The sequence below is a fragment of the Achromobacter aegrifaciens genome, from assembly GCF_902859965.1.
GTDB lineage: Bacteria > Pseudomonadota > Gammaproteobacteria > Burkholderiales > Burkholderiaceae_B > Achromobacter > Achromobacter aegrifaciens.
On sequence record NZ_CADIKO010000001.1, the window covers coordinates 1,133,786 to 1,245,443 of the forward strand.

General features: G+C 66.8%; 109 protein-coding genes and 1 tRNA gene (2 of these 110 cut by a window edge). 33 read left to right on the forward strand and 77 right to left on the reverse strand.

Features of this window, described 5'->3' with window-relative positions; all coding sequences use genetic code 11:
• The 3 genes in view from HV793_RS05265 to dapD are tightly spaced (at most 59 nt apart) and all read left to right on the forward strand, a layout consistent with a single transcriptional unit that may run on beyond the window.
• Positions 1 to 874, forward strand: partial view of a M20 family metallopeptidase gene (locus HV793_RS05265; protein WP_054455173.1) — the 3' portion only. It extends 257 nt beyond the left edge of the window; 874 of the gene's 1,131 nt are visible here — the last part of the coding sequence; the start codon falls outside the window, past its left edge; it ends in the stop codon at positions 872 to 874.
• A gap of 7 nt (positions 875 to 881) precedes the next feature.
• Positions 882 to 1,880 (forward strand): autotransporter outer membrane beta-barrel domain-containing protein, encoded by a 999-nt coding sequence (locus tag HV793_RS05270; RefSeq protein WP_244958589.1) that lies wholly within the window; start codon positions 882 to 884, stop codon positions 1,878 to 1,880.
• A gap of 59 nt (positions 1,881 to 1,939) precedes the next feature.
• The gene (dapD, locus tag HV793_RS05275) at positions 1,940 to 2,923 is read left to right on the forward strand and encodes a 2,3,4,5-tetrahydropyridine-2,6-dicarboxylate N-succinyltransferase (RefSeq protein WP_054455175.1); all 984 of its coding nucleotides are present in this window, start codon (positions 1,940 to 1,942) and stop codon (positions 2,921 to 2,923) included.
• Between the two features lie 13 nt (positions 2,924 to 2,936).
• On the opposite strand, the gene HV793_RS05280 is transcribed toward dapD, so the two are convergent.
• The 15 genes from HV793_RS05280 to HV793_RS05350 all read right to left on the reverse strand — a co-directional run bounded on the left by HV793_RS05280 (position 2,937) and on the right by HV793_RS05350 (position 20,220).
• The gene (locus HV793_RS05280; RefSeq protein ID WP_054455178.1) at positions 2,937 to 3,791 is read right to left on the reverse strand and encodes a class II glutamine amidotransferase; all 855 of its coding nucleotides are present in this window, start codon (positions 3,789 to 3,791) and stop codon (positions 2,937 to 2,939) included.
• Between the two features lie 106 nt (positions 3,792 to 3,897).
• Positions 3,898 to 5,961 carry a UvrD-helicase domain-containing protein gene (locus HV793_RS05285; RefSeq protein WP_175212785.1) on the reverse strand — a complete coding sequence of 688 codons (2,064 nt, stop codon included), beginning with the start codon at positions 5,959 to 5,961 and terminating at the stop codon, positions 3,898 to 3,900.
• A gap of 208 nt (positions 5,962 to 6,169) precedes the next feature.
• Positions 6,170 to 8,257: a primosomal protein N' gene (locus HV793_RS05290; RefSeq protein WP_054455181.1), complete on the reverse strand. Its 2,088-nt coding sequence runs from the start codon at positions 8,255 to 8,257 to the stop codon at positions 6,170 to 6,172.
• Positions 8,258 to 8,561: 304 nt separating this feature from the next.
• Positions 8,562 to 9,635, reverse strand: a complete 1,074-nt coding sequence (hemE, locus tag HV793_RS05295; protein ID WP_175212786.1) for a uroporphyrinogen decarboxylase — start codon at positions 9,633 to 9,635, stop codon at positions 8,562 to 8,564.
• Positions 9,636 to 9,809: 174 nt separating this feature from the next.
• The gene (locus HV793_RS05300) at positions 9,810 to 10,622 is read right to left on the reverse strand and encodes a helix-turn-helix domain-containing protein (protein ID WP_054455884.1); all 813 of its coding nucleotides are present in this window, start codon (positions 10,620 to 10,622) and stop codon (positions 9,810 to 9,812) included.
• Positions 10,623 to 10,873: 251 nt separating this feature from the next.
• Positions 10,874 to 11,299 carry a F0F1 ATP synthase subunit epsilon gene (locus tag HV793_RS05305; protein WP_013391134.1) on the reverse strand — a complete coding sequence of 142 codons (426 nt, stop codon included), beginning with the start codon at positions 11,297 to 11,299 and terminating at the stop codon, positions 10,874 to 10,876.
• A gap of 9 nt (positions 11,300 to 11,308) precedes the next feature.
• The gene (gene atpD, locus HV793_RS05310) at positions 11,309 to 12,709 is read right to left on the reverse strand and encodes a F0F1 ATP synthase subunit beta (RefSeq protein WP_054455184.1); all 1,401 of its coding nucleotides are present in this window, start codon (positions 12,707 to 12,709) and stop codon (positions 11,309 to 11,311) included.
• 43 nt (positions 12,710 to 12,752) lie between these two features.
• Positions 12,753 to 13,658, reverse strand: coding sequence for a F0F1 ATP synthase subunit gamma (gene atpG / locus HV793_RS05315; protein ID WP_054455186.1), 906 nt, complete (start codon positions 13,656 to 13,658; stop codon positions 12,753 to 12,755).
• A 98-nt stretch (positions 13,659 to 13,756) separates the two neighbouring features.
• Positions 13,757 to 15,298 (reverse strand): F0F1 ATP synthase subunit alpha, encoded by a 1,542-nt coding sequence (gene atpA / locus HV793_RS05320; RefSeq protein WP_054455187.1) that lies wholly within the window; start codon positions 15,296 to 15,298, stop codon positions 13,757 to 13,759.
• Between the two features lie 28 nt (positions 15,299 to 15,326).
• A complete protein-coding gene (locus tag HV793_RS05325) occupies positions 15,327 to 15,866 on the reverse strand; it encodes a F0F1 ATP synthase subunit delta (RefSeq protein ID WP_054455189.1) in 540 nt (179 codons plus the stop codon).
• Between the two features lie 12 nt (positions 15,867 to 15,878).
• On the reverse strand, positions 15,879 to 16,349 hold the full coding sequence (locus HV793_RS05330; RefSeq protein WP_013391129.1) for a F0F1 ATP synthase subunit B: 471 nt from the start codon (positions 16,347 to 16,349) through the stop codon (positions 15,879 to 15,881).
• A gap of 144 nt (positions 16,350 to 16,493) precedes the next feature.
• Positions 16,494 to 16,736 carry a F0F1 ATP synthase subunit C gene (gene atpE, locus HV793_RS05335; RefSeq protein ID WP_003815363.1) on the reverse strand — a complete coding sequence of 81 codons (243 nt, stop codon included), beginning with the start codon at positions 16,734 to 16,736 and terminating at the stop codon, positions 16,494 to 16,496.
• Positions 16,737 to 16,854: 118 nt separating this feature from the next.
• Positions 16,855 to 17,736 carry a F0F1 ATP synthase subunit A gene (atpB, locus tag HV793_RS05340; protein WP_054455191.1) on the reverse strand — a complete coding sequence of 294 codons (882 nt, stop codon included), beginning with the start codon at positions 17,734 to 17,736 and terminating at the stop codon, positions 16,855 to 16,857.
• 82 nt (positions 17,737 to 17,818) lie between these two features.
• Positions 17,819 to 18,235 (reverse strand): ATP synthase subunit I, encoded by a 417-nt coding sequence (locus HV793_RS05345; RefSeq protein WP_367648175.1) that lies wholly within the window; start codon positions 18,233 to 18,235, stop codon positions 17,819 to 17,821.
• A 434-nt stretch (positions 18,236 to 18,669) separates the two neighbouring features.
• On the reverse strand, positions 18,670 to 20,220 hold the full coding sequence (locus HV793_RS05350) for a DUF1254 domain-containing protein (RefSeq protein ID WP_175212787.1): 1,551 nt from the start codon (positions 20,218 to 20,220) through the stop codon (positions 18,670 to 18,672).
• Here HV793_RS05350 and HV793_RS05355 point away from each other — a divergent pair.
• Positions 20,219 to 20,479 (forward strand): hypothetical protein, encoded by a 261-nt coding sequence (locus HV793_RS05355; protein ID WP_175212788.1) that lies wholly within the window; start codon positions 20,219 to 20,221, stop codon positions 20,477 to 20,479. The genes HV793_RS05350 and HV793_RS05355 overlap by 2 nt on opposite strands.
• On the opposite strand, the gene HV793_RS05360 is transcribed toward HV793_RS05355, so the two are convergent.
• Positions 20,476 to 21,252, reverse strand: coding sequence for an enoyl-CoA hydratase (locus tag HV793_RS05360; RefSeq protein WP_054455195.1), 777 nt, complete (start codon positions 21,250 to 21,252; stop codon positions 20,476 to 20,478). The two genes, HV793_RS05355 and HV793_RS05360, sit on opposite strands and share 4 nt — an antisense overlap.
• Positions 21,253 to 21,283: 31 nt before the next feature.
• On the opposite strand from HV793_RS05360, the gene HV793_RS05365 reads away from it, so the two are divergent.
• Positions 21,284 to 23,062: a M61 family metallopeptidase gene (locus tag HV793_RS05365; RefSeq protein WP_054455198.1), complete on the forward strand. Its 1,779-nt coding sequence runs from the start codon at positions 21,284 to 21,286 to the stop codon at positions 23,060 to 23,062.
• 301 nt (positions 23,063 to 23,363) lie between these two features.
• Here HV793_RS05365 and HV793_RS05370 read toward each other — a convergent pair whose 3' ends face one another.
• Entirely contained in the window at positions 23,364 to 24,245 is an 882-nt protein-coding gene (locus HV793_RS05370) for a LysR substrate-binding domain-containing protein (protein WP_175212789.1), read from the reverse strand.
• 238 nt (positions 24,246 to 24,483) lie between these two features.
• Here HV793_RS05370 and HV793_RS05375 point away from each other — a divergent pair, with 238 nt between their 5' ends.
• Positions 24,484 to 25,245, forward strand: a complete 762-nt coding sequence (locus HV793_RS05375) for a maleate cis-trans isomerase family protein (RefSeq protein WP_054455202.1) — start codon at positions 24,484 to 24,486, stop codon at positions 25,243 to 25,245.
• 16 nt (positions 25,246 to 25,261) lie between these two features.
• Here the strand turns inward: HV793_RS05375 and HV793_RS05380 are convergent, their stop codons facing one another.
• The 11 genes from HV793_RS05380 to HV793_RS05430 form a co-directional block, all read right to left on the reverse strand.
• A complete protein-coding gene (locus HV793_RS05380; RefSeq protein ID WP_054455204.1) occupies positions 25,262 to 25,891 on the reverse strand; it encodes an ANTAR domain-containing response regulator in 630 nt (209 codons plus the stop codon).
• Positions 25,891 to 27,045, reverse strand: a complete 1,155-nt coding sequence (locus HV793_RS05385; RefSeq protein WP_054455892.1) for a transporter substrate-binding domain-containing protein — start codon at positions 27,043 to 27,045, stop codon at positions 25,891 to 25,893. The genes HV793_RS05380 and HV793_RS05385 overlap by 1 nt, the downstream gene beginning before the upstream one ends.
• 97 nt (positions 27,046 to 27,142) lie before the next feature.
• Positions 27,143 to 29,122: a nitric oxide reductase activation protein NorD gene (locus HV793_RS05390; protein WP_244958591.1), complete on the reverse strand. Its 1,980-nt coding sequence runs from the start codon at positions 29,120 to 29,122 to the stop codon at positions 27,143 to 27,145.
• 2 nt (positions 29,123 to 29,124) lie between these two features.
• Positions 29,125 to 29,931 carry a CbbQ/NirQ/NorQ/GpvN family protein gene (locus tag HV793_RS05395; protein WP_175212791.1) on the reverse strand — a complete coding sequence of 269 codons (807 nt, stop codon included), beginning with the start codon at positions 29,929 to 29,931 and terminating at the stop codon, positions 29,125 to 29,127.
• Between the two features lie 69 nt (positions 29,932 to 30,000).
• A complete protein-coding gene (locus HV793_RS05400; protein WP_054455211.1) occupies positions 30,001 to 31,038 on the reverse strand; it encodes an aliphatic amidase in 1,038 nt (345 codons plus the stop codon).
• A 25-nt stretch (positions 31,039 to 31,063) separates the two neighbouring features.
• Complete coding sequence (urtE, locus tag HV793_RS05405; RefSeq protein ID WP_125473289.1) at positions 31,064 to 31,753, reverse strand: urea ABC transporter ATP-binding subunit UrtE; 690 nt, start codon at positions 31,751 to 31,753, stop codon at positions 31,064 to 31,066.
• Positions 31,754 to 31,767: 14 nt separating this feature from the next.
• Positions 31,768 to 32,529, reverse strand: a complete 762-nt coding sequence (urtD, locus tag HV793_RS05410; RefSeq protein WP_082401110.1) for an urea ABC transporter ATP-binding protein UrtD — start codon at positions 32,527 to 32,529, stop codon at positions 31,768 to 31,770.
• Positions 32,530 to 32,561: 32 nt separating this feature from the next.
• The gene (gene urtC, locus HV793_RS05415; protein WP_175212792.1) at positions 32,562 to 33,608 is read right to left on the reverse strand and encodes an urea ABC transporter permease subunit UrtC; all 1,047 of its coding nucleotides are present in this window, start codon (positions 33,606 to 33,608) and stop codon (positions 32,562 to 32,564) included.
• A 4-nt stretch (positions 33,609 to 33,612) separates the two neighbouring features.
• Positions 33,613 to 34,515: an urea ABC transporter permease subunit UrtB gene (gene urtB, locus HV793_RS05420; protein ID WP_217481756.1), complete on the reverse strand. Its 903-nt coding sequence runs from the start codon at positions 34,513 to 34,515 to the stop codon at positions 33,613 to 33,615.
• Between the two features lie 69 nt (positions 34,516 to 34,584).
• Positions 34,585 to 35,778: an urea ABC transporter substrate-binding protein gene (gene urtA / locus HV793_RS05425; RefSeq protein ID WP_175161221.1), complete on the reverse strand. Its 1,194-nt coding sequence runs from the start codon at positions 35,776 to 35,778 to the stop codon at positions 34,585 to 34,587.
• 355 nt (positions 35,779 to 36,133) lie between these two features.
• A complete protein-coding gene (locus HV793_RS05430; RefSeq protein WP_125473357.1) occupies positions 36,134 to 37,057 on the reverse strand; it encodes a LysR family transcriptional regulator in 924 nt (307 codons plus the stop codon).
• Between the two features lie 100 nt (positions 37,058 to 37,157).
• Here HV793_RS05430 and pcaD point away from each other — a divergent pair, with 100 nt between their 5' ends.
• Positions 37,158 to 37,955, forward strand: coding sequence for a 3-oxoadipate enol-lactonase (pcaD, locus tag HV793_RS05435; protein WP_175212793.1), 798 nt, complete (start codon positions 37,158 to 37,160; stop codon positions 37,953 to 37,955).
• Positions 37,956 to 37,959: 4 nt separating this feature from the next.
• On the opposite strand, the gene HV793_RS05440 is transcribed toward pcaD, so the two are convergent.
• Positions 37,960 to 38,862: an NAD(P)/FAD-dependent oxidoreductase gene (locus tag HV793_RS05440; RefSeq protein WP_054455224.1), complete on the reverse strand. Its 903-nt coding sequence runs from the start codon at positions 38,860 to 38,862 to the stop codon at positions 37,960 to 37,962.
• 124 nt (positions 38,863 to 38,986) lie between these two features.
• On the opposite strand from HV793_RS05440, the gene folB reads away from it, so the two are divergent.
• Together folB and ttcA are read left to right on the forward strand one after the other, a co-directional pair.
• Positions 38,987 to 39,346, forward strand: a complete 360-nt coding sequence (gene folB, locus HV793_RS05445) for a dihydroneopterin aldolase (RefSeq protein ID WP_008164827.1) — start codon at positions 38,987 to 38,989, stop codon at positions 39,344 to 39,346.
• A gap of 2 nt (positions 39,347 to 39,348) precedes the next feature.
• Positions 39,349 to 40,317: a tRNA 2-thiocytidine(32) synthetase TtcA gene (gene ttcA, locus HV793_RS05450; protein ID WP_054455226.1), complete on the forward strand. Its 969-nt coding sequence runs from the start codon at positions 39,349 to 39,351 to the stop codon at positions 40,315 to 40,317.
• A gap of 63 nt (positions 40,318 to 40,380) precedes the next feature.
• On the opposite strand, the gene HV793_RS05455 is transcribed toward ttcA, so the two are convergent.
• The 5 genes from HV793_RS05455 to apaG form a co-directional block, all read right to left on the reverse strand.
• A complete protein-coding gene (locus HV793_RS05455) occupies positions 40,381 to 41,337 on the reverse strand; it encodes a D-2-hydroxyacid dehydrogenase family protein (protein WP_125473354.1) in 957 nt (318 codons plus the stop codon).
• Between the two features lie 61 nt (positions 41,338 to 41,398).
• Entirely contained in the window at positions 41,399 to 42,196 is a 798-nt protein-coding gene (locus HV793_RS05460; RefSeq protein WP_054455230.1) for a DsbC family protein, read from the reverse strand.
• Positions 42,197 to 42,338: 142 nt separating this feature from the next.
• Positions 42,339 to 43,508 carry a UbiH/UbiF family hydroxylase gene (locus tag HV793_RS05465; protein ID WP_054455232.1) on the reverse strand — a complete coding sequence of 390 codons (1,170 nt, stop codon included), beginning with the start codon at positions 43,506 to 43,508 and terminating at the stop codon, positions 42,339 to 42,341.
• Positions 43,505 to 44,806, reverse strand: coding sequence for a murein transglycosylase A (gene mltA, locus HV793_RS05470; protein ID WP_054455234.1), 1,302 nt, complete (start codon positions 44,804 to 44,806; stop codon positions 43,505 to 43,507). Before mltA ends, HV793_RS05465 begins: the two co-directional genes overlap by 4 nt.
• A gap of 38 nt (positions 44,807 to 44,844) precedes the next feature.
• Positions 44,845 to 45,219, reverse strand: a complete 375-nt coding sequence (gene apaG, locus HV793_RS05475; protein WP_039882644.1) for a Co2+/Mg2+ efflux facilitator ApaG/CorD — start codon at positions 45,217 to 45,219, stop codon at positions 44,845 to 44,847.
• 129 nt (positions 45,220 to 45,348) lie between these two features.
• Here apaG and rpe point away from each other — a divergent pair, with 129 nt between their 5' ends.
• From rpe to HV793_RS05510, 7 genes are all read left to right on the forward strand, one after another.
• Positions 45,349 to 46,077, forward strand: coding sequence for a ribulose-phosphate 3-epimerase (gene rpe / locus HV793_RS05480; protein WP_054455236.1), 729 nt, complete (start codon positions 45,349 to 45,351; stop codon positions 46,075 to 46,077).
• Between the two features lie 15 nt (positions 46,078 to 46,092).
• Positions 46,093 to 46,800, forward strand: a complete 708-nt coding sequence (locus HV793_RS05485) for a phosphoglycolate phosphatase (RefSeq protein ID WP_054455239.1) — start codon at positions 46,093 to 46,095, stop codon at positions 46,798 to 46,800.
• Positions 46,801 to 47,058: 258 nt separating this feature from the next.
• Positions 47,059 to 48,579 (forward strand): anthranilate synthase component I, encoded by a 1,521-nt coding sequence (gene trpE, locus HV793_RS05490; protein WP_054455241.1) that lies wholly within the window; start codon positions 47,059 to 47,061, stop codon positions 48,577 to 48,579.
• Between the two features lie 56 nt (positions 48,580 to 48,635).
• On the forward strand, positions 48,636 to 49,202 hold the full coding sequence (locus tag HV793_RS05495) for an aminodeoxychorismate/anthranilate synthase component II (protein ID WP_054455244.1): 567 nt from the start codon (positions 48,636 to 48,638) through the stop codon (positions 49,200 to 49,202).
• A 12-nt stretch (positions 49,203 to 49,214) separates the two neighbouring features.
• Positions 49,215 to 50,246 carry an anthranilate phosphoribosyltransferase gene (trpD, locus tag HV793_RS05500; RefSeq protein WP_054455246.1) on the forward strand — a complete coding sequence of 344 codons (1,032 nt, stop codon included), beginning with the start codon at positions 49,215 to 49,217 and terminating at the stop codon, positions 50,244 to 50,246.
• On the forward strand, positions 50,243 to 51,031 hold the full coding sequence (gene trpC / locus HV793_RS05505) for an indole-3-glycerol phosphate synthase TrpC (protein ID WP_054455247.1): 789 nt from the start codon (positions 50,243 to 50,245) through the stop codon (positions 51,029 to 51,031). The genes trpD and trpC overlap by 4 nt, the downstream gene beginning before the upstream one ends.
• A gap of 19 nt (positions 51,032 to 51,050) precedes the next feature.
• Positions 51,051 to 51,914, forward strand: a complete 864-nt coding sequence (locus HV793_RS05510; protein WP_054455250.1) for a LysR family transcriptional regulator — start codon at positions 51,051 to 51,053, stop codon at positions 51,912 to 51,914.
• A 9-nt stretch (positions 51,915 to 51,923) separates the two neighbouring features.
• On the opposite strand, the gene HV793_RS05515 is transcribed toward HV793_RS05510, so the two are convergent.
• The 8 genes from HV793_RS05515 to HV793_RS05550 form a co-directional block, all read right to left on the reverse strand.
• Complete coding sequence (locus tag HV793_RS05515; RefSeq protein WP_054455252.1) at positions 51,924 to 53,096, reverse strand: thiolase family protein; 1,173 nt, start codon at positions 53,094 to 53,096, stop codon at positions 51,924 to 51,926.
• Positions 53,093 to 53,479: a Zn-ribbon domain-containing OB-fold protein gene (locus HV793_RS05520; protein WP_054455254.1), complete on the reverse strand. Its 387-nt coding sequence runs from the start codon at positions 53,477 to 53,479 to the stop codon at positions 53,093 to 53,095. Before HV793_RS05520 ends, HV793_RS05515 begins: the two co-directional genes overlap by 4 nt.
• Positions 53,476 to 54,720, reverse strand: a complete 1,245-nt coding sequence (locus tag HV793_RS05525; RefSeq protein WP_125473349.1) for a CaiB/BaiF CoA transferase family protein — start codon at positions 54,718 to 54,720, stop codon at positions 53,476 to 53,478. The genes HV793_RS05520 and HV793_RS05525 overlap by 4 nt, the downstream gene beginning before the upstream one ends.
• 35 nt (positions 54,721 to 54,755) lie before the next feature.
• Positions 54,756 to 56,834 carry a 3-hydroxyacyl-CoA dehydrogenase NAD-binding domain-containing protein gene (locus HV793_RS05530; protein ID WP_175212795.1) on the reverse strand — a complete coding sequence of 693 codons (2,079 nt, stop codon included), beginning with the start codon at positions 56,832 to 56,834 and terminating at the stop codon, positions 54,756 to 54,758.
• A 37-nt stretch (positions 56,835 to 56,871) separates the two neighbouring features.
• Positions 56,872 to 57,849: a Bug family tripartite tricarboxylate transporter substrate binding protein gene (locus tag HV793_RS05535; RefSeq protein ID WP_175212796.1), complete on the reverse strand. Its 978-nt coding sequence runs from the start codon at positions 57,847 to 57,849 to the stop codon at positions 56,872 to 56,874.
• A gap of 38 nt (positions 57,850 to 57,887) precedes the next feature.
• On the reverse strand, positions 57,888 to 58,280 hold the full coding sequence (locus HV793_RS05540) for a MaoC family dehydratase (RefSeq protein ID WP_119451209.1): 393 nt from the start codon (positions 58,278 to 58,280) through the stop codon (positions 57,888 to 57,890).
• Positions 58,281 to 58,290: 10 nt separating this feature from the next.
• On the reverse strand, positions 58,291 to 58,725 hold the full coding sequence (locus tag HV793_RS05545) for a MaoC family dehydratase (RefSeq protein WP_054455264.1): 435 nt from the start codon (positions 58,723 to 58,725) through the stop codon (positions 58,291 to 58,293).
• A 156-nt stretch (positions 58,726 to 58,881) separates the two neighbouring features.
• Complete coding sequence (locus HV793_RS05550) at positions 58,882 to 60,744, reverse strand: sigma-54-dependent Fis family transcriptional regulator (RefSeq protein ID WP_175212797.1); 1,863 nt, start codon at positions 60,742 to 60,744, stop codon at positions 58,882 to 58,884.
• Positions 60,745 to 61,048: 304 nt separating this feature from the next.
• Between HV793_RS05550 and adh the strand changes: the two genes are divergently transcribed.
• Entirely contained in the window at positions 61,049 to 62,578 is a 1,530-nt protein-coding gene (gene adh, locus HV793_RS05555) for an aldehyde dehydrogenase (protein WP_054455268.1), read from the forward strand.
• A gap of 57 nt (positions 62,579 to 62,635) precedes the next feature.
• Positions 62,636 to 63,013 carry a DUF779 domain-containing protein gene (locus tag HV793_RS05560; protein ID WP_054455269.1) on the forward strand — a complete coding sequence of 126 codons (378 nt, stop codon included), beginning with the start codon at positions 62,636 to 62,638 and terminating at the stop codon, positions 63,011 to 63,013.
• Positions 63,014 to 63,043: 30 nt separating this feature from the next.
• Here HV793_RS05560 and HV793_RS05565 read toward each other — a convergent pair whose 3' ends face one another.
• From HV793_RS05565 to HV793_RS05575, 3 genes are read right to left on the reverse strand one after another with little or no spacing between them, the layout of a single operon-like run.
• The gene (locus HV793_RS05565) at positions 63,044 to 63,211 is read right to left on the reverse strand and encodes a hypothetical protein (protein WP_166738452.1); all 168 of its coding nucleotides are present in this window, start codon (positions 63,209 to 63,211) and stop codon (positions 63,044 to 63,046) included.
• 41 nt (positions 63,212 to 63,252) lie between these two features.
• Entirely contained in the window at positions 63,253 to 63,906 is a 654-nt protein-coding gene (locus tag HV793_RS05570) for a 2-hydroxychromene-2-carboxylate isomerase (protein ID WP_054455273.1), read from the reverse strand.
• A 23-nt stretch (positions 63,907 to 63,929) separates the two neighbouring features.
• On the reverse strand, positions 63,930 to 64,139 hold the full coding sequence (locus HV793_RS05575) for a DUF2917 domain-containing protein (protein ID WP_082401069.1): 210 nt from the start codon (positions 64,137 to 64,139) through the stop codon (positions 63,930 to 63,932).
• 172 nt (positions 64,140 to 64,311) lie between these two features.
• On the opposite strand from HV793_RS05575, the gene HV793_RS05580 reads away from it, so the two are divergent.
• Positions 64,312 to 65,229, forward strand: a complete 918-nt coding sequence (locus HV793_RS05580; protein WP_054455278.1) for a LysR substrate-binding domain-containing protein — start codon at positions 64,312 to 64,314, stop codon at positions 65,227 to 65,229.
• Between the two features lie 93 nt (positions 65,230 to 65,322).
• Positions 65,323 to 67,389 (forward strand): LTA synthase family protein, encoded by a 2,067-nt coding sequence (locus HV793_RS05585; protein WP_175212798.1) that lies wholly within the window; start codon positions 65,323 to 65,325, stop codon positions 67,387 to 67,389.
• A 22-nt stretch (positions 67,390 to 67,411) separates the two neighbouring features.
• Here HV793_RS05585 and selD read toward each other — a convergent pair whose 3' ends face one another.
• Positions 67,412 to 68,476, reverse strand: coding sequence for a selenide, water dikinase SelD (gene selD, locus HV793_RS05590; RefSeq protein ID WP_175180392.1), 1,065 nt, complete (start codon positions 68,474 to 68,476; stop codon positions 67,412 to 67,414).
• 139 nt (positions 68,477 to 68,615) lie between these two features.
• Here selD and HV793_RS05595 point away from each other — a divergent pair, with 139 nt between their 5' ends.
• The gene (locus HV793_RS05595) at positions 68,616 to 69,716 is read left to right on the forward strand and encodes a transglutaminase-like domain-containing protein (protein WP_175212799.1); all 1,101 of its coding nucleotides are present in this window, start codon (positions 68,616 to 68,618) and stop codon (positions 69,714 to 69,716) included.
• A gap of 31 nt (positions 69,717 to 69,747) precedes the next feature.
• Positions 69,748 to 70,287, forward strand: coding sequence for a TlpA disulfide reductase family protein (locus HV793_RS05600; protein WP_054455285.1), 540 nt, complete (start codon positions 69,748 to 69,750; stop codon positions 70,285 to 70,287).
• A gap of 16 nt (positions 70,288 to 70,303) precedes the next feature.
• Here HV793_RS05600 and HV793_RS05605 read toward each other — a convergent pair.
• The 7 genes from HV793_RS05605 to fdnG form a co-directional block, all read right to left on the reverse strand.
• Positions 70,304 to 70,399 (reverse strand) — tRNA-Sec (locus tag HV793_RS05605).
• Positions 70,400 to 70,423: 24 nt separating this feature from the next.
• Positions 70,424 to 72,358 (reverse strand): selenocysteine-specific translation elongation factor, encoded by a 1,935-nt coding sequence (selB, locus tag HV793_RS05610; RefSeq protein WP_175212800.1) that lies wholly within the window; start codon positions 72,356 to 72,358, stop codon positions 70,424 to 70,426.
• Positions 72,355 to 73,785, reverse strand: a complete 1,431-nt coding sequence (gene selA / locus HV793_RS05615; RefSeq protein ID WP_175212801.1) for an L-seryl-tRNA(Sec) selenium transferase — start codon at positions 73,783 to 73,785, stop codon at positions 72,355 to 72,357. Before selA ends, selB begins: the two co-directional genes overlap by 4 nt.
• A complete protein-coding gene (gene fdhE / locus HV793_RS05620; RefSeq protein ID WP_054455896.1) occupies positions 73,785 to 74,729 on the reverse strand; it encodes a formate dehydrogenase accessory protein FdhE in 945 nt (314 codons plus the stop codon). The genes selA and fdhE overlap by 1 nt, the downstream gene beginning before the upstream one ends.
• A 139-nt stretch (positions 74,730 to 74,868) precedes the next feature.
• Entirely contained in the window at positions 74,869 to 75,501 is a 633-nt protein-coding gene (locus tag HV793_RS05625) for a formate dehydrogenase subunit gamma (RefSeq protein ID WP_119451218.1), read from the reverse strand.
• Entirely contained in the window at positions 75,494 to 76,393 is a 900-nt protein-coding gene (gene fdxH / locus HV793_RS05630) for a formate dehydrogenase subunit beta (RefSeq protein WP_054455293.1), read from the reverse strand. The genes HV793_RS05625 and fdxH overlap by 8 nt, the downstream gene beginning before the upstream one ends.
• Before the next feature lie 10 nt (positions 76,394 to 76,403).
• Entirely contained in the window at positions 76,404 to 79,472 is a 3,069-nt protein-coding gene (gene fdnG, locus HV793_RS05635; RefSeq protein WP_175212802.1) for a formate dehydrogenase-N subunit alpha, read from the reverse strand.
• 304 nt (positions 79,473 to 79,776) lie between these two features.
• On the opposite strand from fdnG, the gene HV793_RS05640 reads away from it, so the two are divergent.
• Both HV793_RS05640 and HV793_RS05645 read left to right on the forward strand, forming a co-directional pair.
• Positions 79,777 to 81,243 (forward strand): DUF1254 domain-containing protein, encoded by a 1,467-nt coding sequence (locus HV793_RS05640; protein ID WP_175212803.1) that lies wholly within the window; start codon positions 79,777 to 79,779, stop codon positions 81,241 to 81,243.
• Positions 81,244 to 81,293: 50 nt separating this feature from the next.
• Positions 81,294 to 81,797: an acyl-CoA thioesterase gene (locus HV793_RS05645; RefSeq protein WP_119451221.1), complete on the forward strand. Its 504-nt coding sequence runs from the start codon at positions 81,294 to 81,296 to the stop codon at positions 81,795 to 81,797.
• A gap of 82 nt (positions 81,798 to 81,879) precedes the next feature.
• Here the strand turns inward: HV793_RS05645 and HV793_RS05650 are convergent, their stop codons facing one another.
• The 9 genes from HV793_RS05650 to ssuE form a co-directional block, all read right to left on the reverse strand.
• A complete protein-coding gene (locus HV793_RS05650) occupies positions 81,880 to 82,887 on the reverse strand; it encodes a sterol desaturase family protein (RefSeq protein ID WP_054455301.1) in 1,008 nt (335 codons plus the stop codon).
• 2 nt (positions 82,888 to 82,889) lie between these two features.
• Complete coding sequence (locus HV793_RS05655) at positions 82,890 to 83,684, reverse strand: polysaccharide deacetylase family protein (RefSeq protein WP_166738279.1); 795 nt, start codon at positions 83,682 to 83,684, stop codon at positions 82,890 to 82,892.
• Positions 83,668 to 84,648: a YVTN family beta-propeller repeat protein gene (locus HV793_RS05660; RefSeq protein ID WP_175212804.1), complete on the reverse strand. Its 981-nt coding sequence runs from the start codon at positions 84,646 to 84,648 to the stop codon at positions 83,668 to 83,670. The genes HV793_RS05655 and HV793_RS05660 overlap by 17 nt, the downstream gene beginning before the upstream one ends.
• 173 nt (positions 84,649 to 84,821) lie before the next feature.
• Positions 84,822 to 85,670, reverse strand: coding sequence for a DUF2950 family protein (locus tag HV793_RS05665; RefSeq protein WP_233564522.1), 849 nt, complete (start codon positions 85,668 to 85,670; stop codon positions 84,822 to 84,824).
• Positions 85,671 to 85,693: 23 nt separating this feature from the next.
• On the reverse strand, positions 85,694 to 87,106 hold the full coding sequence (locus HV793_RS05670) for a DUF3300 domain-containing protein (protein WP_054455307.1): 1,413 nt from the start codon (positions 87,104 to 87,106) through the stop codon (positions 85,694 to 85,696).
• A gap of 122 nt (positions 87,107 to 87,228) precedes the next feature.
• On the reverse strand, positions 87,229 to 87,444 hold the full coding sequence (locus HV793_RS05675; protein ID WP_054455309.1) for a TOBE domain-containing protein: 216 nt from the start codon (positions 87,442 to 87,444) through the stop codon (positions 87,229 to 87,231).
• A gap of 63 nt (positions 87,445 to 87,507) precedes the next feature.
• On the reverse strand, positions 87,508 to 88,404 hold the full coding sequence (locus HV793_RS05680; protein ID WP_175212805.1) for an ATP-binding cassette domain-containing protein: 897 nt from the start codon (positions 88,402 to 88,404) through the stop codon (positions 87,508 to 87,510).
• Positions 88,401 to 88,892 carry an ABC transporter permease subunit gene (locus HV793_RS05685; protein WP_119449914.1) on the reverse strand — a complete coding sequence of 164 codons (492 nt, stop codon included), beginning with the start codon at positions 88,890 to 88,892 and terminating at the stop codon, positions 88,401 to 88,403. Before HV793_RS05685 ends, HV793_RS05680 begins: the two co-directional genes overlap by 4 nt.
• A 3-nt stretch (positions 88,893 to 88,895) precedes the next feature.
• Complete coding sequence (ssuE, locus tag HV793_RS05690; protein ID WP_054455313.1) at positions 88,896 to 89,516, reverse strand: NADPH-dependent FMN reductase; 621 nt, start codon at positions 89,514 to 89,516, stop codon at positions 88,896 to 88,898.
• A gap of 241 nt (positions 89,517 to 89,757) precedes the next feature.
• Between ssuE and HV793_RS05695 the strand changes: the two genes are divergently transcribed.
• Positions 89,758 to 90,195, forward strand: coding sequence for a universal stress protein (locus tag HV793_RS05695; RefSeq protein ID WP_054455315.1), 438 nt, complete (start codon positions 89,758 to 89,760; stop codon positions 90,193 to 90,195).
• Between the two features lie 10 nt (positions 90,196 to 90,205).
• On the opposite strand, the gene HV793_RS05700 is transcribed toward HV793_RS05695, so the two are convergent.
• From HV793_RS05700 to HV793_RS05715, 4 genes are all read right to left on the reverse strand, one after another.
• On the reverse strand, positions 90,206 to 91,213 hold the full coding sequence (locus tag HV793_RS05700; protein WP_175212806.1) for a 2Fe-2S iron-sulfur cluster-binding protein: 1,008 nt from the start codon (positions 91,211 to 91,213) through the stop codon (positions 90,206 to 90,208).
• 12 nt (positions 91,214 to 91,225) lie between these two features.
• A complete protein-coding gene (locus HV793_RS05705) occupies positions 91,226 to 91,705 on the reverse strand; it encodes a GlcG/HbpS family heme-binding protein (protein WP_013391063.1) in 480 nt (159 codons plus the stop codon).
• 39 nt (positions 91,706 to 91,744) lie between these two features.
• On the reverse strand, positions 91,745 to 93,205 hold the full coding sequence (locus tag HV793_RS05710) for an aldehyde dehydrogenase family protein (protein ID WP_175212807.1): 1,461 nt from the start codon (positions 93,203 to 93,205) through the stop codon (positions 91,745 to 91,747).
• Between the two features lie 176 nt (positions 93,206 to 93,381).
• Positions 93,382 to 94,914: a hypothetical protein gene (locus tag HV793_RS05715; protein WP_175162036.1), complete on the reverse strand. Its 1,533-nt coding sequence runs from the start codon at positions 94,912 to 94,914 to the stop codon at positions 93,382 to 93,384.
• Between the two features lie 229 nt (positions 94,915 to 95,143).
• Between HV793_RS05715 and HV793_RS05720 the strand changes: the two genes are divergently transcribed.
• Entirely contained in the window at positions 95,144 to 95,887 is a 744-nt protein-coding gene (locus HV793_RS05720) for a sulfite exporter TauE/SafE family protein (RefSeq protein WP_175212808.1), read from the forward strand.
• 79 nt (positions 95,888 to 95,966) lie between these two features.
• Positions 95,967 to 96,686 (forward strand): GntR family transcriptional regulator, encoded by a 720-nt coding sequence (locus HV793_RS05725; RefSeq protein WP_054455322.1) that lies wholly within the window; start codon positions 95,967 to 95,969, stop codon positions 96,684 to 96,686.
• 87 nt (positions 96,687 to 96,773) lie between these two features.
• Here HV793_RS05725 and HV793_RS05730 read toward each other — a convergent pair whose 3' ends face one another.
• The 4 genes from HV793_RS05730 to HV793_RS05745 form a co-directional block, all read right to left on the reverse strand.
• On the reverse strand, positions 96,774 to 97,124 hold the full coding sequence (locus HV793_RS05730; RefSeq protein WP_054455325.1) for a 2Fe-2S iron-sulfur cluster-binding protein: 351 nt from the start codon (positions 97,122 to 97,124) through the stop codon (positions 96,774 to 96,776).
• Complete coding sequence (locus tag HV793_RS05735; RefSeq protein WP_054455326.1) at positions 97,121 to 97,450, reverse strand: hypothetical protein; 330 nt, start codon at positions 97,448 to 97,450, stop codon at positions 97,121 to 97,123. The genes HV793_RS05730 and HV793_RS05735 overlap by 4 nt, the downstream gene beginning before the upstream one ends.
• A 5-nt stretch (positions 97,451 to 97,455) precedes the next feature.
• Positions 97,456 to 97,755, reverse strand: a complete 300-nt coding sequence (locus HV793_RS05740; RefSeq protein ID WP_054455328.1) for a 2Fe-2S iron-sulfur cluster-binding protein — start codon at positions 97,753 to 97,755, stop codon at positions 97,456 to 97,458.
• 72 nt (positions 97,756 to 97,827) lie between these two features.
• The gene (locus tag HV793_RS05745; RefSeq protein ID WP_054455904.1) at positions 97,828 to 98,559 is read right to left on the reverse strand and encodes an iron-containing redox enzyme family protein; all 732 of its coding nucleotides are present in this window, start codon (positions 98,557 to 98,559) and stop codon (positions 97,828 to 97,830) included.
• 237 nt (positions 98,560 to 98,796) lie between these two features.
• Between HV793_RS05745 and HV793_RS05750 the strand changes: the two genes are divergently transcribed.
• Positions 98,797 to 99,012, forward strand: coding sequence for a hypothetical protein (locus tag HV793_RS05750; RefSeq protein ID WP_054455330.1), 216 nt, complete (start codon positions 98,797 to 98,799; stop codon positions 99,010 to 99,012).
• Positions 99,013 to 99,063: 51 nt separating this feature from the next.
• Here HV793_RS05750 and HV793_RS05755 read toward each other — a convergent pair whose 3' ends face one another.
• Entirely contained in the window at positions 99,064 to 99,459 is a 396-nt protein-coding gene (locus HV793_RS05755) for a DUF2809 domain-containing protein (protein ID WP_175212809.1), read from the reverse strand.
• Between the two features lie 124 nt (positions 99,460 to 99,583).
• Here HV793_RS05755 and sorA point away from each other — a divergent pair, with 124 nt between their 5' ends.
• The 3 genes from sorA (at position 99,584) to HV793_RS05770 (ending at position 103,006) form a co-directional block, all read left to right on the forward strand.
• Positions 99,584 to 100,819 carry a SorA family sulfite dehydrogenase catalytic subunit gene (gene sorA, locus HV793_RS05760; RefSeq protein ID WP_175212810.1) on the forward strand — a complete coding sequence of 412 codons (1,236 nt, stop codon included), beginning with the start codon at positions 99,584 to 99,586 and terminating at the stop codon, positions 100,817 to 100,819.
• A 10-nt stretch (positions 100,820 to 100,829) separates the two neighbouring features.
• Positions 100,830 to 101,174 carry a SorB family sulfite dehydrogenase c-type cytochrome subunit gene (sorB, locus tag HV793_RS05765; RefSeq protein WP_054455334.1) on the forward strand — a complete coding sequence of 115 codons (345 nt, stop codon included), beginning with the start codon at positions 100,830 to 100,832 and terminating at the stop codon, positions 101,172 to 101,174.
• Between the two features lie 146 nt (positions 101,175 to 101,320).
• Positions 101,321 to 103,006, forward strand: coding sequence for an MFS transporter (locus HV793_RS05770; protein ID WP_175212811.1), 1,686 nt, complete (start codon positions 101,321 to 101,323; stop codon positions 103,004 to 103,006).
• Between the two features lie 27 nt (positions 103,007 to 103,033).
• On the opposite strand, the gene HV793_RS05775 is transcribed toward HV793_RS05770, so the two are convergent.
• Genes HV793_RS05775 through HV793_RS05785 form a run of 3 tightly spaced genes read right to left on the reverse strand, consistent with a single transcriptional unit; the run spans position 103,034 to position 105,996 of the window.
• Entirely contained in the window at positions 103,034 to 103,771 is a 738-nt protein-coding gene (locus tag HV793_RS05775; RefSeq protein ID WP_119449906.1) for a phosphoribosyltransferase, read from the reverse strand.
• Positions 103,772 to 103,797: 26 nt separating this feature from the next.
• Entirely contained in the window at positions 103,798 to 104,982 is a 1,185-nt protein-coding gene (locus tag HV793_RS05780) for a M20 aminoacylase family protein (RefSeq protein ID WP_125470590.1), read from the reverse strand.
• A 27-nt stretch (positions 104,983 to 105,009) separates the two neighbouring features.
• Complete coding sequence (locus HV793_RS05785) at positions 105,010 to 105,996, reverse strand: Bug family tripartite tricarboxylate transporter substrate binding protein (RefSeq protein ID WP_175212812.1); 987 nt, start codon at positions 105,994 to 105,996, stop codon at positions 105,010 to 105,012.
• 129 nt (positions 105,997 to 106,125) lie between these two features.
• Here HV793_RS05785 and HV793_RS05790 point away from each other — a divergent pair, with 129 nt between their 5' ends.
• Positions 106,126 to 107,076: a LysR family transcriptional regulator gene (locus HV793_RS05790; protein WP_175180383.1), complete on the forward strand. Its 951-nt coding sequence runs from the start codon at positions 106,126 to 106,128 to the stop codon at positions 107,074 to 107,076.
• A gap of 18 nt (positions 107,077 to 107,094) precedes the next feature.
• Here the strand turns inward: HV793_RS05790 and HV793_RS05795 are convergent, their stop codons facing one another.
• Positions 107,095 to 108,072, reverse strand: coding sequence for a tripartite tricarboxylate transporter substrate-binding protein (locus HV793_RS05795; protein ID WP_175212813.1), 978 nt, complete (start codon positions 108,070 to 108,072; stop codon positions 107,095 to 107,097).
• Positions 108,073 to 108,254: 182 nt separating this feature from the next.
• Here HV793_RS05795 and HV793_RS05800 point away from each other — a divergent pair, with 182 nt between their 5' ends.
• Complete coding sequence (locus HV793_RS05800; protein ID WP_054455906.1) at positions 108,255 to 109,664, forward strand: MFS transporter; 1,410 nt, start codon at positions 108,255 to 108,257, stop codon at positions 109,662 to 109,664.
• 7 nt (positions 109,665 to 109,671) lie between these two features.
• On the opposite strand, the gene HV793_RS05805 is transcribed toward HV793_RS05800, so the two are convergent.
• A complete protein-coding gene (locus HV793_RS05805) occupies positions 109,672 to 110,424 on the reverse strand; it encodes a carbon-nitrogen hydrolase family protein (RefSeq protein WP_225588862.1) in 753 nt (250 codons plus the stop codon).
• A gap of 146 nt (positions 110,425 to 110,570) precedes the next feature.
• Positions 110,571 to 111,658, reverse strand: partial view of an imidazolonepropionase gene (hutI, locus tag HV793_RS05810; RefSeq protein WP_175212814.1) — the 3' portion only. The gene runs 130 nt beyond the window's last position; 1,088 of the gene's 1,218 nt are visible here — the last part of the coding sequence; its start codon lies beyond the right edge, outside the window; the stop codon is at positions 110,571 to 110,573.

Consider the following 111,658-nt stretch of genomic DNA (forward strand, 5'->3'; position numbering starts at 1 on the left):
GGTGGGCACGCTGCTGGAGAACCCGGTGCGCATCGAAGGCGACCGCCTCTATGGGCCGGGCGGCTACGACATGAAGGCCGGCATCTACCTGGCGCTGACGGCGCTGTCCGGCCTGGCGCGCCCCGGCGCGACCCAGCTGCCGGTGGACTTTCTGGTGGTGCCCGACGAAGAAACCGGCAGCCACGCGTCGCGCGCGCACATCGAGCGCTTTGCCGCCAACGCCAAGTACGCGCTGGTCTGCGAACCCGCCCGCCCCAACGGCGGCAAGTGCGTCACGGCGCGCAAGGGCACCGGCATGCTGAACCTGAACGTCAAGGGCCGTCCGGCCCACGCCGGCATGCAGCACGAGAAAGGCCGCAGCGCCATCCGCGAAATGGCCCACCAGGTGCTGGCGCTGGAAGCCATGACCGACTATGACCGCGGCATTACCGTCAGCGTCGGCACCATCGCCGGCGGCACCGTGACCAACACCGTGCCAGCGCTGTGCCGCTGCGTGGTCGACTTCCGCGTGCCCGACATGGGCGCCGCCGAAGACGTGCTGCGCCGCATGCGCGAGCTGTGCGCCGTGGGTCCGGACGTGGAACTGGACATCGACGTGGAACTGAACCGCCCGCCCATGGTGAAGACCGAAGCCGCCGCCGATCTGCTGGCGCTGGTGCAGGGCTATGCCGAACGCGCCGGCTTCCTGCTGGAAGACGCGCCCATGACGGGCGGCGGCAGCGACGCCAACTTCACGTCCGCCATGGGCATCCCGACGCTGGACGGCCTGGGCGCCGACGGCGACGGCGCGCACACCTTGAACGAGTACATCCTGGTTTCGACGCTGGAACAGCGCATGAAATTCTGGGAACTGCTGCTGAAAGAACTGGCGTAAACAGTCCTTGCCGCCACCGATAGCCGTGCGCCGGCGGCTGCTGGCGCGGGCGTTCGCCATGCAGGTCCTGTTCGCGGCTGGCGCAGTGCACGCGCACGCCGGACAGGCCGAACCGGACCGCAGCCTGCTGGCCGACCGTCCGGCCCGTCCCGCGCCGGCCCAGCCGGGCTGGCTCGTCGTCGTCGACAATTGGCAGACGCTGGAAGGCGGCGCCAACACGGCCCGCATCAAGCAACGCACCACCGGCCTGTATGGCGGCGGCGAATTCGACGCGGGCGCCGGCTGGCGGCTGGGCGGCGCGCTGGGCGCTACCCGCAGCCGCGTCCGCATCGACGCGGCCGATGCGCGGGTGGACGTATACAGCTATACCGCGGGGCTCTACGGCAAGAAGTCGTTCGACGCCGGCCCCGGCAAGCTGAACCTGCTGACGGCCGCCTCCTACACCTGGCACGACATCGACACCCGGCGGCATTTCGAGATGCCCGGCATCGCCCGGCAGACCTTGACCGCCGACTTCAGCGCCTACACCGCGCAGGCCTTTTCGGAACTGGGCTACGAGCTGGCGCTATCGGAAAGCGCGACCATCGAACCATTCGCGGGCCTGGCGGTGCGCAACGTGCGCACGCGCAGCTTCAGCGAATCGGGCGGATTCACCGCGCTCTCGGCCGACGCGGGACGGATCCGGCAGACCACCACCACGCTGGGCCTGCGCGGCCAGACCGGCTTCGCGCTCGGCCCCACCTTCGGCAGACTGCACGCGACACTGGGCTGGCGCCGCGCCTTTGGCGACGTACAACCTGAAACCACCCTGGTGCTGGACGGCGGCAGCGTGCTGACGGTCGCCGGCGCGCCCATCGCCCGGTCCGCCGCGCTGGCGGGCGCCGGCCTGGAAATCGCCGTGTCGCGCTCGGCCGTCATCGGCCTGGCCTACGGCGGCCAGTATGGCGGCGGCAACCGCGAACACACCGGGTCGCTGAGCCTGCGCTGGGCCTTCGGCAGCCTCTGAAAACCGCGGCCCTTTCGCCTTAGAATTACGCACCCAGACTGCGCACTTCCTCTTTCATCATGGCCGATTCCCCCAAGCCCCTCAGCGCCATCGCCTATGGCGTCGCCACGCTGGCCGCCGACGGCGCCATCCTGGATACCTGGTATCCGCGTCCCTCGCTGGCCGACAACTCGCCGGCCACCGGCACCCGCCACCTGTCGCCCGAGGAAGCCCGCGCCGCGCTGGGCGAACATGTGCCCACCGCCCTGGTCCGCGACACCCGCCGCAAGGTCGACATCGTCGCCGTGCGTACCGCGATCTCGTCGCTGGACGAACCGCCGGTCGATGCGCACGACGCCTATCTGCGCCTGCACCTGCTCAGCCACCGGCTGATCCGTCCGCACGACGCCAACCTGGACGGCCTGTTCAACGTGCTGGCCAACGTCGCCTGGACGTCGGCCGGGCCCTGCGCGGTGGATCAGGTGGATGCGCTGCGCTGGCATCTGCGCGCCTCCGGACAGATCCTGGAAATCCGCGGCGTGGACAAGATTCCCCGCATGACCGACTACGTCATGCCCAGCGGCGTGCGCATCGCCGACACCGCGCGCGTGCGCCTGGGCGCGCATCTGTCGCCCGGCACCACGGTGCTGCATGAAGGTTTCTGCAATTTCAACGCCGGCACGCTGGGCGCGTCCATGGTCGAAGGCCGCATCAGCGCCGGCGTCATCGTCGACGACGGCAGCGACATCGGCGGCGGCGCATCCATCATGGGCACCATGTCCGGCGGCGGCAAGCAGGTGGTATCCATCGGCAAGCGCTGCCTGCTGGGCGCCAACTCGGGCATAGGAATTTCGCTGGGCGACGACTGCGTGGTGGAAGCCGGCTGCTACGTCACCGCCGGCACGCGCGTGCTGACGCCGGAAGGCGCGGTGGTGAAGGCCACCTCGCTGGCGGGTCAGCAAGGCCTGCTGTTCCGCCGCAATTCGCAGACCGGCGCCGTGGAGTGCCTGGTGCGCACCGCTGCCTGGGGCACGCTGAATCCGGCCCTGCATACGGGCCACTGAAGCCCGGCCCGGCTCAGGCCCCCGGCGGCACCGGCACGAACGGATAGTGCGCCACCGTGCCGCCGCCCGCGATGATGGCGGTGGCTTCGGGCACTTCCTCCCAGGCGCCGGGCATCTCGGTCAAGGGCTCCGACAGCAGCAGGAATGCGTCGTCATCCAGCGCCGCGATCTGCGGATTGTCGGGATATAGCTGGCGCAGATGGCGCACGCAGGTGTTGTGGAACAGCGTGCGTGAATCGGCCTCGCTGGAATAGCGCACGGCGATCAGCCGCTGGCCGTCCAGCGCGCACACCGTCATGTTGATGGGCTGCGCCACGCCATGCCGCCTGCCCGTCTCTTCCACCGCACCCACCATGCGGGCCAGCGCCGCCAGCGGGTCTTCCTCCAGGCCGAAGCTCAAAGCCAGCAGGAACATCACCTCGGAATCCGTCGACCCTTCCAGCGAGCCGAAATAGGCCGGCGCGATCATCAGCATCAGGTCGCGCCTGAGCAACGGATAGTCGCGGATGACGCCGTTGTGCACGAACAGCCACTGGCCGTGGCGAAACGGATGGCAGTTGGTTTCCTGCGCGGGCGTGTCGGTGGCGGCGCGGATGTGCGCCACGAACAGCGGCGCGTGGATCGCGCGCGCCGCTTCCCGCAGATTGCGGTCGTTCCAGGCCGGATGCACGCTGCGGTAGCGGAACGGCGGCTCCGGCGGCCGGCCTTCGTGTTGACGGCCATACCAGCCCAGCCCGAAGCCGTCGCCATTGGTGGTGGTGGCGCCCAGCCGCGAGTGCAGGCTCTGGTCGATCAGGGAGTGCTTGGCCTTGAACAGCACGCTCTCCATCTGTATGGGACTACCGGTATAAGCCAGCCAGCGACACATGGCGCGCTCCTTCGATCCACGGGATTGCCGCGCCCCCCGGACGGCGGGGCGGGCGCAGTCCAGTGTAGGAGCAGGCCGCGGCTTTCCACAAGCCGCCGCCCCGCCCCTATTTCTTCAGCAACGCCTTGAGCATGGCCATGCGCTCCTTGGGATTCATTGCAGCGGTGGCCGCGTCCTCCTGCATGCGCACATCGCCCAGGCCCATTTCCTCGATGAAGCGCGAAGGCTCGCGCACCAGGTCTTCGCGCGCGCGGCGGCGGCGCTTGCACCAGCTCAGGTTCAGGCTGCGCTGCGCGCGCGTGATGCCCACGTACATGAGCCGGCGCTCTTCCTGGATGCGCGAAGCCAGGTTCTCGGCCGCGCGCGCCGGATCGCCGACCTCGTCATCCTTGCCCAGGTGCGGCAGCAAGCCTTCCTCGACGCCCGCGAGGTACACGTGCGGATACTCCAGCCCCTTGGAAGCATGCAGGGTGGACATCTTCACCGCATCGGGCTCTTCTTCCTCGCCGCGCTCCAGCATGGTGACCAGCGCCACATGCTGCACCAGGTCGAAGAGCGTCATGTTGTCTTCTTCGGCCTTGCGCTTGAGCCATCCGGTCAGCTCCAGCACGTTCTGCCAGCGCGTCTGCGCGGGCCGCTCTTCGAACAGCTCGTACAGATGGCGTTCGTACTGGATGGCTTCCAGCAGATCGTCCAGCAGCACGCCCGCGGGCTCGGACGCCGCGGCGTCCTTCGCATCGGCCGCGCCACGGCCCGCGCGCCATTGCATGCGGCGGATGAACTCGGTGAAGGTGCGCAGCGGCTCCAGCTGCCGTGGCGCCAGCAGGCTTTCCAGGCCAGTCTCGGCCACGGCCGCCAGCAGCGACAGCTCGCGGCTTGCGGCGTACTGCCCCAGCGTCTGCAAGGTGGCCTGGCCGATGCCGCGCTTGGGCGTGGTGGCCGCGCGGATGAAGGCCGGATCGTCGTCGTCGTTGGCCAGGATGCGCAGATAGGCCAGCACGTCGCGCACTTCGGTCTTGTCGAAGAAACTCTGCCCGCCCGAGATCGTGTACGGGATCTTCAGGTTGCGCAGCGCCTGTTCCAGGATGCGCGATTGATGATTGCTGCGGTACAGGATGGCAAAATCCTTCCACTGCGCCTGGCGCTCGAAGCGCGAAGCCGACACCTTCATGGCGATGGATTCGGCCTCCTGCTCCTCGCCGTCCATGGCCGATACCAGGATGGGTTCGCCCACGCCCAGATCGGACCACAGCTTCTTGTCGAACAGCTTGGGGTTCTTTTCAATCACCTGGTTTGCGGCCGCCAGGATGCGCTGCACCGACCGGTAGTTCTGCTCCAGCTTGATGAGCTTGATGTTGGGGTAGTCGGTGGTCAGCTTGGCCAGGTTCTCGATGGTTGCGCCACGCCAGGCGTAGATCGCCTGGTCGTCATCGCCCACCGCCGTGAACATGGCGCGCGAACCCGTCAGGAGCTGCACCAGGCGGTACTGGCACACGTTGGTGTCCTGGTATTCGTCCACCAGCAGATAACGCACGCGGTTCTGCCAGCGGGTGCGCACTTCTTCGTTGTTGGCCAGCAGCAGCGCGGGGATGCGGATCAGGTCGTCGAAGTCCACCGCCTGGTAGGCGGCCAGCGTGGCGGCGTAGCTGCGGTAGACGTTGGCCGCCTCCACGTCGGCCGGCGTGATGGCTTCGCGCGCGGCATCGTCCGGTTCCATCAAGCCGTTCTTCCACAGCGAGATGATGCCCTGCACGTGGCGCAGGCGGGCCTTGTCGGTCGTGTTCAAGAGTTCCTGGATGATGGCCATGGCATCGTCGGCGTCCAGGATCGAAAACGTCGGCTTCAGGCCCGCGTTGCGCGCCTCCTCGCGCAGCATCTTCACGCCCAGCGAATGGAAGGTGCTGATGATCAGGCCCTTGGACAGCTTGCGATCCACCAGGGTCTTCACGCGTTCGTCCATCTCGCGCGCGGCCTTGTTGGTGAAGGTCAGCGCCACCACGTTGCGCCCCATATAGCCGCACTCGCGCAGCAGGTAGGCGATCTTCTGCGTGATCACGCGCGTCTTGCCGCTGCCGGCGCCGGCCAGCACCAGGCAGGGGCCGTCCAGGTACAGCACCGCTTCGCGTTGAGCGGGGTTCATGCCTTGGGCTATAGGTTCGCTGGCGGACATTCGAGTCAGGTGATCATGCATCGCGGCGGCCGCATTGAAGCTGCGGCCAGCAAGCACGGAGCTTGCGGCCGCCCGTCAGCGGGCCGGTAACACGCGAGAAAAAGGGGACGGGCGCAGCCGCCACGGCGGGCCTGCCGCGCCGGCGCGATAGAGGAGAAAGATCATAGAACAATCGGATCGACGGCGCATTGGCCCCGGCCGCAGCCGATCAGATTTCCAACGGATCGACTTCCAGTTGCCAGCGCACGCGGGCCTCGTTGGCCAGGTACGGCAGGTGGTGCGACCAGGACGCCAGGAAGGCCTGCAAAGCCGGACGGCTGCTGCTTTCCGCCAGCAACTGGGCGCGCTCGATATTGGCCACGCGCACCACGCGCAGCGGCACCGGGTCGTACAGCATGATGGCGTCCAGGCCTGGAAAATCGGCCGCCCATTCACCCTCGGGCAAGGCCCGCGCCCGCTCCAGGAATTCCAGCGCCACCTTCAGCTCGCGCGCCTCCGCGGTCAGCAGGGCCTGGTAAACGAAAGGCGGCAGGCCGGTGCTTTCCCGCTCGTGCAGGGCATGGCGGGCAAAGCCCGCGTAGTCATGCCGCAGCAGCGCCTGATAGACCGGCTGCTCGGGGTAGTTGGTCTGTATCAGCACCTCGCCGTTGCCTTGATGGCGGCCGGCGCGGCCCGCCACCTGCATCAGCTGCGCGAACAGGCGCTCGGGCGCGCGGAAGTCATGCGCGAACAACATGGAATCCGCATTCAGCACACCCACCAATCCCAGGCGCGCGAAGTCGTGGCCCTTGGCCACCATCTGCGTGCCCACCAGGATGTCCACCTCGCCGGCATGCACCGAGGCGAACAGCGCTTCGGCGCTGCCCTTCTTGCGCGTGCTGTCGGCGTCGATGCGCAGGATGCGCGCCTCGGGAAACAATTCCGCCAGATGTTCTTCCACCCGCTGCGTGCCGCGCCCCATGGGCGCCAGGTCCTGGTCGCCGCATTCGGGACAAGCGCGCGGCACCGGGGCCTGGTAGCCGCAGTGATGGCACTGCAGGCGATGGCCGCGGCCGTCGGTACGGTGCAGGACGGTAAATGCAGTGCAGCGCGGGCAATTGCTGACCCACGCGCAGGACTGGCAATGCAGCACCGGCGAATAGCCGCGGCGGTTCAGGAAGATGAGGGACTGTTCCTTGCGTTCCAGGCGCTGTCCGATGGCATCCAGCAGTTGCGGCGACATGCCCTGCTTCAGTTGCAGGCGCCGCGTGTCGATCAGGCGCATGGACGGCAGGCTGCTGGCGCGCGCCCGGCCCGGCAGGGTCAGGCGCAGGTAGCGCCCGCGCTCGGCATGCTGCCAGGTCTCCAGGGACGGCGTGGCCGACCCCAGCACTACTGGAATATTCAGGTCATGGGCGCGCCACACCGCCAGGTCGCGCGCCGAATAGCGCAAGCCGTCCTGCTGCTTGTAGGACGCGTCGTGCTCCTCGTCCACCACGATCAGGCCCAGCTGGCTCAAGGGCGCGAACACCGACATGCGCGTGCCCAGCAGCATGCGGGCCTCGCCGCGCTGGGCGCGGGTCCAGGCCTGCAAGCGTTCGCCATCGGACAGGCCGCTATGCATGACGGCCAGACCGTCCGGTCCAACGAGTGCCTCCAGGCGCGCGCGCAGCGCGCCTTCGAGCTGCGGCGTCAGGTTGATTTCGGGCACCATCAGCAGCACCTGGCGTCCCGCCGCCAGCACCCTTTCGGCCGCGCGCAGGTACACCTCGGTCTTGCCGCTGCCCGTCACCCCGTGCAGCAACACGGGCTTGAACCCGTCCAGCGCGCCTATGGCGTCCACCGCCTCGCGCTGGGCGTCGTTGAGCTCCGGCGGCTGGTCGGCCTGGGCCGGCGCACGCGCCGTCTTGCGCTTGCGCCCGTCCAGGCGCGCCACGGGGCCGCCCGCCGAGCGCTTGCCCTGGTAGGCCGTGGGCTTGCGCAGCGGCGGCGGCAGCGTGGGCAGCATCACCTCGCCCAGCGGCCGCTGGTAGTAGTCAGCGGCAAAGCGGGCCAGGCGCAGCCAGTCCTCGTCGAAGGGCGGCAGGTCATCCAGCACCTCTTCGATCGGCCGGATCTGCTTGGGGTCGAAGGACGGCTCCGCCGGGTTGTCCACCACCACGCCGATCAGCTTGCGACGGCCGAACGGCACGATGACCCGCAGGCCCACCGTCACCGGCGCGTCGCTGCGGTAGTCGAACGGACCCGGCAGGGGCACGTCCAGCGCCACCCGCACCCAGCAGACCGCGGGGGTCGTGTTCGACAGCGTTTCAGACATGGGTGCTAGGACGGAGCATGTAGAAGGATGATCCCGGATGATGCCGGCGCGCTCCATTTTCCGCCTGTGGATAACTTTGGGGAAAAGGCAGGAGCAACATCGGAAATTGGAATTTGACAAGATTGCGCAAACTTGCGAAATCTTGTTGAAAACTCTCATTTCACCATTTAAAACAATGACTTATGAGAGCTTCCGAGATTGTAAACTAGCATCTAAAGGGTTTTCCCCGAGGGCAATCTTGCTGTGCACAAGTGTCATCAGGGACCCTCCTGCTCCGGCCCTGTAGACCGAAGCGTCCACTCACTTACCCTCGCAGCGAACGGCTGTGCTGGTGGACTTCATCAACCAATTCGGCTACGGCTTCTGGCGGAGTAAAGCGGGATATGCCGTGGCCCAGGTTGAACACGTGGCCGCCCTTGCCGACCGGTCCGAACGCGTCCAGCACGCGCCGCGCCTCGGCACGGATGGCGGGTCCGCCACCGAACAAGGCCATGGGGTCGAGGTTGCCCTGGAACGCGACCGAGTCCCCGGTGCGGCGCCGCGCGGCGGCCAGATCCACCGTCCAGTCCAGGCCCACGGCATCGGCGCCGCAAGCGGCGATCTGTTCCAGCCACTGGCCGCCGCCCTTGGTGAAGACGATGGCCGGCACGCGGCGGCCTTCGTGTTCGCGGATCAGCCCGGCCACGACCTTGCGGGTGTAGGCCAGCGAGAACTGCTGGAACAGCCCGTCGGCCAGCACGCCGCCCCAGCTGTCGAACAGCATCACGGCTTGGGCGCCGGCGGCGATCTGCGCGTTCAAGTACTGCAGCGTGGCTTCGGCGTTGATTTCGAGGATGCGGTGCAGCAGGTCGGGACGCGCATACAGCATCGTCTTGATCAGGCGATAGTCGTCGCTGCCCTGGCCTTCCACCATGTAGCAAGCGATGGTCCAGGGGCTGCCGGCAAAGCCGATCAGCGGCACCTTGCCGTCCAGGTCGCGCCGGATCGTACGCACGGCATCGAATACATAGCGCAGCTTGTCCATGTCCGGCACTTCCAGGCGCGCCACGTCTTCTTCGGTACGCACCGGACGGGCGAAGCGCGGACCCTCGCCTTCGGCGAAGTCCAGGCCCAGGCCCATGGCGTGCGGCACCGTCAGGATGTCCGAGAACAGAATGGCCGCATCCAGGTCGAAACGCTCCAGCGGCTGCAGCGTGACTTCCGAGGCGTAGTCCGGGTTCTGAGCGAGGCCCATGAAGGAACCTGCGCGGGCCCGCGTCTGGCGGTATTCAGGCAGGTAGCGGCCGGCCTGGCGCATCAGCCAGATCGGGGTATAGGGCACGGGCTCGCGCAGCAGCGAGCGCAAGAACACATCGTTCTTCAGTACGGAAGCAGACACGACTATCCTCGATGATCGGAAGCCGTGATTTTACTTCCCCTGGCTGACAAGTCGCAGCCAGGCTCTGCGCCGGACTTGCCGGCGCGCAAGCGGGGCGCTTTCAGGGGCAAGGCGGCGCGCGCGGCGCCCCGCCCGCTGGCCGTGCGTCGACCGACCGCCGGCAGGTCCGTCGCTTCAGGCCCCCCGCTCCTGCGCGGCCTGCCGGTACGGCGCCGCCTCGATGCCGTGCTTGCGCATCAGCGCCCAGAACGCCCGCCGGTGCTTGCAGCAAGCCCGCGCCGCCTGCGCCACGTTGCCGCCATGGCGCGACAGCGCAAGGCGGATATAGTCGCGCTCGAAGCCGTCCACCACCCGCGCCTTCGCGATCCGGAAGGATTCATGCGCAGGCCGCGGATGCGGTTTGCGCATGCCCGACAAGGTTTGCTCTACCAGATCCTGTGGCACCCGGGCGTGCAACGCAGCGAGCCTCGGCGCCCCGTCCGCGCCCAGTTCCATCCGCGCCTCGCGATAAGCCGTCGTGGGCTCGCGGATATCCGCCCGCGCCGCGCCACGCCCGTGCGCCGCGCCGGCCAGGCGGCCAAGCCGCACCCGCATGCTTTCCAGGCAGGCCGGCTGCATGATGAAATCCGACGCGCCCAGGCTCAGCAGGTCTTCGATCGCGGGCGCCTTCACATCGGAGATCAGCAACAGCACCGGCGTGCTCAATGCGCTGCCCGCCTGTTGCAGCGCCATGCGCGTCCAGGCGAGCGATGATGGCGCCACCGGCAGGATGCAGCAGTCGTAGCGCCTGAGCGCCACCGCCAGCCGGGCCAGCGCCTGCACGTCCGCTTCCTGGCTGTCGGCCTGCGCGTCGGCGTCGGTCTGCGCGCCTGACACGGCATCGCGCGCCGCCATGCCCGCGGTCGCATAGCGCACCGGACTCAGCGACACCAGATGGAGCCGCACGCGCGTCTGCCTGGCCGGGTGCAGCGCGACCAGATCGCGCATCGGCCCATCATGGCCGGGCGCCAGCAATACCCCGCAATCCAGGACTTCTCGCACGCTTCCCCCTACGCTTGACTAGGAAGATTGAAGGCTACTGTTGCAACCGGCGTGCAGCTATTCGTAGTGATCGCATTGCGGCCCGCCCAAAGGACGGCGGACCTTCACTCGGCAATGACAAAAACAGGCATGAAAAAAGCGGCCCCGAGGCCGCTTCTTTCGATTCCGGGGCGAACCCCGGGGCACAGCTTCGCCGCTTAGTGCGAACGGCCGCCTTGGCGCAGCTTGCGCGCCGCGATGGCTTGCGCAGCCAGCATGGCGAGTTCCGCTTCGACCACGGCGATGTCCGCCTTGTCCTTGGCGTTGGCCAGGGCCTGTTCGGCCTTCTGGCGCGCTTCCAGGGCGCGGGCTTCGTCCAGGTCGGCGGCACGGATAGCCGTGTCGGCCAGAACCGTCACGCTGCCCGGCTGCACTTCCAGAATGCCCCCGGCGACGAAGATGTTTTCCTCGCCTTGGTCGGCACGAACGATCTTGACCGTCCCGGGGCGTATGCGCGAAATCAGCGGGGTGTGGCCGGGCAGAATGCCCAGTTCACCCGCTTCGCCAGGCAGCACCACGAACTTCGCCTCACCGGAGAAGATCGCTTCCTCTGCGCTGACGACATCCACATGCAGGGTAGCCATATCGGTTCCTTATTGCAGTTTCTTGGCCTTCTCGAAGGCCTCGTCGATCGAGCCGACCATGTAGAAGGCCTGTTCCGGCAGCGCATCGCACTCGCCGTTCACGATCATCTTGAAACCACGGATGGTTTCGGCCAGCGGAACGTACTTGCCGGGCGAACCGGTGAACACTTCTGCAACGTGGAACGGCTGCGACAGGAAGCGCTGGATCTTACGGGCGCGGGCCACGGCCTGCTTGTCTTCCGGCGACAGTTCGTCCATGCCCAGAATCGCGATGATGTCGCGCAGTTCCTTGTAGCGCTGCAGCGTTTGCTGCACGCCACGGGCCACGGCGTAGTGCTCTTCGCCCACGACTTGCGGGTCGAGCTGGCGGCTGGACGAATCCAGCGGGTCCACGGCCGGGTAGATACCCAGGGCGGCGATGTCACGCGACAGCACGACGGTGGAGTCCAAGTGCTGGAAGGTCGTGGCAGGCGACGGGTCGGTCAAGTCGTCCGCAGGGACGTACACGGCCTGGATCGAGGTGATCGAGCCGGTCTTGGTCGACGTGATGCGCTCTTGCAGCTTGCCCATTTCTTCGGCCAGCGTGGGCTGGTAGCCCACTGCCGACGGCATACGGCCCAGCAGTGCCGACACTTCGGTACCGGCCAGGGTGTAGCGGTAGATGTTGTCCACGAAGAACAGGATGTCGCGGCCTTCGTCGCGGAACTTCTCGGCCATGGTCAGGCCGGTCAGCGCCACGCGCAGACGGTTGCCCGGGGGTTCGTTCATCTGACCGAACACCATCGCAACCTTGTCCAGAACGTTCGACTCTTCCATTTCGTGGTAGAAGTCGTTGCCTTCGCGGGTACGCTCGCCCACGCCGGCGAACACCGACAAGCCGCTGTGCTGCTTGGCGATGTTGTTGATCAGTTCCATCATGTTGACGGTCTTGCCCACGCCGGCGCCGCCGAACAGGCCGACCTTGCCGCCCTTGGCGAACGGGCAAACCAGGTCAATAACCTTGATGCCGGTTTCCAGCAGTTCCACCGACGGCGACAGCTCGTCGAAACGGGGAGCCGCTTGGTGAATGCCACGCTTTTCGTCGTGCTGGATCGGGCCGGCTTCGTCGATGGGACGACCCAGCACGTCCATGATGCGGCCCAGCGTGCCGGTGCCGACGGGCACCGAGATCGGGGCGCCCGTGCCGGTGACCTTCATGCCGCGGCGCAGGCCGTCGCTGGAGCCCAGCGCAATGGTACGCACCACGCCGTCGCCCAGCTGTTGCTGCACTTCCAGCGTCAGACCCTTTTCGGCGAACGAGGAACCCTCGTCGGCCAGGGTAAGCGCTTCGTAGATCTTGGGCATTTGATCGCGGGGGAACTGAATATCCACCACGGCGCCGATGCACTGAACGATGGTTCCGTTGCTCATGTCGATTCCTTGCTTGATAGCTTTTGACGGGATGCTGCCTGCCTCAAACGGCGGCAGCGCCCCCTACGATTTCCGAAATTTCTTTGGTGATCGCGGCCTGACGGGTCTTGTTGTAGACCAGTTGCAGATCGCCGATGACCTTCTTGGCGTTGTCCGACGCCGCCTTCATGGCGACCATCCGGGCCGACTGCTCCGAAGCCATGTTCTCGGCCACGGCTTGGTACAGCAGGCCTTCAACGTAACGCTGCAGCAGGTCGTCGATCACGCTACGGGCGTCGGGTTCGTAGATGTAATCCCAGCTGTAGTCCGACTTCACTTCCGAGGTCTTGGCCAGGCTATCAGCGCCCGTCTGGTACGGATCATCCAAACCGCTGGCCAGAGGCAGCAGGCGCAAGAACAACGGCTCCTGCTTCATCGTGTTGACGAAGCGGGTCGAGGCCACGTACAGCGCGTCGATGCGGCCTTCCAGGTAGGCGTCCAGCTGCACCTTGATCGCGCCCAGCAGGCGGTCGAGTTGCGGCTTGTCGCCCAGTTGCACTTCCTGGGAAACCAGTTTGGCGCCGATGCGGGTCAGCACGCCCACGCCCTTGTTGCCGAAAGCGGTCGCTTGCACGGCGATGCCGTTCTTCTCGAACTCTTTCAGCTTGCCCAACGTCACGCGGGTGATGTTGGTGTTCAAGCCGCCGCACAGGCCCTTGTCGGTCGTGACCATGATCACGCCGACCGCCTTGACTTCGCGTTCGACCAGGTACGGGTGGCTGTACTCGGGGTTGGCCTGCATCAGGTGCGCAGCAATCTCGCGCACCTTGGTGGCATACGGACGGCCAGCACGCATCCGCTCCTGCGCCTTGCGCATCTTGGATGCGGCGACCATTTCCATCGCCTTGGTGATCTTGCGCGTGTTTTGCACGCTCTTGATCTTGGTTCGGATTTCCTTAATTCCGGGCATTGCGCTTTCCTGTGAAGACTGGCCGATGGGTTCCGCTGGCGCCTCATCCATCCGGGAAGGATGGGTGAGGCGTCGCGGACGCCTAACCCATCACTTTCTTAAAAAGCACCGTGCTTCTTGAATTCCTGGATGGCGGCGGCCAATTCGGCTTCGTCATCCTTGGACAGTTCCTTGGTGTCTTCGATGCGCTGGATCAGGGCCGCATGCTTGGCCTTCAGTTGATCCTTCAGCGACTTCTCGAACGACAGCACTTGGGCCACGTCCACTTCATCCAGGTAGCCGTTGTTGACCGTGTACAGCGTGACGGCCAGTTCCCACACTTGCAGCGGCTGGTATTGCGGCTGCTTGAGCAGTTCCACCACGCGCTTGCCGCGTTCCAGCTGGCGACGGGTCGCGTCGTCCAGGTCGGAAGCGAACTGCGCGAAGGCGGCCAGTTCACGGTACTGCGCCAAGTCGGTACGGATACCGCCGGACAGCTTCTTGACGACCTTGGTCTGAGCAGCGCCACCCACACGCGACACCGAGATACCGGCGTTGATTGCGGGGCGGACACCGGCGTTGAACAGGTCGGTTTCCAGGAAGATCTGGCCGTCGGTGATCGAGATCACGTTGGTCGGAACGAAGGCCGACACGTCGCCTGCCTGGGTTTCGATGATCGGCAGCGCGGTCAGCGAGCCGGTCTTGCCCTTGACGGCGCCGTTGGTGAACTTCTCGACGTACTCTTCGTTCACGCGGGCAGCGCGTTCCAGCAGGCGCGAGTGCAGGTAGAACACGTCGCCCGGGTAGGCTTCACGGCCCGGCGGACGGCGCAGCAGCAGCGACACTTGGCGATAGGCCCAGGCTTGCTTGGTCAGGTCGTCATAAACGATCAGGGCGTCTTCGCCGCGGTCGCGGAAGTATTCGCCCATCGTGCAGCCGGCGTAGGCGGCCAGGTACTGCATGGCGGCCGAGTCGGAGGCCGAAGCGGCCACGACGATGGTGTATTCCATCGCGCCGTGCTCTTCCAGCTTGCGCACCACGTTGTTGATCGTCGAAGCCTTCTGGCCGATAGCGACGTACACGCAGGTGACGCCCTTGCCCTTCTGGCTGATGATCGTGTCGACAGCGACGGCGGTCTTGCCGGTCTGGCGGTCGCCAATGATCAGTTCGCGCTGGCCGCGGCCGATCGGCACCATCGAGTCGATAGCCTTGATGCCGGTTTGCAGCGGCTGCGACACCGAGCGGCGGGCGATAACGCCAGGCGCCACTTTTTCGATGATGTCGGTGGCCTTGGCGTTGACCGGGCCCTTGCCGTCGATCGGCTCGCCCAGCGTGTTGACCACGCGGCCTTTCAGTTCGGGACCGACCGGAACTTCCAGAATGCGGCCGGTCGTCTTGACCTGGTCGCCTTCGGAAACGCCGGTGTAGTCGCCGAGAATAACGGCGCCGACGGAATCACGCTCGAGGTTGAGCGCCAGACCGAAAACGTTGTTGGGGAATTCGAGCATTTCGCCCTGCATCACGTCGGACAAGCCGTGGATGCGGGTAATACCGTCGGTCACGGACACGACGGTGCCCTGAGTACGGACATCAGCCGAAGCGCCCAGGCCCTCGATGCGGCTCTTGAGCAGTTCGCTGATCTCGGAGGGATTGAGTTGCATATTGACTCCTGGAATCCTGTTAGTTGCCTTAAGCGGCGAGCTGATCGCGCATGCGGGCCAATTGGGCTTGTACGGAAGTATCGAGCACCTGGTCACCGACGGCCACGCGCACGCCGCCGATCAGCGACGGATCAACGGTGACGCTGGGCTTGAGCTTGAGGCCGAATTTTTGTTCGAGCGCGCTGACCAGTTCTTTGACCTGGGCATCGCTCATTTCGAACGCGCTGGTAATTTCCGCCTGCGCCGTGCCGTCGTGACGATTCCGCAGCACCGCGAATTGCGCGGCGATGTCGGGCAGCAGCAGCAGCCGGTCGTTTTCGACCAGCAGCTCGATGAAATTGCGGGCGGCTTGAGGCAGTTCGGCCTTTACCAGGCCGGAGAACAGCTCGACGCGCTGCTTGTCGCCCAGACGCGGGTCGGCCATGGCCTCGCGCACGTCGGGGTTGGAGGCGACCTGAGCCAGTTCGCTGACCAGATCGGACCAGGCCGGCAAGCCGGCGCGGTCGTCGCGCGCCGCGCTGAAGAGCGCTTCAGCGTAGGGCCGGGCAACAGTGGAAAGTTCAGCCATGACGGTCCCGGATTAAAGCTGCGCGCGGAGCTGGTTGAGCAGCTCGGCGTGTGCGCGGGCGTCAACCTCGCGCTTGAGGATCTGTTCAGCACCCTTGACGGCCAGCGCAGCGACGTCGTCGCGCAGCAGGTCGCGGGCGCGCTGGACTTCCTGCGCGGCATCCTGGGCAGCCTGCGCCACGATACGGGCGCGTTCGGCTTCCGCTTCACGGCGGGCCTGCTCGATCAGGGAGGCGGCTTGCTTCTCGGCCTCGATGATGCGGGCGTGGTTTTCGGACTTGGCAGAAGCCTCGATCAGACTGACGCGCGCCTGGGCTTGAGCCAAATCGGCTTTGCCCTTCTCGGCGGCGGCCAGGCCGTCGGCGATTTTCTGGCGGCGCTCGTCCATCGCCTTCGTCAGGGGAGGCCACACGAATTTCATCGTGAACCAGCCAAGAACGAAGAACACGAGCATCTGGAAAATGATCGTCGCGTTCAGATTCACGGTCGTTCCTTTAACACCTTGCGGCTCCGACCGCACCCGGAAAGGGGCGTCACGGAGCACTCGATACTTTGCTAGTCGGCGACGGAGCTTGCACCCACATCGCCGCCAGCGTCATGACCCGCCTTTTCGCCGGCGGGCGGTGCCTTAGCCGACGAACGGGTTGGCGAAGGCGAACAGCATGGCGATACCCACGCCGATCAGGAATGCCGCGTCGATCAGGCCAGCCAGCAGGAACATCTTCGTTTGCAGAGCGTTCATCAGTTCAGGCTGACGAGCCGAGGCTTCCAGATACTTGCCGCCCATCAGTGCGATGCCGATGCAAGCGCCGATAGCGCCCAGACCGATGATAAGACCGCAAGCGAGGGCAACGAAAGCGACGTTGGTCATGACAACTCCTTGGTTAGAAATCTGAAGTCAAAAATTGAAAAATAAGGGGTACTGCTCAATGCAAGATAATCTTGCTATCCCATGCTGGCCGGGTGGCCAGCATGGGAAATTCGGGGGATCAGTGGCCTTCGTGAGCCTGGCCGAGGTACACCAGCGTCAGCATCATGAAGATGAAGGCCTGCAGCAGAACGATCAGGATGTGGAAGATCGCCCAGATGGAGCCGGCCAGGATGTGGCCGATGCCCAGGCCGATGCTGGCGCCGTTGAAGCCGGTCCAGGCGCCGCCCAGCAGGGCGATCAGCATGAAAATCAGTTCGCCGGCGAACATGTTGCCGAACAACCGCATGCCCAGCGACACGGACTTGGCGGCGTATTCGATCAGGTTCAGCAGCAGGTTGAACGGGGCCAGCACGATGGCGCCGATGCCGTGCGCGTGGAACGGCGCGGTGAACAGTTCCTTGACGAAGCCGCCCGGGTGCTTGATCTTGATGCCGTAGTAGAACATCAGCAGCAGCACGCCCAGCGACATGCCCATCGGCACGTTCAGGTCGGCGGTCGGCAGAATGCGGTGGTAGTAGAGCGGATCGCCGTGTTCAGCGCCCAGGCCGGTCAGGCGCCAGATGGAGGGCAGCAGGTCGACGGGCAGCAGGTCCAGCGCGTTCATCAGGATGATCCAGAGGAACACGGTGAGCGCCAGCGGGGCAATGAAAAGACGGCTCTTGGCGTTGTGGACGATGCCCTTGGCCTGGTCGTCGACCATGTCGACGATCATTTCCACGAAGGCCTGGAAACGGCCCGGCACGCCACTGGTGGCGCGGCGCGCAGCGCGCCACAGGAAGAAAATGACGATCAGACCCATCAGGCCCGACCAGAACAACGAGTCGTAGTTGATGATGTCGAACTGAGCGATAGCGCTCTGTTTCTCACCCGTATTGTTCAGATGCACCAGGTGGTGCTGAATATACGCGGACTGAGGCGACACGTCGCTGGCAGCAGCCATTTGAATCCTACCCTATTTGCTGTGCCCGGCCCTTGCGAACCGGACGATTCCACGATTTCGTTTGCCGTAAACCTGCTCGGCGCTATGACAACTTGCGGAACATCAAGAGCAGGAGATAGCCCTTCAATGTGAGTATCAGACCGAGCAACGCGGCAGGCCATACGAGGCTATCCTGCGTCACACGCGAAAGCAGCCACAACAGCAGCGCCGTTGCGAACAACTTGATCAACTCACCAGAGAGAAAGGTAAAGGGACTGGCCTTACCGGCCCGTACGCTGACAGCCAGGCGCAATGCGAACAACGCATTGGGAATGAAATACGCTCCCGCCCCCGCCAGCGCCGACCAACCTGCCGCCGCCCCTCCGACAACCCCCGCAATTACTGCTGCTGCGAGCCCCATGGCACCTTGCGCTGCCAATGCCAACAGGAGCCCGCGGCTAGCTTGAGCATTCAGCGCCGCGCGATCCGCGTCACTGAGAACCAGAACTTTATCCGTCATGTCGTGGTCAAACATTGCTTGCTGCTGACCCTGACCGTCAACCGGACCCTGCCGCACTTCATGCTGCATGGAGTTCTGTTGCATCAAACTTCCTCGCTTTGCTTCTTTGCCCCTATCAGAACCGGCGCGTCTCGCTGCCCGTAGCTGCCCCCATAGCCGGCGCCAAGTCGTTGATTTCAAAAGGCTCATCAACACCGTGCCCGCTACTTGTCAGCCGCTACGTGTTCTTATCCCGCAAGCGTCAAACCCGCAGAGTATAGCGTGATTCTTTTTACCCTAGCAAATGAACTTTCGGCCGTTTGTAAGGCGCAAACAACGCTTGGATCGGCCGAAATTAGGGACGCGAATCACCCCTCGCAGCATGCTGCGCAAACCCTGCTCAATGAACCGCGGCCTCCGTCATGGAGGCCGCGCTTTATACCATCAAACCAGGATCAATCCTCCTTGACCGGCGGCGGCGCCCACAGTCCGTCCAACGCCGTATCCTGCGGCGAGTACAGGCGCATGCTGAGCAGGAACGGCGCATCGGCGGCCGGGGTGGCTATCCAGTTCGAGCGCTTGCGCTCGCCGGGATCGCGGCGCTGGATGTAGATGTCCAGCGAACCGTCGGCGTTGTACTTCAGGCCATCGGTGCTGCGCAGTACGTAGCGGTTGGCCGGATTGTCGGCGAAGCCGTGCTTGTCGTCATAGACGTGCAGCGACCAGAAAGCGTTGACCGGCGGCAACTGCCCCTTGTCGAAGTGCAATACATAGTCTTCATCGGAATTCAGCGCGCGGCCCTTGGAGTCGGACACCGTGACCGGGTACAGCACGTCTTCCGGCGTCGGCGCGCCCAGGCCGGCATAGGCGATGGCGGCGCGGCGCGTGTAGTCGGTGCCATAGGTACCGATGCCGGACAGCACGGTGCTCCAGCCGTTCATGAGAGTACCCAGGCGCGACACGCCATCAGCGATGCGCCGGCCGGCCAACGGCTGGGCCTGCGCCAGCGCCTGCTGCACGGCCGGACTCAGGCGGCCATACGAGAACGGCTGGCGGCTGTCCAGGCCGATGCGGCGCATGCGGTCCAGAATGGGCGTGTCGTTGGCGTGCGGCGGGTTGTTGCGCATCACGTCGAAGAACAGCGTGAAGAACGAGGCGGCGTCCATGCCGGCCGCCTGTTCGGCCGGCGTGCCGTCGGGCACCGTCACGGGCATAGGCGGCGGCAGGTCGCTGCCGATCGGCGCCGAACCCACGCCGGGCCCCGTTTGCGGATAGGCGCTGCGGGAACCGCGGTTGGCAGCGGGCCTGGCGAGCACGGGCGCGGCCATCGGGCTGGCGGTCATGCCGGCCTGGATCTGATTGACGGCCGCGTAGTCCTGCGGACCGCCCGCCTGGGTCCAGCCGATCAACCAGCCGGTGGCCGTAGGGCTGTGGATCACGTCCATGCCGGGGGGCACGCTGCCCTGCCAGCCTGGGCCGACGATGGCGAACGACTGAGCGCCGTTGCCGTTGGTGCGCGTGCCGCGCGAGGCGAATACGTCGCTCCACATGTCCAACGCCGACAACACCATATAGCGGTCGCCGGTCGCGGGCAGGTTCACGATCAGCGGGGCGCGCGACACGTCGAACCAGAGGCTGGAATAGAGCGCGTCGGCGCTGGGCCAGGGCACGTCGCCCGCGCGCGGATCGGGGAAGGCGGCCTTGTGGCCGAACTGGTTCACCGGCGCCTTGCCGTCCAGCGGCGTCTGCACGGCGGTGGCCTTGCGGCGGGCCAACTCCATCAGCACCATCGGATAAGCATAGACATAGGCGTCGATGGCGATGTCGCGCAGCTCTTGCTCGCTCATCTGCGCCGCGGGCGCGGAGGCGGCCGGGTACGGCGTCTCGGACACCAGGCGCAAAGTAGGCCGCGGCGATTGCGCCTGGGCGGCGGTGACGAAGCAGGCGCTCAGTGCGCCAGCAAGGACCGCGGCGGACCAGCGGCGGGTAGCGATGGATGTACGCATGCAAGGCTCCTTATTGATTTTGTCTGCAAGCGAGCCGCCGCGCCGGGCTTGCCAGTTCGGGCAAGCCTCTCTGGCGCGGCACCTCGCGGTGACGCTTTTTCAGGATAGGGCCGAACTCTGCAACAAGGTGCTGCCGAACCGTTTCAAGGCGCAACTCCGCTCATGGACCTGGAAGCGCGCAAAAAAACGCGCCCTGGGAGGGCGCGCGGGGCGGATCCTGGTGCACCCGGACAGGCCGCCCGGGCGTAACAAGGATTAACGGTGTTTGAAGTCCGGTTTGCGCTTCTCGGTGAAGGCGGCCATGCCTTCCTTCTGGTCTTCGGTCGCAAACAGCGAATGGAACACGCGGCGCTCGAACAGCAGGCCTTCGTTGAGCGAGCCTTCGAAGGCGCGGTTGACGCATTCCTTGGCCATCATGACCGACGGCAGGGACATGGAGGCGATGACGGTGGCCGCGTCCATGGCTTCTTCCATGAGCTTGTCGGCCGGAACCACGCGCGACACCAGGCCAGCGCGTTCCGCTTCCTCGGCGCCCATCATGCGGGCGGTCAGCGCCAGGTCCATGGCCTTGGCCTTGCCCACCGCGCGCGGCAGGCGCTGGGTGCCGCCCGCGCCCGGAATCACGCCCAGCTTGATTTCGGGCTGGCCGAACTTGGCGGTGTCGGCGGCGATGATGATGTCGCACATCATGGCCAGTTCGCAGCCGCCGCCCAGGGCGTAGCCGGCCACGGCCGCGATCACGGGTTTACGGATGCGCTTGAGGGTTTCCCAGTTGCGCGTGATGTATTCGCTGCCATACACGTCCATGTAGGACCAGTCTTTCATGGCGCCGATGTCGGCGCCCGCGGCGAAGGCTTTTTCGCTGCCGGTGATGACCACGGCGCCGATATCGGCGTCCGCTTCGAACGCCAGCAGGGCCGCGCCGAGCTCATCCATCAGTTGATCGTTCAAGGCGTTCAGGGCCTTGGGACGGTTCAGCGTCAGCAGGCCGACGCGGCCCCGGGTTTCGACCAGCACAAACGACTCGCTCATTGATGTCTCCGAATAAGTATGAAAGTAAGATATGGCCATGGAAAAAGACTACGCTTTGCCGCTACTTTACCGCCTCGCGCCCCATGATCCGGCCGGACACCGCTACCGGATAACCCTAAGCATCGCCGCGCCCTCCCCCGACGGCCAGCGCCTGTCGCTGCCGGCCTGGATTCCGGGCAGCTACCTGATCCGCGATTTCTCGCGCCAGATCGAATCGCTGGCGGCCTATTCGGGCACGCGGCGCGTGCCTGTCGAGAAGATCGACAACCATACCTGGCAGGCCGCGCCCTGCGAGGGTCCGCTGCGGGTGGAGTACGAGGTCTACGCCTGGGACCTGTCGGTGCGCGGCGCGCATCTGGACGAAACCCACGGCTTTTTCAACGGCACCAGCGTGTTCCTGCGCGTGCATGGCCAGGACCATCTGCCCTGCCTGGTGGACCTGGCGCCGCCGCGCTCGATCCAGGGCTGGAAGGTCTACACCAGCCTGCCTGAAGCGCGCGGCCACAAGGGCGCCGCGCGCCGCCACGGTTTCGGGCTGTACCTGGCGCCGGACTATGACGCGCTGATCGACCATCCGGTGGAGATGGGCACGCCACAGGTTTCGAGCTTCGTGGCGCATGGCGCCGAACACGAACTGGTGTTCACGGGCGTTGCACCCAATCTGGACCTGGCACGGATCACGGAAGACGTGCGCAAGATCTGCGAAACGCAGATTGCGTTCTTCGAGCCCCGCAGCAAGCGCGCGCCGTTCCTGGACAGCTCGGACCGCTATGTGTTCATGACCATGGTGACGGGCGACGGCTATGGCGGCCTGGAGCATCGCGCCAGCACGGCGCTGATGACGGCCCGCAAGGATCTGCCGGTGATGGGCCAGCAAGGCCAGGGCGAAGGCTATCGCGGCTTTCTGGGCCTGGTAAGCCATGAGTACTTCCATACCTGGAACGTGAAGCGGATCAAGCCGGAAGCCTTCGTGCCCTACGATCTTTCGCAGCCCGATCTGACGCGTCTGCTGTGGGTATTCGAAGGCTTCACGTCCTATTACGACGATCTGCTGCTGTTGCGCTCGGGCGCGATCACGCAGCCTGACTATCTGCGGCTGCTGGCCAAGACCATCACCAGCGTGGCGCGTACGCCGGGCCGGTTGAAGCAGTCGGTGGCGGAGAGTTCGTTCGATGCCTGGACGCGCTATTACAAGCAGGATGAAAATTCGCCGAACGCGCTGGTCAGCTATTACACCAAGGGCGCGTTGGTGGCACTGGGACTGGATCTGCTGATCCGCCGGGAAACGGGTGGCGCGCACTCGCTGGATGATGTGATGCGCTTGCTTTGGAGCCGCTACGGACGCGATTTCTATCAGGGCAAGCCGCAAGGGTTGCCGGAAGATGGACTGCCGGCGCTGATTCGTGAAGCCACTGGCGTGGATACGCGGCGCTTCATCGCGCGCCATGCCTATGGGACGGCGGATGTGCCGCTGGCGGAACTACTGGAGCCGCAGGGCATCAAGCTGCAATGGAAGACGGCGGCCAATATTCCTTCGCTGGATGTGCGTACGCGCAAGCAGGGGGAATCGCTGGCGCTGGCGACAGTGCTGGAGGGCGGCGCGGGGCATAAGGGCGGGTTGTCCGCCGGGGATGTGCTGGTGGCGGTGGACGGCTTGCGGGTGGATGCGCCGGCGGGGTTGGAACTGTTGCTGGCGCAGTACCGGGTGGGGGATCGGGTGACTGTGCATGTGTTCCGGCGGGATGAGTTGAGGGAGTTCCGGGTGCGGTTGGGTGCGCCGGAGGCTTTGGATTGTGTGTTGACGGGCTGAGTGCTTTCTTTGTTCGTCTTTGGGGGCCGTCTATTTGGGACGGCCCTTTTTGTTTCTTAAGGCCGCCGCGCCAGGCTGTGCTGTCTGAATCTCGGCGGGCGCTGGGAAGAGTTGCTTGCTTGGGGTTCTCGCCTCGGTCTGGGTGGGTGGCGAGATCTTGCGGGGTTCGCCCCAGGGCGGCCGCGCGGACGGCCTTCTGGGGCTTATGCGGTGTCTTGCGATTGGTGATGGCGCTGCGCGCAGCAGGGGGCTGGCTTGCTTTGACTGTCTCGCAGCGCATGCGATGGCCGCATGGTCGTCATCATTCGTCTTTCATCTGCGCCGCCGTCTGCAGAAACGTATCCAGCGCGCGTCTCCTGCCTTGCCGGCGTGTGACGGCGTAGACCATGGCGCGCGCGATGTCGGCGGGCAGCGTGCAAACGGCAATGCGGTCGGTTGCATGGCGGCATGTGGAACGCGGCACCAAGGCCACGCCCAGACCCGCGGCGACCAGAGCCAGCTGGGCCGGGACTTCGGCGACTGTTTGAGCGGCGGACAGGGGCAGGCCGGCGCGGGCGCAGGTTTCGGCCAGCGTGCGGGCGAAGGCGGAGGTGTCCTGGCGCAGCATGACGAAGGCCTCGCCGGCGAGGTCGCCGAGCGCCAGCCGCTTGCGGGCGGACAGAGGGTGGCCCTTGGGGAGCACGGCCACGACGGGATCGGGCCATAGGGGCATGGACTGTAGTTCCTCGTCGTCGACGGCGGTGCGGGAGATGCTGACGTCGATGCGGTGGCCGCGCAGCGCGTCCAGTTGCGCGGCGGGGTTCATTTCGTTGAGCAGGACTGAGACCTGGGGGTGGGAGGCCTTGTAGCGGGCGATCAGCGCGGGAACCGGGCCCATGAAGTGCGAGCCGGACAGGCCGACCTCGATGCGGCCGGCCAGGCCCTGGTCCACGGCGCGGGCTCGGACGGTGGCGTCCTTCAGGCTGGCGAGAAGCGCACGCACGTCGTTGAGAAAGGCTTCGCCGGCTTCGGTCAGGGTGACGCGGCGGTTGTTGCGGTCGAACAGCTTGACCTCGAGTTCGCGCTCCAGCTGCGCGATCTGCAGGCTGAGCGGCGGTTGCGAGATGTGCAGGCGCGCGGCGGCCCGGGTGAAGTTCAGCTCTTCGGCCAGCACGGCGAAATAACGGAGTTGGCGGATTTCCATGGCGGCCAGTTATTTGGGAAAGATATCAAACCAGATAAAAACTATATTGGAAAATATCGTTCCCGGCGACCAGAATAAGCCTTGCCGATAGAGCACACGACAAACATCCGGGGACCTGCCATGAGACCAGCGCTCACCGCCGCAGGCACTGCCACCGGCTGACATCCGTATTCCGCATTGCCGGGTTCCCGCGCGCCGCCGCGGGCCGGCCCTCTTACGCCTTTCGAGGAGCATCGCCATGACCGCATCCCCCCGCGCCCTGCGCATCGGCCAGATCGTCCCCAGTTCCAACACCACCATGGAAACGGAAATCCCGGCCATGCTGCGCCTGCGCGAGACCATCGCGCCGGAGCGCTTCACTTTCCATTCCAGCCGCATGCGCATGAAGCAGGTAACGGCGGCGGAACTGGCGTCGATGGACCGGGAGTCGGACCGTTGCGCGCAGGAACTGTCCGATGCACGCGTGGACGTGCTGGGCTATGCCTGCCTGGTGGCGATCATGAGCCAAGGGCTCGGCTATCACCGCGTCTCGCAGGAACGCCTGCACCAGGCCACGGTGGACAACGGCGCGCCGGCGCCGGTGATCTCCAGCGCGGGCGCGCTGGTGGAGGGCCTGCACGCCATCGGCGCGCGCAAGGTCGCTATCCTGACGCCCTACATGAAGCCGCTGACCAAGCTGGTGGTGGACTACATCGAGAACGAAGGCATCGAGGTGCAGGACAGCCTGTCGCTGGAGATTCCCGACAACCTGAAGGTTGGCGCGCAGGATCCGATGGCGCCGGCCAGCCACGTGGAACGCCTGAACACGCGCGGCGTGGACGCGGTGGTGCTGTCCGCCTGCGTGCAGATGCCGTCCCTGGCGTCGATTCAACCGGTGCAGGACCGCCTGGGTCTGCCGGTGGTGACGGCCGCGGCGGCGACGGTCTACCGGATGCTGAAGGTGCTGGACCTGGAAGCGCGCGTGCCCAACGCGGGCGAGCTGCTGACGGGCAAGTACTAAGCCTGCGCGGCGCGTCCTACTTGCCCAGCGACAGGATTTCGTTGGCGTTGACGATGGCGCCCGCGATCTCTTCGGTGGTGACGCGCTTGTTCATGGCCTGCTCGCGGATCAGGTCGTAGGCCTGGTCCTCGGTGACGTTGCGCGTGCGCATGAGGATGCTCTTGGCTTCCGCGATGCGGCGCACGCCCAGGAGTTTTCCCTCCAGCTTGCGCAGGCGCCGGGCATGCGACTTGATGTCGTCGTAGACCTGGCGCGCCACCACCAATGAAGACAACAGGCCGAACGAGCGCACGGGCGAAGGCAGCACTGCTTTCGCGCCGATGCGCAGCACGGCCTCGACGATGGTCGGATTCTCGTAGGTGACGATGGCGATGACCATGGGCGCGTCTTCGCTCTTGGCCCATTCGAAGCCCAGGTCGATCACATCTGGCCGCACGGCCAGGAACACCGCGTCCAGCCCTTCGGGCAACGTGGGCGCCGGAGGCCAGAAGGTCTGCACCTGACAGCCGATCCGTTGCAGTTGCTGCGTCAGTTGGCGGCCGTCGGCGTCGTCGGGATGATAGACGGCGATCCGCAGCGTACGCAGGTCCTTGAGCAGGGATGGCGTCGCGCGCTCCGCGCGCTGGCGGCTGGCGGTATCGCCCATCAGATATCCAGCGAACTCAGGGTGGCCGTCCAGTCGCCCAACGAATGGGTGACCAGGTACGGATCGGGATGCACGGGCCGCGTGGCCTCGCGCACGATGGTGAACTGGCCCTTGCCGTTGACCCGGCCGACGCGCGGATACAGGCAGGTGTGGTGGTTGGTGGGGTCGATGCGCACGCGGCCCTGGGGCGCCTGGAATTCGCTTTGCAGCACGCGCGGCAGGATCTGCGCGATCTCGTCGGTGCCGGTGTCGCGGAAAGCGTTGGCGAAGATGTGCATCTGGAAGTACGCCGCTTCCCAGCAGAGATTGGGCACGCAGTCATGCCCGAAGCGCCGCCGCAATCGTTCCAGGCAGCGCCGGTTGATGTCGGAATCGATGGATTGGAAATACGGCGCGGAAGTGAAGTGGCCGGCGGCGACCTCGGGCTCCATCTGGGAGATCTCCGCTTCGGAGGTCGTCAGGCTGGCGATGGGCATGGTCTTCGGATCGAAGCCCGCGTCCGCGTAGGCGCGGTACAGGCAGGCCGTGGAATTGCCCACCACCGTGGAGAAAATGAAGTCCGGACGCTTGTTGCGGATGTCGTCCAGGATCTCCCGGTAGTCGCGTTCCGTCGCGGTCAAAGGCACATAGCGTTCGCCCAGCTTGGCGCTGTCCTGCCGCTGCAGCACGAGTTCGCCCATGATGCGGTTGGACTCGTAGGGATAGATGTAGTCCGAACCAATCAGGTAGACCCGCGCGCCGAAGTTGGCGGTCATGAATTCGGCCAGTTGCACGCTGTTCTGGTTGGGCGCGGCGCCGGTGTAGATGATGTTGTTCGAAAACTCGAACCCTTCGTACAGCGTCGGGTAGAACAGCAGGCGGTTCCATTTCTCGACCACCGGCAGCACGGCCTTGCGGCTGCTGGACATGTAGCAGCCGAATATGACGTTGACGCGGTCTTGCGTGATGAGTCTTTCAGCCAGCACGCTGTAGGTGGCGGGGTCCGATCTCGGGTCGTAGCGCACCGGCACGATCTCGCGGCCGTCGACCCCGCCCGCCTCGTTGATCTCGTCGATGGCCAGCAAGGTGCCATGCAGCTGGGACCGGCCTATGGTCGATGTGGCACCTGTTTCGGAAAACAGCACGCCTACGCGGATAGGATCTTTGTTTGCCATGATCGGGAGGCCCGCTGGCGCGGACATCCATCCTTTGTCGAGTTCATCAGTTTCAGCACAGCCGCAGCCGCCGTCAACACGTGGATTCCTGGGGTGGTCATGGCGCGGTCCTGGCATAGGCGCGAACCAGCGCCTGCGGCAATGCCGCCGGGTTCGTCACGATCCGGTAACCGCGAAAGCCGAACATCGCGCGCAACTGCGGTTCGGCCTGCGCGTCCAACGCGACGCAATGCACGCTGACGCCTCGCCCGCGCAGTGCCAGCACCGCCTCGCGCGCATCGTCCACCAGATAGCGCGGGTCATGCACGTCGACATCGGAGGGTTCGCCATCGGTGACGACGATGATGGCGCGCCGCTCTCCCGGCGCCTGCAGCGCCAGCGCGCCGGCATGCCGCAACGCCGCGCCCAGGCGCGTTGAATAACGGGCCTGGGCGCCGCCTATGCGGCCCAACGCCGCCGCAACCGGGGCGCCGGCTTCCAGCAGGCGGTAGTAGTACACCGCCGCCCGCGTGTCCGAACAAAAGCCGTGCACGGCGATCAGGTCGCCTTCGCCTGATGTGGCCTGCGCCAGCAGCATCGCCGCCCGCTTCTCCAATTCCAGCACTGTCGCCCCTGCGTCGGACGCCAGGTCGTTGGCCGAGGCCGACAGGTCCAGCAGCACCAGCGTGCTGCTGGCGCAGGGCTGGCTGCCCGGGCGCATGAAGAAGCGGGCGTCGGGCGCCAGGTCCAGGCGCCGGTCGATCAGGACCTCGATCGCGGCGTTCAGGTCGATGTCATCGCCCTCCCATTGGCGCCTCAGACGGCGCGCGCGGCTCAGGCGGCGCGACTGCGGCAGGGCCAGGCGCTGCGCGGGTCCGGCGGGCGCGGGCAGCGGCATGCCGGTCCAACCCGGCAGCTTCTCGATCACGGTGCACCAGTCCGGCCGGCTTCGGTCCAGCTTGTAGTCCCATTCGGGATAGCGGTAGCGTCCCAGTTCCGTTTCGCTGGCCGCTGGCGCGGGCTGCTCCTGGCCTTGCGGCGCGGCGTCGCGCCGCTCGGGCGCCACACCCTGCGACCCCAGGGTCAGCTCAGGCGGCGGCTCTGCCGCGTCGCCGTAGTCCCACAGATAGGCGTTGTCGTCGCGGTAGGGCACGGGTACGGCGTACTGCTGCGGATTGAAGCGCACCCGCATCTGGCCCAGGTCATTCGCCAGCACCGACGCCAGGCGACGGAAGGCCGCCGTGTCACGCAGGTCGGCGGCCTGCGCCTCGAACAACGTGCGCGCCTTGTTCACCCAATGGTTGTCGTCGTGCAGCGACGGATCCATCAACAGCCGGCTCATGCGCTGGATCAGGGCCGCGAATCCCAAGTCCGCCGGATCGGGCGGCGGCGGCACGAAGGGCAGGAACCAGCGCCGCACGCCGGGATAGTCGGCCGCCAGCAGCCGCTCCACCCGCGCATCCTCGATGGCGGATACCACCGCCACGCCCATGGGCTTGAGGCTCAGTACCGGCTGCGCCACTGGCGAGTAACGCAGATGGGCGGCCGCATGCGCCACCGCCGCGCGGTACAGCGCCCAGCGGTCGGCGCCGTCCAGCACGGTGTAGCTGTCCGGCACCAGCAGGTGCGAGGGCGCGAGAATGGGGCGCGACGGCGGGCCGTCCAGCGCCGGACGCCGCAAGGCTTCGACCGCCATGCCCCTGCCCGACAGGCCGCACAAGAGCCACGCCAGCCTGGCCTGCGCGGCTTCCAGTTCCGGCGCGCCTGCTTCGCCGTTCAAGGCCTCGCGGGCGTAGGCGTCGCGCAGTTGGAAATATGCGCGCAGAGGACCGGGCTGGCGCTCGTAGCGCCGCAGGCCCGCCAGCATCCAGCGCCCCAGCCCGCCGGCCGTCAACTTCGCCATCAACTGGTCGAACCGCTCTGCCACCGCGGCGGCGCAATCGGGGTCTTCGCCGTGCAGCGCGTCGATCCAGCGCCGCGCTTGGACCGCCTGGTCCTCGCCGCTGCGCGCAGCCAGCCGGCGCAGTTTGTCATCCAGCGTCCCGGCCAGGCCTGCGCCGGCGCCGGCCCCTTCCCCCGCGGACAGGACGGCTCGCATGTTCATTCCAGGTTCGCGTCGACCAGCGCCCGCAGCGCCGCGGCCATGTCGGGGTCGTCGGTCAGCGCGCGCGTCATCGTCATGTCGCAGCTCTCGGCGGGGCTGACGCCGTCGCGGATGAGGATGCCGGCGTAGATCAGCATGCGGGTGGACACGCCCTCGTCCAACCCATGGCGCTTGAGTTCGCGCGAACTGTGCGCGATGCGCACCAGCCGCTGCGCCAAGCCGGTGTCTATGCCGGCCTCGTGCGCCACGATCTCCGCTTCGCGCCCGGGCTCCGGATAGTCGAAATCCAGCGCCACGAAGCGCTGCCGGGTAGAGGGCTTGAGATCCTTGGCGCTGCTCTGGTAGCCGGGGTTGTAGGACACCACCAGTTGGAAGTCGGGATGGGCCCGCACCACCTCGCCCTTCTTGTCCAGGGGCAGGATGCGCCTCGCGTCGGTCAGCGGATGGATGACCACCGTAGTGTCCTGGCGCGCTTCGACGATCTCGTCCAGGTAGCAGATGCCGCCATGGCGCACGGCCTGCGTCAGCGGGCCGTCGTGCCATGCGGTGCCGTCAGCGTCCAGCAGGTAGCGGCCCACCAGGTCGGAAGCGGTCATGTCCTCGTTGCACGCCAGCGTGACCAGCGGGCGTCCCAGCTTCCAGGCCATGTACTCCACGAAGCGCGTCTTGCCGCAACCGGTGGGCCCCTTCAGGATCATGGGCAGCCGGTGCGCGTACGCATGTTCGTACAGCGCGGTTTCCCGCCCGGAGGAACGGTAGAAGGGTTCTTGCGCAATCCGGTAGGTTTCGAGCGGAGACGGCACGGTTCATGTCCTCGGGAATCGTCCGTCCGGCGCGGCGGGCCGGACGGACCGGATGGTCGGCAGGCACGCCTAGCGGTGCTTGGCGTCCTCGTTGGGGATGCCGTCCATGGGGCACTCCGGCGTACCCACGGTGGACCGCGTGAAGGATTCGACCATCTTGCGTGTGCCCTCCGGATCGTTGATCCAGTTGGCGTAGAAGTTGTACGGGCATGCCGCGACGCCGGTGGCCTCTTCGCCGGAATTGATCTTGCCGGTGTAGCCGCGGTGCACCAGCTTGAACAAATGGTTCTGCGACTGCATGTTCTTGCGCGCGTCGCGGATCAGGCTGGTGGAGAGCTCGGCGTACTGCACGCCCATGTCTTCTTCACCGCATTCGCCCAGCGTGCGGCCGTCGAAGCCGATGATGGCCGAATGGCCGAAGTAGGAATACACGCCGTCGAAGCCCGCGGCATTGGCCACCGCCACGTAGACGTTGTTCATCCACGCCATGGCCTTGGACACCATGACCTGCTGGTCCTTGGCCGGGTACATGTATCCCTGGCAACGCACGATCAGCTCGGCGCCGCGCATGGCGCAATCGCGCCAGATCTCGGGGTAATTGCCGTCGTCGCAGATGATGAGGCTGATCTTCAGTCCCTTGGGGCCTTCCGACACATAGGTGCAATCGCCCGGATACCAGCCTTCGATCGGCACCCAGGGCATGATCTTGCGGTACTTCTGCACGATCTCGCCCTTGTTGTTCATCAGGATGAGCGTGTTGTACGGCGCCTTGTTCGGGTGCTCTTCGTGGCGCTCGCCCGTCAGCGAAAACACGCCCCATACGTTGGCCTTGCGGCAGGCGTCGGCGAACACAGCAGTCTCTTCGCCCGGAATGGCCGAAGCGGTTTCGTACATTTCCTTGGCGTCGTACATGATGCCGTGGGTGGAGTACTCGGGGAAGATGACCAGGTCCATGCCGGGCAGGCCGCGCTTCATGCCCACGACCATGTCGGCGATCTTGCGGGCGTTCTCCATCACCTCCGCGCGGGTATGCAGCCGCGGCATCTTGTAGTTCACGACGGCCACGCCCACGCAATCGTTGCTGCTGGAGATATCTCCGTGTCTCATGACAATGCTCCTCGGTGGTTGACGGTCATACCGTCAGGAAAGATCTGACTTTGTCCTGGTCCAGGCTCTCGCGGCAGGCCTCGTGCACGATGCGGCCCCGGTCTATCACCAGGAAGCGGTCGGCCAGGTCCAGCGCGAAGCTCAGCATCTGTTCCGACACGACGATGGCGAAGCCGCGCTCCTCGCGCAGCGCGTTCAGCACCCGTGCGATGTCCTTGATGATGGAAGGCTGGATGCCTTCGGTGGGCTCGTCCAGGATCAGCACGCGCGGATCGGAAATCAGCGCGCGGGCGATCGCCAGTTGCTGCTGCTGCCCGCCGGACAGGTTGCCGCCCTTGCGCCGGCGCATCTCGTGCAGCACCGGGAAAAAGCGGTACAGGTATTCCGGCACGGCCTTCAGGCCGCTGCGCTCCGCGCCGGTCAGGATGTTCTGCTCCACGGTCAGGAAGGGAAAGATCATCCTGCCTTGCGGCACGAAGGCCAGCCCGTTGCGCACGCGCTGGTAGCTCTCCATGCCGGCCAGCTCCACGCCGTCCAGCCGGATGCTGCCCGAGCCCGACCGCAGCATGCCGATCAACGCCTTGAGCAAGGTTGTCTTGCCCATGCCATTGCGGCCCATGATGGCCACGGATTCCCGGGGCGCAACTTCGAAGCACACATCGTGGACGACGTGCGATTCGCCGTAACTCACGTTCAACCTGTCGATCCGGAACATGGCGCGTCCTCCTCTCAATGGCCCAGGTACACGTCCAGCACACGCGGGTCGGCCTGCACTTCGCCCACCGTGCCTTCGCTCAGCAAACGTCCCTGGTGCAACACCGTGACCTTGTGCGCGATGCGCTTGACGAAATCCATGTCGTGCTCGATGACCACCATCGACTTGCCGCGCGAGATGCGCGCCAGGAGCTCGGCCGTCTGTTCACGTTCGCGCGGACTCATGCCGGCCACGGGTTCATCCAGCAACAGCAGCTGCGGGTTCTGCATCAGCAGCATGCCGATCTCCAGCCATTGCTTCTGCCCGTGGCTCAGGCGGCCCGCCTTCTCCGCCAGGCGGTCCTGCAGGAACACCTGTGCGGCCATGTCCTGGATACGCTCGCGGATTTCCGCCGTGCGCCGGAACCGCAGCGAGCGCACCACGCCGTGCGCGTTCGGCAGCGAGATCTCGAAGTTCTCCAGCACCGTCAGGTCTTCATAGACCGACGGCGTCTGGAACTTGCGGCCGACGCCGGCCCGCACGATGTCGAATTCCGCCATGCGCACCAGATCGCGGCCCTGGAACATAACGCGGCCCGCCGATGGCCGGGTCTTGCCGCAGATGATGTCCAGCAGCGTGGTCTTGCCCGCGCCATTCGGGCCGATGATGACGCGCAGCTCATCCTGCGCCACGCGCAGGCTCAGGCCGTCCACTGCGCGAAAGCCATCGAACGAGACCGTCAGGTCCTCGACGCTCAGGATGGCGCCGGGCGCCGGGCGGTCGCTGCTCATTTCCATGCTGGCGGGCTCCTGCAGGTCCAGGGTGGCACTCATCGCGCGCTCCCCGCGGCGCGGCGCGCCTGAATCTGGCCGAACACGCCGGCCAGGCCGTTGGGCATGACCACGACGACCGCGATGAAGATGGCCCCCAGGAAATACAGCCAGACTTCCGGAAACGTCTCTGACAGGTAGGACTTGAGAAAGCCGATCAGCAAGGCCCCGACCACGGCCCCGGGAATCGACAGCCGGCCGCCGACGGCCGCATAGATCACCATCTCGATCGACGCCACCACGCCAATGGCGCCCGGAGAGATCAGGCCTACCTGCAGGGTGAAGAAGGCGCCGCCGATGGAGGACAGGACCGCCGCCACGCAAAAGATGCAGGCCTTTACGTGCGCGGTGTCGTAACCCGAGAACCGCACGCGATCTTCGCGGTCTCGGATGGCGATCAGGATCTTGCCCAGCCGGCTGCGCACGATGGCCAGCGCCGCCAGCATCGCCACGACCAGTGCGCCGGCTTCGATGAAGTACAGCGCCTGCTTGCCTTCGTCGCCGACGATGTCCCAGCCCAGCAGCGTGCGGAAGTCGGTAATGCCGTTGGCGCCGCCCGTGTCCCCCTGCTGGCCGATGATGAGCACGGTCAGCGTCATCGCCAGGGCCAGGGTCACGATGGCGAAATACACGCCGCTGACCCGCTTGCGGAAGATCGCCAACGAAAACAGGTACGAGGCCAGTCCCGGCAGGACCACGATCAGCAGCAGCGTCAACGTCAGCGAGTGGAACGGTTGCCACCAGACAGGCAGGCTCTCCACGCTGCTCCACACCATGAAGTCGGGCAGCTCCGGCGCGGACGCCTCCAGCTTCAGGAACATGGCCATCATGTACCCGCCCAACCCAAAGAAAATGCCTTGCCCCAGGCTCAGCACGCCGCTATAGCCCCAGGTCAGCACGATGCCTATCGCCACGAAGGCGAACGCCATGTACTTGCCGACCAGGTTCAGCCGGAACGGATCCAGCGACAGGGGCAGGACGGCCAGGATCAGCGCCGCGACCAGCAGGATCGCGATCTCTTCGGTTTTCCGGTGCAGGGTCTTCATCGCATCACCCCCGAGTCTTGTTGGCGAACAGCCCGTTCGGGCGGAAATAGAGGACCAGGATCACCAGGACGAGGATCGTGACCTTGGCCATCGAACCGCTCATCAGGTACTCCAGCGTGGTCTGCGACTGTGCGATCGCAAGGCCGGAGAACGCCGTCCCCAGCAAGCTCTGCACGCCGCCGAACACCACGACGATGAATGAATCCACGATGTAGAGCTGGCCCGTGCCGGGGTTGGTCGATCCGATCATGGTGAAGACGCAGCCCGCGATGCCCGCCAGGCCGGAGCCCAGCGCGAAGGTCAGCGCATCCACGCGCCGCGTGTTGATGCCGACGGCGCCCGCCATCGCGCGGTTCTGGGTGACGGCGCGCACGCGCAGTCCCCAAGCGCTGCGGTAAAGCAGCAGATACACGCCCACCGCCACCAGCAGCGTCAGGCCCAGGATGAAGATGCGATTCAGCGGGAACTGCAGGTCGGGCGTGGGCTCCCACGCGCCGCTGAGCCAGGAGGCCAGCGGCACGCTGACCTCCTGCGCGCCGAACAGCGAGCGATAGGCCTGCTGCAGGATCAGGCTCAGGCCCCAGGTCGCCAGCAGCGTGTCCAGCGGACGGTTGTAGAACCAGCGGATGAAGCCGCGCTCCAGCACATAGCCGAATGCGAAGGTGACCAGGAACGCCAACGGAATGGCCGCGAACAGGTAGACGTCCATCCAGCCCGGCGCCCAACGCTGGAACGCCACCGAGACCAGATAGGTGGTGTAGGCGCCCATGGCCATCAGCTCGCCGTGCGCCATGTTGATGACGCCCATCAGGCCGAACACGACGGCCAGGCCGATCGCCATCAGCAGAAGGATGCTGAACAGGCTGATCCCGTTGAATAGCTGCATTGCCGCGATGTCGATATTCATGGTCACGTTCCTGGCTGCGCCGGCGGCAAGGCCGCCGGCCAAGGGCTTGCGCGCATTGGCAAGCGCGGGCTACAGCTTCGGAAAGGGATTGGGCTCGATCAGGTCGGCCGATTCCCAGACAATGTCGAACTGCCCGTCCGGCCTCGCCTTACCCACCCGAACCTTCTTCCAGACGTGATGGTTGGTCTCGTGCACGCGCACGGTCCCCTCCGGCGCCTGGAGCGTCAGCCCGGCGGACGCGGCGATCACCTTGTCGGGATCGAACGAACCGGCCTTTTCCACGCCGAGCTTCCACAGGTACACGCTGTTGTAGGCAACCTCCATCGGGTCGCCGATTACGCGGTCCTGGCCGTACTTGGCCTTGAAGGCCTTGACGAATTTTTCGTTGGCCGGATTCTGCAGGCTCTGGAAGTAACCCATGCAGGCGTAGTAGCCCGCCGCGTTGTCCTTGCCGATGCCTTCGATCTCGTTTTCGGACACCACGGTGGACAGCAGCACGACGCGCGTGCCGTCCAGGCCGGCCGCGCGCAGCTGCTTGTAGAACGCCACATTCGAGCCGCCCACCACGGTGCTGTAGATGCACTCGGGCTTGGCGGCCTTGATCTTGTTGATGATGGAAGAGAACTCGGTGTGGCCCAGCGGCGCGTACTCCTCGCCCACCACCTTGGCATTCATGCGGGCGATGGCCGGCTTGGCGATCTTGTTGCAGGTGCGCGGATAGATGTAGTCGGAGCCGACCAGGAAAAAGGTCTTGCCCTTCTCCCGCGCCATCCACTCCACCGCCGCGATCACGGACTGCGTGGCTTCCTGCGACGGATAGAACACCCGCGCGTCCTGTTCCTGGCCTTCGTAATAGGTGGGGTAGTAGAGCAAGCCTTTGCTGCGCGCGAGCACCGGCAACAGCGCCTTGCGCGAAGCCGAGGTATAGCAGCCCACGATGGCGGCCACCTTGTCGCGGTCGAGCAGCTTGCGCGCCTTCTCGGCAAACACGGCATTCTCGCTCGCGCCGTCTTCGACCACGGGTTCGATCTTGCGCCCCATCACGCCGCCCGAGGCGTTGATCTCTTCGATCGCCAGCTTCTCCGCGTCCACCAGCGACGCCTCGGCGATGGCGATGGTGCCGGACAGCGAATGCAGCAGGCCCAGTTTGACTGTGTCTTGGGCATAGGCCTGGCGGGGCAAGGCTGCCATCCCCGACGCGGCGCTCAGTAGGACCATGGAGCCGCTGTGCTGCAGAAAGCGGCGGCGGTTGTATACGCTCATCGTTGCGCTCCTGTGCGTTTCTGAAGGCAAGCCTCCGGCTGGGGCTTGCACGCAAGCCCTGAACTGCCCGGGATTGGGCAGGCGCCTTTGCCCACCACATCACGACGACTGCCGTCCGCCCGCTGCCTGCCACGTTTCTTCAGGCAAAGCTGCGCCCACGGCGCAGCGAAACGCCATTCGAAGAAAAGCGATGGACAAACGGAAAACGAAAAGGCCCGAGCCGGAAATTCCGGCTCGGGCCTTTTTGCCCTACGCCTGACTGGCAACACTGGCAGTCGGCGAAAATTTGAAGACGAACTTGCGTCTGGAAGGCATTCTGAAGAAGCGTGTGGCGCTATGCCATGCGTATTTTCCCTTAGCGGCTGCGGCTCGCTGCCAAGGCGCGGCGCAAAGCTGGCGCGGCATTCTGCAGGTAGCGCCACAAGCGGTTCGAGACCGGACCCTGCGCGCGGTCCGTGCGCCGCGCCGCGACCAGTTCTTCGACGCTGCCCGGCAGATGGCGGTTGGCAATCGAGATCAGGCGACCGTCCCGCAGTTCCTCATCGACGAGAAAGCGCGGCATGTGGCCCCAGCCCATGCCTTGCAGGATGATTTCCTTCTTCATCAGCTGGTCCGCCACCGTGCACTGGCGCGCGCCTTCCACGGTGAAGTAATCCTGCGGCGGCGTATGCCTGGCGGTGTCGCGCATGACGCATTGCGTGTAGTCGCGCATCAGCGCGGGCTTGATAGCACGCGGCACGGGCTCACGCAGAAAGCCGGGCGCCACCACGGGCACGAAAGGCACCTTGGCCAGGTCGACCCATTCAATGCGGGCATCGTTCTTGTCGACGCGATGCAAGATGAGGTCGGCCTCGCCGTCGTAAAGGCGTTCCAGAGGCCCGGACACGGCCTCGAAGTGCAGGTCCAGGCGCGTGGCCTGACAGTCGGCGAAAAAGCGGCTCAAGAGACCCAGCACATAAGGGCGCGGACAGAAGTCGCCGATCACGATGCGCAGTTCGGTTTCCTCGCCCATGGCCAGTTGCTCGGCGTGCGCGCGCAAGGCGGTCAGCTCGCGCAGCAGCGATTGCGCGCGCGCATGGAACGACTGCCCCGCGGCCGTCAGGCTCACGCGGTAGCCGCTGCGGTCCAGCAAGGCCAGACCCAGCTGCCGCTCCAGCTTGGCCACGGCGGCGAACACCGCCGGGTGCGAGCGGTGCAGCGTTGCCGCGGCCGCCTGGAAGCCGCCGTCGCGCGCCACCGCGTCGAAGCATTGGAGATCGTGCAGCGTGAATTCGCTCATGTCTGTTTTTCCGACAATGATTGTGCGAACTTTGTAATTTTTTCTTTAACGACGCGCAACTACGATTTGCCTCACACCCGTCACCCAGAGGCGAATCATCATGCAAGACATCTCCCACTACACCGCCGGCGACGGCGCCCGCATCGCCTACCGCTACGATGGCCGCGCGGACCTGCCCACGCTGGTGCTGGCGAACTCCATCGGCACCAACCTGCACATGTGGGACGCGCAGATTCCCGCGCTGACACGCCACTTCCGCGTGCTGCGCTACGACTACCGCGGCCATGGCGCGTCCAGCGTGCCGCAAGGCCCCTACTCTCTGGACCGCCTGGGCCGCGACGTGCTGGAGCTGATGGACGGGCTGGGCGTCGAGCATGCGCATTTCCTGGGCTTGTCGCTGGGCGGCATCGTCGGACTATGGCTGGGCCTGCACGCGCCGCAGCGCATCGACCGCCTGGTCCTCAGCAATACCTCGGCCTATCTGGGACCGGCGCCGCAATGGGACGAGCGCATCGCCGCCACGCTGCGGGCAGAGAACATGTCGGAAACGGCCGAGACCTTCCTGAAGAACTGGTTTCCCGCGGCCTGGCTGCAGCAGAGCAATCCCGCCGTCGAACCGTTCCGCGCCATGCTGCTGGACACCGACAAGCATGGCCTGGCGGGCGCATTCGCCGCGGTGCGGGACTTCGACCTGCGCCGCACCATGGCGCTGATCCCCAATCCGACGCTGGTCATCGCGGGCCAGCACGACACGGTCACCGCGGCCAGCCACGGCGAGCAGATCGCCGCAACCATCCCCGGCGCCAGGCTGCTGACGCTGCCGGCCGTCCATTTGGCGAACATCGAACTGCCCCAGGCCTTCGAGGCCGCGGTGCTGGAGTTCCTGCTCGAAGGCTGAAGAGCTAGTCCGCGCCGCGCTCCCAACGGCGCTGGATGGCCTTGGCCGCGACCACGCCGTCGGCCATGGAGGTCACCACGCAGGGATGCATGCGGTGCGCCACCTCGCCCACGGCGTAGATGTCGGGCACGCTGGTCTCGGCGGTGGCGAAGTCCGTGCGGATGTAGCCGCGCTCGTCGCGGGCCAGGTGCAGGCTGTCGGCAAAGCCGGCCTGAGGCTCCCAGCCGTAGAAGACCAGGATCAGGTCGTACTGCTTGCCGTCCACGCTGCGGGTGGCGGGGTCCACCTTGTATGGGCCGATATGCACGCCTTCGCGGCCGGCGCGCGTCACCCATTGCTGTTGGGCGCGGACGCTGCGGGCATAGAGATGCACGCTGCGGGCGCCGCGGTTGCGCACGTAAACGTAGTTTTCGAAGGCGTTGTCGCCCCCGCCCAGCACCGCCACCGACAGGCCCGAATAGTCCTGCGCCACGATGGGCGAGCCCGGGCCGATCAGCACGCCGGGCCAGGATGCGCCCGGCGGGTGGTCCGGCAGCCCCTTGGCGCGCACGCCCGAGGCGATCACCAGGGTGCGCCCGCGCACCAGGGATTCGGCGCCGTCTGCGTCTGCCAGCGTCGCCTCGATGCCGCCTTTGCAGGGACGCACCCCGGTTACGCGGGTTTCCAGGCGCAGCGGCACGCCGGCCGCGCGCACGCTGGCGTCGATGTTGGCAGCCACCTGCTGTCCGGTCACGCCCGGCAGCACGGCGATCCAGTCGTCGGCGAAGGGATTGTCATTGCCCAACCCGCCCAGCCGGGGGCCAGCCTCGACCAATAGCGGGGACAGGCCCAGGCGCGCCAACCACAGGGCGCAGGAAGCGCCGGCCGGGCCGCCGCCTACAATGACCGAATCGTGCATCTGTTGCATTTCACCCCTTATTGACTGCGCCGGCGCCTCACGGACGCCCGGACATGGCCGGATTGTAGCCAGCGCGCCGCCCCCGTTCCGCTGTCGCCTTACAATTCCGGGCTACCCCACCCAGGTTTTCATCATGCCTACACGCCGCATCATTCTTTCCGGGCTTGCGCTCGACGCCCGCATCGGCATCCTCGAGCACGAGCGCCGCGCCACCCAGCCCCTGCATGTCGACGCCGACTTCGACGTGGACATCCAGCGCTCGGTCGACGACCACGACATCCACAGCGTGCTGGACTACCGCCGGCTGCGCGAGGCCATCGTGGAAGAATGCACGCAGGCGCACGTGAACCTGATCGAAACCCTGTCGGAGCAGGTCGCGGCGCGCCTGCTGGCCGACTTCCAGGAAATCCGCGCGCTGCGCCTGCGCATCAGCAAGCCCATGGCCTTTTCCGACTGCGCGGCGGTAGGCGTGGAAATCCAGATCACGCGTTGACCATGAACGATATCGCTACCCCTGAGGTGCGCTTTCGCACCGAGGCCGAAGAAAAGGCCCGCCACGAAGGCAACAAGCTGACCAAGCGCCTGGCCCGCGAAACCACGCGCGCCCTGTCCGACTACAACATGATCGAAGCAGGCGACCGCGTCATGGTCTGCCTGTCGGGCGGCAAGGATTCCTACGCGCTCCTGGACATCCTGCTGCAGCTGCAGAAGCGCGCCCCCTTCAAGTTCGAGCTGATCGCGGTCAACCTGGACCAGAAGCAGCCGGGCTTTCCCGACCACATACTGCCGCAGTACCTGACGGAACTGGGCGTGCCCTTCCACATCGAGACGCAGGATACGTATTCCATCGTCACGCGCGTGCTGGAAGAGGGCAAGACCATGTGCTCGCTCTGTTCGCGCCTGCGCCGCGGCATCCTGTACCGCGTCGCCTCTGAACTGGGCGCGACCAAGATCGCGCTGGGCCATCACCGCGACGACATCCTGGGCACGTTCTTCCTGAACCTGTTCTACGGCGGCAAGGCCAAGGGCATGCCGCCCAAGCTGGTGTCCGATGACGGCCGCCACACGGTGATCCGCCCCCTGGCCTATGTGCCGGAAACCGACCTGATCGCCTACGCGGAGCTCAAGCAGTTCCCCATCATTCCCTGCAATCTCTGCGGTTCGCAAGAGAACCTGAAGCGCAAGGAAGTGGGCCGCATGATCAAGGAATGGGACAAGCAGCATCCGGGCCGCTCGTGGAACGTGTTCAACGCGCTGTCGCGCGTGGTGCCTTCGCACTTGATGGACCGCGACCTGTTCGACTTCGTGGGTTTGAAGCCTACTGGCCAGCCGGACGCCAATGGCGACACGGCGTTCGACGCCGAGGATCCGCAGGAAGATGCTGGCGAAGCCTGTGGCGATACGCCGCAAGCGCTGGAGCCCGGCGCCATTGTCGAAAAGAAGGTGACGTTCACGCGCAGCTGAAAACTGCGCGCAGAAATGAAAAAGGCTGCCCTGCGCAGCCTTTTTCATTTGCAGGCGCTACGCCTACGCGTTCAGCACGCGGATGGGCTTGCCGGCTTTCCACGCCTTCACCGCTTCCAGCGCATTCTGATAGAAGGCTTCGAAGTTCTCGCGGCTGACGTAGCCCAGGTGCGGCGTCAGGATCACGTTGTCCAGGTCCCGCACGGAATCCGTGGGCGACAGCGGCTCTTCGGGATAGACGTCCAGGCCGGCGCCGGCGATGCGGAACTTCACCAGCGCGTCCATCAAGGCTTCCTGGTCCACCAGGCCGGCGCGCGAAGTGTTGACCAGGTACGCGGTCGGTTTCATCGCGGCCAGCGCGGCCGCGTCGACCACATGGCGGCTGCGCTCGGACAGGATCAGATGCAGGCTGACCACGTCGGACGTGGCGAAGAGTTCGTGCTTGTCCACCCGCTTCACGCCCGCCGCCTCGGCGCGCTCGTCGGTCAGGTTGGGGCTCCAGGCCACCACGTCCATGCCGAAGGCCAGGCCTACCTTGGCGACCGCCGCGCCCAGCTTGCCCAGGCCCAGCACGCCCAGGCGCTTGCCTGCCAATGGTTCAGGCATGGCCGTCTGCCACATGCCGCGCCGCATGGCCGCGTCTTCGGCCGGCAGGTGCTTGAACAGGCCCAGGATGTGCGCCCAGGCCAGTTCGGCCGTGGCGGTGTTGGCGTCGGCGCTGCCGGGCGCGCCGCAGACGATGATGCCCTGCCCGGCGCAGGCCTGCATGTCGATAGCGTTGTTGCGCATGCCGGTGGTGACCAGCAGACGCAGGTTCGGCAGGGCGCGGATCCGCTCCGCGGGGAACGGCGTGCGCTCGCGCATGGCGACAATCACGTCGTAGGGTTCAAGCGTGGGCTCGACCTGTTCTTCGGGAATGAAGTTGTTGAAGATCTGCACCTCGGCGTCACCGCCCAGCGAGGTCCAATCCGCATAGCGCTTGGCTACGTCATGGTAATCGTCGAGTATTGCGATTTTCAAAAGCTGTCTCCGGGGGCTTGGCGCCTGTGGCGCCAGCCTCCCGGCCGGCGCCGCGCGCCGGTCAGTTCAAGCGGGCTTTGAATTGCTCCAGCGGCAAGGCGCCGCTGACGCGCGAGCCGTCTGCAAAGAACGTGGTCGGCGTGCCGCGCACCATCAGCTTCTGGCCCAAGGCCAGCAGCTTGTCCTCGGGCACGTCGCAATTGGCGGTGGCGGGCTTCTTGCCGCGCAGCATCCAGTCATCCCAGGTGGCGCCCGGGTCCTTCGAGCACCACACATCGCGCACCTTGTCCTTGGAATCGGGCGACAGGATGGGATAGAGGAAGGTGTAGACGGTGATGTTGTCGACGTTTTCCAGCGTCTTGCGCAATTGCTTGCAGTAGCCGCAGTTGGGGTCTTCGAAGATAGCGACCTTGCGCGAACCGTCGCCCTTGACCTGCTTGATGGCGAGATCCAGCGGCAACTGGTCGAACGACACGGCGCTCAGGCGTTCCTGCGTTTCGCGGGTGACGTCGCGGCGCGTCATGGCGTCGATCAGCGGACCTTCCATGACCCACGTCACTTTTTCATCCGTGTAGATGAGGTCCATGCCCAGCTGCACTTCGAACAGGCCGTAGGGCGTGCGGCGCACGGCCGTGACGTCCATGCCGTCGAAACGCTGGCGGAAACGCTCCTTGACCGCGTCCGCCACGGGATCGGCCGGCGCCACCTGGGTGGTGGAGTAGCTCTTGTCGCCCTTGGCGGGCTGCCCTACGGACTGGGTGGAGACAGACTTGTCGCCCTGGGCCGCCACGCCGGCGGACATGCCCAGGCCCGCGGCCAGGAAACAAGCCGCCAAGGTGGCGGATATGCGGAAATTCATCGGTACTCCTGTACTCATCTATCGTGTTCTTGTGCGGAAAGGGTAACCGATCCGCGCCTGGGCGAATCCGGTCTGCGGGCAGGCGCCCCCTAAGGATCAGACAATCCGCCCGCGGGCGAGGTTCCGCGGGACCGATCCGGCCCTAGTTGGCCGAGGCCCCGGTTATCAGGCGGCGCTTGATCAAAGGCGCCCGCTCTACCCAGTGCATGCCGGCATTGCGCAGCCAGACCAGCGGCGTCGCCCGCGACGCGAACAGCTTGTGCAAGCCGTCAGTGGCCAGGCGCATGGCCAGCACCGGCTCGGCGCGCGCGCGCTGGTAGCGGTGCAGCACGCGCAGGTCGCCCGCCGAGCGATAGGCTTCGCGGCCCGCGACCACGCGGGCCAGCGCCTCGACGTCGCCCAGGCCCAGGTTCAGCCCCTGGCCCGCCAGCGGGTGCAGGCGGTGGGCCGCGTCGCCCGCCAGCGCGATACCCGGCGCAACCATCTGGGCGCGCTCCAGCGTCAAGGGAAAGCCATGCAGCTTGCTGCGGACCTTCAGCGCGCCCAGGCGGCCTTCGGCGGCGTCGGCCAGCAGGGTTTCGAGGCGAGCGGCCTGCTCCTCGGGCGGCAGGGCCAGCAGTGCCTGGGCCAGCTCGGTGCGCATGGACCAGACCATGGAAACCTGCGGACCGGCAGAGGTATCGGGCAGCGGCAGCAGGGCCAGCACGCCGTCGTCTCGGAACCACTGGAAAGCGGTGCCCTGGTGCGGACGCTCAGCGTCCAGGTGCACCACCAGGCCCGTGTCGTCGTAGGACACGGATTCATGCTTCAGGCCGGCGGCCTCGCGCAGCGGCGACGCCGCGCCATCGGCGCCCACGAACAGCTCGGCCTCGATGCGCGCGCCGCTTTCGGTGTCGATGGCGCCGTCGCGGTAACCCGTGCAGCGGTCCTCCAGCCAGGGGATGCCGAACATGCGGACCGCCTGGATCAGCACGCGCTCGATTTCGCCGGACTCGACGATCCAGGCCAGCTGCGGCAGCGCCGCCTGCCAGGCGCTCAGGTTCACCTGGCCGTCGGCGTCGCCGTGGATTTCCATGGCGTTGACCGGCGTCAGCCGGGACGCGGGCATGGCGTCCCACACGCCGAGCTCGGCCAGGAAACGCTGGCTGGCGGGCGAAATGGCATAGACGCGCGGGTGGTAGCGGTCGGGATCGGCCGGCGGCACGCTGGCGCGCGGCGCCAGCACGGCCACGCGCTGGCCGCGGCGGGCCAGCGCCAGGGCAGTGGACAGGCCGACGATGCCGGCCCCGCAAACGACGATCTGATGGCTCATCTTGCGCTCGGCTCCCCAGCCTGTTTCGGCCACAGCACCCACATCTGGCCGCGTTGCTTCATGCGGCCGGCCTGCTGGCCGGCGTCGTCGCCGTAGCCCCAATAGAAGTCGGCGCGCGCGGCGCCGCGGATGGCCGTGCCCGTGTCCTGGGCCAGCACCAGGCGCTGCAGCGGCCGGTCGGACGCCGGATAGGTCGTGGCCAGGAACACCGGCGTGCCCAGCGGCACGAAACCCGCGTCGACCGCGATCGAACGCATGGGGGCCAGCGGCACCGCGTAGGCGCCCTTGGGACCTTGTTCCGGATCGACTACCGCCTCTTCGCGGAAGAACACCACCGCCGGGTTGGCGTTGAGCATTTCCGGCACGCGCTTGGGATTGCGCTGGGCCCAGGCGCGGATGTTCTGCATGGAAGCCTGGTCGGCCGACAACTCGCCGCGGTCGATCAGCCAGCGGCCGATGGAGGCGTAAGGCTGGCCGTTGTGGTCGGCATAGGCCACGCGGATGGTCTTGCCGGAATCGGGACCGTCGGTCAGCTGCACGCGGCCCGAGCCCTGCACCTGCAGGAAGAAGTTGTCGACGGGGTCATCCACCCACACCAGCACAGGCGGACGCCGGCCGGAGGACTCGATGGCGGCGCGCGAGTCATAAGGCACCACCCGCTTGCCGTCCAGCTTGCCGCGCACGCGCTTGCCCGCCAGTTCCGGATAGATCGAGCCCAGGTCGATGGTCAGCAGGTCCGCGGGCACGGTGTACAGCGGCCACTGATGGCTGCCGCCCTGGCGGCGCGAGCCGCGCACCAGGGGCTCGTAATAGCCTGTCACGGTGTTGGTGGCCGGCTTGCCGTCGGCGGCGTTCAGACGCCAGGGCTGCAGATAGGTCTGCAGGAAGCGGCGCACGCCCTCGCCATCGCCCGCGGCAGGCGCGCGGGACGGATCTGCGGCGGCCGCGCAGACCGGCTGCCAGGCCCGCGGCGTGGCGCGCGCGGGCGCGGCCAGGTTGCCGCTGGTCGGCCGCATCAGGCCGCGGCAATTGCGCAGGAACAGAGGCCAGAAGCGCGACAGGTCATCGTTGGTCCAGCCGGGCATCTCGGCCCAGTTGGCCGCCTTGTACTTGCCAGCCAGCGCACGCGGCGGAGTATCGGGCAAGGACGCCAGCGACGGCACCACCAGCGGGCCGTCGGCCGCGGGCGCGGACGGGCCGGGGATGCCGGTCGAACCGGAGTCGGGAGGAATGTCAGAGGGGGTGGAACATGCCGCCAGCAATACGGACAGCACGGACAGACTGAGAATGCGCTTCATGAGCAAATGAAAAAACGTGCGACGGATGGCCGGGCCATTCAATGCAGGGTACGCGGCATGGCCAGGACGAATTCGGAGATCGGCACTTCGAACGGTATGCCGTTCTCGCCGACGCAGTGGTAGGTGCCGCGCATCGTGCCCACCGGCGTGGGCAGGGGACAGCCGCTGGTGTACTCGAAGGTTTCGCCGGGCGCGAGCAAGGGCTGCTGGCCCACGATGCCCAGCCCGCGCACTTCCTGCACGCGCTGGTTGCCATCGGTGATGATCCAGTGGCGGCTGATCACCTGGGCGGGATGCTCGCCGGTATTGGTGATGCGGACGGTATAGGCGAACACGAACTGCTGTTCGCCAGGATCGGACTGTTCAGGCACGAAGCGCGGAGAGACAGAGACGCTCAGGTCGTAAGGTTTCACAGTCCTTCCCTGTGTGGTGCTGGCGGGCGGCCGTGGTACGGCGCCGGACGCTGGAAAAGACGCGGTTCCCGGACCCGCCGGGCCGGGCCATTCCCGGTACCGCGCCTCAAACTGCAATAATGGCACATTATGCCCTCCCCGATCCCGAACATCATGTCTACCCAACAGGCTTCCACCCGCATCACCCCCAGCATCCTGTCGGCCGACTTCGCCCGCCTGGGCGAGGAAGTCCGCAACGTCGTCGCCGCCGGCGCCGACTGGATCCACGTGGACGTGATGGACAACCACTATGTCCCCAATCTGACCATCGGCCCGATGGTGTGCGCGGCCATCCGCCCCCACGTCCAGGTGCCGATCGACGTGCACCTGATGGTGGAACCGGTGGACGACCTGGTGCCGATGTTCGCCAAGGCCGGCGCCGACTACATCAGCTTCCACCCTGACGCCAGCCGCCACGTGGACCGCACGCTGTCGCTGATCCGCGAAAACGGCTGTAAGGCCGGCCTGGTGTTCAACCCCGCCACCCCGCTGTCCTACCTGGACTACGTGATGGACAAGATCGACCTGATCCTGATCATGTCGGTGAATCCGGGCTTCGGCGGCCAGAGCTTCATCCCCGGCGCGCTGACCAAGCTGCGCGAGGCGCGCGCGCGCATCGACGCCTGGACGCAGGCCGGCGGCCAGGAAATCGTGCTGCAGGTCGACGGCGGCGTGAAGATCGACAACATCGCTGAAATCCGCCGCGCCGGCGCCGATACCTTCGTGGCCGGCTCCGCCATCTTCGGCAAGCCGGACTATGCCGGCATCATCAAGTCCATGCGCGAACAGATTGCCATCGGCGAAACCACCGCCATCTAAGCTCCGGGAACCGACATGACCGCTTTTCGCGCCGCGCTGCTGGACCTGGACGGCACCCTGCTGGATTCGATTCCCGACCTGGCCTTCGCCGCCAACGCCATGCGCGTGGAGCTGGGCATGTCGCCGCTGCGCGAAGACGTGGTGGCCACCTTCGTGGGCAAGGGCGTGGACAACCTGGTGCGCCGCAGCCTGGCCGGCAGCCTGGACGCAGCCGACCCCACCGCCGCCGAGTTCGATGTCGCCCGCGCCGCCTTCTATCGCCATTACCACCTGTCCAATGGCGAAAAAGCGCAGATCTACCCTGGCGTCATCGACGGCCTGAAGCTCATGCGCGAGCAAGGGCTGAAGCTGGCCGTCGTCACCAACAAGCCCACCGAATTCACCCTGCCGCTGCTGCAACGCACGGGCCTGGCGGGCTTTTTCGATGCCGTGGTCTGCGGCGACACCTGCGAGCGCCGCAAGCCCGATCCGGATCAGGTGGTGCATGCCTGCGACCTGCTCGGCGTCGCTCCGCACGAAGCCGTGACCATCGGCGATTCCGTCAATGACGCGCAGGCGGGCCGCAGCGCAGGCACCCAGGTCCTGGTCGTGCCTTACGGTTACAACGAAGGCCGGGACGTGCGCGAGCTGGATGTCGATGGTATAGTTGACACGCTAGTCGCCGCCGCCCAGTGGGTCGCGCTCTGGAATCAAAACCAGAACGCGGCAAAAACAGGCTCCTGAACAACGGCGGCTCACCGCGAATTCAATACTGAACAAAGCTCAATGAACGTTTCCATCCAGAACCAAATGCTCGGCGCCTCGTGGCGCTGGTGGCGTTTGTCTTCCGGGTGGCGATGATCCCTCCCGGCCCTGGACGCGTATGCCGCCTAGTGCCGTAGCTGTGTAAACACAGAGCCAAGCCCGGAACCAGTAACCTGGACCGGGCTTTTTTGTTGCGCGCCTGGTCCGATAGCAGATAAATCGCTCACGAGACCCGACATGACCGAAATCGAATTCAAGGCCCTCGCCGCACAAGGCTACAACCGCATCCCGCTGGTCGCCGAAACCTATGCCGACCTGGACACGCCGCTGGGCATCTACCTGAAGCTGGCGCACGCCGGCCCCCAGGGCGGACGCATGACCTGCCTGATGGAGTCGGTGGTGGGCGGCGAACGCTTCGGCCGTTATTCCTTCATCGGCCTGCCGGCCCGCACGGTGATCCGCGCCAGCGGCACCCGCACCGAGGTGCTGCACGACGGCAAGGTCGCCGAAACCCATGACGGCGATCCGCTGGCCTTCATCGAGCAATACCAGAGCCGCTTCAAGGTCGCCCTGCGTCCCGGCATGCCGCGCTTCTGCGGCGGCCTGGCGGGCTACTTCGGCTACGACACCGTGCGCCACATCGAGCCCTGCCTGGGCCCGGCGGTCAAGCCGTTCCCCGCCGGCATGGAAGGCGGCACGCCCGACCTGATGCTGATGCACGTGGACGAGCTGGTCATCGTCGACAACCTGGCCGGCCGCATCTACCTGATGGTCTACGCGGACCCGGGCCAGCCCGAGGCCTACAGCCGCGCCCAGCAGCGCCTGCACGACCTGCGCGCCCGACTGCGACGCCCGGTGGAAATTCCCTACAGCCACGCCAGCATGCAGACCGAAGAGCGGCGCGACTTCAAGAAGGAAGACTATCTGGCGGCCGTGCACCGCGCCAAGGAACACATCGCCGCCGGCGACCTGATGCAAGTGCAGATTGGCCAGGTCATCGCCAAGCCCTTCCGCGATTCCCCCCTCTCCCTCTACCGCGCCCTGCGGTCGCTCAATCCCTCCCCCTACATGTACTTCTGGAACTTCGGCGACTTCCAGGTGGTCGGCGCGTCGCCGGAAATCCTGGTGCGCCAGGAACGCGTGGTGGAAAACGGCGAACCCAAGTCGCAGATCACGATCCGTCCCCTGGCCGGCACCCGCAAGCGCGGCGGCACGCCCGAGGAAGACGCCGCCCTGGCCGCCGAACTGAAGGCCGATCCCAAGGAAGTGGCCGAACACGTGATGCTGATCGACCTGGCGCGCAACGACGTGGGCCGCGTGGCCCAGGTGGGCTCGGTCAAGGTCAGCGACACCATGGTGATCGAACGCTATTCGCACGTGATGCACCTGGTGTCCAACGTCACCGGCACGCTGAACCCGGGCATGAGCAGCATGGACGTGCTGCGCGCGTCCTTCCCCGCAGGCACCCTGACCGGCGCGCCCAAGGTCGAGGCCATGAAGATCATCGACGAACTGGAACCCGTGCGCCGCGGCATCTACGGCGGCGCGGCCGGCTACCTGAGCTACGGCGGCGAAATGGACGTGGCCATCGCCATCCGCACCGGCGTCATCAAGGACGGCACGCTGTACGTGCAGGCCGCCGCCGGCATCGTGGCCGATTCCAACCCTGAAGCCGAATGGGCCGAAACCGAAGCCAAGGCCCGCGCGGTGCTGCGCGCAGCCGAACAGGTGCAGCACGGCCTGGACGAGCCCATCTGAGGCCCCGCCCCCACCGGACATATCCGGGCCGCCGGGCGGCCCCACAGGAGAATTAAATGCTGTTGATGATCGACAACTACGACTCTTTCACCTACAACCTGGTGCAATACTTCGGTGAACTGGGCGAAGACGTGCGCGTGGCGCGCAACGACCAGATCACGCTGGAAGAGATCGCCGCCATGAACCCGGACCGCATCTGCGTGTCGCCCGGCCCCTGCTCGCCGGCCGAGGCAGGCATCTCGGTGCCCGTGATCCAGGCCTTCGCGGGCAAGAAGCCCATCCTGGGCGTGTGCCTGGGCCATCAGGCCATCGGCGCGGCCTACGGCGGCGACATCGTGCGCGCGCAGCAGATCATGCACGGCAAGACCGTGCAGATCTCGCATACCGGCACGGACATCTTCACCGGTCTGCCCACCCCGTACACCGTGATCCGTTACAACTCGCTGACCATAGACCCCGCCACCCTGCCCGACTGCCTGGCCGTGACGGCGACCGCGCCGGACGGCGACATCATGGGCGTGCGCCACAAGACCCTGCCGCTATACGGAGTACAGTTCCATCCCGAGTCGGTGCTCAGCGAGCACGGCCATGCCCTGCTCCGCAATTTCCTGAACCTCGCCTAAGAAGGACGCATCGTGACTATTTCCCCCGCCGAAGCGCTGACGCGCTGCATTGAACACCGCGAAATCTTCCACGACGAAATGCTGCATCTCATGCGCATGCTGATGCGCGGCGAAATGTCGCCGCAGATCGCAAGCGCCTTGCTGATGGGCCTGCGCGTGAAGAAAGAGACCATAGGCGAAATCACCGCCGCCGCACAGGTCATGCGCGAATTCGCCACGCCCGTGGTCACGCCCAACCCCGCCGACCTGCTGGACATGTGCGGCACCGGCGGCGACGGCAGCCATACCTTCAACATTTCCACCACCGCCATGTTCGTGGCGGCGGCGGCCGGCGTGCCGATCGCCAAGCACGGCAACCGCAGCGCCTCGTCGTCCAGCGGCAGCGCCGACGTGCTGGAAGCCCTGGGCGCCAACCTGGTGTTGACACCCGAACAGGTGGCCGAGTGCATCCAGGCCACCGGCATCGGCTTCATGTTCGCGCCCGCCCACCATGGCGCCATGAAGAACGTGGCCGCCGTGCGCAAGGAACTGGCCGTGCGCACCATTTTCAACATCCTGGGCCCGCTGACCAATCCGGCCGGCGCCGCCAACCAGTTGATGGGCGTGTTCCACCCCGACCTGGTCGGCATCCAGGTGCGCGTGCTGGAACGCCTGGGTTCGCGCCACGTGCTGGTGGTGCACGGCAAGGACGGCATGGACGAGGCCTCGCTGGGCGGCGCCACCCTGGTCGGGGAACTCAAGGACGGAAAGGTCCTCGAATATGAGATCCATCCCGAGGACTACGGGCTATCCATGATGTCCAACCGCAGCATCAAGGTGTCCAATCGCGAACAATCGCGCGAGCTTGTCATCGAGGCGCTCGAAAATGTCGAGGGCACCGCCCGCGACATCGTCGCGCTCAATGCGGGACTCGCCATTTATGCTGGCAATAAGGCCGATTCCATTCCCGAGGCATTGGCTCTAGCATTTGAACTTATCTCCACCGGCGCGGCGCGAGCCAAGCTGGAAGAATTCTGCGCATATACCCGGAAATTCCTGAAATGAACGATATTCTCGCGAAGATCCTCGCCGTCAAGGCCGAGGAAGTCGCCGCCGCTCGCCAGATGCGCAGCGAAGCCGAAGTCCTGCGCGAAGCGCAGGCGCGGCAGGACGTGCGTGGCTTTGCCCAAGCCATCGAAGACAAGATCTCGCAAGGCAAGCCCGGCGTCATCGCCGAAATCAAGAAGGCCTCGCCGTCCAAGGGCGTGCTGCGCGACCCTTTCAATCCCCCGGAAATCGCCGCCACCTATGCGGTGCACGGCGCGGCCTGCCTGTCGGTGCTGACCGACGTGCAGTTCTTCCAGGGCTCCCACGACCATCTGCGCCAGGCGCGCGCGGCCTGCTCGCTGCCGGTGCTGCGCAAGGACTTCGTGATCGATCCCTACCAGATCATCGCCGCGCGCGCCATGGGCGCGGACTGCGTGCTGCTGATCGTGGCCGCGCTCAGCCCGGCGCAACTGCGCGACTATGAAACGCTGGCGATGGAACTGGGCATGGACGTGCTGGTGGAAGTGCACGACGCCAAGGAACTGGACGTCGCGCTGACCATGAAGACGCCGCTGCTCGGCATCAACAACCGCAACCTGCGCACCTTCGAGACCAGCCTGTCGAACACCCTGGACCTGCTGCCCCGGATTCCCGCAGGCAAGCGCGTCGTGACCGAAAGCGGCATCCTCAAGCCGGAAGACGTGCAGCTGATGCGCCAGCACAAGGTCGACGCCTTCCTGGTGGGCGAAGCCTTCATGCGCGCCAAGGATCCGGGCGCGGAACTTGCGCGCCTGATGGGCTGACCGGCCGGCCCGGGAGCCCATGGACACCACCTTCCTGCTCAATTTCATCCAGGTCATCGAGCAGGGTTCGATCGCCGAGGTTGCGCGCAAGAACGGCCTGACACCGGCGGCGGTCAATCAGCGCATCAAGAAGGTCGAGGACGAACTGGGTTTCAAGCTGGTGGTGCGTTCCGGCCGCACCGTCAAACCCACGGTCGAAGGCGCGCAGATCCTGGCGCAGGCCAAGCACGTCATGGAAGAGGTGCGCAACCTGAAGGCCGCGTCCCAGGGGCCGGTGGTGTTCGGCCACCTGACCCTGGGCGCGTTCGATTCGGCCATGACCACGCTGATGCCCACGCTGCTGGCGCGTCTCATCGACCGGCATCCCAATCTCGAAATCAGCCTGGTCAAGGGCTATTCCGTCAATCTCTACAGCAAGATCTGCGACGGAGAGATGGACGCGGCACTGATACTGCAGCCGCAGTTCCAGATGCCCAAGAACCTGGAATGGCGCCGGGTGCGTGACGAGCCGCTGGTGGTGCTGGCGCCGGCCTCGCTCGCCGAGACCGACCCGCACCAGCTGCTGCGCGCCAATCCGCTGATCTGCTATGACCGCAAGCTGTGGGGCGGGCAGCTCGCCGCCAACTACTTCCGCCAGCACAGCATACGGCCCAAGATACGCATCGAAACCGCTTCCATCGAGGTCATCGCGCTGCTGGTAGGCCAGGGACTGGGCGTGTCCCTGGTGCCGGACGGCGCAGGCGAACTGCGCCCGGACTCCGGGCTGCGCAAGATCCCCCTGCCGGACGACGAGCACTTCCGCAGCGTCGGCCTGCTATGGAACCGGCAATCGGTCCGCGCCGCCCTGATCGAGGAAATATACGAGATCGCGCGGGCCGCCTGAGGCGGGGCCTCAGCAGGTTCCCTCGGCGCCCAGGATGACCGTGGACTGGCTGGACAGCGTGCCGCCGTTGCCGTGCGCCAGGGCCAGGCGCGCATCCCGGACCTGGCGCTCGCCCGCCTGGCCGCGCAACTGGCGCACCGCTTCGATCACCAGGAACACCCCGTACATGCCCGGATGGACGCAGGACAACCCGCCCCCGTTTGTGTTCACCGGCAGCCTGCCACCCGGCGCAATGCCGCCGCCGCGCACGAAGGCCCCGCCTTCGCCCTTGGCGCAGAATCCCAGGTCTTCGAGGAACAGGATGGTGTTGATGGTGAAGGCGTCGTATAGCTGCGCCACGTCGATGTCGGCTGGACGATAGCCGGCCATTTCGAACGCCAGCGCGCCCGACTGGCGCGCCGCGGTGGTGGTCAGGCTCTCCATCGCGGATATCTGGCGGTTCCATACGGCGGTCGCGCTGCCCAGGATGTAGGCGGGAGGCTGTGGCAGATCCCGGGCGCGGTCGGCCCGCGTCATCACGAAGGCGCCCGCGCCATCCGTCACCAGGCAGCAATCGCGAACAGTCAGCGGATCCGATACCCGGCGCGCGCTCAGCACCTCATCAATTGATAGTGGATCGCGCGAATATGCTTCGGGATTGAGTTGCGCCCAGCGGCGCGCCGCCACCGCAACTTCGGCCAAATCCTCGCGCCGGGTGCCAAACTCGTGCATGTGGCGCCTGGCGGCCAGCGCGTAGGCGCTGGGCGGATTCAAAGGTTCATACGGCATTTCGTAGGGCTGAGGGTCCAGCGCCTTGCGCGTGGCCGCAATCGCCGAGCGTCCGACGGCAGCTGTCTTCTGCGCGCTGCCGTAGCAGACCAGCACGGCATTGCACTGCCCCGAATCCAGCGCATGGGCCGCGGCCAGGATGTAGGACATGAAGCTGGAGCCGCCCAGGCAGGTTCCATCGATGTAGGTGGGGCGGATGCCCAGGGTCTCGATGACGGACATAGGCCACATGCTGGCCGCCACGCTGGAGGTCGCGATGCCGTCGATGTCGCGCATCTGCAAGCCCGCATCCCGCACCGCCGCATGGGCGGCCCGCACCAGCAACTCCATGTCCGTGTAGCCCGGCGCCTGGCCGAGGCCGAAGTGGCCAACGCCGGCGATGACCGTCTTACCCCGCAATTGCCGGTAGTTCATTGCTGCGCCTCCTCGAACAACACGGCGGCGGCGCCGTCGCGTTCGCCGATTACGGCCCTTACGGCCATGCCGATGCGCACCTGGTCAGGCGGCATGCCCACGACGTTGGACATCATCCGCACGCCCTCCTCCAGATCGAGCAGCGAAACGTTGTAGTCGCCGCCGGCCTCGGGCTTGCGCGCGACAGTGGTGCAACTGTAGACAATGGCCCGACCCGTCGGTGCGACCCAGGTCAGCGCCTCGCTGCCGCAATGTGGGCAGATTTCGCGCGGCTGGAACACGTGCCGCGCGCAATCGGCGCAGCGCTGGATCAGGAAGCGGCCCTGCGCCAGGTGGTCGAAGTACTGCTTCTGGGTGCCTGCATTGGCAGCTGCGCTGTTCATCGCGATTCTCCCTGGCTTGCGGGCTGCTGCAGCGCCGCGATTTCAGTGTCGCTGCATCCGAGCCTGGCGCTCAGGACGCTCTGCGTATCGGCTCCCAGCAAGGGAGCCGCGTTGCGGTAGGCGACCGGGCTTTCCGAGAAACGCATCGGACTGCGGACCTGCGGCACGCTTCCGCAGACTGGGTGCGGCAACGAGAATTTCAGGCCGCGGGCGCGCACCTGCGGATCCTCATGAACCTGGGCGATGTCGTTGATCACGCCTACCGGCACGCCTGCGGCATCCAGCAGGCCGACCCATTCGTCGCGGCCTCGCGTGAGAAACAGCCGCTCGAGTTCGGGAATGAGCACGCCCTTGGCGAGCACGCGCCCGGTATTGGTCAGGTAGCGCTCATCTTCAGCCAGATCGGGCCGGCCCGCCGCGGCGCAGAATTTCTGGAACTGACCGTCGTTGCCAACGCCCAGCACCACATGCCCATCCGCCGCCTCGAACACCTGATAAGGGGCCAGGTTGACATGCGCGTTGCCTTCACGGCGGGGCACCTCGCCCGACAGAAAGTAGTTGAAGTTCTGCACGCCCAACGCCGCCACCTGGCAATCCAGCATGGAGATATCGATGTGTTGGCCCAGGCCGCTGCGGCCGCGCTCATGCAGCGCCGCGAGGATGGCGCTGGTGGCGTACATGCCCGCCATCAGGTCGGCGGCGGCGTTGCCGGCCTTCTGCGGACCGCCGCCAGGCAACGCGTCCTTTTCCCCAGTGATGCTCATCAGACCGCCCAGCGCCTGGATCACGAAGTCATAACCGGGCTTTTCCGCGTAGGGACCGTCCTGGCCGAAACCCGTGATGGAGCAATAGATGAGCCTCGGGTTCAGCTCCCGCAGGCTGGCGTAGTCCAGGCCGTACTTGCGCAGGCCGCCCACCTTGAAATTCTCGACGAAGATGTCGCATCCGGCTGCCAGCCGGCGCACCGCGTCCGCGCCAGCCTGGGTTGCGATGTCCAGGGCCAACGACTTCTTGTTGCGGTTGGCGGCCAGGTAATACGCCGACTCCTGCGTGCGCCGGCCTTCGGCGTCCATCAGATTGGGCGGCCCCCAGCCGCGGGTGTCGTCGCCCGATAGCGGGCGTTCGATCTTCAGTACTTCGGCGCCCAGGTCGGCCAGGTTCTGCGTGCACCAGGGGCCCGCCATGATGCGGGTCATGTCCAGCACGGTGATGCCGCTAAGCGGAGGTTCTCTGTTAGACATAGGATGTGTGTACGTGGATGACGGAAGGGAAAGCCTCAGCGAGGGTAAAAGCCGCCGCCGTCGCGCGCCTGGGCGAGCAGCAGCGGCGCGGGCGTCCAGTACTGCTCGCCTGCCAGGCTGGCGTAATGGCGGATGCGCTCGCAGAGGCGCGCCGCGCCGATCTGGTCCGCATGGAACATCGGGCCGCCGCGGAACCGCGGAAAGCCGTAGCCGTTGAGCCAGATGGTGTCGATGTCCTCCGGCCGGCTGGCGACGCCCTCCTCCAGGATCAGCGCCCCCTCGTTGATCATGGCGTAGAGGCAGCGCTCCAGGATCTCTCCGTCGGAAATCTCGCGCCGCCTGATGCCGCGCCGTTCCGCGTTGCGCACGATCAGTTCGGAAATGGCCGGATCCACCGACCGTTTGCGCTGCGCATCATAGGTATAGAACCCTGCGCCGGTCTTCTGCCCCAGCCGTCCCGCCGCGACGATCTCGTCCAGGATGTTGCAAGCCACCTCGCGTGGGCTCAAACGGTCCAGCCGGCTTTGGCGGTTGCGCCAGGCCACGTCCAGGCCCGCCAGGTCGTTCAGCTGGAACTGTCCCATCGGAAAGCCGAACTCGCACAGCACGCGGTCGACCTGCTCGGGCAACGCGCCTTCCTCCAGCATGAAGTAACACTCGCGGGTGCGTCGCGCCAGCATGCGGTTGCCGACGAAACCATCGGACACCCCCACCATTACCGCCACCTTACCCAGGCGCTTGCCCAAGGCCTGGATCGTGGCCAGCGCGCGCGGCGAACTGCGCGCGCCGCGCACGTTTTCCAGCAGCTTCATGATGTGGGCAGGGCTGAAGAAATGCATGCCGACGACGCTCTCCGGGCGGCGCAGGTCCGCCGCCAACGCATCGATGTCCAGGAACGAGGTGTTGGTGGCGATCAGCGCATCCGGCCGCAGGTTCTCTTCGATGCTGGCCAGTACCTGCCGCTTGACGCCCATGTCCTCGAAGACGGCCTCCACCACAAGGTCGCAGTCGCACAGCGGCTCGTATTGCTGCGTCGGCGTCAGCGCGCCGTTCCGCGCACGCTGCGTGGCTTCGGTGATGCGGCCCTTCGCCACATCGTTGCTATAGGTCTTGCCTATGGTCTCGACGCTGGACGCCAGCACCTTTTCGTTCTGCTCGACCAGCACGACGGGGATGCCCGCATTCAGAAAGCACATGGCGATGCCCGTGCCCATGGTGCCGGCGCCGACCACGCCGGCCTTGCGCACCGGCGCCGCGTCCTCGGCGGGCAGGCCGGCGGGCTTGGTCGCGATGCGCTCGGCGAAGAACGCGTGGCGCAAGGCTTGCGCCTGCGGCGACGCCACCAGTTCCCGGAAGCGCTCGCGGCCATAGGCCACGCTGTCCTCGAAACTCGAAGCGACGCTGCGCATGGCCACGTCGACGCAAGCCTGCGGCGCCAACTGGCCTCGATGGCTGACCTGGAACCTGGCGCGTGCGGCCTCGAACAACTGAGGTTCGCAGGCCGGAACCGGCAATTCCCGCGTGCGCCGCGCGCCCTGGCCCTCCGCCAGCAAGCGCTGGGCGTACGCAATGGCGGCGGCCCGGACATCCTCCTGTGCTAACGCGTCCGCCAAACCGGCTTCCAGCGCCTCGGCCGCGTCTATTGGTTTGCCGCCCGCAGCCATGTCCAGCGCCTTCTCGACGCCCGCCAGGCGCAGCAGCCGAGGAATACCGCCCGCCCCGGGGATGATACCCAGGGTGGACTCGGGCAGGCCCAGGCGGGCTCGCGCATCCACCACCCGGTAGTGGCAGCCCAGGGCCAGTTCCAGCCCCCCGCCCAGCGCGGAACCGTGGATCGCCGCGACCACCGGCTTGGCGCTGGATTCGATGGCGTGTATCACCTGCGACAGGTGCGGGTCCAGCGGCGGCTTGCCGAACTCCTTGATATCGGCCCCGGCCACGAAGGTAGCGCCGGCGCAGGCGATGACGATGGCCCGGGTATCGTCATCGCCTGCCGCCTGCTCCATGGCCTGCAGCAGGCCGGCGCGCACCGCCTGGGACGTGGCATTGACCGGAGGGTTGTCGATGACGATGACGCGGATGTTTCCGCTAAGCGTGGAAGTTACGGCTTGCATGGTTGTCCTGGAGTGATGGCGGCCTCGCCGCCGGTGTTCAGCGCGATGCCTGCAGCGGCACCTTGGCCGTCTTGATGACCTGGGCCCACTTGTCCTTTTCCTGGCTGATGTAACGCCCGAAGCCCTCGGGCGTATCGGTCTGCGGCTCCATACCCTGTTGCCGCAGCCATTGCGTGAAGTCGGGCTTGTCCACCATCTCGCGCAGCGCCGCGTTGAGTTGCGCGACGATCGGCTGCGGCGTGCCGGCGGGCGCGAGCAGTCCATACCAGCCTGCCGCCTGGAATCCCGGATAGCCGGATTCGGCCACGGTTGGCACCTCGGGCAGCGACTGGATGCGCTGCGCGGTTTCGACCGCGAGAGGCACCAATTGCCCCGACTGGATCAGCGGCACCAGCGTGATCGCGTTGTCGCTGACCGCGGAGACCAGGCCCGACTGCACGTCGACCAGCGCCGCCGAACTGCCCTTGTAAGGCACGTGCAGCATGTCCACGCCCGCAGTCGACTTAAGCAGTTCCATGGACAGATGCTGCGTCGATCCGGTGCCGGCCGACCCGAAGGTCAGCTTGCCAGGATCCTTCTTAGCCAGGGCCAGGAATTCACCCAGGGACTTCGGTCCGAGCTTGGGACTGACGGCAATGACCAGGGGCGAGACCGCCACGATGGTGATGGGCGCGAAGTCCTTGACCGGGTCATAGGGCAGTTGCTGGTACAGCGAAGGATTGATGGACATCGCGCCCGAGAAGGTCATGCCCAGGGTGTAGCCGTCGGCGGGCGCCTTGGCGATGGCGGACATGCCCACGATGGCGGCCGCGCCGGGCTTGTTCTCGATGACCACGGGCTGGCCGAATTTCTCCGTCAATCCACGGCCTATCATGCGCGCCAGCGTATCGGCGGCGCCGCCGGCCGCGGCCGGCACGATCATGCGGATAGGCTTGTCGGGATACGGCGCGGCCCAGGCGGCCGTCGCGGCCATGGCCGCGCAAGAGAGGGCAAGGCTCTGCAGGATGCGTTTCAAGATTGTCTCCTTATGCTTGTTATGTGTTGCGGCCGGGTTCAGCCGCGGCGGCGGGTGATGGTTCCCACCTGGACCTTCTTTCCGTCAGCCAGGGTGCAGGCGTAGGCCAGCTCCAGCCATCCGGGTTCGCTGCGGGTCACTTCGAATGCAACGTCCACGGCCTCCCCCGGCCGCGTGAACGCCACGAACTTCGCCTCGATCTCACTGCCGTCGAGCCACGTATCGCCAAGCAGATCGGCGGCCATGTCGAGAACTGGCGCCATCACCAGCGCCCCCTGCACGATGACTCCGCCGAAAACGCTGTTGCGCGCATATTCGGGATCGGTGTGCGTCCTGCCGGTGGTACCGTGCAGCGCGCCGAAGCGGTTGATGTCTTCCTGTTCCGCGCCGCGCGCAACGCTACGGAACTTGTCGCCTACCTTGAATTCCATGCCGGCCTCCTCAGTTGGGCCAAACCAGGCTGCGCTCCGCCACCAGAGCGACGCGCGCGTTTTCCAGCTTGCGGACGGTGATCTCCAGCACCACGAAGCGCTTGTCGTTCTTCAGATACTTGTCCTTCACCAGCACGCTGGCCTCCAGCTCCTCTCCTGGATACACGGGCGCCAGCAGACGGACTTTCTCGCGGGCGTGCAGCACGCCAGTCGGCCAGGCAAAGGCCGCGTGCTGCGGTTGAAAGCTGCCGACCAGCACCGGATGCACGCTGCGCACGGGCGCGCCGCCTTGCGCCAATACGGCGCGGCCGCTGCCGTCGAGGACCGGAGTGTGTTCGAAGGTGCCGATGAAAGCGTCGCTGTCTGCGGCGCCGATGCTGTAGCGGCTGGGAGGAAAGAGACGGCCTATTTCGAAGTCGTCGTAGAACAGCTCGTTGCTTGCCATGTCATCACCTGGGTTGAAGGGGATGCGGGCATCGTAAGCAGTTCTTCCCGTGTGCTGGGATAGTTAACCTATCTTCAAAAGATAGTTTTTGTGCACGCCTTGCGTACACGTGGCAAACACCGGCGCAGCGCCGCGCGCAAGGAACGGAAAATTCCGCTAGACCGGACGCGGCAGGCGGCGATAAAGCGTGCTGCGGTGTACGCCCAGCGCGCGCGCTGCGCGGCTGACATTGCCGCCGTGGGCGGCCAGGGCGTCGCGGATCGCGGCGTCCGTCATGGCTTGCAGATTGGTCGGGGCATCGACGCCCGCAGCGGGCGGCGGCGGTGCAGCGCCGCGGATATCGGCAGGCAGCATGTCGGCCTCGACGACACCGGCAGGTCCCGCCAGCACGTGCAGCGTGCGCAGCACGGCCACCAGTTGCCGGTAATTGCCGGGCCAGGCGTACGCAACCAGGGTTGCTTCGATGTCGGGCGGCAGGACCGGCCCCGCGCCTTGCGCCGCCCACAGGCCGCGCAGCAATTCCAGGCGGTCGGCGCGCGCGCGCAGCGGTTCCAGCGTGACGGTGTATTCGGCGATGCGGAAATACAGGTCCGGGCGCACCGGCGCATCGGGCCCTTCATGAGCCAGCGGCCGGTGCGTCGCGCATACCAGCGCAAAGTCCACGGCCACCGGCCTCGCCGCGCCCAACGGCGAGACTTCGCGCGTCTGCAGCACACGTAGCAGGCGCGATTGCAGCATCAGCGGCATGTCGCCGATCTCGTCCAGGAACAGCACGCCGCCGTGCGCCTGGCGCAGCAGCCCTTTGCTGCCCTGGCGCCGCGCGCCGGTAAAGGCGCCGTCTTCGTAGCCGAAAAGTTCGGATTCGATCAGGCTCTCGGGCAACGCTGCGCAGTTCACCGCCACGAACGGCCCGCAGGCGCGCTTGCTGCGCGCATGCAGCTGACGCGCGAACACTTCCTTGCCGACGCCGGTTTCGCCTTGCAGCAGAATCGACACACCCGCATCCGACAAGTGCACGGCGCGCGCCAGCGCGCCCAGGGTTGGGGCATCGAAACTCGGCGCAGCGGGGCGCGAGCCGGCCGCTGGCGGCAGTGACGGCAGTGACGGCGCTTGCGGGGCGCGCGAGCGCGGCCAGCGCAAGCGCGCGTGGTACACGACGCCCGAACGCGCCTGCACCCGGCCCGCCGCGTCGGGGCAGCGTTCCATGTCGCCGTCGAACACGTCGCCGTAGCGGTACACGCCCAGAGCCGTGGGCGCCAGGCCGAGCGCCTGCAAGGCGCGGCGGTTGGCGCCGATCAGCAGGTCGCCCTGGAAGGCCAGCAGGCCCTCGCCGGGCGCGCCCAGTCCGGAGCGATCCACATGCAGCCGCAGCACGGCGTGCTGCTCGTAGGCTTGTTCGAACAAGCGGTGCTCGATCAGGTCGACGGCGGCGCGCACCAGTTCCAGCACGTCGGGCCGCAGGTCGCGCGCCGGGCTGGACAGGTCCAGCACGCCCAGCGTGCGGCCCTCGCTGTCGGTAATGGGGACAGCAGCGCAGGTCAGGATGCGGTTGGGTTCGAAATAGTGTTCCGCCCCGTGCACGGCGATGGGCCGGCCTTCCACCAGGGCGGTGCCGATGGCATTGGTGCCTGCCGCCGCTTCGTCCCAAGGCGCGCCGGGCATCAATGCCACGCGCGAGGCGCGCTGGGCGAAACCGGTGTCGCCGTCGGAATCCAGCACCAGGCCCTGGGCATCGGACAGGATCACCAGGCCGCCGCTGCCGCCAGCCTGGCGGCGCAGCATGGACATGGCGGGTTCGGACAGCCGGCGCAGCGCCTCGTTGCGCTGCTGGGCCTCGCGCAGCTCGCCCTGGGTCATGAGTTCGGCGCGGCGCACGCCGCGCATGTCGAAGCCCAGGTCGGCGCAGCGCCGCCAAGACCGCAGGATGGGCTCGGCGACCACGCCGCCGGGCACCGCGCCTTGCTGGTTGAACAGCAGGCGCGCTTGCGTCAGCGCATGCTGACGGGATTGAGTGGCCATGCATGTCTCCTGGGACAGGCGTTCTGCGACACCTGTTCCGCGACGATGTCGCAAAAAGCGACAGGGAAGGCCCCCACGCCGCACCCGCTACGCGGGCTTGCTGCCCCCAAGGGGACTGGCCCGCCTTGGGACGGCCCGGCGGCGGGCCGGCCCTCGAGGGGCTCTACTGCATATTGCCCGTTCTGAAACCTACTTTCGCATGCAAGCCGCGGGCTGTCCAGCGGGGAAGCACCGACTGGCACGCTCCTTGCTTGATACGGGACAGGCAGCCGACTGCCGCACCCCCACAATACCGGAGACAAGCATGGACATCGCGACCCGCATCACCCCCGACTCCTACGGCACCCGCCTGGACCTGAAAACCCAGTACGACAATTTCATCGACGGCAAATGGCAGAAGCCCGCCGACGGCGAATACTTCGACAACGTCACGCCGGTCACGGGCCAGGTGCTGACGCGCAATGCCCGCTCCAAGGAGCGCGACATTGAACTGGCGCTGGACGCCGCGCACCGCGCCGCGCCCAAATGGGGAGCGACCCCGGCCGCGCAGCGCGCCCGCATGCTGATGCAGATCGCCGATGTAATGGAGGCGAACCTGGAACGCCTGGCCACGGCCGAAACCTGGGACAACGGCAAGCCCATCCGCGAAGCGCGCGCCGCCGACATTCCGCTGGCAATCGACCACTTCCGCTATTTCGCTTCCTGCATCCGCAGCCAGGAAGGCTCGCTGTCCGAGATCGACCACGACACGGTCGCCTATCACTTCAACGAACCGCTGGGCGTGGTCGGCCAGATCATTCCTTGGAACTTCCCCATCCTGATGGCGGCATGGAAGCTGGCGCCGGCCCTGGCCGCAGGCAACTGCGTGGTGCTCAAGCCCGCCGAGCAGACGCCGCTGGGCATTCTGCTGCTGATGGAACTGATCGGCGACATCCTGCCGCCCGGCGTGGTGAACGTGGTCACGGGCTTCGGCCTGGAAGCCGGCAAGCCGCTGGCGTCCAACAAGCGCATCGCCAAGATCGCCTTCACCGGCGAGACCACCACCGGCCGGCTCATCATGCAGTACGCCTCGCAGAACATCATCCCGGTCACGCTGGAACTGGGCGGCAAGTCGCCCAACATCTTCTTTGCCGACGTGGCCGCGCAGGACGATGACTTCCTCGACAAGGCGGTCGAGGGCTTCGTCATGTTCGCGCTGAACCAGGGCGAGGTCTGCACCTGCCCCAGCCGCGCGCTGATCCAGGAATCCCTGTACGACAAGTTCATGGAACGTGCGCTCAAGCGCGTGGCCGAGATCAAGCAAGGCAATCCGCTGGACGCGGACACCATGCTGGGCGCGCAGGCATCCACCGAGCAGCTGGAGAAGATCCTGTCGTACCTGGACATCGGCAAGCAGGAAGGCGCCGACGTGCTGGCCGGCGGCTCGCGCGCGCAGATGCAGGGCGCGCTGGAAGGCGGCTATTACGTGCAGCCCACGGTGTTCAAGGGCCACAACAAGATGCGCGTGTTCCAGGAGGAAATCTTCGGGCCGGTGGTGGCCGTGACGACCTTCAAGGATGCCGACGATGCGCTGGCCCTGGCCAACGACACGCTCTACGGCCTGGGCGCGGGCGTGTGGTCGCGCGACGCCAACACCTGCTATCGCATGGGCCGCGCGATCAAGGCCGGCCGCGTGTGGACCAACTGCTATCACGCCTATCCGGCGCATGCGGCGTTTGGCGGCTACAAGCAATCGGGCATCGGACGCGAGAACCACAAGATGATGCTCAACCACTATCAGCAGACCAAGAACCTGCTGGTGAGCTACTCGCCGAAGAAGCTGGGTTTCTTCTGACCCCGCCATGGCCTGGCGCCGGGCCGCGAGGCCCGGCGCGCCTCAAAGGAGCCTGACATGGCAGAGCAAACGCCGCGCGTGGTCGCCACCGACGAGGCGCGCAGCCTGATCGAGACCCTGCGGGCCAAGCATGGCCCGCTGATGTTCCACCAGTCCGGCGGCTGCTGCGACGGCAGTTCGCCCATGTGCTACGCCCAGGGCGAATTCATGGTGGGCGGTTCGGACGTGCTGCTCGGCGAACTGGAAGGCTGCCCGTTCTACATGGGCGAGGACCAGTTCGCGTACTGGGAGCACACCCAGCTCATCATCGACGCCGTGCCCGGCCGGGGCGGCGCGTTTTCGCTGGACAGCGCGGAAGGCAAGCGCTTCCTGCTGCGTTCGCGGCTGTACTCGGACGAGGAGTGGGCGCGGGTGGCGCCCGTCAGCAAGGGCTGACTGGCCCCTGCCGGCGTTTGGCGCGGGGCCCTAGCGGCCCCGCGAGCCGCCTTGCGGACTGCCCTTGTCCGGCATGCCGACTGCTGCGGCCTGTTTCCACTGGAACGACACGCGCCGGATGCGCGCGGCCCGGAATTGCGTGAACGAACGGCCGCCCGGCATGGGCGCGCCGCGATAGGCACTGCTGGCGTTTTTCATTGCTGAAGTTGGGTTGACGAAAAAACTTGTTTGCGCAGCGCTCAGGCGCGCGTGGCCGATGCATTCCAGGCGCTGGCGGGCGCCTCGCGGCGGGTCCATTCCAGCGCGTCTTCCAGGCGGTCGTTGCCCCAGAACATCTCTCCGTCCACAAAGAACGTGGGTGCCCCGAACAGCCCCAGGTTGCGGGCACGGTCGACCTGGCGGCGCAGCGCCTCCTTGGCGGCTTCGGACTTGCCGCGGGCGATCAGCGCCGCGGCGTCCAGCCCCAGGTCCGTCAGCAGCCCGTGCACCACGTCCTCGGACTGGATGTCCAGGTCGTGCTGGAAATTGGCGCGGAACACCGCCACGCAGAAATCGCGGCCCCAGGGCTCGTCCTGCCCCAGCAGCGCGATGCGGGCGGGCAGCACGCTCATGCGCGGAAACAGGCGGGGACGGTTGTAGACCAGGCCGTACTTTTCGGCCAGGCGGGCGATGTCGCGCATCATGTAGGCGCCCTTGCCCGGAAACAGCCGGAACGGCGTGTCGTTCCAGCCTTGGGCCTGGAAGATAGGACCCAGCAGGAAAGGGCGCAGATCGACCCGCACCCCGGCCTCTTGCGCCAGGGCGTCGATGCGTTCGATGGCCAGATAGCTGTACGGGCTGGCGAAATCGAACCACATCTCGATGCGGGGCGTGTCGGGCAGGGACGCGGTCATGACTGGAGCTCCGGGGCAAGCTGCTACGAAATTAGCGCGACCTGCGCATCCGGCAGGCCGCTGAGAACGACATCGCGATCGCTGCCGACGGTGATGGAATCCCCGGCTTGAAGCACGCTGTCATCGAAGCGCCGGTACTCGGAAAGCCACAAGGTGCCGGCGTGACACACGATGCGGACGCCCGAGGCGTGCTTGAGCAGCATAGTCGAGCCGCCGGCCAAACGGAATGACATTCCCGCAGTGCAACATACCTGGATCATGGCGTACCCCTGGGCCGCGGCGGCGGCGATCGCGGCGGATTGCCCGGGCTTTGCGCCCTTACACCCGTCGTCTGAGTCCTATTGAACGCCCTGGAGGTACTATTGCTCAAGCGACATTTCCGTCCGATACGCATGAGTTTTACGAATGCCATATCCGCTGGCCAAACTCCCGCCGCTTGATCTGGTCCGAGGCTTCGTGGCCGTCGGCCGCCGCATGAGCATCACGCTGGCCGCGCAGGATCTGCATGTGACCCAGTCGGCCGTGAGCCGCCAGATCCGGGCGCTGGAGGCCCACCTGGGCGTGGCCCTGCTGGTGCGCGGATTCCGCAGCGTGTCGTTCACCTCCGAGGGCGCGCAGCTGTTCCGAATGGCCGACGTGTGGCTGAGCCAGCTGGGCGACCTGACCGAGCAGCTGCGCGCACCCGAGCGCCGCACGCCCGTTACCGTCACCACGACCATCGGGGTGGCCTCGCTGTGGCTGTTGCCTCGTCTGGGGGACTTCCAGGCGGCGCATCCGCACATCGACGTGCGCGTGGCGGCCGACAACCGGCTGATCGACATCGACCGCGAAAGCGTGGACATCGCCATTCGCTACAGCCTGCGCGATGGCGTGCCAGACAGCGCGGCCTGGCTGTTCGGCGAGGCGGTGGTGCCGGTGGCCCACCCCTCGCTCAAGGCCCGCCTGCTGGATGCCGAGGAACTGCAACGCCATGTGCTGCTGGAATTCGACGACCCGACGCGCCCCTGGCTGCAATGGTCGGAATGGCTGAATGCGCGCGGCCTTGCCCGGGTGCCCGCCCGGGGCATGCTGCGCTTCAACCAGTATGACCAGATCGTGCACGCGGCGCTGGCGGGCCACGGCATCGCGCTGGGCCGGCTGGCGCTGATCGCGCCGATGCTGGCGGACAAACGGCTGGAGGCCGTCGGCGGCCAGGCCGCCAGCGCCACCGAGCACGCCTATTGGCTGGTGCGCAATACACGCCGCGCCACGCCGGACGCCGAGGTCGTCACGCGTTGGCTGATCGAACAGGCCGAAGCCACCGCGCGCGACCTGACCGTGTAGGCGCCGCGCCGCTACAAAATCCATACAGATCTTCATAACTTGGGATGGCTGCTCCGGTAGATTGCGGCGCTGGTCCGTAACCCTGCTCCCAAGATGTTGATTAGGCTTTTCCGTCCGGCGTTCGGGTGGCAAGACTGGTTCGTCAATTTTCAACGATCCTTTCTGGTCCTGCTGGCCCCCTGGCTGATCAGCGTCCTGGCGCAAAGCGCCGGGCGCGGCTACCTGCTGCTGCGCTATGCCGCGCCGGGGACCTATGACGCGTTGCCGCAGGACGTGCGGCGCACCCTGGCGACAGGGCTGCTGTTCGACATCAAGGTCGCCAGCATCGCCTGTTCGGCGCTGCTGCTGCTGTCCATGGCAGCGGCGGCCAGACCCGGCCTGCAACGGCGCTGGCAGCGCCATCTGCCGGGGCTGGGCGCAGCCATGGCGACGCTGTTCGCGGCCATCACGATCATCAGCGTCTTCTACTTCGCCACATTTTCCCGTTCGATCGACATCTTCGTGTTCGGGCTGGTGGACGACGACACCCAGGCCATCCTGATGACCCTGTGGCATGGCTACCCGCTGGCGCAGGCTGGCCTGCTGCTGGCGGCGGTGCTGGCGGGAACCTGGTGGCTCGGCCGCCGTTGGCGTGGCTGGGTGCAAGGCATGCTGTTCAAGCGCCGCGCGTTCATCCCCAGCCTGTTGCGGTTTGCGCTGATCATAGGCATCACCGTGCTGGCCTGCAGAGGATCGCTGGGCAAGTTTCCGCTCAACAAGGACGACACCAGCATCTCGTCGCTGCGCCTGCTCAACGACATCGCGCCCAATGGCGTCTCGGCCTTTTCCTGGGCCCTGTCCGACCGCGGCAACGACAAGCGCTTCGAACCCGTCACCTTGCGAGAGGGGCGCCAGCTCTATGAGCGCTTCCTGGGCTGGCCGGATGTTGGCCTGCGGCCCTTCATGGCCGCAACCGGGCCCAATCCGGCGGCTGCGGCGCGGCCTCCGCACGTGGTGCTGCAGGTCATGGAGAGCATGGGGGCACACCTGAACTCGTATGACCGTCCGGGGCGCGACGTGCTCGGCGCGCTGCGTCCGCACTGGAGCGAGGACTGGGTGTTCGAGCGCTTCGTGGGCGAAGGCAACGGCACCATCGAATCATTGAGCCTCCTGCTGGTGCGTAGCCCCATTGCAGCCGTCGGCCAATCGTCGGCGGTGGACACGCCATTCGCCAGCAATGCCTTCACGCCCTTTTTGCAGCGCGGCTACCGGGTCGTCTTCGTTACGTCCGGCGCCGCCACATGGCGCAACCTCGGCGTCTTCGCCACCAAGCTGGGCGCACATGAATTCGTGGACCAGCAGACCCTCAAGGTGCGCTATCCCCAAGCACGGACCGGAACCTGGGGCGTACCGGACGAGTACATGTTCCGCTATATCGAAGAACGGCTGGCGCAAGGCACTCAGGACAGCCAGCCGCTCTTCATCATCGCCTTGTCCACCACTCACCATCCGCCGTTCATCGTGCCCGACGGCGGGCAGCGCGGCGGCCTGCCCCTGGACGATGTGGCCAGCCTGCCCTACTTCAAGACCTGGGATGCGCTGGCTGCCGCATTCGACACGCTGCGTTACGCCAACGATCAGCTGGGTCGCTTCCTGACGCGCCTGAAGGCATCGGACTATGCGTCCCGGACCATCGTCGCCGTGACCGGCGACCACAACATCCTGGGTATCGATTATCAGGACCCGAAGGACGCGGCGCTGGCGCGCGCGGTGCCGTTCTACCTGTACGTGCCGCCGGCCTACCGGGCGCAGGCGCGCTACGACCCGGCGCGCGTGGGCAGCCACAAGGACATTCTGCCCACGCTGTATCACCTGAGCCTGCCGCAAACAGCCTACTTCCGCAGTGGCTGCGACCTGCTGGCCGCCCAGCCCGATCCGGCCTGGTGCTTCGGCTTCAACAGCAAGCACGTGCTGCTGACCGATGAAGGCGTATTCCGGCCGGACAAGCCCGGCCGCATCCTGCCCTGGGCAGGTCCATCGGGGCTGGCGCTGGAGGAAGAGCAGGACGCGACGGCGGAACAATGGGCGGAGCAGGTTCGCCTGAACGCCTACACGGAGCTGCTGCACTGGCAGATCAACTACCAGGTGCAGGAATTGGGCCGCGCCGGCCAGGCGCGCTAGCGCCCAGGCCAGCCAGGGGCCTTCAGTCGACGCGCACTTCCGGCTCGCCCGCCCGCATGTCGCCGATGATGGCCGCCTGCTCGAAGCCGTGCTGGCGGAACAGGTCCAGCACGGCCTGCGCGGCGTCCGGCGAGCAAGCCACCAGCAGTCCGCCGGCGGTCTGCGGATCGGTCAACAAGGCCCGCTCCGTGTCGCTCACGCCCTCGCCCAGGCGCACGGACGCGCCATAGGAAGCCCAATTGCGGCCGGACGCGCCGGTGATGACGCCGTCCGCGGCAAAGGCCTGCACGCCGGGCAGCCAGGGCAGCGCATCGCGCCGCACATGCGCCGTCAGCTGCGCGCCGCGCGCCATTTCCAGCGTATGTCCCAACAGGCCGAAGCCCGTCACGTCAGTGATGGCGTGCACGCCTTCCATGGCGGCCAGCGCAGGCCCCGGCCGGTTCAGACGCGTGGTCTCGGTGATCATGGCGCGGTAGCCGGCGTCGTCCAGCCGGTTCTTCTTCAGCGCGGCCGACAGGATGCCCACGCCCAATGCCTTGCCCAGGATCAGCACGTCGCCAGCGCGCGCGTCGGCATTGCGCTTGATGCGGCCGGGATGCACCAGGCCCATCGCCGCCAGGCCGTAAATGGGTTCGACGGAGTCGATGCTGTGGCCGCCGGCCACCGGAATGCCGGCGTCCTTGCAGACCGATTCGCCGCCGCGCAGGATGTCGGCAATGACGCTATGCGGCAGCACGTTGATCGGCATGCCCACGATGGCCAGCGCCATGATGGGCGTGCCGCCCATCGCGTAGACGTCCGACAGCGCATTGGTCGCGGCGATGCGGCCGAAGTCGTAGGGGTCGTCGACGATGGGCATGAAGAAATCGGTGGTGGCGATGAGCGCCTGCTCGTCGTTCAGCCGATAGACCGCCGCGTCGTCGGCCGTCTCGGTGCCCACCAGCAGATCAGGGTAGCTGACCGCCGGGCCGAAGCGCTTGAGTAGCTCGGACAGCACGCCGGGTGCGATCTTGCAGCCACAGCCGCCGCCGTGCGAAAGCGAAGTCAATCGCGGCACCGCCGCGCTGGCAACATCCTGGGTGGTCATCTGAATCTCCATAGGTCGGTGAAAAAGGATAGCACCGCCCCCGGGATTGGCCCTATGATGATCCGGCAGCACGCAGCAACGGACGGCCGCCCGGCCCCGGGCGCACCGACAGCCAATCTTCACCGTGAGTGAGGGCTATATGGATCGCCGACATTTCCTCCGTTTCTCGGGCGCCCTGTGCGCCGCCAGCGCGGCCCTGCCCAGGGCGGCGCACGCGGGACTCGCCCCTGTCAGCGCCGGATGGCGCGCCTTCGAACTGACCACCGACATCACCGTGCAGGATCCGGGCGCGCACGCGCGCATCTGGATCCCGGTACCCTACTCCACTGACACCACCTACCAGCGCGGCGCGCAGAGCGCCTGGCAGGTCAGCGGCGGCGGCGTGGCCCAACTGACCCAGGCGCCCGGCTACGGCGTGCAGATGCTGGCCGTGCAATGGCCGGACGCGCAGGGGCCGCGCCAGGTCACGGTCACCAGCCGCTTCCAGACCCGCAACCGGCGCGTGGACCTGAGCCAGCCGCCCGCGGCCGACGTCCCACGTGAAAGCGCGGCCGCGCTACGCGAATTCCTCCAGCCTACCGCGCTGCTGCCTACCGACGGCATCGTCAAGAGCACCGCCGACCGCATCACCCGCGGCCACCGCGGCGATCTGGCGCAGGCCCGCGCCATCTACGAATGGGTGGTCGAGAACACCTGCAGAACCGCGTCCACCCGCGGCTGCGGCGTGGGCGACGTGCGCTACATGCTCACGGCCAATGATCTGAACGGCAAGTGCGCCGACATCAACTCCCTGTTTGTCGCACTGGCCCGCGCCGCCGGCATACCGGCCCGCGATGCCTATGGCCTGCGGGTGGCGGACTCCGAGTTCGGCTACAAAAGCCTGGGCAAGGCGGGCGACGTCACCAAGGCGCAGCATTGCCGCGCCGAGTTCTATGCCGCGGGCTACGGCTGGGTGCCGGTGGACCCTGCCGATGTGCGCAAGGTCATGCTGGAAGAGCCGCCCGGCGAACTGCCGCTGACCGATGCCAAGGTTCGCGCCGCGCGCGTCATGCTGTTCGGCGCCTGGGAGATGAACTGGGTGGCATACAACCACGGCCACGACGTGGTCCTGCCGGGCGCTGCCCACGGTCCCGTGCCTTTCCTGATGTATCCCAACGGCGAAACCTCGGACGGCCGGCTGGACAGCCTGGATCCCGCCAGCTTCAGCTACAAGCTCAGCGCCAGGCCGCTTTCCCTCTGAGTCCGCCTGCTGCCCACCCACGGGGACCGCCATGATCAGCCGCCGTCTACTCCTGCAGTCCGGCCTGTCGCTGGCGGCCCTGCCCTGGTATGCCCGGGCCGCCAGCGACGATGCGCTCAAGAAGGCCACCGGCCCGGACTGGGCGCCCTGGACCGCATCCACGCCGCCGCTGGCCCTGCCCGATCTGGCCGGCCGCGAAAAGAAGCTCGCCGCCTGGCGCGGCAACGTGATCATCGTCAGCTTCTGGGCCACCTCGTGCGACCCTTGCCGCGATGAAATCCCCATCATGTCCGCCATGGCCAAACGCCATCGCGAAGAAGGCCTGCGCCTGGTGGCCGTGAACGTCGGCGATTCGGCGGCCAGGATCAACGCCTTTCTGGCGAAATGGCCGGTCGCGGGTACCGTGCTGCACGACAGGAACAGCACGGCGTCAAAGCAATGGGATGCAGTCGGCCTGCCCGCAAACTATCTGGTGGACCGCGGCGGATCCGTCCGATATTGGCATCTGGGACAACTGGACTGGAAATCGGACCGGGTAGGCGGCGTGGTGACAGGGATGCTGCGGGCTTAGCGCGCCGCACAAGGGATGGCGGAAGGCAGCAGGAGTCGAACCTACCTGGGAACGTCTGACGCCCCCAACTGGGTTTGAAGCCCAGCCGTGCCACCGGGCACGAATGCCTTCCACGGTGGCCGCCCATGATACCGGGTTACTGCGCCTGCCGCGGGCTTCCGTAGGCGCTTTCCTGGCGCAACACGTGCGTGTCGCGCAAACGCCGCGTGTACCCCACGCGGTCGAAGAACTCCAGGATCTGGATCGCGCGCTTTCTGCCCAGGCCCGTGGCGTCGCGGAACGACGCGGCGTTCAAGCCCGCGGGCTGCGCCGCCAGGCCTTGCGCAAGCACTGCCAACGCCGCCACCTGGTCGCGGTGATAGAACAAGTCTTTCACCACCTGGGCCACTTCGCCGCGCCGCAGCAGCTTGCGCAGCAGCTGCCGCATGCGGTCCTCGGGCTCGCCCAGCGTGCGGGCGAGATCCCGCACCCAGGGCGGGTCGAAGGCGCCGGCCGCCAGCAGAGGCAGCACGCGCCCGGCCAGCGCCGACTCCTCGGGCGCCAAGGTTGCGCTATGACCCGGCAGGTGCAGCCAGGGGCCATTGCGCACGATGCGGCCATCGCGCTGCAGATCGTCCAGCGCCGCCTGCCACAGCGCATCCGGGCCGATGGGCATGGCCATGCGGCGCAAGCGCGGGCCGTCAGGGCCTGGCTCGTCGGGCGCGCCTTGATGGAAGGCCGCCAGCGCCTGTTCCACGCGCGCGCGCAGCGCGTCCCAATGGGCAGTCAGGATCAGGGTGCGCGGCGCCTGCGGCGTGCGCGCCTCCAGCCATACCGCAGCGGGCGGCGCAGCGATCTCATTTACCGGCTTGCCCGTCAGGCGCTGCAAGGCGTCTTCGTCCAGCCCCAGCGCAGCGTGCTCCAGCACGGGATGCAGGCCGGCGCCGTCCAGCATGGCCGCCAGCGCCTGCAGCCACTGCATGCGCGCGGCGGACCGGCGCTTGCGGTCAGGAGCGTTCGGGTCCAGCACCCGGCCACCGCCGACCGTGCGCGTGGCCTGCGCGTTGCGCACAATGTAGCGGTCGCCCGGCATGACGCAGACGGGTTCGTCGAACACCAGCTGCACCCAGCCGGACTGTCCCGGGGCAAGCGATTCCGCGCTCAGCGGCACCACGTGCGCCACGTGGCGCGCGGCGCCGATGTGCACATGCAGCGGCGCCCATGCGCGCACCGGCGCGTCGGCGGTTGCCAGCAGCGTCAGCGCCACGTCGACATGGCGCGACGGCAAAAAGCAGCGCGCATCCGCGATCCAGTCGCCGCGCGCGATGGCGTTCTTGTCCATGCCGGCGAGATTCAAGGCGCAACGTTGGCCGGCCGCGCCGGTTTCGCTGCGCTGGTTCTGGGCATGGATGCTGCGCACGCGTACGCGTGTGCCGGCAGGCATCAGCCGCAGGTCGGCAGCGTCGTCGTCCGCCCGCGCGAGTCCGGCATGGGCCGTGCCTGTCACCACCGTGCCGTGGCCGGCCAGGGTGAACACGCGATCGACGGCCAGCCGGAACAGGCCCGCGCTGTCGCGCTGGCGCAGGGCTTGAGCCTCGCCGTGCAGATAGTCTTTCAGTTCCGCCACGCCCGGGTCGCCGGCCTGCGACGCGCATACGGCGTATAGCGGCGCATCCTGCAGGAAGGTACCCGCGGACAGTTCGGCGATTTCCGCGCGCACTGCCTGCAGCCGCGCGGCATCGGCGCGGTCGGTCTTGGTCAGCGCCACCGCGCCGCGTTCCACGCCCAGCAGGGTCAGGATCGCCAGGTGTTCGCGCGTCTGCGGCATGACGCCGTCGTCCGCCGCCACCACCAGCAGGCCGAAATCAATGCCGCTGGCGCCGGCCGCCATGGTGTGCACAAGCTTCTCGTGCCCGGGCACGTCGATGAAGCCCAGGACGTCGCCGTTGGGCAACGGGGTGTAGGCATAGCCCAGCTCGATGGAAATCCCGCGCGCCTTCTCTTCCTTGAGCCTGTCGGTATCGATGCCGGTCAGCGCCCGCACCAGCGTGGTCTTGCCGTGATCGATATGGCCTGCGGTGCCGATGATCACGCCAGGCGCTCCGCGAGTTGCGCGGCGAAGGCCGGTTCGTCGCGCGCTTCCAGGCAACGCAGATCCAGCCATAGGGCGTCGTCCGCAATGCGGCCGATCACGGGCACGGGCAGGCGGCGCAATTGCGTCTCCAGTTTGTCCAGGTGCCGGCCGGCGCGGCCGCTGCCGGTGTAGCGCGCGGCCAGGCCGTAGCTGGGCAGCTGGTCCACGGGCAAGGCGCCGCTGCCGATCTGGCTGAACATGGGCACGGCCTCTACCGCGTAGTGCTCGCCCGCCGCATGCGCCAGGACGCCGCGCAGGCGCTCGGCCTGCGGCTGGATGTCGCGTTGCGGGCGGGTCAACAAGCGCAGCGTGGTCAAGCGATCGGCCAGGAATTCGGGCGCGCGGTACAGGCCCAACACCGGCTCCAAGGCCGCCAGCGTCAGCTTGCTGACGCGCAGCGCGCGCTTGAGCGGATTCTTCTTGATCTTGCGGATCAGGTCCTTGCGGCCCACCAGCAGGCCGGCCTGCGGGCCGCCCAGCAGTTTGTCGCCGCTGAAGGTGACCAGGTCCGCGCCGGCCGCGATGGTTTCGCGCACGGTGTCTTCCTTGGGCAGGCCGAACTGGGTCAGGTCGACCAGCGTGCCGCTGCCCAGGTCCACGGTAGCGGGCAGGCCGCGCGCGTGCGCCAGCGCCGCCACCTCGGCCACGCTCACGCTCTTGGTGAAACCGGTGACCGCGTAGTTGCTGCAATGCACCTTCATCAGCATGGCGGTACGCGGGCCGATGGCGTTTTCGTAATCGGCGGCATGGGTGCGGTTGGTGGCGCCGACTTCGACCAGCTTGGCCCCGGCGCGCTTCATGATGTCCGGAATGCGGAACGCGCCGCCGATCTCGACCAGTTCGCCCCGGGACACCACGACTTCGCGCCGGTCTGCCAGGGCATTGAGCATCAGCAATACGGCGGCCGCATTGTTGTTGACGACGGTAGCGGCCTCGGCCCCCGTCAGTTCGCACAACAGTTCGTCGATCAGGTCGTCGCGGTCGCCGCGCCCGCCGGTGTCCAGGTCGAACTCCAGGTTGGCGGGAGTGGTGAGGGCGCGCAGCACCGACGCCACCGCCTCGTCGGGCAGCAGCGCCCGGCCCAGATTGGTGTGCAACACCGTACCGGTCAGGTTGTACACGGCCCGCAGCCTGGGCTCGGCGGCGCGGGCCAGGGCCGCGGCCACGCGCGCCGCCACGGCCTCGGCTTCCAATTCCTGGCGCGGCAACCCGCCGGCCAGCGCGCGTTCGCGCATCGCGTCCAGATCGCGGCGCAGGGCCGCCACCACCTGCGTGCGGCCGTGCACGTCCAGCGCGGCGCGCATGGCCGGTGCATTCAGCAACCGGTCCAGCGACGGGATCTCCGAGACCGCGGCCACGCCGCCTGCAGGCGCTGGCGCGGCCATTACTGCTCTGCTCCCGGCTCCGATCCGTGCCACAGCAACGGATTGCCGCTGGCCCGCGAATAGCCGGCCTCGCCGACCAGCACGTCCAGCATCAGGCTGGCCAGGTCGTCGGCCACGGGTTCCACCTGCAGGTCCTTGTCCTGGTAGAAGATCTTGCGATAGGTGTGGCAGTGGTCGCAGGTTTCGGCCTTGATGGCGGGCGTGCGGCCCTCGATGGCCTGGTAGGCCACCGATTCCACGTCTTCGCAATGCGAGCATTTCACCCGCACCATGTGCCACTGGGTCGCGCACAGGCTGCAGCACAGGTAGCGGTAGCCTTCGAACTGCCCGCCCACGCGGACCACGCTGGCCACCGGCAGGCTGGCGCAAACGGGACAGACGCCGAAGGGACTGGCCACTGGCAACTGCTTTTCGTCGAAACGGCTGGCCAGATCGGTCCAATAGACTTGCAGGGCCGCCATCACGAAGGGAGCGGCGGCGCCGTCCACGCCCTGGTCCTGCTCGGACAGCACGGCCTCGGCCAGATCCTCCAGCGACTCCGGGGACTCGGTCAGCGCGCGGCGCAGGCCGGCGCAGACTTCGATGGCCTCGGCCGGCACGTCCTTGGCGCTGGCGACGTGGTCCAGCAGCTGGCCCAGGATGTTGCGCCACAAGGGGTCGCGCGGCCAGCCCACGGCCTGCAGGGGCGGCATGCCATGCGCCTGCGCCAGCGAAATGCGCTCCTCGGAGGCCGCGGGCGCGGCGCAATCCTGCAGGGCGCGGTGCTGGGCGTCGACCAGATGCGCCATCAGCAGCAGGTAGTCGGCCACCGGGCTATCCGCCGCCAGCTGCCGCAAGCGGGCTGCACGCGTGGCAAAAACCGACGCGCGGTCCGGCAGGCTGACTTGGGGAATGCGGTTATGGTCTAGCGCTTCGATCTCGCCGCGCGGAAGAATTCGCTGCACTTGCGTCTCCAGATAAAAAAACACGGCTGCCAGCCTTCAAGGAGAAGGATAGCAGCCGTTGGGCGGGTGCGTGGGCGCCAGGAGAGGCCCATTTGCCGCAGAGCAAGCGGGACGCACCTGCAAGCGCGCCCCGTCAGCTTTATTTTCTGATTTGTTCGCGGAACCAGGCGCGGTGATGCTTCCACGCCCAACCCGCCGTCACATACCCGCGCAGCATCGCGGTCAGGGAACCCTTGACCCAGATCGCCGCGTAAATGTGCACGATGATGGCGCAGATCAGCACCAGCGCGCTGACGGCATGCACCACCGAGGCGGCGCGGATGACCCAGATCGGGAAGTAGAACGCGAAGTACTCGCGCCAGATCACGATGCCGCTGACGAACAGGCCCAGCATGCAGAGGATCAACACGTAGAACAGCAGCTTCTGGCCGGCGTTGTACTTGCCGACTTCCGGGAGCTTTTCCTCGCGGTTCTCGACCACGTCGTTCAGTTGCCGCATCCACTGGCGATCGGCCTTCGTCATGAGGTTGTGCCGCCACATGTGGCCGGCGAACACGACGAAGCAGACGAACATCACGATCCCGATGAAGGGATGCAGGATGCGCGTCCAGGGACCGCCCCCGAACAGGTTGGTCAGCCAGTACATGGACGGGTGGAACAGCGCCAGCCCGGACAGCGCCAACAGGATGAACGTGAAGGCGATGATCCAGTGGTTGGTGCGCTCACCTGGCGTGTAGCGCTTGATCCGGCGGTGATGGCGGTCTTCACTCATGGCGCACCTCCTCTTCGGCACGGCGTTCGTCTTCCTCGGACACCTCGTTGCGGCCAACGCGGGCGTAGTGGAAGAAGCCCGCCAGCGCGGTCAGGGCCATGGCGGCCACGCCCAGCGGTTTGGCCAGGCCCTTCCACAGCGAAACCATGGGGCTGATCTGCGGGTCCTTGGGCAGCCCGTGGTACAGCCCGGGCTGGTCGGCGTGATGCAGCACGTACATGACGTGGGTGCCGCCCACGCCCTGCGGGTCATACAGGCCGGCCTTGTCGAAGCCGCGCGACTTGAGGTCGACGATCCGTTCCTCGGCGTGCTGCGTCATGTCTTCCTTGGTGCCGAAGACGATGGCGCCGGTGGGACAGGCCTTGACGCAGGCCGGCTCCTGGCCGACGGCCACGCGGTCGGAACACAGGGTGCACTTGTACGCCTTGTGGTCCTTCTTGGAGATGCGCGGCACGTTGAACGGACAGCCAGTGATGCAGTAGCCGCAACCGATGCAGTTCTCTTCGTGGAAATCCACGATGCCGTTGTTGTACTGGATGATGGCGCCCGGCGAGGGACAGGCCTTCAGGCAGCCCGGATCCTCGCAGTGCATGCAGCCGTCCTTGCGGATCAGCCATTCCAGGTCGCCTTGCGGATTCTCGTATTCGGAGAAGCGCATGACGGTCCAGGAATGCTCGGTCAGGTCGGCAGGGTTGTCGTAGACGCCCACGTTGGTGCCGATCTCGTCGCGCAGATCGTTCCATTCCATACAGGCGCTTTGGCAAGCCTTGCAGCCGATGCACTTGGAGACGTCGATCAGCTTGGCCACCGAGCCCGTGACGGGCTCGCGGATGCCCGGCGGCGGCGTGGTGGTGGCGGAGCGCCGCTTGATGTCTAGGGATTGCATGGACATGTCGGTCTCCTTAGGCCTTCTCGACCTGCACCAGGAACGACTTGAATTCCGGCGTCTGGGAATTCCCGTCGCCCACGAACGGCGTCAGGGTGTTGGTGAGGAAGCCAGGCTTGGCCAGGCCCACGAAGCCCCAATGGATGGGGATGCCCACGTGGTGCACGGTCTTGCCCTCGATGGTCAGCGCGCGCAAGCGCTTGGTGACCAGCGCCACCGCCTTGATGTAGCCGCGGTTGGACGACACCTTCACGCGCGACCCGTTGGCAATGCCCAATTCCTTGGCCAGCGCCTCGCCGATCTCCACGAACTGCTCCGGCTGGAGGATCGAGTTGATGCGGACGTGCTTGGTCCAGTAGTGGAAGTGCTCGGTCAGGCGGTAGGTCGTGGCCACGTAGGGGAACTTGTCCACGGTGCCCATCGCGGCCAGGTCGTCCTTGAAGACCCGCGCGGCCGGATTGCTGGTGACGCCCTTGGCCTTCGGATACAGCGGGTTGTAGCCCAGCGGCGTCTCGAAGGGTTCGTAGTGTTCGGGGAACGGCCCTTCGGCCATGCCCGCCCGCGCGAAGAAGCGCGCCACGCCCTCGGGGTTCATGATGAACGGACCCATGCCGCCGTCGGGATTTTCATCGCCCTTGAAGTCGGGGATGTCCGCGCCGGTCCAGAACTTGCCGTTCCAGGAGATCAGGCTGCGGCGTGGATCGAAGGGCTTGCCCGCCACGTCACAGGAGGCGCGGTTGTACAGGATGCGGCGATTGGCCGGCCACGCCCAGGCCCAGTTCAGGGTCTGGCCGATGCCGGTCGGGTCGCTGTTGTCGCGCCGCGCCATCAGGTTGCCGCCAGGCCCCCAGGCGCCCGCGAAGATCCAACAGCCGCTGATGGTGGAGCCGTCGTCGCGCAGTTCCGCGAAGCCGGCCAGTTGCTCGCCGGCCTTGCGGGTGACCTTGGACGGATCCTTGGGGTCGGTCAGTTCCACCAGTGCCTTGCCGGTGTATTCCTTGGCCAGCTCTTCGGCGGTGGGATTCTGCGGATTGGAGTACGGCCACGACAGGTTGACGATGGGATCGGGATACTTGCCGCCCTCGTCCTGGTACATCTTGCGCAGGCGCGTGAACAGCAGCGCCATGATCTCGATGTCGCTCTTGGCTTCGCCCGGAGGCTCCGCGCCCTTCCAGTGCCATTGCAGCCAGCGGCCGGAGTTCACCAGCGTGCCGTCTTCCTCGGCGAAACAGGTGGTCGGCAGACGGAAGACCTCGGTCTGGATCTTGGACGGATCCACATCGTTGGTCTCGCCCGCGTTGCGCCAGAACTCGGAGGTCTCGGTGACCAGCGGATCCATGATGACCAGGAACTTCAGCTTGGCGAAACCGGCGTTCAGCTTGGCCTTGTTGGGCGCGGCCGCCAGGGGGTTGAAGCCCTGGGCGATGTAGCCGTTCATCTTACCCTGGTTCATGAGCTCGTAGACTTGCAGCATGTCGTAGAGCTTGTCCAGCTTGGGCAGGTAGTCGAACGCCCAATTGTTTTCGGCCGTGGCGGACTTGCCCCACCAGGCCTTCATCAGGCTCACGTGGAACTTGCTGTAGTTCTGCCAGTAGCTAAGCTGATTGGGCCGCAGGGGTTTCTGCGTGCGCGACTCGATGTACTTGCCGTAGTCCTGCTCGGGCTCGTTGGGCAGGGTCATGTAGCCGGGCAGCAGGTTCGACATCAGGCCCAGATCGGTCAGGCCCTGGATGTTCGAGTGCCCGCGCAGCGCGTTCATGCCGCCGCCGGCGATGCCGATGTTGCCCAGCAGCAGCTGCACCATCGCGCCCGTGCGGATGATCTGCGAACCGATGGAGTGCTGCGTCCACCCCAGCGCGTAGAGGATGGTCGCGGCGCGGTTGGTGGTGGCGGTGGAAGCCAGCATCTCGCACACCTTCAGGAACTTGTCCTTGGGCGTGCCGCAGACGCGCTCGACCATGTCTTCGGTGTAGCGCGAGTAGTGCTTCTTCAGCAACTGGTAGACGGTGCGCGGATGCGCCAGCGTCGGGTCCGTCTTGACGTAGCCGTCGTCGCCGCGCTCGTAGTCCCAGCTGGCCTTGTTGTAGGTGCGCTTTTCGGCGTCGTAGCCGGAATACAGGCCTGCGTCGAACGCGAAGTCCTCGCGCACGATGAAGGAAAAGTCCGTGTAGTTGCGCACGTACTCATGCTGGATCTTGTCGTTGTCCAGCAGATACTTGATGACGCCGCCCAAGAAGATGATGTCGGTGCCGGTGCGTATGGGCGCGTAGAAGTCCGCCACGGATGCCGAGCGCGTAAAGCGCGGATCCACGACGATCAGCTTTGCCTTGTTATGGGCCTTTGCTTCCGTGACCCATTTGAACCCGCAAGGGTGGGCCTCGGCGGCATTGCCGCCCATGATCAGTACTACGTCCGCGTTCTTGATGTCGACCCAATGGTTCGTCATCGCTCCACGGCCAAACGTCGGGGCAAGACCTGCCACCGTCGGGCCATGTCAGACACGGGCTTGGTTATCGAACGCCAGTATCCCCATGCTGCGCACAGTCTTGTGCGTGATGTAGCCGACCTCGTTGCTGCTTGCCGAGGCCGCCAGCATGCCGGTGGTCAGCCACCGGTTGACAGTCTTGCCGTCCGCGGTCTTCTCGACGAAGTTCGCGTCGCGGTCCGCCTTCATGAGCTTGGTGATGCGGGTCAGGGCGTCGTCCCACGACATCCGCACCCACTTGTCCGAACCTGGAGCCCGGTATTCCGGGTACTTCAGGCGGTTGGGGCTGTGGATGAAGTCGATCAGGGCAGCGCCCTTCGGACAGAGCGTGCCGCGGTTGACGGGGTGGTCGGGGTCGCCTTCGATGTGCATGATGCTGGCACGGGCGTTCTTGGAGCCGTCGCCCAAGCCGTACATCAGCAGTCCACAGGCGACCGAACAGTAGGGACAGGTGTTGCGCGTTTCAGTCATGCGCGCAAGCTTGTACTGGCGGACTTCGGCCATGGCCGTGCCGGGGGCTGCCCCCAGCAAAGCCAGGCTGGAGCCTGCCAGCGTCGCACCGGTCACCTTGAAGAACTGGCGGCGATTCATGTTGACCATGAAACACTCCTCTCCTGGTGAAATGGAGGAAGCCGTTGGCTGGCCGAAGCAAAAAGCCCTACGGTTTCCAAGGATATTTTTCCAAGTATAGGCTTTGCGGGACGGACGCGCCATGGCATCCGGCCCCAAAGAGAGCTTCCTTATGTCTGAAATTTGGCGGCGAAATAGGGTTTTTTCGCAGATTTTGGATGATCCTGCGGCTGCTACCATTCCCGGCTGCCTGGACTGGCCCCCACGCTCCCCATTCGGGGACGCCGCGCCTCCAGCCTTCCCTCCTGTTTTCCGCATGACCGTAGGAGCGCCGATGCGCCGCCTTGTTGCCCTGGCCCTGTCCATCACCGCCGCGCTCGCGCCCGCCACGCTGACCCGCGCGGCCCCGGCCGCGCTGACTCCCGCGGCGGCGGCCACCGAGGCCGCCCACCAGGCGGGCATGGAAGGCTATCTGTACTTCTATCCGCTGGTCACGATGGACCTGACCCGCCGCCAGTTCACCCATCCGTCCCGCGGCAACGACGGCGCGCCGGCCAACACCTTTCTGCACGCGCGTGCGCTGCCGCAGCCGGGCGCCGCCACGCCCTGGGCCAACCCCGACATGCTGCGCAGCGTCGGCTGGCTGGACCTGACGTCCGGGCCGGTGGTGCTGTCGGTGCCGGATACCCAAGGCCGGCTCTATACGCTGACGCTGCTGGACATGTGGACCGACGTGTTCGCCACGCTGGGCAAGCGCAGCACCGGCACGGCCAAGGGCAATACCGTGATCGTTCCGCCGGGCTGGAACGGCGTGCTGCCCTCGGGCATAGCGCGCATCGATGCGCCCACCGCCTATGTTTGGGCCAAGAATCTGATCCAGGCCGATGGGCCTGCCGATTACCCCGCGGTCCACGCCTTGCAGGACGGCTTCCTGGTGACGCCGCTGGCGCAATGGAACCTGCCCGCGCAGGCGCAGCGGTTGAAGGCCGATCCTTCCCTGAATCTGCGCATCCCCGTGCGCGAGCAGGTCGAATCCATGCCGACCGACGCCTACTTCGAATATGCGGCGGAGCTGCTGCGCAAGAACCCGCCGCATGCCACCGACCAGCCGGTGCTGGCCAGGCTGCGCGGCGCCGGGCTGGTCGCCGGCCGGCCATTCGACTTCGCCCAGCTCGACCATCCTGCCAAACAGGGCTTGCGCCGCGGCCTGCGGGCGGCGCGCGAGCGCATGACGGCGGCAGCCGGCGCCACGGTGCGCAGCGTCAACGGCTGGCACCAGGAAACCGCCAGCATCGGCGTCTACGGCAATTCCTATCTGCGGCGCGCCCTGGCGGCGCAGGCGCAGCCGGGCGCGGGCCTGCCCGAAGACCTGAGCGTGCTGCTGCTGGCGGCCGACAGCCAGGGCGCACCGCTGGATGGCGCGCATGGCTACACGCTGCATTTCGAAAGCGGCCAATTGCCGCCCGCCGCGGCGCTGTGGTCGCTGGCGGCCTATGACGCGCAAGGCATGCCGTCGGCCAATCCGCTGAACCGCTACGCGCTGGGCGACCGCGACCCGCTGCGCTACAACGCCGACGGTTCGCTGGACCTGCGCATCAGCCATGCGCCGCCCGCGCCCGAGGAACAGTCCAACTGGCTGCCGCTGCCTGCCGCCGGCGCGGTCAGCGTGCTGCTGCGCGTGTATGCGCCGGAACCCGCCCTGCTGGACGGATTGTGGACGCCCCCAGCCCTGCTGCGCGACGCCCCTCCCCAAGAAGCGACGCAAGAAACCCCGGAAGCCGCTGAAAAGACGCAGCCATGACAGGCGCCTGCCGCTACCATAGGCGTTTTATCCAAGATTGAACGCCCGCCATGGACGAAGCCTTTAGCCACCAATTGTCGATGACCATCCTGATGACGCCGGACATGGCGAATTTCTCAGGGAATGTGCACGGCGGAACCATCCTCAAGTACCTGGACCAGGTGGCCTACGCCTGTGCCAGCCGGTACGCCGGCCAATATGTGGTGACCCTGTCCGTGGACCAGGTCGTGTTCCGCGAACCGATCCACGTGGGCGAACTGGTGACCTTTCTGGCGGCGGTGAACTACACCGGCCGCACGTCCATGGAAATCGGCATCAAGGTCGTCACCGAGGACATCCGCAAGAAGCTCGTGCGCCACACCAACAGCTGCTATTTCACGATGGTTGCGGTGGATGACCAGGGCGCGCCGACCGCGGTGCCGCCGCTGGAACCGCGCAACCTGGAAGAGAAGCAACGCATGGAAGCCGCCCGGCTGCGCCGCGAACTGCGCCAGGAAATGGAACGCCGGCACGGCGAGATCAAGCGCGAAACCACGCACGACGCGCAACCCTGAAACGGAATTCCCTGCCCGCCCAAAACAAAACGAGCCCAGCGGGCTCGTTTTTTCATGCGCGGCCTTTGAGGCCAGGCCGCTTTCAGGCGCGTTCAACCGAGGCCGGCGGCGACGGCGGCGCGGCGGCGGGTTCGCGGTCGCGGCCCACCATGCGTTTCAAGCCCAGCCACTGCTGCGACCAGAAGCCGCGGCCGTAATCGCGCCCGCCCAGTTCCGCCTGCTGGTCATGAATGCCCGTGGGGCCGTAGCCCACGCCGAAGCGGGCGGTGCGGAACAGTACGTCCCAGATGGGAAACAGCGCCGCAAAGTTGTAGCCGCCCACCGGACCCGGCGTGGAGGCGTCGTAGGCGATGGAATGGTGGTGGCGGTGAAAACGCGGGCTGACCAGCAGGCGCTCGCCGATGGCGCCGAAATGCATGCGCAGATTGGCGTGCGAGAAACTCTGCGCCAGCTGAGTGATGGCCACCACCATGACGAACTGCGCCGGCGGCACGCCCACCAGTTGCGACACGAACACCACCAGCACGTCGCGCAGCATATCGTCCAGCAGGTGGTTGCGGTCGTCGCTCCAGATGGTCATCTGGCGCTGGCTGTGATGCACGGCGTGCAAAGCCCAGAGCCAGCCGAAACGGTGCTGGGCACGGTGGTAGATGTAGTCCACCGCGTCGAACAGCAACAGGTAGATGATCAGGCTGACCCAGGCCTTGTCCGTCACGCCGGGCCAGTACTGGTCCAGCTGGAAAGGCGCGAAACCCCAGACGTGCAGCTGACCAAACACGCTGTCCCACAACGGGTCGATGGTGAAGAACAGCAGCAGGCGGAAAGCGCCCAGCCGGTGGATCAGCGTGTACAGCACGTCAATGCCGATCTGGCGACGGTCGGTAACCGCCTCCACGGGGCGCAGGCGCTGCAGGGGACCGAACACCAGGACCAGCACGACAATCTGCAGCAGGCCGACCAGCAGCCACATGGTGGCGTCGTAGCCGTCCTCGATGAAGTTGCTCATGCCCAGGTGGAACAGCGCGGGCTGAATCGCCGTTTCGAAGAGCCATTGCTGGCACTCTCCGAACAATTGACTAAGCGTATCCATGATCAGTGATGATTAGCGATCCAATCGCGATAGGACGGGTGCGTGTCCAAGGTAGCAAAACAATAGCCCTTGCGCTGCAAACCTTCAATCAGCGGCTCCAGCACGGCTGGCGCCCACGGATCCTGGCGCGACCAGATGCCCAGGTGGGCCAGCAGGATGTCGCCGGGCTTGATGGTGCGCAGCGCCTGGTCCAGCAGGCGGGCGTTGGGGTATTTATCACTGGGCAGTTCATCGCCCAGGAAGCCGGCGGGCGCCCAGCCCACGTGCTCGAAGCCGCAGGCCTTGGCCGCCTTCAGCAGCGCAGGCGAGGTCTTGCCGCCCGGCGCGCGGTAGATCGGCAGCATGTTCTTGCCCGTCATCTGATGGAAACGGGTGACGGACCGCTTGATCTCGGCGCAATACTGCTCGGGCGTCCATTCGGCGCGCTTGCCCGCGTCCGGGCCGGCGCTGGGCTTGACGCGGAACTTGCCGCCAGGAAGATCCGCCTGCCAATAGACGTGGTCATAGGTGTGCGAGCCGAAGACATGGCCTTCGGCCGCGCGCGCCTTCCACCAGGGCGCCCACACGTCATCCAGGCTGGAGCCGTCGGTCAGCGTGCGCTCGTTGGCCAGGAAAAAAGTGACCTTGACGTTGTGGCGGGCCAATACGTCCGCGATCAGCGGGGCCACGCCCATGTGGCCGGTATCGAACGTCAGGTAGACCGGTTTGTCGCAGGTGGCGGGCGCGGCCATTCCCATGCTGGGAAAGGCCAGCGCAAGCATCACCGCGGCGTGGACGCGCTTATCTCGTAGGAGCATGGTTCAAGGTCCAGACGCCGTGAGGCGACTTGCCCACCGGCACCTGATTGACCACCTTCTTCTGCTCCAGGTCCACCACGGTGAGCTTGCGGGCCCAGCGCGAGGTGACCAGCAGGGTCTTGCCATCGGCCAGCACGTCCATGCAGTCGGGACCGCCGGGCACCGGGAAGGTGTCGGTGACGGCCAGCGTCTGCAGGTCGATGCGGCTGATGGAGTTGGCGGTGCGGTTGCTGACGAACAGGTGGCGGTGGTCGCCCTGCGCGCGGAAGGCGTGGGCGCCCGCGGCGGTCTTGATGCGCGTCACCAGCTTGGCCGGGCCGCTGCTGACGTCGTAGGCCTCGACGTAGGAGTCGCCGGTCAGCGCCACCAGCAGGGTTTTCTGGTCGGGCGTCAGGAATACGTCCGCAGGCGTCTTGCCCACCGACACCGTCCATTTCGGCGTCTGCGTGGCCAGGTCGATGGCGATGAGCTGATCGCTGTCCTGCAGCGTCACGTAGGCCGTGGTGCTGGCCTTGTCGATCATGATGTGGCTGGGCGTCTTGCCGGCCTGGATGCGCTTGACCAGTTTGAGGTCGAAGCCTTTTTCCAGCGGATGCCAGGAATAGATGTCGATGTGGTCCAGGCGGTTGGCCGCGGTCACGAACCACTTCATGTCCGGCGAGAACTGCAACTGGTAGGGATCGACGATGCCGGTCAGCGTGCGCTGCACTTCACCGGTCTTGGGATCCATCAGCGTGATCGAATCGCTGGTGGCGTTGGCCACCATGAGCGACTTTTCGTCGGGAGTCAGGTACAGGTGATGCGGCTCCTTGCCCGTGGGCACGCGCCGCAATTCCTTGTAGGTGGCCGGATCGACGATGCTGACGTTGGCGTCCAGGGAGTTCAGGACGAAAATCGGGGCCGAGGCCGCCGCGGCGCTAAGCGCCATCCCTACGCCGAAGAGGGCGTAGCGGACAAAATGCATGGGGTTCAATTTCTAGGTCCGGCAAAGGGGTATCGGGCAGGGTCCCGGTGCTCGCCATTTTAGGCACAGCGGGCTGACAAAAGGGCGTCGCGCTACCCGATGCGGACAAACGGACACGCCTGTTGCGACCCAGCAACAGGCGTGTCCCGATTACTCATCGGAAGCCGGAAAAATCATTTGCTGCCAACGGGTTGCGCGTCGGCGTCGGTCCAGGTTCCGGCACTGATATCGCGTTCCCGCAAGGCCGCGGCGCGTGCCGCGGACGCGGGTCCCAGGTCGGCTTCCAACACGCGCCCGTCGGGACCGACGACGAAGGAGTCGATGCCCGTCTGCCCGTAGCGCGCCGGCCAGGCCACGATTCGGTACGAGCCTGCGTCCGCGCCCGGTATCACCTTGTACCGGTAGCCGTAGTAAGCGTCGTCCAGCGGCACCTCCGGCCCCATGCTGAGCGCGTCCAACCCGTAGGCCTGCTGCGGTGCGCCCGGCACCTCGGGCCAGTACAGCCCGTCGCGTTGTCCCGGACGGCTGACCAGGCGGCTCGCGTAGCGTCCCTGGCCCACGCTGTCCTTGTATCGCCCCTGCGCGGCCTGCAGCTCGCGCAGCGTTTCGATGGCGGTCAGTTCGTTGCGGCCGATGGCGCGGCGGCGGATTTCCGCCGTGCCCGCCGCCGGGTCGAAACGCCAGCCCTGCCCGGCGCGCACGATGGGTACGGGCAGCGTCCAGCCCGAATCCCCGACCGCCAGCCAGGAACGGCCGCCATCGGCCACGATCTCGTGCTTGCGCGACCAGGCCGCCAGGAAACGGTAGATGTCGTCCTGCGCCACGCCGCCCGGCACGATCTTGCGATGATTCGGCCCCAACACCTTGGCCAGTTTGTCGAGGTCACTGGTGGCCATGGCGTCGACGAAGGCGTCGGCGGCGGCCTGCGGACTCGGATAAAGGCTTTGCGCCGCGGCGGGGGCCGCAAGGCCCAGCGCCAGCAGCGACGCGGCGCCCAGCGCGCGCAAACGAGCAATGGTCATGAGAGTTCCCTTGTCCATGATGCTTATCTCCGGCCGCCGAAATGTCCGCCGCCGCCACCGCCGCGTCCGCCGCCCCCATGTCCGCCGCCGCGCGGGCCGCCACCGCCGCCGCGGCTCATCTCGCTGCGCGTGTGCTGCTGCCGCATCTGGTCGCCGTTGCCGGCGCCGCTCAGCGCGTTGGCGCTATTGGAAGCGCGGCCGCGGTCGCGTGCGGCCACTTCGTCGGCGCGCTGGCGCTGGGCCGCGGCCTGGCGGTCCTGCGTGGACACGCTGGAGGCAGGCCGGCTGTGCTGCGCCTGCCCGCCGCCCTGCGCCCGGTCGCGGGCGCCTTGTCCGCCCTGCCCGCCTTGTCCGGCCCGCTGCCCTTGTCCCTGCCCGCGATTGGCCGCGGCGTCTCCCCTGCCCGCCCCCTGGCCGCGCCCCGCGCCCGGTTCGGAATGGCCGGGTATGGACTGCCCGGTACGGCCTTCGAACGACTGCGCCGCGCGCTGGCGCGCGGCATCGCGGGAGTTCGGCGCTGCCGCTGCGCCCGGCGCGCGGCCCCCCTGCGCCCGGTTCTGCACGCCGGCCTGACGCTGGCTGTCGAAGCGCTGGCGGCTGGCCTGGTCGGCATACGGCGTATTGCCGCGGTTGGCCGGGTTGTGCTGCCAGGTCGTTCTATTGTTGTTGATGTTGTTGCGGTCGATGCGCTGGTTGACGTTGATGTTGTTGTAGCGGTTGACGTCGATGTCGACGTCGTTATGCCCCCAGTCGAACCCGCCCCACATGGAGTTGACCGCAGCCACGCCCAGGCCGAAGCCGATGCCGGCCACCAGCGAGGTGGCGAACACCGAGCCCGGAGGCGGCGGATAGTAGTAAGGCGGATAGGAGGGATAGGCCCAGGTGCCGTACACCACCGTCGGGTTGTAGCTGGGCACGTACACCACCTGCGGATCGGCCGGCTCGATCACCACGACGGTCTTGTCGTTGGTGGTGCTGGAGGTGACCTTCTGCTGCGGCGTGCTCTTCAGGTTGCCGGCCTTCTGCGCCTGGACGCGCAGCCGCTGGACCGAATCCATGACGGCGTCGGGCTGCGCCAGGAAGGCGTCGCCCACGGATTTCACCCAGTCAGGCTGGCGGCCCATCATGTCCATGACCGAGGGGAAGGCCACCAGGGATTTGACGCTGGGATCCCAGGACTCGCCCTCGACCGCCTTGACGGCCTGGTCTCCGGATTCCGAGGTGTGGGCGGCCGACCATTTGGCGGCCGCCGCGACATCGTCGGGGTAGGTCGCACCCATGAGGATTTGCGAGAGCAGCGAATCCGGATACAGCGCCACGGGCGCCATCAACTGATCCAGTTGCGCGTTGTCCAGCTTGGTCTGCGCCGTGGCGGGAAGGCAGACCGCCAACCCCAGGCATAACCAACCGATGAACCATTGTTGCAGTCGACGCATTTTCCGTTCTCCGTGTATCGCCAAGCGTAAAGCCACAAGCCAGGAGGAACTGCCGGATATCGCGCTGACAATATATGCCTAACCCCGGCGCAGGGGAAGCGCCGGCGTGGGTCTGCCTCGGTTCACAGTTTGGCGACGGAAACCTCGGTCGCCTTGACGAAAGCCAGCACCTCGGTGCCGACCTCCAGGCCCAACTCCTTGACCGACCGGGTGGTGATCACCGAGGTCACGATGCCGGCCGGCGTATCCACGTCCACCTCGGACACCACCGGACCCAGGATGATCTCCTTGATCTTGCCGCGGAACTGGTTGCGGGCGTTGATGGATTGAATGCTCATGGTCTTGCTCCTGGGGTAAAGGGCGGTGTCATGCCGCCCATGGGGGAATCGCCGGGCGCGGTCTCAGACCGCCAGCCTCAGGTGCCGGATCTGGATGACGGGCGCCAAGGGACGGCCAGCGTCCGGCGTGTCTTGTTGACGCAAGGCGGCGCGCAGCACGCGGGCCTCCAGGGCGGCGACAGCGGCCGAACCGCGCACGCGGGGACGCGCCAGGCCGACGCGCTCGTCCAGCGCCACGCCGCCTTCGTCCAGCACCAGGATGCGGTCCGCCACCGCCACGGCCTCGGCCGCGTCGTCGGTCGACAGCACGGCGGTAAAGCCCTGCTGGCGCCAGAGATCCTCCAGCAGCCGCTGCGCCTCGATGCGGCTCAGCGAATCCAGCTCCTGGAAAGGCTCGTCCAGCAACAACAAGCCGGGACGGCGCGCCAGGGCCCGGGCCAGCGCCACGCGCTGGCGCTGCGGTTCGGATAGTTGCGCGGGCCACTCGCCGCCGCGGCCGTCCAGTCCGACCTGCCGCAACGCTTCGGCCGCCGGCCCCGTGCCGGGCAATCCGAGGGCGACGTTGTGCAACACGGTCTTCCAGGGCAAAAGGCGTGAGTCCGACAGCAAGAGACGCACGCGGGCGTCGGGCTCCCAGACGGGAAAGTTGTCGAACAGCAGCGGCGGACGGCCCGGCTCGCCACCTTGCTCGCCGCTGGGCGCAAGCTTGCCGGCCAGCAGATGCAGCAAGGTGCTCTTGCCGCTGCCGGCGCGCCCGACCACGGCCACGAACTCGCCGGCCGCGATCTCCAGGTCCAGCGGCTGCAAGGCAATGCGGTCGCCGTGGCGCTTGGCGAGCTTGCGCAAGGTCACGCGCAGCGCAGCCTGCGGCTCGGCCTCGGGCGCTTCGTCCGGCTCCGTCGGCTGGCGCACGTCCAGGTGCTGCAATAGCTCGAATTCGTTGGGATTGATGAACATCATCGCGGCCTCCAGCGCAGCAGCCAGCGCTCCAGCGCGCTTACCAGCGCCCCCGAGCCCACGCTGAGAGCCGCGTAGAGCGCAATCGCCAGCAACAGCGTCGTCGCACCCGGCGGACCGCTGCCCAGCCATTGCGGAATTCCCAGTCGCGTCGGCGTCGCGAACAGTTCCAATGCGATCAGGGTCAGCCATAGAAGTCCCAGCCCCTGCCTCAGGCCCGTCAGGATGAACGGCAATGCGCCCGGCAGCAGCACATGCCAATAGAGCGCCCAGCCGTTCAAGCCATGAGACCGACCGGTTTCGACCAGCGCCGGATCCGCCGCGCGTATGCCGCGCACCGTCTGGTACAGGAGCGGCGCAAGCAGGCTCAACGCCGGCAGCGCCGGCCTGGCCGTCTCGCTGCCGCCCAGCCAAAGTGCGGCGAGCAGCGCGCCTCCCAGCCAGCGCAGAGCCGGGGCGTCGGGAGCGTTGCGGGCGTGGGCGCGGCGCATCGGTCAGACGCTGAAGGCGCCCGCCAACGCGAGCCGGCCCAGATCGTAGGATGGGCTGGAAACGGCGACGCGCGGCAAGACCAGCTCGGACAGACGCTCCACCGAGTCATCCAGCCGCCGGCTGACCTCCCCGTCTATCTCGCGCGCGCCGAATTCGTCCAGGCGAACCTGCGTATCGGTGGCGTAGACGCCCGCCAGGATGTGGCGCGCGCCCAGCGCTGACAGCACGGGCTTCAAGCCATACTCCAGCGCCAACAGATGCGCCGGGCTGCCCCCCGTGGCGATGGGCAACACCACCTTCCCGGCCAACGCCTTGGGATCCAGCAGGTCCAACACCGCCTTCAACCCGCCGGAAAAGGAAGCCTGGTAGACCGGCGAGGAAATCACCACCGCGTCTGCCGCCGCCACGCGTGCGCGCAGCGCGTTGGCCGCGGGGCCGGCGTAGTTGCCTTCTATCAGGTCTTCGGCGGGGATATCGCGCAAGCCCAGTTCTCCCACGCTCAAGCCCCGCCGCTGCAGGATCCCGGCGGCGTGCCGCAGCAGCACCGAGGAACGGGAGCGCTGCGATGGACTGCCGGCGATGGCAAGGACGCGGGCGTGAGCCTGGTGACGTGGCGATGACATGAAGGGTCGTTTCCGGCGGTGGGTTCAAGAAGTCGAACCGATTCTGTCATCGCCGCGCGGCGCCGAAAAATACTTAGTCGATATGAGGTTATGTTGAAGCGCGGGTTCGGCCGCTTTGGGAAATATGCGAAGACTGCCGCCCGGACGCCTCGTCCGTATGCAGGACTGGCTTGCACCTGGCGGCGAGCCTATACTGGATTGGCTAGTTGCTCCCGATTCCTTTTCCTAAAGGAGAGGCAACATGTATAAGCACCTGCTCGTCGCCGTGGACGGCTCCCTGCTGTCTGAATCGGCTTTCAAGCGCGCTCTTGTTTTCGCCAAGGAAATGGGAGCCACCGTCACGCTCATCCGCGCCATTCCGGAGGACCATCTGCTGGTCTACCAGGCCGAAATGCTGGGCACCACGCAGGCGCACCACACCGACCAGGCGCGCAAGAATGCGCAAACCTACCTGGACAACCTGGAAATGGAAGCGCGCCACGCGCTGGTGCCGTGCAATGCCGTGGTCACGGTCAACGACCATCCGCACGAAGCCATCGTCGAGGCGGCGCAGAACCAGGGCTGCGACCTGATCGTCATGGGTTCGCACGGCCGCCACGGCATGACGGGCTTCCTGCTGGGCAGCGAAACCCAGCGCGTGCTGGCGCGCACCAAGCTGCCGGTGCTGGTGTACCGCTAGGCGCGGCCGCTCAGGCCGCGGCCAGCGCGTGCTGGAAGGTGAAGCTGTCGGAGTACATGTGATCCAGGCTGGCGCCGCGCGCGGCCAGCAGGCTCTTGGCTTGGTGGATCATGTCCGGCGCGCCGCACAGGTAGAAGGCGTGCTCGGACAGATCCTGGTGGTCCTCCAGGACCGCCTGCTGCACATGGCCGCGGCGGCCCTGCCAATCGGCGCCCGCGCGCGACAGCACCGGCACGAAGTTGAATTCGTACAGCCGCCCCGCCCAGCTTTCGATCTCGTCGCGCAGATACAGGTCTGCTTCGGTGCGCATGCCCCAGTAGAGCGTGACGGGCGGGCAGTCCTCGTTGTCCAGCAGCGATTCCAGGATGGCCTTGATCGGCGCGATGCCGGTCCCCGTGGCCATCATGATGAGCGGCCGCCAGTCTTCCTCGTGGTAGCTGAATACGCCCAGCGGCGCTTCGATCTCCACGCCGGCGCCGGCTTGCGCCTGGCCCAGCCACTGATCGGTGTAACGGCCGCCGGGAATGCGACGCACATGGAAATCCACCAGGTTGCCGGCGGGTGCGGAAGCCATGGAAAAGCTGCGCGTCTTGCCGTCGGGCAGCACCACGTTCATGTACTGGCCCGGCACGTACTCCAGGCCCGCTTCTGGCAGCGCCAGCGTCAGGTGGATGACGTCATCGCAGAAGCGCTCGATGCGGTGGATGGTGGCGGGCAGGCGGCGCGGTTCGGGAAACGACTGCCGGCTGCTGGCCACGCTGATGCAAAGATCGCCCAGGGGCCGGGCCTGGCAGGCCAGCGCGTAGCCTTCGGCCGCTTCTTCGGGTGTCAGGGCCATGGGGAACTCTTCGTACTCCACGGCGCCGGATTCCAGCTTGATGCGGCAGGTGCCGCAGCCGCCGAAGGTGCACTCGTGCGGCAGCTTCACCGCCGAGCGTTCGGCGGCCTGCAGCACGGATTCGCCTTCTTCGACCTGGAACGACTCGTCGGTTTGCAGGATGTGCACGCGGTATGCCATGGCCGGCCTCGCTTATTTCTTGATGTCAGCCTCGACCAGCACTTTCATGCCGCGCGGCTCCAGCAGCGTCGCCAGTGCCGCAAGCGCGGCCAGACCAGCCTTGGTGTCCTGTTCGCCGTTGCCGCCGCTCAGGCCCACGCCGCCGATCACTTCGTTGTTGACCACAATGGGAAAGCCGCCGACAAACACGGCGAACTTGCCGTCAAAGCTCCACTGGATGCCGAACGCTTCGTTGCCGGGCAGCGCGGGACCGTTGGGCGGCGTGTTGAACAGATGCGTGGAACGCTTGTGCCCGGCCGCTGTGAATGCCTTGTTCCAGGCAATCTGCGGGCCGGTGATGCGGGCGCCGTCCATGCGTTCCAGCGCGATGGGATAGCCGCCGTCGTCGACGATGCAAATCGTCTCCAGCACGCCGATCTCTTCCGATTTGGCGATGGCCGCGCGCACCATCACGCGCGCTTCTTCAAGTTCCAGACGATAGACCTGCTTCATGGGGATGACCTCCTTTGCTTGCGTGTAGGGACCGCAGCGTCAGCCGGCGCGGTAGACAGTCTTGATCTGCGTGTAGAACTCCAGTCCCACGCGCCCCGATTCGCGGAACGTGGAGGTGCTGGAGTGCTTGAGTCCGCCGAACGGCGCGTTGATCAGGTTGCCGGTGGTGGTCCGATTGATCTTCACCGTGCCGGCCTGGATGTCGCGGGCGAAACGGTGGGCATAGCGCGCATCGGTGGTGGCGATGGCGGCCGACAGGCCGTATTCGGTGTCGTTGGCGCGGGCAATGGCGTCTTCGTAGCCGTCCACTTCAATCAGCGCGATCACCGGGCCGAAAATCTCTTCACGGGCGATGCGCATCTGCTGCGTGACGTCGGTGAACAGCGCGGGCGACACGTAATAGCCGCGCTCGAACCCGGCACCCGTCAGGCGGTCGCCGCCGTACAGGTGCGTGGCCTCCTGCTTGCCGACCGCCACGTAGCCCAGCACGTTGTCCAACTGCTTGGCGGTGGCCAGCGGCCCCAGGTCGAAGTTGCCGTCCAGGCCGTTGCCTATGGTCAGCGTCTTGATGCGGGCCAGCAGCTTGTCGGTGTAGGCCCGGCGCACGCGCTTGTCCACCAGCACCCGGCTGGTGCCGGTGCAGGCCTGGCCGCTGAGCGAAAAGCCGCCCTTCACAGTCAGGTCCACGGCTCGGTCCAGGTCGGCGTCCGCCAGCACGATCAAGGGATTCTTGCCGCCCAGTTCCATCTGCGTGCGGGTGGTCAGGCCGGCGGTCCGGTGTATCTGCTCGCCCGCGGCGGTGGAGCCTGTAAAGGAAATCGCCCGTACCGCGCGCGCACCGGTGATGGCCTCGCCCACGGCGCCGGCCGGGCCGGTCAGGAAGTTCAGCACCCCGGCCGGCAGGCCTGCCTGCACGAAGGCTTCGGTCAGCCGGTAGCCCGACATGGGTGCGTCGGACGAGGGCTTGAACACCACGGTATTGCCCGTGATGAGCGCCGGGGCAATCTTGCGGGCGGGGATGGAAATGGGGAAGTTCCAGGGGGAAATCACCGTCACCACGCCCAGCGGTTCGCGCTGGCTGTAGACCACCATGTCCGGATCGTCGTTGGGATAGGTTTCGCCCGTGAATGACTGCCCTTCCACTGCGTAGAAGCGGATCGTCTGCGCCGAACGCAGCACCTCGTCCCGGGCCAGGTTCAGGCTCTTGCCCTCTTCGCGGGTCAATTCGCGCGCGATGTCGTTGGCGTGGTCTTCCAGGTACTGGGCCGCGCGGAACAGGATGGCGGCGCGCTTGGAGATCGGCGTATCGCGCCAGCCGGCGAAGGCGGCCTCGGCGGATGCCACCGCCTGGCGGGCGTCTTCGGCGTCCGACACCTGGAAACGGCCCACGATGTCGCTGGTGTCGGCCGGGTTGATGTTGGGCGCCGTCTTGCCGGTGCCGCTGGGCACCCAGCTGCCGCCGATGTGGTTCAGGAATGTTTGCTGCGAGAGATCGTCCACGGAAGCTCTTCCTTAGTCTGCGCCCGTCTGGCCGCGAGTGCCTGGGCGGGTTGGCTTATGAACATTGTATACTTTAATCAATATGGATCGATACGTGTAAACCCCTGCTCCGGACAGGTCGCCACCTGGAAAAAAGGGTCCCCGCAGGGACCCCAAAGCAGCGCCACAAACAGGTATCAGCTCCAGATCAGCACGGCGCAGATCGTGGAGACGAACAGCGCCAGCAGCACCGGCACCAGCAAGGCGCGCACCAGCGACAACACGTTCACCCGCGCAAAGCCCGCCACCGCGATCAGCGAGGACCAGGCGATCAGCGTGCCGCCGCCCGTCCAGACCGCGCCCATCTGGCCCACTGCCGCCAGCGTCGCCGGGTCCACGCCCACTACAGGGCCCAGGGCGCCGGACAGGGTGCCGGTCAGGGGCAGGCCGGCGAAGCCCGATCCGTCGATGCCGGTGATCATCCCGACCAGCAGCACGCCGAACGCCACGAGGAAATGGTTTTCGGGGATCAGGTGCTGGCCGGCGGAGATCACCTCGAACAGCAGGCCCGGCGCCTGCGCTTGCGGCACGCCCAGGATCTGCGCGGCGGTTTCATTGGCGCCCACGAAGAAGAAACCCGCGATCGGCAGCACCGAGCCCATGGCCTTGAAGGCGAACACGAAGCCGTCGGTGACGTGTTCCGGACAGACGTCCAGCATCTTGCGCGGGCCTTCCGCGGCCAGGGTCACCAGCATCATCACGACAAAGGCCACGCCGCCCACCAGCGCCGCCGCATCGCCGCCGCGCAGCGCGGGCAGGGACGGGAACAGGCGCGGCAGCACCATGACCGCGATCACCGCGAGAAAGGCCAACGGCGTCACCACGGCAAAGGTCTTGGACCAGCGCACGCGGCGGCGCTCTTCGTCGCTCAGGGCCGGGCCGCTGGGCAAGGCAGGGTCCGCGCCCATGGTGCCCCGGGCCAGCTCGGCCTTGTCGAAGGAGCCGGACTGTTCGATGCGCGCCAGGCTGCCGTCCTGCGCGCGGGCCTGCCAGGCGGACAGGAGCCCAGCATCGGCCGGCACGATGTGCTTGCGGATCAGCAGGTAGGCCGCCACCAGCGCGACCCCGCCGGTGATGAGCGATAGCACCAGCGCGCGGTCCGCGACCACGGCGGCGCTAACCGCCGCCCCGGCAGCCTTGGCGCTGATGCTGGGCGCCACGCCGATCACGTAGTCCGAGGACAGCGCCATGCCCTGGCCGGCGATGGCGATGGCCATGGCGCCCGCCAAGGGCGGCAGGCCCGCCGCGATGGCCGCGGGCAGCAGGATGGCGGACACCAGCGGCACCGCCGGCGTCGGCCAGAAGAACAGCGAGATCACATAAGTACAGAGAGCGATGATCAGGAAGGACGAATGCCCGCCCCGCATGACGCGGCGAAACGGCTGCACCATGCGCACGTCCGCCTGCAGGGTTTTCAGCGCATTGAGCAGCGCCGTCATGAAGGTGATCACCAGGAAGATGTTGAACAGCTCCTTGGCCGCCACGAAGCTGGCCGAGAAGATGCCTATCAGGGCGCTGATCGGATTGCCCGTGATGGCCAGCACCACCAGAAAGGTGCCGATGACCGACGGCACCACCACGTTGGCCCGCAGAATCATCGTCAGGATGATGGCGGCCACGCTGATCAGGTACATCCAGTGAGCAGCGTTGAGCACTACGTCCGCTTGCATGTGCTATTCCCCTTGTATGCGTGGCAGTTATGTCGCCACGTTCGGTATACTATATTTCGTTTGTAGCCATACCAATCAAAATATGCAGCGCCTAGGGAAAGCGATAATTCTGAAAAATCCATGAATAGCGCCGAAAAATCAGGGGATTACCCTAGTTTTTGAAGCACTTCATGAAATTCGGAAAAATCCTGGATAGACTATCGTATACATATTAAAGACTACTCCAGGCATGCCATCCTCCCTGCCGTATCCCGATCTTCTGCAGTACGCCACCATGGCCGCCGTGGTGTTCGGCGCCGCGATCGCGCAGGGCGTGGGCGGCGTGGGCTTCGCGATGTTCGCCGCGCCGGTGGCGGCCATGTTCTTTCCGCAGTTGGCGCCGGGGCCGCTCTTGACGCTGGGCGGCTTCATTTCGCTGCTGACCGCATTGCGCGAGCGGGCCGCCATCGACTGGCCTTCGGTGTCCTACGCGCTGGCGGGACGCGCCGTCGGTACGCTGATCGCGATCTACGCCATGACGCGCTTCGCGCCGCAGGCGCTGGGGGTGCTGTTCGCCGCCCTGATCCTGGTGGCCGTGGCGCTGAGCGCGGCCGGCCTGCACTTTTCCGCCACGCCCGGACGCGTGTCCGGCGCGGGCGTGGCCTCGGGCATCATGGGCACCATGACCTCGGTGGGCGCGCCGCCCATCGCCATCGTGATGCAGCACGCGGCGCCGCCGCGCCTGCGCGCCACGCTCGGCATGGTGCTGTTCCTGGGATCGATCTTCTCGCTGGCCATGCTGGCATGGGCCAAGCGGTATACGGGCTATCACGCCGGACTGGCGCTCAGCCTGGCGCCTTTCCTGCTGGCCGGTTTTGCGGTCTCCAACCGGCTGCGCCACCGTCTGCCGCCGCGCGCGGTGCGCGGCGTGCTGCTGGCGGTATGCGCCTTGGGCGCGCTGGGCGTACTGGCCAAGGCTTTTTGGGGACAGTGATGCGGTGCGCCCCCCAAGCCATGCAGCTACACCCGGTAATACAATGGAGACTGTATCCATTAAGCCAAACCTGCTCGCCATGACAACCTCACCCGTCAGCCCGCAAGCCGCAGCAACGCAGCATTCCGCCTCGCTGAAGATCGGCGAGCAGCATCCGCAGTTGTTTGCCGTCATCCGCGACAAGCTGCGCGAGCGCATCCTCAGCGGCGAGTTCACGCCCGGCGACCGCCTGGTCGAGGGCCGCCTGTCCGAGGAAATGGGCGTCTCGCGCATCCCCGTGCGCGAAGCGCTGCGCGCATTGGCCGCCGAGGGCCTGGTGACCATCGAGCCGCGCCGCGGCGCGTCCGTGTCGGTGCTGTCCGACGCCGTCGCCTACGACATGGTGGAGGTGCGCGCCACGCTGGAAGGCCTGAACGCCAAGCTCGCGGCGCAGCGCCGCGATGAGAAAACCGTGGAACGCCTGCAGGCCTTCCTGCGCGAAGGCACGGAAGCGGCGCGCGGCGAACAGCTGGACAAGTTCCTGGCGCTGAATTCCCAGTTCCACGAAATGCTGGCCACCATCGGCGGCAACGTGGTGCTGACCGACCTGATGCGTTCGTTGCGCGACCGTACGGCGCTGCTGTTCGCGCCCAGCAATATGCTGCGCGCCAAGCAGAACTGGGATGAGCATTCGCAGATCCTCAACGCCGTCATCGCCGGCAACGGCGACCTGGCCGCGCTGCTGGCCAGCCAGCACGTGCATAACGCCGCCAAGGCCTATACGGAAGCCCAGCAGCAGCCGCACGCGTCGGTGGCCTGAACGGGGGCCTGCCGCGCCTGAAACTCATCACACCGAGCCGGCCGCGCGGCCAGGAGCCAGCGCCGGTCGGCCAGGGCCTTGCAGCCCTCAGGTCGCCGCTTCCACGGGATCGGACGCCGCGCCGACCACCACGCCCTTGCCGTTCTGGATCACCCACGACACCTTCACATCGCCATTGACGAAGGTCTGGCAGGCCATGCGGTAGCCGGCCTCGAAGTCTTCGGGACGCAGATGCTTGCGCTCCTTCGGCTTGATGGCGTCGGTGTTTTCCAGCCCTTCCTCGATACGGCACTTGCAGGTGCCGCACAGGCCGCCGCCGCACTTGAAGGGAATGCCGCCCTTTTCCTTGAGCGACACGCGCAGCAGATTGCTGTTCTCGGGCGCCGTGGCGACCTTGCCGCCATTGGAGATGAATGTGATCTGGACCATGTTGTTCAGTGCTCCGCGGCGACCGCGCCGGAGCGCAGCGTCAAGGTCGATTCCATGCTGCCAAAGCGCGTCAGGTGGGCCAGTTCCTTGCGGGCGGCTTCCACCGACGCGAACTTCTCCAGGAATTTGGAGGGCACGCGGTTCACCACGTAGGGCGGCGTTTCCTCGGTGACGATGAGCTTGGTGTCGCCATGCAGGCGGGCGATGCGGTAGACGGCCAGCGCGCGGCCGTAGAACGCGTAATCGTAGGTTTCAAGGATATCCACCGCGCCATCGTCCGCTTCCGTGCGGAATACGCCGGGCTTGGTGGTCAATATGACGTATACCGGGTCCATTGCCGCTACGCCTCCACGTCCTGGACCAGCTCGATATCACTGGTAAGCCAGAGCTGGCACGCCAGCCGGTAACCCTGGTCGATGCGTTCGCCCAGCTGCTTTTTTTCCTTCCAGTTCACCGGCGGCAGATGCTCGGCCCCGGCCAGCACGCGGCAGGCGCATTTTGCGCACTTGCCCATGCCGCATTCGTAGCGCAGATGCGGATACGGAAACTGCTTGATGCCGGCCCGCACCACCAGGTTGGTGTTGTCCTTCACCACGTCGGTGTAGGTCTGGCCGCCCTTATGAAACACGATGGTAGGCATGGATACTCTGCTCTGGGTTCTGCGGGGCCGCGGCCGTCCGGCACGAAAGCGCCAGACGGCCTTGCGGTGTGCTCAGGCGGCAAGGCCCAGTTCGGGCAGCGTGATTTCCTGCTGCACGTAGTCGGTGTAGAGCGCGGTCGTGTACAGCAGCCGCATCTGCGCGCCGATCTCGCAGATCTTCAGGCAGCGCTGCTGCAGGTCCACCGTGTTGGCGTGCTCCAGCACGATCTGGTAGCCGCGTTCGCCGTGGATTTCGTCGGACACGATGTGCAGGTCGAAGAACTCCACTTCCTCGTCGGTGAAGCCGTACTTCTCGCGCAGGGTCGGGGTCTGCTTGCGGTAGATGGACGGCACTTGCGATTCCAGGCCCACCACCAGCCCGGCCACCGCCACGATGGGGTCCTCGCGCATGGCCACGGCGTAGCACCAGCTTTGCAGGGCGCGCGTGGTGGGCGACATGTTGTCGGGGTTGGTGACGCGTTCGCGGGTGGTGCCGCAGGCTTCGGCAAAGCGGATCAGCAGATCCGTGTGGCGGTCGCCCCCGATTTCCTCTTCATACATATTGGCCAGCAGGAAGTCCTTGGCCTCGGTGTAGGAATCGGGCGTGCGGGCGTACAGATAGCCCAGGTAGTCGGCGAACGGGCCCACGTAGTGGTAGTGGTTCTCGGCCCAGCGCTGCAGATGCTGGCGGCTGAGCTTGCCTTCTGCCCAGGCGATGGAAAAGGGCGAAGCGTTGGCGCTCTTGCCCTTGATCGCGTTTTCCAACGCGGTACGGAATTCATCTCGGTTCATCAGTTCAGCCATGACTCGCTCCAGGTCCATTGGTGAGGATTCCAGGCTGGTCTAAGCCCGGGCATGTTGAACATTGTATACCGTCTACTATTTTGAACTGCTAGGGCAATCCCGGAGATCGGTCAAACGCTGCCCAATAACCAGGGACAGTCTTTATGGATCAATGACTTGTCGTGCGCACGCGGGGGCTGGCCGGAATGCGCACGCACTGGTACAATGAATACACTTTCAATGCAATACGGAAATACCATGAATACCCGCCATCCCCTGGGAGACGCCCCGATCGGCCAACAATTGCTGACGCATTACGCCCGCCGCGACGCCGTGCGCCACGCCACCCCGCTGTTTCCTTCGTCCTGGGCCGAGCTCTTCGCGCCGTTCCGCAACGCCCGCCTGCAGCCGCTGCGCGCAGCCAAGCCCGCCGCGCACGCGCACGACGACGCGCCGGTCTGCCAGGCAGGCTGATTCCCTGATGGAAGCCCGGCTGATTCGGCCGGGCAGAAAGACGAAAAGCGCCTAGGCGCCGCGCAACGCGGCGCCCCGCCGCCGGTTCCAGGCGGCCAGCGCCAGCACCAGGAAGAACCCCAGCGTATAGGCCAGCATGTCCCACCAGTCGGGCACGCTGCCCAGGATCACGCGCAATACCGGCTGCTCCAGTCGCCAGCCGAAATACCGGGCCAGGTACTGCCCCAGTTCCACCGCGTAGCCGGTGCACAGCGCGGCCAGCGCCAGCGGCAGCACGCCCGCGCGGATGAAGCTGCGATACACCAGATAGGCCCAGCCCACCGCCACCACGTCGCCCACGAAGCCCCGCAACAGGGGATAGCGCGCGCCCAGGGTGGCGATCAGCGCTTCCAGCGCGGTTACGGCCAGCAGCGCGGCAAAGGCGCGCTTGTTGAAGGTCAGGGTCATCGGTGCGAAAAACGCGGAAATTGAAACGGGCAGCGCGGACGTTAACGCATTTGTCAGGCCGCCGCGCGTAGGCTCGTCTGAACGCGCCGGGGCAGGGCGCTGACAAGAACGAGGAGACACCAAGATGAGCACATCCGACCCGAATGGGCGCCGGCGCTTCCTGCGCCAGGCCTGTACGCTGGGCGCCACCGGCACGCTGGCCGGCCATGCGCTGACCAGCCTGGCGGCGCCGGCCACCGTCACGCTGCCGTTCGCCAACGGCGAGCGCGACCTGATCGCCTATCCGCAAAAGCGGCCCCTGATCCGCCAGACCTCGCGCCCGCCGCAGCTGGAAACGCCGTTCGCGGTCTTCAATGAGAACATCATCACGCCCAACGACGCGTTCTTCGTGCGCTACCACCTGGGCAACATCCCCACCGCCATCGACCTGAACACCTACCGCATCAAGGTCAGCGGGCTGGTGGACAAACCCCTGGAGCTGTCGCTGGCCGACCTGAAGCAGCAGTTCGGCAAGCCCGTGGAACTGGTGGCTGTCACCCAGTGCTCGGGCAACAGCCGCGGCTTCTTCGCGCCACGCGTGGGCGGGGGGCAACTGGGCAACGGCGCCATGGGCAATGCCCGCTGGCTGGGCATCCCGCTCAAGCGCGTGCTGGAAAAAGCCGGCATCCGCGCCGGCGCGCGCCAGGTGACGTTCGAGGGCATGGACCGCCCGGTGCTGCCCGGCACGCCGGAGTTCGTCAAGGCGCTGGACGCCGCCCATGCGCTGGACGGCGAGGTCATGCTGGCCTACGCCATGAACGGCGCCGACCTGCCCATGCTCAACGGCTATCCCGTGCGCCTGGTGGTGCCGGGGTATTACGGCACCTACTGGGTCAAGCACCTGGCCGACATCAAGGTGCTGGACAAGGAGTTCGACGGCTTCTGGATGCAGAAGGCCTACCGCATTCCCGACAATGATTGCGCCTGCACGCCGCCGGGCAAGGCGCCGGAGAAGACGCGCCCCATCGGCCGCTACAACGTGCGCAGCTTCATCACCAGCCTTGCCGAAGGCGCCCGCGTCGCCCGCGGCAAGCCGGTACAGGTGCGCGGCATCGCCTTCGATGGCGGCAAGGGCATACGCGAGGTCCAGTTCTCGTCGGACGACGGCAAGACCTGGCAGGCCGCCAAGCTCGGCCGCGACCTGGGCCGTTATTCCTTCCGCGAATGGCACGCCGATTTCACGCCCAAGACCGCCGGCGACTACACGCTGAAGGTCCGCGCCACCAACACGGCCGGCGAAACCCAGCCGCTGGACCCGCTGTGGAACCCGGCCGGCTACATGCGCAACGTGGTCGAAGCCGTCCGCGTCACCGCCGCCTGAGGAGAGCGCCATGAACCGCCTTATCCGTCGCTGCCTGCCGGCGCTCGCGCTGGCCTGCGCCTGTCTCTCCCCGGCCGCCCAGGCCCTGGAAATCAAGCTGCCCCAGGAAACCGCCACGCTGCATTCCGGCACCGGCGCGGGGGCCCAGCATGCGGCCCTGTGCCTGATGTGCCATTCGGTGGACTACGTATCGTCGCAGCCGCCCATGCCCCTGGGCTTCTGGGACGCCGAGGTCAAGAAGATGGTGGGCACCTACGGCGCCCCCATACCCGCCGACCAGGTGCCGTTGATCGTGGAATACCTGAACCAGGCCTATCCGCCGGCCCCTGCGCCGGCCCCGGCCGCCAAGCAATAGGCGGCCTCCCTGCAGCAGCCCCGGGGCGGCGCGCGACCGCCCCGCAGCGCCGCGCGCGCTCCCTTCGATCGCTGGCTTAGGCGTACCATTACCCGACCCAGACCACGTCCGAAAGGAGCGCCCGCGCGGCGCCCCGGAAGAACCCCATGCTGCAACCCGTTTCGGCCAACACCGATCTGCCCGCGGACGCGCCAGCCGCCCCCGTGCTGCAGGTCAGCACGCTATCCCCCTTCGCGTTTCCGGCGTTCCGCATCATCTGGATCGCCAACCTGTTCGCCAACCTGGGCACCTGGGCGCAATCCGTCGCTGCCGCATGGATCATCACCACCGAGCAAAGCAGCCCGCTGATGGTCGCCATGATCCAGGTGGCCGCCGCCTTCCCGCTGGTGGCGCTGTCCATCCTGACCGGCGTGCTGGCGGACAACTACGACCGCCGCAAGGTCATGCTGACCGGCATGCTGCTGGAGCTGACGGGCGGCGTCTTCATCACCATCCTGGCCTTTGCCGGCCTGCTGCATCCCATCACGCTGATCGCGTCGGTGTTCTGCATCGCCATCGGCAGCGCCATCGTCACGCCAGCCTGGCAGGCTGCCGTGGGCGAACAGGTGCCGCGCGCGCACGTCGGCAGCGCGGTACTGCTGAACAGCGTCAACTTCAACGTGGCGCGCGCGGTAGGCCCGGCCATCGGCGGCCTGCTGCTGGGCGCCATGGGCGCGCCCTGGGTGTTCCTGCTGAACTGCTTTTGCTACGGCGGCCTGATCTGGGCGATCTGGCGCTGGAAACGCGACCTGCCCGTGCGCCGCCTGCCGCCCGAAGGCATCCTGGAAGGCGTGGTCGCCGCGCTGCGCTACACCCAGCATTCAACCGTCACCCGCGTGGTGATGCTGCGCTCGTTCGCCTTTGGTCTGTCGGCCAGCGCGCTATGGGCCTTGCTGCCGCTGCTGGCGCACGAACACGAAGGCGGCAGCGCCCTGCTGTACGGCTACATGCTGGGCGCACTGGGCCTGGGCGCGATCCTCGGCAGCGCCGTGGTGCGGCGGGTCCAGGCGACCTTGGGCGCGAGCGGCCTGATCAGCGTGGCGGCGGCCCTCCTGGCCGCGTGCCTGCTGGCGCTGGGCCTGGCCGGCACCCTGTGGGTGGCTTTTCCCGCGCTGCTGCTGTCCGGCAGCTGCTGGATCGGCGTGCTGGCCACCTACAACACCACCGTCCAGATGCTGGTGCCGGACTGGGTCAAGGCACGCGCGCTGGCGCTGTACCAGACGGCCATCTTCGGCGGCCTGGCGGCTGGCTCCTTCATGTGGGGCCATTTCGCCGGCACCATGGGCGTTTCCGGCGCCCTGGCCACCGCCGGCATCATGCTGGGCATCACCGTCGCGCTGATGTACCGCTCGCGGCTGCCCGAACATCTGGACACCACGTCGCTGGCGCGCGCGGACGCCACCGAGCCGGCGATGGCCGCGGTCGGCTTCAACACGCAGCACGGCGCGGTGCTGGTCGCCGTGGAGTACCTGATCGAAAAGGAAAAGCTGTCCGCGCTGATCGGCGCGGCGCATCCGCTGCGCCTGATGCGGTTGCGCAACGGCGCGCAGCAATGGCAGCTGTTCCGCGACCTGGAGCGCGAGGGCGTCTGGCGCGAAGTCTTCCTGGTGGAAAGCTGGATGCAGTACCTGCGCATGATCGACCGCATGACGCTGGAGGACAAGATGGTGCTGGACAAGGTGCGCGCGCTGCACGCCGGCGACAAGCCGCCGGTGGTGTCGCGCAACGTCAGCTATCTGGCCATGAACGAGGCGCAGGGCTTCTCGCTGCGCCGCGATCCGGAGTCTCTGTAGGCGCCGCGCCGGCGGGCCTGCCGGGCTTCAGGCGGCCGTTTCGGGCGCCCAGCCCGCGGCCGTGCGGCGCATGCGCGGCGACTCGAACGCACAGGCCACCGGAATCGGCGCGCCATCCGCGTCCACCAGCCGCTCGCGCCAGCGCTCGCCCTGGCACATGGCCACGACGATGCCCGCCACTTCCGCGCCGCAGCGCGCCAGCAGTTCCAGCGCGGACAGCATCGTCTGCCCCGTGCTGACGGCGTCGTCCACCACCAGCACGCGGCGCCCCGCCAGGCTGCCCGCCAGATTCGGATCCACGTACAGCAGCTTTCCGGCATCCGGCGTGGTCAGCGACTGTACCGGCACGGCCAGGCGTTCGTCGTACCAATACTTGCGCGAATAACCGAAGGGCACGTAGCGCGTGAACCCCAGGCCGCGCGCCACCATGGGCGCGAAAGCGAGGCCCAGCGTCGGCAGGCCCACGACCACCTCGGCCTTGAAGGCGCGCGCGCGCTCGGCCATGAAGCCGGCCAGGGCATCGACCACCTCCAGGCTGGCATGGTTGGCAATCAGCGAGGCCACGCAGCGATCAGGGTCGCCGGGCACGCCGCGCAGCGGCAGCACCAGGTAGCGGCCGTCAGGCAGCCGTGCTGGATAGCCGCGGGAATAGGGCGGACCCACCGGCAGCGCCAGCGCATCGGCGCTGACGATCTCCTGCCAGTAGTCGGTGGTGGCGTCGAAGGCCGGCGCGCCGGCGGCAATCGGGTCGTGTGAGGCAGTCATGCGTCGCGGAAAATAGCGGCTGCCGGTCAGCGCGCGCCGGCGGCCAGATAGGCTTCCGCCAGCGTCACCCAGTAGCTGGCCGTGACCGGCAGGATGTCGTCGTTGAAATCGTAATCGGGGTTGTGCACCATGCAGCCGCCTTCGCCCTCGCCATTGCCAACGATGAAATAGCTGCCGGGCACCTGCTCCAGCATGAAGGCGAAATCATCGCTGGCCTGCAACGGCTCCAGGTCAGGGATCAGCAGGTGTTCGCCCAGCCAGCCGCGCGCGACCTCGGCCGCGAACTGCGTGGCGGCGCGGTCATTGACCACCGGCGGATAGCGCCAGCGGTAGTCCACGTCGACGCTGGCGCGGTGCACGGCGGCCTGCGCCGTAGCGATCGCCGTGATGCGCTGGCGCAGCAGCGCGCGCGTTTCAGGGCGGCGTGCGCGCACCGTCAGGCGCAGCTCCACCGACTTGGGAATCACGTTGGGCGCGTCACCGCCGTGGATGGCGCCTATGGTCACCACCGCCATGTCGTTGGGATCGATCTCGCGCGAGACGATGGTCTGCAAGGCCAGCACGATGCTGGCCGCCGCCACGATGGGGTCCACCGCCACGTGCGGCATGGCCCCATGGCCGCCCACGCCGCTGACGGTCAGGATCACCGTGTCGGACGAGCTGTACATCACGCCGGAGCGGAAGCCGAAATGGCCGGCCGGATAGCCCGGCTCGTTGTGGAAGCTGTAGACGGCGTCGCAAGGAAAGCGTTCGAACAGGCCGTCGGCAATCATCTTCTGCGCGCCGCCATGGCCTTCCTCGGCGGGCTGGAAGATCAGGTGCACGGTGCCGTCGAAACGGCTGCGTTCGGCCAGCGCGCGGGCCGCGGCCAGCAACGTGGCCGTGTGGCCGTCGTGGCCGCAGGCGTGCATCTTGCCGGGATTCTGGCTGGCGTAGGGCAGGCCGGTGGTCTCATGGATGGGCAGGGCGTCCATATCGGCGCGCAGGCCCAGCCGGCGCGCGCCGCTGCCCCGGCGCAAGGTGCCCACCACGCCGGTCACGCCCAGGCCGCGATGCACTTCGTAGCCCCAGGCCGCCAGCCTTTCGGCCACCAGTTCGGCCGTGGCGACCTCCTGATAGGCCAGTTCGGGATTGGCGTGGATGCGATGGCGCAGCGCCACCATCTCTTCCTGGATGGCCTGGATCTCGGGCAGCACGGGGGGTGTATTCATGGCATGGCTTCCTGCAAAGGGGCAGGCCTATTCCTGCTGGATGTTGGCGCTCTTCACGATGTGCGCGTACAAGGCTTTTTCCTTCTTCAGGAAAGCGGCGAAATCCTGCGGCGTGCCCTGTCCGGGCATGGCGCCGCCTTCGGCCAGGCGCTTTTGCACCTCGTCCATGCGCAGCACCGCATTCAGCTCCAGGTTCAGCCGCTCGACCACGGCGGGGTCGGTGCCAACCGGCACGAACACGCCGGTCCAGGTGTTGAGTTCAAAGCCCTTGAGCGCCGGCGTCTCGCCAAACGCCTGCACCTGCGGCAACGTGTCCACGCGCGCGGCGGACGTCACGCCCAGCGCGTGCAACTTCTTCTGCTGCACCAGCGGCGTGGCGCTCGTGGTCACCAGCAGGCCCAGGTCCACCTGGCCGCCCATGACGTCGTTGGTGATCTGCGCGCCGCCGCGGTAGGGCACATGCACCAGTTTGACCTTTGCCTGGTCCTGCATCACCTCCATCGCCAGATGCAGCACGGTGCCCACGCCCGACGAAGCGTAGGTCAGCGTGTCGGGTTTCTCGCGCGCCAGCGCGATCAGCTCGTCCATGTTCTGCACCGGCAGGCCCGGACGCGCCAACAACACCACGGGCGCGGTGGTCACCAGCGCCACCGGCGCAAGATCGGCTTCGGCGTCGTACTTCACGGCCGAGTTGATCAGCCGGGCCACGCTGATCGGGCCGTCAAAGCCCATCACCAGCGTGTAGCCGTCCGGCTTGGCATGCACGGCCTTGGTCACGCCCAGCACGCCGCCCGCGCCCGCCACGTTGTCGACGATGACGGACTGCTTGAGGCGGTCCGACAGCTTTTGCGCCACCAGGCGCGCCGTGGTGTCGACGTTGCCGCCCGGACTGAACGGCACGATCAAGGTCAGGGGCCGGGCGTCGGGCCAGGTGTCGGCGCCGGCCGCAGGGGCAAGGCACAGCGCGGCGGCCAGCGCGGACACGGACAGGAACAGGAACAGGCGTTTGAACATGGAAGGAGCGGGGTCGGAGCGAGGAACGCGCGTGGAACCGGCAGCGCGGAGGAGGGCGACGGCGCCATCCTAACCAGATCCTGGTGATAACTGAAATGCTATATTTTTATAGATTCATCAGGCAAATCTATGACCAAGCGCCCTGCTTCCGATGGCCACGCTGCCCCCGCCCGCCAGCCCACGCTACGCCAGCTGCGCGGTTTCAAGGAAGTGGCCCGCCACGCCAGCTTCAGCCGCGCCGCCGAGGCCCTGGCGCTGAGCCAGCCGGCCCTGTCCGCCGCCATCCGCGAGCTGGAAACGCTGATGGGCGTGGCCCTGTTCGAGCGCAGCACCCACCATGTGCGCCTGACGCCCGCCGGACAAGCGGCGCGCGCGCAGATCGAATGGCTGCTTAACAGCTATACGCAGGGCGCCGAAGACCTGCAGCGCCTGCTGGACACGCAGGCCGCCACGGTGCGCATCGGCTGCATTCCGTCCACCATGCACCTGCTGGCGCCGGTGGTGGCGCAATGGCGCCTGCGCCATCCCGAAATCGTGCTGATCCTCAGCGACCACCTCAACGACGAACTCATGGCCGCGCTGGGCAATGGCGAACTGGATATTGGCCTGGGCCTGGACTTCGGCCTCACGCCCGGCGTGGCCGCGGCTTTCGTGGCCGAGGACGACCTGGTCGCGGTGCTGGCCGATACGCACCGGCTGGCGCGGCGCCAGGCGGTGACCTGGCAGGATTTGAAGGCGGAGCCATTGGCCGTGCTGTCGCGCGGCAGCACCTACGAAATGATCGTGGCCACGCTGCGCCAGCTGGGCTCGGACCTGGCCGCGACCGACACCCTGAATTACACCGACACGCTTTACAGCCTGGTGCGCGCGGGATTGCGCGTGGGCCTGATCTCGCGCCTGTACACGCAGGGGCAGCGGCAGGACGGCCTGGCCATCGTGCCATTGCAGCGTCCGCGGCTCACGCGGCGCATTTGCCTGATGATGCGCGCGCCCGAACAGCAGGCCCGCGCCGCGGTGCGGCTTTGCCACGCCGAACTGGCCCAATTGCTGCGCGAACGCGCAGCCATCCGGACACCCTAGAAAGCCGGACGCGGGCGCTCAGCCGCCCGTCCGCGCACGCCAGGCCACGGCGCGTTCGGCCCAGGCCTGATGGATCGCGTTCATGTTGCGCGCCAGCGTGGCGGCATCGCCGAAATTCACACGCGACCCCTGCAAGTGCAGCTGCATGCGGACTTCCTCCGATTCGAGCGCCCGCGCCACCTGCTGCTGCAGTTGCTCGACGCGGGCCGGCGCCACGCCGCGCGGCGCGAACAAGCCGGCCACACCGCCGCGCTCCAGTCCCGCGAAGCCCTGCTCGGCAAAGGTGGGAACATCGCCCAGATCGGCATGGCGGCCTGGACCCGAAATCGCCAGCAGGCGCAGCCGCCCGGCGCTTGCCGGCTCCCGCAATTCGGCCAGGGATGTCAGGCCCAGCGCCAGATAGCCGGCCTGCAGGTCGGTCACCAATGGCGCGCCGCCGCGATAGCACACTGCCGTGGCCGCCACGCCGAAACGCTCGGCCAGCAGCTCCACGGCCAGCTCCGGCACGCTGCCGGGCGCAGGCACGCCCACCGGCAGCGGCCCCTCGTGTCCGCGCAGATCCTGCAGCTTCAACCAACGCGAATCCGCCCTGACCGCCAGCGCAATGGCGCTCTGGTCGGTCGTCTGTGCCACCGCCGCGAAATCATCCGGCGACGCAAAGCCGGCCTGCGCCACGATATGCGGCAAGATGGCCAAGGTGTGCTCGTTGGTGAACAGCAGGGTATGCCCATCCGGGCGCGCGGCCAGCAGCTCCTGCGCCGCCAGCAAGCCCCCCGCGCCGGGCCGATTTTCGACCAGCACCACCTCGCCCAGGCCGGCCTCCAACTGCCGCGCCAACAAACGGGCGATCACATCCACCCCGCCCCCCGGCGGAAAGCCGACCAGGATGCGAGTCAGAGGCACGGCCCCAAGACGCCCTGCCGCCGCAGCGCCCAGAACGCCCAGCGCGAGCGCCGGCAAGAGCCGGCGACGGCGCTGGGATACGCCAAATTGCATGGTCGACCACTCCTTGGAAACGCGGCCCGGTGCCGCGCAGGCGGCAGGATAAGGAGAAACGCCCTGCAAGGAAAGCCAGCTCCCCACCCGGTCCGCGGGCCGGATCCCTTAACACGTTCTAGAATCAGTGATCGCAGCTTCCGGCCCTCTGTCCGGACGCGTTGCCCCCCGTGGTCCCGTACATGCTCTCGTTCTCCCGCAATACCGTCTATCCGGCCGGCGTCGGCCTGCCGGCAGCCGAACGCCCGGGCGCGCTCCTGGCCGTCATGCTGGCCCTGTGCATGGCCAGCCTGGACACCGCCATCGCCAACACGGCGCTACCCACCATTGCGCGCGACCTGCAGGCCAGCGATGCCGGGTCCATCTGGATCGTCAGCGGCTATCAGCTGGCCATGGTGGCGGGCCTGCTGCCGGCCGCGGCGCTGGGCGAAATCCTGGGCCACCGGCGAGTCTATATCGTGGGGCTGGCGATCTTCATCCTGTCTTCGCTGGCCAGCGGCCTGGCGCCGTCCTTGCCCACGCTGGTGATCGCGCGCGTGCTGCAAGGCCTGGGCGCGGCCGGCGTCATGAGCGTCAATGGCGCGCTGCTGCGCTTCATCTACCCCTCGCACCTGTTGGGCCGCGGCCTGGGCCTGAACGCCATGGTGGTGGGCATCTCCTTCGCGGCGGGGCCGACCGTGGCTTCGGCCATCCTGCTGCTGGGATCCTGGCACTGGCTGTTTCTGATCAACGTGCCCATCGGCCTGCTGGCGTTCGCGCTGGGCCTGCGCAAGCTGCCCGGGACCGCGCGCGCGCCGCATCGCTTCGACGGCCTGGCCGCAGTGCTGTGCGCCCTGACGCTGGGCCTGTTCGTGCTGGGGTCCAACGAATTGGCGCACGCCGCCCCCTGGCCGCGCGTGGCGCTGGAATGGGGCATCGCCGCAGCCAGCCTGTGGCTGCTGATGCGCCGGCAGGCCGGCCACCCCGCGCCCATCCTGGCGGTGGACCTGCTGCGCCGGCCCTTGTTCGCGCTGTCCGCAGCCACAGCCGTGTGCGCGTTCGCGGCGCAGGCGCTGGCCTTCGTGTCGCTGCCGTTCCTGCTGCAAGCCACGCTCGGCTACAGCCAGGTGCAGACCGGCTTTCTCATCACGCCCTGGCCGGTAGTGGTGGCGATCATGGCGCCGATAGCGGGACGGCTGTCGGACCGCTATGCGGCCGGCGCCCTGGGCGGCGTGGGTTTAGCCCTGCTGGCGCTGGGCCTGGCCTCAATGGCGCTGATGCCGGCCTCGCCATCAGTCTGGGACCTCTGCTGGCGCATGGCGCTGTGCGGCGCCGGCTTCGGCTTCTTCCAGTCGCCCAACCTGCGCGCCATCATGATGTCGGCGCCGGCCTCGCGCGCCGGCGGCGCCAGCGGCATGATAGGCACGGTGCGGCTGCTGGGCCAGGCCTCGGGCGCGGCCCTGGTGGCCGCCTGCTTCAACATTTCCAGCACGCACGGCGCCATTGCCGCGCTGTGGCTGGGTTGCGTGTGCGCCGCGCTGGCCTGCGTCGCCAGCTTTTCGCGGCTGCGCTTTGACGCGAGCGAGCCGGCGCAGGCCGGCTCGACGCGCTAGCGCCGCGCTATTCCCGCACGTAGCACGGGTACTGCGACTGCTGCGCGCGCGCACGCGCCGGATCCACCTCGATCACCACGATGGATTCGGTATCGCTGGTTTGCGCCAGAGGTTCGCCATCCGGCTGGAATGCGAATGCCGTCCCCCCGAATACCTGCCCCGCCGCCGTGCGCCCCGCTCGGTTCGAGCTGACCACATAACAGCCCGACACCAGCGCCGCCATGGCGCCCGCCGTCAGCCAGCGGCGCGTCGACGCGCTGCTGGCTCGCGGCGCCACGATCAGCTCGGCCCCCGCGCGTCCGTAGGCGCGCGAGCGCTCGTTGAACATCAATTCGGTGCATAGCTGCACGCCCAGGCGTATGCCGCCCACCTCGAATACCTCGAAGCCGTCCATGGCGGCATGGAACCAGGTCGCTTCGAAATAGCCCGGTTCCTCCGGGAAGTACTGCTTGTGGTGCAGCCGTGTGTAGCGGCCGTCCTGCAAGGCGAACGCCTCGTTGGCCAGCCGTCCACCCGCATGCACCGGCCGCGACGACACGACGGCCGGCACTCCCAGCGCCGCCAGCGCACCCAGGCCCGCCTCGTGGATGCGCACCGACGCTGCCGCGCGATCCGCGTCGTATTGCGGGTCCGCGGCCACCCAGGGGCCGAACGGCATTTCACTGGTCACCAACAGATCCGGGGCCAGCTCGCCGATGCGTTCGGCGATGCCTTCCCAGGTCGCGCCCTTGGGCTCCAGATCGGCCGGCCCTTCCATCATGCATATCCGCATACCCACATCCAATCTGATCGCGCGCTCCGGGATGAACGCGTCATCCACGGATGGTAGACCGCCTGCGGCGACTGCGGACGCGCGCGGGTCCAAGCCGTCCGTTGCGGGCGCGATCCTGTCCGGATCTGCCCGTTTCAGGCAAGCGTTGCGGCGTCGACCAGCGCGCCATGCCGGACCACCCGCTTGGGCAGATCGCCGCCTATCCAGTAGGCCAGTTCGGCGGGATGCCGCACCTCCCAGGCGACGAAGTCCGCATACTTGCCGGCTTCCAGCGTGCCATGCGTGGCCTGCAGGCCCAGCGCTTTGGCCGCATGCGCCGTCGCCCCCGCCAACGATTCTTCGGGCGTCAGGCGGAACAGCGTGCAGGCCATGCTCAACATCAGCCGCAGCGACAGAGCGGGCGAGGTGCCGGGATTCAGGTCGCTGGAGATGGCGATGGGTACGCCATGGCGGCGCAACAGGTCGATGGGAGGCAGCTTGGTCTCGCGCAGGGCGTAGAACGCCCCAGGCAGCAGCACCGCCACCGTGCCGGCCTGCGCCATTGCCAGCACATCGCTTTCGGTCAGGTATTCCAGATGGTCCGCCGACCAGGCGCCATAACGTGCGGCCAGCGTCGCGCCGTGCAACGAAGACAGTTGCTCCGCATGCAGCTTCACGGGCAGCCCCAGTTCACCCGCGGCCTGGAACACCCGTTCGACCTGCGCCGGCGTGAATGCCAGATGCTCGCAGAAGGCATCCACCGCGTCGATCAGGCCCTCGGCCGCCAGTACCGGCAACATGCGGCGCGCAACTTCATCGACGTAGTCGTCGGCCCGCCCGGCATACTCGGGCGGCAGCGCGTGCGCGGCCAGGCAGGTCGCGCTGACGGTCAGCGGCAAAGTCTGGCCCAGGCGCCGCGCCACCCTGAGCATCTTGCGCTCGTTGGGCAGGTCCAGCCCATAGCCCGATTTCACTTCCAGCGTGGTCACGCCGTCGCGCATCAGATGCAGGGCGCGCCTGCGCGCGCTGGCGTAGAGTTCGTCCTCGCTGGCGGCGCGGGTGGCGCGCACGGTGCTGGCGATGCCGCCGCCTTGCGCGGCAATGGTGGCGTAGTCCACGCCTTGCAGGCGCTGCTCGAACTCCAGGCTGCGATCGCCGCCAAACACCAGATGGGTGTGGCAATCGATCAATCCGGGCGTGACCCATGCGCCGCCCAGGTCATGCTCGCCCGCAACGTCCGCTG

Bases quoted from the DNA above. Each gene is read 5' to 3' on its own strand.
- HV793_RS05805 (WP_225588862.1), bottom strand. From the start codon at position 110,424: ATGATGGAAGGGCCGGCCGATCTGGAGCCCAAGGGCGCGACCTGGGAA.
- HV793_RS05775 (WP_119449906.1), bottom strand. From the start codon at position 103,771: ATGACTGCCTCACACGACCCGATTGCCGCCGGCGCGCCGGCCTTCGAC.
- HV793_RS05365 (WP_054455198.1), top strand. From the start codon at position 21,284: ATGGCCATGGAAAAAGACTACGCTTTGCCGCTACTTTACCGCCTCGCG.
- HV793_RS05745 (WP_054455904.1), bottom strand. From the start codon at position 98,559: ATGGCTGAACTGATGAACCGAGATGAATTCCGTACCGCGTTGGAAAAC.
- HV793_RS05370 (WP_175212789.1), bottom strand. From the start codon at position 24,245: ATGGAAATCCGCCAACTCCGTTATTTCGCCGTGCTGGCCGAAGAGCTG.
- mltA (WP_054455234.1), bottom strand. From the start codon at position 44,806: ATGAAGCGCATTCTCAGTCTGTCCGTGCTGTCCGTATTGCTGGCGGCA.
- trpC (WP_054455247.1), top strand. From the start codon at position 50,243: ATGAACGATATTCTCGCGAAGATCCTCGCCGTCAAGGCCGAGGAAGTC.
- HV793_RS05705 (WP_013391063.1), bottom strand. From the start codon at position 91,705: ATGAAGCAGGTCTATCGTCTGGAACTTGAAGAAGCGCGCGTGATGGTG.
- HV793_RS05680 (WP_175212805.1), bottom strand. From the start codon at position 88,404: ATGATGTTCATCAATCCCAACGAATTCGAGCTATTGCAGCACCTGGAC.
- HV793_RS05560 (WP_054455269.1), top strand. From the start codon at position 62,636: ATGGCAGAGCAAACGCCGCGCGTGGTCGCCACCGACGAGGCGCGCAGC.
- urtE (WP_125473289.1), bottom strand. From the start codon at position 31,753: ATGTTCCGGATCGACAGGTTGAACGTGAGTTACGGCGAATCGCACGTC.
- atpE (WP_003815363.1), bottom strand. From the start codon at position 16,736: ATGACCAACGTCGCTTTCGTTGCCCTCGCTTGCGGTCTTATCATCGGT.
- HV793_RS05640 (WP_175212803.1), top strand. From the start codon at position 79,777: ATGCGCCGCCTTGTTGCCCTGGCCCTGTCCATCACCGCCGCGCTCGCG.
- HV793_RS05660 (WP_175212804.1), bottom strand. From the start codon at position 84,648: ATGCATTTTGTCCGCTACGCCCTCTTCGGCGTAGGGATGGCGCTTAGC.
- HV793_RS05360 (WP_054455195.1), bottom strand. From the start codon at position 21,252: ATGAGCGAGTCGTTTGTGCTGGTCGAAACCCGGGGCCGCGTCGGCCTG.
- HV793_RS05400 (WP_054455211.1), bottom strand. From the start codon at position 31,038: ATGAGACACGGAGATATCTCCAGCAGCAACGATTGCGTGGGCGTGGCC.
- HV793_RS05755 (WP_175212809.1), bottom strand. From the start codon at position 99,459: ATGACCCTGACCTTCAACAAGCGCGCCTTTGCCGCGCTGCTGGCCGTA.
- HV793_RS05795 (WP_175212813.1), bottom strand. From the start codon at position 108,072: ATGCAATTTGGCGTATCCCAGCGCCGTCGCCGGCTCTTGCCGGCGCTC.
- trpE (WP_054455241.1), top strand. From the start codon at position 47,059: ATGACCGAAATCGAATTCAAGGCCCTCGCCGCACAAGGCTACAACCGC.
- HV793_RS05545 (WP_054455264.1), bottom strand. From the start codon at position 58,725: ATGGCAAGCAACGAGCTGTTCTACGACGACTTCGAAATAGGCCGTCTC.
- HV793_RS05465 (WP_054455232.1), bottom strand. From the start codon at position 43,508: ATGAGCCATCAGATCGTCGTTTGCGGGGCCGGCATCGTCGGCCTGTCC.
- HV793_RS05300 (WP_054455884.1), bottom strand. From the start codon at position 10,622: ATGCGCGATCTGGTCGCGCTGCACCCGGCCAGGCAGACGCGCGTGCGG.
- HV793_RS05510 (WP_054455250.1), top strand. From the start codon at position 51,051: ATGGACACCACCTTCCTGCTCAATTTCATCCAGGTCATCGAGCAGGGT.
- urtD (WP_082401110.1), bottom strand. From the start codon at position 32,529: ATGGAAATGAGCAGCGACCGCCCGGCGCCCGGCGCCATCCTGAGCGTC.
- pcaD (WP_175212793.1), top strand. From the start codon at position 37,158: ATGCAAGACATCTCCCACTACACCGCCGGCGACGGCGCCCGCATCGCC.
- HV793_RS05685 (WP_119449914.1), bottom strand. From the start codon at position 88,892: ATGCGCCGCGCCCACGCCCGCAACGCTCCCGACGCCCCGGCTCTGCGC.
- HV793_RS05600 (WP_054455285.1), top strand. From the start codon at position 69,748: ATGATCAGCCGCCGTCTACTCCTGCAGTCCGGCCTGTCGCTGGCGGCC.
- HV793_RS05345 (WP_367648175.1), bottom strand. From the start codon at position 18,235: ATGACGGATAAAGTTCTGGTTCTCAGTGACGCGGATCGCGCGGCGCTG.
- HV793_RS05305 (WP_013391134.1), bottom strand. From the start codon at position 11,299: ATGGCTACCCTGCATGTGGATGTCGTCAGCGCAGAGGAAGCGATCTTC.
- ttcA (WP_054455226.1), top strand. From the start codon at position 39,349: ATGAACGATATCGCTACCCCTGAGGTGCGCTTTCGCACCGAGGCCGAA.
- HV793_RS05720 (WP_175212808.1), top strand. From the start codon at position 95,144: ATGCCATCCTCCCTGCCGTATCCCGATCTTCTGCAGTACGCCACCATG.
- sorA (WP_175212810.1), top strand. From the start codon at position 99,584: ATGAGCACATCCGACCCGAATGGGCGCCGGCGCTTCCTGCGCCAGGCC.
- urtB (WP_217481756.1), bottom strand. From the start codon at position 34,515: ATGAATATCGACATCGCGGCAATGCAGCTATTCAACGGGATCAGCCTG.
- HV793_RS05700 (WP_175212806.1), bottom strand. From the start codon at position 91,213: ATGGCATACCGCGTGCACATCCTGCAAACCGACGAGTCGTTCCAGGTC.
- HV793_RS05570 (WP_054455273.1), bottom strand. From the start codon at position 63,906: ATGACCGCGTCCCTGCCCGACACGCCCCGCATCGAGATGTGGTTCGAT.
- atpD (WP_054455184.1), bottom strand. From the start codon at position 12,709: ATGAGCAACGGAACCATCGTTCAGTGCATCGGCGCCGTGGTGGATATT.
- folB (WP_008164827.1), top strand. From the start codon at position 38,987: ATGCCTACACGCCGCATCATTCTTTCCGGGCTTGCGCTCGACGCCCGC.
- HV793_RS05285 (WP_175212785.1), bottom strand. From the start codon at position 5,961: ATGTCCGCCAGCGAACCTATAGCCCAAGGCATGAACCCCGCTCAACGC.
- selA (WP_175212801.1), bottom strand. From the start codon at position 73,785: ATGGCCGCGCCAGCGCCTGCAGGCGGCGTGGCCGCGGTCTCGGAGATC.
- dapD (WP_054455175.1), top strand. From the start codon at position 1,940: ATGGCCGATTCCCCCAAGCCCCTCAGCGCCATCGCCTATGGCGTCGCC.
- HV793_RS05540 (WP_119451209.1), bottom strand. From the start codon at position 58,280: ATGGAATTCAAGGTAGGCGACAAGTTCCGTAGCGTTGCGCGCGGCGCG.
- HV793_RS05565 (WP_166738452.1), bottom strand. From the start codon at position 63,211: ATGAAAAACGCCAGCAGTGCCTATCGCGGCGCGCCCATGCCGGGCGGC.
- HV793_RS05485 (WP_054455239.1), top strand. From the start codon at position 46,093: ATGACCGCTTTTCGCGCCGCGCTGCTGGACCTGGACGGCACCCTGCTG.
- HV793_RS05785 (WP_175212812.1), bottom strand. From the start codon at position 105,996: ATGTTCAAACGCCTGTTCCTGTTCCTGTCCGTGTCCGCGCTGGCCGCC.
- HV793_RS05380 (WP_054455204.1), bottom strand. From the start codon at position 25,891: ATGGGCGATACCGCCAGCCGCCAGCGCGCGGAGCGCGCGACGCCATCC.
- HV793_RS05525 (WP_125473349.1), bottom strand. From the start codon at position 54,720: ATGTCTAACAGAGAACCTCCGCTTAGCGGCATCACCGTGCTGGACATG.
- HV793_RS05800 (WP_054455906.1), top strand. From the start codon at position 108,255: ATGCTCTCGTTCTCCCGCAATACCGTCTATCCGGCCGGCGTCGGCCTG.
- HV793_RS05665 (WP_233564522.1), bottom strand. From the start codon at position 85,670: ATGACCATTGCTCGTTTGCGCGCGCTGGGCGCCGCGTCGCTGCTGGCG.
- HV793_RS05580 (WP_054455278.1), top strand. From the start codon at position 64,312: ATGCCATATCCGCTGGCCAAACTCCCGCCGCTTGATCTGGTCCGAGGC.
- HV793_RS05650 (WP_054455301.1), bottom strand. From the start codon at position 82,887: ATGGATACGCTTAGTCAATTGTTCGGAGAGTGCCAGCAATGGCTCTTC.
- HV793_RS05645 (WP_119451221.1), top strand. From the start codon at position 81,294: ATGGACGAAGCCTTTAGCCACCAATTGTCGATGACCATCCTGATGACG.
- HV793_RS05550 (WP_175212797.1), bottom strand. From the start codon at position 60,744: ATGGCCACTCAATCCCGTCAGCATGCGCTGACGCAAGCGCGCCTGCTG.
- HV793_RS05585 (WP_175212798.1), top strand. From the start codon at position 65,323: ATGTTGATTAGGCTTTTCCGTCCGGCGTTCGGGTGGCAAGACTGGTTC.
- HV793_RS05530 (WP_175212795.1), bottom strand. From the start codon at position 56,834: ATGCAAGCCGTAACTTCCACGCTTAGCGGAAACATCCGCGTCATCGTC.
- HV793_RS05575 (WP_082401069.1), bottom strand. From the start codon at position 64,139: ATGTCATTCCGTTTGGCCGGCGGCTCGACTATGCTGCTCAAGCACGCC.
- HV793_RS05595 (WP_175212799.1), top strand. From the start codon at position 68,616: ATGGATCGCCGACATTTCCTCCGTTTCTCGGGCGCCCTGTGCGCCGCC.
- HV793_RS05670 (WP_054455307.1), bottom strand. From the start codon at position 87,106: ATGCGTCGACTGCAACAATGGTTCATCGGTTGGTTATGCCTGGGGTTG.
- HV793_RS05350 (WP_175212787.1), bottom strand. From the start codon at position 20,220: ATGCGTACATCCATCGCTACCCGCCGCTGGTCCGCCGCGGTCCTTGCT.
- HV793_RS05790 (WP_175180383.1), top strand. From the start codon at position 106,126: ATGACCAAGCGCCCTGCTTCCGATGGCCACGCTGCCCCCGCCCGCCAG.
- fdxH (WP_054455293.1), bottom strand. From the start codon at position 76,393: ATGTCCATGCAATCCCTAGACATCAAGCGGCGCTCCGCCACCACCACG.
- atpA (WP_054455187.1), bottom strand. From the start codon at position 15,298: ATGCAACTCAATCCCTCCGAGATCAGCGAACTGCTCAAGAGCCGCATC.
- HV793_RS05440 (WP_054455224.1), bottom strand. From the start codon at position 38,862: ATGCAACAGATGCACGATTCGGTCATTGTAGGCGGCGGCCCGGCCGGC.
- HV793_RS05725 (WP_054455322.1), top strand. From the start codon at position 95,967: ATGACAACCTCACCCGTCAGCCCGCAAGCCGCAGCAACGCAGCATTCC.
- sorB (WP_054455334.1), top strand. From the start codon at position 100,830: ATGAACCGCCTTATCCGTCGCTGCCTGCCGGCGCTCGCGCTGGCCTGC.
- HV793_RS05325 (WP_054455189.1), bottom strand. From the start codon at position 15,866: ATGGCTGAACTTTCCACTGTTGCCCGGCCCTACGCTGAAGCGCTCTTC.
- HV793_RS05520 (WP_054455254.1), bottom strand. From the start codon at position 53,479: ATGAACAGCGCAGCTGCCAATGCAGGCACCCAGAAGCAGTACTTCGAC.
- HV793_RS05375 (WP_054455202.1), top strand. From the start codon at position 24,484: ATGACCGCATCCCCCCGCGCCCTGCGCATCGGCCAGATCGTCCCCAGT.
- atpG (WP_054455186.1), bottom strand. From the start codon at position 13,658: ATGCCCGGAATTAAGGAAATCCGAACCAAGATCAAGAGCGTGCAAAAC.
- urtA (WP_175161221.1), bottom strand. From the start codon at position 35,778: ATGAGCGTATACAACCGCCGCCGCTTTCTGCAGCACAGCGGCTCCATG.
- HV793_RS05290 (WP_054455181.1), bottom strand. From the start codon at position 8,257: ATGTCTGAAACGCTGTCGAACACGACCCCCGCGGTCTGCTGGGTGCGG.
- HV793_RS05655 (WP_166738279.1), bottom strand. From the start codon at position 83,684: ATGCTCCTACGAGATAAGCGCGTCCACGCCGCGGTGATGCTTGCGCTG.
- selD (WP_175180392.1), bottom strand. From the start codon at position 68,476: ATGACCACCCAGGATGTTGCCAGCGCGGCGGTGCCGCGATTGACTTCG.
- HV793_RS05695 (WP_054455315.1), top strand. From the start codon at position 89,758: ATGTATAAGCACCTGCTCGTCGCCGTGGACGGCTCCCTGCTGTCTGAA.
- HV793_RS05430 (WP_125473357.1), bottom strand. From the start codon at position 37,057: ATGAGCGAATTCACGCTGCACGATCTCCAATGCTTCGACGCGGTGGCG.
- HV793_RS05460 (WP_054455230.1), bottom strand. From the start codon at position 42,196: ATGAATTTCCGCATATCCGCCACCTTGGCGGCTTGTTTCCTGGCCGCG.
- rpe (WP_054455236.1), top strand. From the start codon at position 45,349: ATGCCCTCCCCGATCCCGAACATCATGTCTACCCAACAGGCTTCCACC.
- HV793_RS05735 (WP_054455326.1), bottom strand. From the start codon at position 97,450: ATGGACCCGGTATACGTCATATTGACCACCAAGCCCGGCGTATTCCGC.
- HV793_RS05675 (WP_054455309.1), bottom strand. From the start codon at position 87,444: ATGAGCATTCAATCCATCAACGCCCGCAACCAGTTCCGCGGCAAGATC.
- HV793_RS05385 (WP_054455892.1), bottom strand. From the start codon at position 27,045: ATGGCAAACAAAGATCCTATCCGCGTAGGCGTGCTGTTTTCCGAAACA.
- HV793_RS05715 (WP_175162036.1), bottom strand. From the start codon at position 94,914: ATGCAAGCGGACGTAGTGCTCAACGCTGCTCACTGGATGTACCTGATC.
- HV793_RS05750 (WP_054455330.1), top strand. From the start codon at position 98,797: ATGAATACCCGCCATCCCCTGGGAGACGCCCCGATCGGCCAACAATTG.
- ssuE (WP_054455313.1), bottom strand. From the start codon at position 89,516: ATGTCATCGCCACGTCACCAGGCTCACGCCCGCGTCCTTGCCATCGCC.
- HV793_RS05625 (WP_119451218.1), bottom strand. From the start codon at position 75,501: ATGAGTGAAGACCGCCATCACCGCCGGATCAAGCGCTACACGCCAGGT.
- HV793_RS05390 (WP_244958591.1), bottom strand. From the start codon at position 29,122: ATGCGAGCCGTCCTGTCCGCGGGGGAAGGGGCCGGCGCCGGCGCAGGC.
- HV793_RS05355 (WP_175212788.1), top strand. From the start codon at position 20,219: ATGCAAGGCTCCTTATTGATTTTGTCTGCAAGCGAGCCGCCGCGCCGG.
- HV793_RS05515 (WP_054455252.1), bottom strand. From the start codon at position 53,096: ATGAACTACCGGCAATTGCGGGGTAAGACGGTCATCGCCGGCGTTGGC.
- HV793_RS05740 (WP_054455328.1), bottom strand. From the start codon at position 97,755: ATGCCTACCATCGTGTTTCATAAGGGCGGCCAGACCTACACCGACGTG.
- HV793_RS05780 (WP_125470590.1), bottom strand. From the start codon at position 104,982: ATGAATACACCCCCCGTGCTGCCCGAGATCCAGGCCATCCAGGAAGAG.
- urtC (WP_175212792.1), bottom strand. From the start codon at position 33,608: ATGAAGACCCTGCACCGGAAAACCGAAGAGATCGCGATCCTGCTGGTC.
- atpB (WP_054455191.1), bottom strand. From the start codon at position 17,736: ATGGCTGCTGCCAGCGACGTGTCGCCTCAGTCCGCGTATATTCAGCAC.
- adh (WP_054455268.1), top strand. From the start codon at position 61,049: ATGGACATCGCGACCCGCATCACCCCCGACTCCTACGGCACCCGCCTG.
- HV793_RS05770 (WP_175212811.1), top strand. From the start codon at position 101,321: ATGCTGCAACCCGTTTCGGCCAACACCGATCTGCCCGCGGACGCGCCA.
- HV793_RS05495 (WP_054455244.1), top strand. From the start codon at position 48,636: ATGCTGTTGATGATCGACAACTACGACTCTTTCACCTACAACCTGGTG.
- HV793_RS05280 (WP_054455178.1), bottom strand. From the start codon at position 3,791: ATGTGTCGCTGGCTGGCTTATACCGGTAGTCCCATACAGATGGAGAGC.